99 protein-coding genes, 2 tRNA genes and 1 riboswitch (1 of these 102 cut by a window edge) are annotated in these 98,669 nt (G+C 62.3%); of the genes, 47 read left to right on the top strand and 54 right to left on the bottom strand.

Features of this window, described 5'->3' with window-relative positions:
• From AC1DLV_RS03035 to AC1DLV_RS03015, 5 genes are all read left to right on the top strand, one after another.
• On the top strand, positions 1 to 149 hold a 149-nt coding region (locus tag AC1DLV_RS03035), incomplete at its 5' end, for a formate--tetrahydrofolate ligase (protein ID WP_476799832.1).
• Positions 150 to 443: 294 nt separating this feature from the next.
• Positions 444 to 1,577, top strand: a complete 1,134-nt coding sequence (locus AC1DLV_RS03030; protein WP_476799554.1) for an aminomethyl transferase family protein — start codon at positions 444 to 446, stop codon at positions 1,575 to 1,577.
• A gap of 19 nt (positions 1,578 to 1,596) precedes the next feature.
• Positions 1,597 to 2,190, top strand: coding sequence for a dimethylamine monooxygenase subunit DmmA family protein (locus tag AC1DLV_RS03025; protein WP_476799555.1), 594 nt, complete (start codon positions 1,597 to 1,599; stop codon positions 2,188 to 2,190).
• On the top strand, positions 2,187 to 3,152 hold the full coding sequence (locus AC1DLV_RS03020; protein ID WP_476799556.1) for a PDR/VanB family oxidoreductase: 966 nt from the start codon (positions 2,187 to 2,189) through the stop codon (positions 3,150 to 3,152). The genes AC1DLV_RS03025 and AC1DLV_RS03020 overlap by 4 nt, the downstream gene beginning before the upstream one ends.
• A gap of 42 nt (positions 3,153 to 3,194) precedes the next feature.
• Positions 3,195 to 4,235: a heme-dependent oxidative N-demethylase family protein gene (locus AC1DLV_RS03015; RefSeq protein ID WP_476799557.1), complete on the top strand. Its 1,041-nt coding sequence runs from the start codon at positions 3,195 to 3,197 to the stop codon at positions 4,233 to 4,235.
• A gap of 60 nt (positions 4,236 to 4,295) precedes the next feature.
• Here AC1DLV_RS03015 and AC1DLV_RS03010 read toward each other — a convergent pair whose 3' ends face one another.
• The 5 genes from AC1DLV_RS03010 to AC1DLV_RS02990 all read right to left on the bottom strand — a co-directional run bounded on the left by AC1DLV_RS03010 (position 4,296) and on the right by AC1DLV_RS02990 (position 8,161).
• Positions 4,296 to 5,045, bottom strand: a complete 750-nt coding sequence (locus tag AC1DLV_RS03010; protein WP_476799558.1) for a nucleotidyltransferase domain-containing protein — start codon at positions 5,043 to 5,045, stop codon at positions 4,296 to 4,298.
• Between the two features lie 71 nt (positions 5,046 to 5,116).
• Positions 5,117 to 5,803 (bottom strand): helix-turn-helix domain-containing protein, encoded by a 687-nt coding sequence (locus AC1DLV_RS03005; protein WP_476788031.1) that lies wholly within the window; start codon positions 5,801 to 5,803, stop codon positions 5,117 to 5,119.
• 160 nt (positions 5,804 to 5,963) lie between these two features.
• Positions 5,964 to 6,884: a sugar kinase gene (locus AC1DLV_RS03000; protein ID WP_476799559.1), complete on the bottom strand. Its 921-nt coding sequence runs from the start codon at positions 6,882 to 6,884 to the stop codon at positions 5,964 to 5,966.
• 36 nt (positions 6,885 to 6,920) lie between these two features.
• A complete protein-coding gene (locus AC1DLV_RS02995; protein ID WP_476799560.1) occupies positions 6,921 to 7,736 on the bottom strand; it encodes an IclR family transcriptional regulator in 816 nt (271 codons plus the stop codon).
• A 41-nt stretch (positions 7,737 to 7,777) separates the two neighbouring features.
• On the bottom strand, positions 7,778 to 8,161 hold the full coding sequence (locus AC1DLV_RS02990) for a RidA family protein (protein ID WP_476799561.1): 384 nt from the start codon (positions 8,159 to 8,161) through the stop codon (positions 7,778 to 7,780).
• Between the two features lie 190 nt (positions 8,162 to 8,351).
• On the opposite strand from AC1DLV_RS02990, the gene AC1DLV_RS02985 reads away from it, so the two are divergent.
• On the top strand, positions 8,352 to 9,410 hold the full coding sequence (locus tag AC1DLV_RS02985) for a D-TA family PLP-dependent enzyme (RefSeq protein WP_476799562.1): 1,059 nt from the start codon (positions 8,352 to 8,354) through the stop codon (positions 9,408 to 9,410).
• 6 nt (positions 9,411 to 9,416) lie between these two features.
• Here AC1DLV_RS02985 and AC1DLV_RS02980 read toward each other — a convergent pair whose 3' ends face one another.
• Positions 9,417 to 9,866 (bottom strand): universal stress protein, encoded by a 450-nt coding sequence (locus tag AC1DLV_RS02980; protein ID WP_476799563.1) that lies wholly within the window; start codon positions 9,864 to 9,866, stop codon positions 9,417 to 9,419.
• Positions 9,867 to 10,067: 201 nt separating this feature from the next.
• On the opposite strand from AC1DLV_RS02980, the gene AC1DLV_RS02975 reads away from it, so the two are divergent.
• Genes AC1DLV_RS02975 through tsaA form a run of 5 tightly spaced genes read left to right on the top strand, consistent with a single transcriptional unit; the run spans position 10,068 to position 13,656 of the window.
• Entirely contained in the window at positions 10,068 to 11,120 is a 1,053-nt protein-coding gene (locus tag AC1DLV_RS02975) for an iron ABC transporter substrate-binding protein (RefSeq protein WP_476799564.1), read from the top strand.
• 22 nt (positions 11,121 to 11,142) lie between these two features.
• On the top strand, positions 11,143 to 12,174 hold the full coding sequence (locus AC1DLV_RS02970; protein WP_476799833.1) for a FecCD family ABC transporter permease: 1,032 nt from the start codon (positions 11,143 to 11,145) through the stop codon (positions 12,172 to 12,174).
• Positions 12,171 to 12,959 (top strand): ABC transporter ATP-binding protein, encoded by a 789-nt coding sequence (locus tag AC1DLV_RS02965; protein ID WP_476799565.1) that lies wholly within the window; start codon positions 12,171 to 12,173, stop codon positions 12,957 to 12,959. Before AC1DLV_RS02970 ends, AC1DLV_RS02965 begins: the two co-directional genes overlap by 4 nt.
• The gene (locus tag AC1DLV_RS02960; protein WP_476799566.1) at positions 12,956 to 13,162 is read left to right on the top strand and encodes a TOBE domain-containing protein; all 207 of its coding nucleotides are present in this window, start codon (positions 12,956 to 12,958) and stop codon (positions 13,160 to 13,162) included. Before AC1DLV_RS02965 ends, AC1DLV_RS02960 begins: the two co-directional genes overlap by 4 nt.
• Before the next feature lie 2 nt (positions 13,163 to 13,164).
• Positions 13,165 to 13,656, top strand: coding sequence for a tRNA (N6-threonylcarbamoyladenosine(37)-N6)-methyltransferase TrmO (gene tsaA, locus AC1DLV_RS02955; protein ID WP_476799567.1), 492 nt, complete (start codon positions 13,165 to 13,167; stop codon positions 13,654 to 13,656).
• Here tsaA and AC1DLV_RS02950 read toward each other — a convergent pair whose 3' ends face one another.
• Complete coding sequence (locus AC1DLV_RS02950; RefSeq protein ID WP_476799568.1) at positions 13,657 to 14,571, bottom strand: ABC transporter substrate-binding protein; 915 nt, start codon at positions 14,569 to 14,571, stop codon at positions 13,657 to 13,659.
• A 153-nt stretch (positions 14,572 to 14,724) separates the two neighbouring features.
• Between AC1DLV_RS02950 and AC1DLV_RS02945 the strand changes: the two genes are divergently transcribed.
• The 3 genes from AC1DLV_RS02945 to AC1DLV_RS02935 are packed head-to-tail and all read left to right on the top strand — an operon-like array spanning position 14,725 to position 16,850.
• Entirely contained in the window at positions 14,725 to 15,528 is an 804-nt protein-coding gene (locus tag AC1DLV_RS02945) for a substrate-binding periplasmic protein (RefSeq protein ID WP_476799569.1), read from the top strand.
• A 27-nt stretch (positions 15,529 to 15,555) separates the two neighbouring features.
• Complete coding sequence (locus tag AC1DLV_RS02940; protein WP_476799570.1) at positions 15,556 to 16,200, top strand: ABC transporter permease subunit; 645 nt, start codon at positions 15,556 to 15,558, stop codon at positions 16,198 to 16,200.
• Positions 16,197 to 16,850 (top strand): amino acid ABC transporter permease, encoded by a 654-nt coding sequence (locus tag AC1DLV_RS02935; RefSeq protein ID WP_476799571.1) that lies wholly within the window; start codon positions 16,197 to 16,199, stop codon positions 16,848 to 16,850. The genes AC1DLV_RS02940 and AC1DLV_RS02935 overlap by 4 nt, the downstream gene beginning before the upstream one ends.
• 1 nt (position 16,851) lies before the next feature.
• Here the strand turns inward: AC1DLV_RS02935 and AC1DLV_RS02930 are convergent, their stop codons facing one another.
• Together AC1DLV_RS02930 and galE are read right to left on the bottom strand one after the other, a co-directional pair.
• Entirely contained in the window at positions 16,852 to 18,102 is a 1,251-nt protein-coding gene (locus AC1DLV_RS02930) for a D-amino acid dehydrogenase (protein ID WP_476799572.1), read from the bottom strand.
• A gap of 130 nt (positions 18,103 to 18,232) precedes the next feature.
• Positions 18,233 to 19,228, bottom strand: coding sequence for a UDP-glucose 4-epimerase GalE (galE, locus tag AC1DLV_RS02925; RefSeq protein ID WP_476799573.1), 996 nt, complete (start codon positions 19,226 to 19,228; stop codon positions 18,233 to 18,235).
• A 237-nt stretch (positions 19,229 to 19,465) separates the two neighbouring features.
• Here galE and hemA point away from each other — a divergent pair, with 237 nt between their 5' ends.
• A complete protein-coding gene (hemA, locus tag AC1DLV_RS02920; protein WP_476799574.1) occupies positions 19,466 to 20,743 on the top strand; it encodes a 5-aminolevulinate synthase in 1,278 nt (425 codons plus the stop codon).
• 74 nt (positions 20,744 to 20,817) lie between these two features.
• Here hemA and AC1DLV_RS02915 read toward each other — a convergent pair whose 3' ends face one another.
• Both AC1DLV_RS02915 and mscL read right to left on the bottom strand, forming a co-directional pair.
• Positions 20,818 to 21,984, bottom strand: coding sequence for a pyridoxal phosphate-dependent aminotransferase (locus tag AC1DLV_RS02915; protein ID WP_476799575.1), 1,167 nt, complete (start codon positions 21,982 to 21,984; stop codon positions 20,818 to 20,820).
• Between the two features lie 126 nt (positions 21,985 to 22,110).
• On the bottom strand, positions 22,111 to 22,536 hold the full coding sequence (mscL, locus tag AC1DLV_RS02910) for a large conductance mechanosensitive channel protein MscL (RefSeq protein ID WP_476799576.1): 426 nt from the start codon (positions 22,534 to 22,536) through the stop codon (positions 22,111 to 22,113).
• 236 nt (positions 22,537 to 22,772) lie between these two features.
• Here mscL and AC1DLV_RS02905 point away from each other — a divergent pair, with 236 nt between their 5' ends.
• Entirely contained in the window at positions 22,773 to 26,267 is a 3,495-nt protein-coding gene (locus tag AC1DLV_RS02905) for a PAS domain-containing hybrid sensor histidine kinase/response regulator (RefSeq protein ID WP_476799577.1), read from the top strand.
• Positions 26,268 to 26,275: 8 nt separating this feature from the next.
• Here AC1DLV_RS02905 and AC1DLV_RS02900 read toward each other — a convergent pair whose 3' ends face one another.
• Both AC1DLV_RS02900 and AC1DLV_RS02895 read right to left on the bottom strand, forming a co-directional pair.
• Positions 26,276 to 26,932, bottom strand: coding sequence for a response regulator (locus AC1DLV_RS02900; protein ID WP_476799578.1), 657 nt, complete (start codon positions 26,930 to 26,932; stop codon positions 26,276 to 26,278).
• Positions 26,933 to 27,085: 153 nt separating this feature from the next.
• Positions 27,086 to 27,523, bottom strand: coding sequence for a hypothetical protein (locus tag AC1DLV_RS02895; RefSeq protein ID WP_476799579.1), 438 nt, complete (start codon positions 27,521 to 27,523; stop codon positions 27,086 to 27,088).
• 113 nt (positions 27,524 to 27,636) lie between these two features.
• Here AC1DLV_RS02895 and AC1DLV_RS02890 point away from each other — a divergent pair, with 113 nt between their 5' ends.
• Both AC1DLV_RS02890 and AC1DLV_RS02885 read left to right on the top strand, forming a co-directional pair.
• A complete protein-coding gene (locus AC1DLV_RS02890) occupies positions 27,637 to 27,984 on the top strand; it encodes a DUF952 domain-containing protein (RefSeq protein WP_476799580.1) in 348 nt (115 codons plus the stop codon).
• Positions 27,981 to 29,057, top strand: a complete 1,077-nt coding sequence (locus AC1DLV_RS02885; RefSeq protein ID WP_476799581.1) for a quinone-dependent dihydroorotate dehydrogenase — start codon at positions 27,981 to 27,983, stop codon at positions 29,055 to 29,057. The genes AC1DLV_RS02890 and AC1DLV_RS02885 overlap by 4 nt, the downstream gene beginning before the upstream one ends.
• Here AC1DLV_RS02885 and AC1DLV_RS02880 read toward each other — a convergent pair.
• Positions 29,033 to 30,391, bottom strand: a complete 1,359-nt coding sequence (locus AC1DLV_RS02880; RefSeq protein ID WP_476799582.1) for an MATE family efflux transporter — start codon at positions 30,389 to 30,391, stop codon at positions 29,033 to 29,035. The genes AC1DLV_RS02885 and AC1DLV_RS02880 overlap by 25 nt on opposite strands.
• A 119-nt stretch (positions 30,392 to 30,510) precedes the next feature.
• Here AC1DLV_RS02880 and AC1DLV_RS02875 point away from each other — a divergent pair, with 119 nt between their 5' ends.
• Positions 30,511 to 31,407, top strand: coding sequence for a histone deacetylase family protein (locus AC1DLV_RS02875; protein ID WP_476799583.1), 897 nt, complete (start codon positions 30,511 to 30,513; stop codon positions 31,405 to 31,407).
• Between the two features lie 2 nt (positions 31,408 to 31,409).
• On the opposite strand, the gene AC1DLV_RS02870 is transcribed toward AC1DLV_RS02875, so the two are convergent.
• Together AC1DLV_RS02870 and AC1DLV_RS02865 are read right to left on the bottom strand one after the other, a co-directional pair.
• Positions 31,410 to 31,673, bottom strand: coding sequence for a DUF6460 domain-containing protein (locus AC1DLV_RS02870; protein WP_476799584.1), 264 nt, complete (start codon positions 31,671 to 31,673; stop codon positions 31,410 to 31,412).
• 115 nt (positions 31,674 to 31,788) lie between these two features.
• A complete protein-coding gene (locus AC1DLV_RS02865) occupies positions 31,789 to 32,760 on the bottom strand; it encodes a UDP-glucuronic acid decarboxylase family protein (protein WP_476799585.1) in 972 nt (323 codons plus the stop codon).
• A 105-nt stretch (positions 32,761 to 32,865) separates the two neighbouring features.
• Here AC1DLV_RS02865 and AC1DLV_RS02860 point away from each other — a divergent pair, with 105 nt between their 5' ends.
• The 4 genes from AC1DLV_RS02860 (at position 32,866) to AC1DLV_RS02845 (ending at position 37,225) form a co-directional block, all read left to right on the top strand.
• A complete protein-coding gene (locus AC1DLV_RS02860; RefSeq protein ID WP_476799586.1) occupies positions 32,866 to 34,128 on the top strand; it encodes a glycosyltransferase family 2 protein in 1,263 nt (420 codons plus the stop codon).
• 75 nt (positions 34,129 to 34,203) lie between these two features.
• A tRNA-Gly gene (locus tag AC1DLV_RS02855) sits at positions 34,204 to 34,277 on the top strand.
• Between the two features lie 358 nt (positions 34,278 to 34,635).
• Complete coding sequence (locus AC1DLV_RS02850; protein ID WP_476799587.1) at positions 34,636 to 35,370, top strand: GntR family transcriptional regulator; 735 nt, start codon at positions 34,636 to 34,638, stop codon at positions 35,368 to 35,370.
• Between the two features lie 757 nt (positions 35,371 to 36,127).
• Positions 36,128 to 37,225, top strand: coding sequence for a porin (locus AC1DLV_RS02845; RefSeq protein ID WP_476799588.1), 1,098 nt, complete (start codon positions 36,128 to 36,130; stop codon positions 37,223 to 37,225).
• Positions 37,226 to 37,424: 199 nt separating this feature from the next.
• On the opposite strand, the gene AC1DLV_RS02840 is transcribed toward AC1DLV_RS02845, so the two are convergent.
• The 3 genes from AC1DLV_RS02840 to AC1DLV_RS02830 form a co-directional block, all read right to left on the bottom strand.
• A complete protein-coding gene (locus AC1DLV_RS02840; RefSeq protein ID WP_476799589.1) occupies positions 37,425 to 37,619 on the bottom strand; it encodes a hypothetical protein in 195 nt (64 codons plus the stop codon).
• 193 nt (positions 37,620 to 37,812) lie between these two features.
• Entirely contained in the window at positions 37,813 to 38,589 is a 777-nt protein-coding gene (locus AC1DLV_RS02835) for an ABC transporter substrate-binding protein (RefSeq protein ID WP_476799590.1), read from the bottom strand.
• Between the two features lie 92 nt (positions 38,590 to 38,681).
• Complete coding sequence (locus tag AC1DLV_RS02830; protein WP_476799591.1) at positions 38,682 to 39,770, bottom strand: 2'-deoxycytidine 5'-triphosphate deaminase; 1,089 nt, start codon at positions 39,768 to 39,770, stop codon at positions 38,682 to 38,684.
• Between the two features lie 141 nt (positions 39,771 to 39,911).
• Positions 39,912 to 39,989, top strand: a riboswitch (SAM riboswitch).
• A gap of 43 nt (positions 39,990 to 40,032) precedes the next feature.
• Here AC1DLV_RS02830 and AC1DLV_RS02825 point away from each other — a divergent pair.
• Positions 40,033 to 41,226: an O-succinylhomoserine sulfhydrylase gene (locus tag AC1DLV_RS02825; RefSeq protein ID WP_476799592.1), complete on the top strand. Its 1,194-nt coding sequence runs from the start codon at positions 40,033 to 40,035 to the stop codon at positions 41,224 to 41,226.
• A gap of 51 nt (positions 41,227 to 41,277) precedes the next feature.
• Here AC1DLV_RS02825 and AC1DLV_RS02820 read toward each other — a convergent pair whose 3' ends face one another.
• Positions 41,278 to 42,210: a DUF6454 family protein gene (locus AC1DLV_RS02820; protein ID WP_476799593.1), complete on the bottom strand. Its 933-nt coding sequence runs from the start codon at positions 42,208 to 42,210 to the stop codon at positions 41,278 to 41,280.
• Positions 42,211 to 42,399: 189 nt separating this feature from the next.
• Here AC1DLV_RS02820 and apaG point away from each other — a divergent pair, with 189 nt between their 5' ends.
• On the top strand, positions 42,400 to 42,792 hold the full coding sequence (gene apaG, locus AC1DLV_RS02815) for a Co2+/Mg2+ efflux protein ApaG (protein ID WP_476785027.1): 393 nt from the start codon (positions 42,400 to 42,402) through the stop codon (positions 42,790 to 42,792).
• 6 nt (positions 42,793 to 42,798) lie between these two features.
• On the opposite strand, the gene AC1DLV_RS02810 is transcribed toward apaG, so the two are convergent.
• The 3 genes from AC1DLV_RS02810 to AC1DLV_RS02800 all read right to left on the bottom strand — a co-directional run bounded on the left by AC1DLV_RS02810 (position 42,799) and on the right by AC1DLV_RS02800 (position 46,039).
• Complete coding sequence (locus tag AC1DLV_RS02810) at positions 42,799 to 43,791, bottom strand: Hsp33 family molecular chaperone (RefSeq protein WP_476836114.1); 993 nt, start codon at positions 43,789 to 43,791, stop codon at positions 42,799 to 42,801.
• A gap of 121 nt (positions 43,792 to 43,912) precedes the next feature.
• Entirely contained in the window at positions 43,913 to 44,830 is a 918-nt protein-coding gene (argF, locus tag AC1DLV_RS02805) for an ornithine carbamoyltransferase (RefSeq protein ID WP_476799595.1), read from the bottom strand.
• A gap of 15 nt (positions 44,831 to 44,845) precedes the next feature.
• Positions 44,846 to 46,039 (bottom strand): acetylornithine transaminase, encoded by a 1,194-nt coding sequence (locus AC1DLV_RS02800; RefSeq protein WP_476799596.1) that lies wholly within the window; start codon positions 46,037 to 46,039, stop codon positions 44,846 to 44,848.
• Positions 46,040 to 46,392: 353 nt separating this feature from the next.
• Between AC1DLV_RS02800 and AC1DLV_RS02795 the strand changes: the two genes are divergently transcribed.
• Positions 46,393 to 46,911: a GcrA family cell cycle regulator gene (locus AC1DLV_RS02795; protein WP_476783003.1), complete on the top strand. Its 519-nt coding sequence runs from the start codon at positions 46,393 to 46,395 to the stop codon at positions 46,909 to 46,911.
• Positions 46,912 to 46,987: 76 nt separating this feature from the next.
• Here the strand turns inward: AC1DLV_RS02795 and AC1DLV_RS02790 are convergent, their stop codons facing one another.
• The 5 genes from AC1DLV_RS02790 to AC1DLV_RS02770 form a co-directional block, all read right to left on the bottom strand.
• On the bottom strand, positions 46,988 to 48,001 hold the full coding sequence (locus AC1DLV_RS02790) for a magnesium and cobalt transport protein CorA (RefSeq protein WP_476799597.1): 1,014 nt from the start codon (positions 47,999 to 48,001) through the stop codon (positions 46,988 to 46,990).
• A gap of 90 nt (positions 48,002 to 48,091) precedes the next feature.
• Positions 48,092 to 48,817, bottom strand: coding sequence for a phosphate signaling complex protein PhoU (phoU, locus tag AC1DLV_RS02785; RefSeq protein ID WP_476799598.1), 726 nt, complete (start codon positions 48,815 to 48,817; stop codon positions 48,092 to 48,094).
• 149 nt (positions 48,818 to 48,966) lie between these two features.
• Positions 48,967 to 49,614 (bottom strand): SdpI family protein, encoded by a 648-nt coding sequence (locus AC1DLV_RS02780; protein WP_476799599.1) that lies wholly within the window; start codon positions 49,612 to 49,614, stop codon positions 48,967 to 48,969.
• Positions 49,611 to 49,880 (bottom strand): autorepressor SdpR family transcription factor, encoded by a 270-nt coding sequence (locus tag AC1DLV_RS02775; protein ID WP_476836113.1) that lies wholly within the window; start codon positions 49,878 to 49,880, stop codon positions 49,611 to 49,613. Before AC1DLV_RS02775 ends, AC1DLV_RS02780 begins: the two co-directional genes overlap by 4 nt.
• A 133-nt stretch (positions 49,881 to 50,013) precedes the next feature.
• A complete protein-coding gene (locus tag AC1DLV_RS02770; protein WP_476799601.1) occupies positions 50,014 to 51,291 on the bottom strand; it encodes an ATP-binding protein in 1,278 nt (425 codons plus the stop codon).
• Between the two features lie 98 nt (positions 51,292 to 51,389).
• Between AC1DLV_RS02770 and ppk2 the strand changes: the two genes are divergently transcribed.
• On the top strand, positions 51,390 to 52,328 hold the full coding sequence (ppk2, locus tag AC1DLV_RS02765; protein WP_476799602.1) for a polyphosphate kinase 2: 939 nt from the start codon (positions 51,390 to 51,392) through the stop codon (positions 52,326 to 52,328).
• A gap of 10 nt (positions 52,329 to 52,338) precedes the next feature.
• Here ppk2 and AC1DLV_RS02760 read toward each other — a convergent pair whose 3' ends face one another.
• Positions 52,339 to 54,294: a glycosyltransferase gene (locus tag AC1DLV_RS02760; protein ID WP_476799603.1), complete on the bottom strand. Its 1,956-nt coding sequence runs from the start codon at positions 54,292 to 54,294 to the stop codon at positions 52,339 to 52,341.
• A gap of 383 nt (positions 54,295 to 54,677) precedes the next feature.
• Between AC1DLV_RS02760 and AC1DLV_RS02755 the strand changes: the two genes are divergently transcribed.
• The gene (locus AC1DLV_RS02755; protein WP_476799604.1) at positions 54,678 to 55,520 is read left to right on the top strand and encodes a transporter substrate-binding domain-containing protein; all 843 of its coding nucleotides are present in this window, start codon (positions 54,678 to 54,680) and stop codon (positions 55,518 to 55,520) included.
• Positions 55,521 to 55,525: 5 nt separating this feature from the next.
• Here AC1DLV_RS02755 and AC1DLV_RS02750 read toward each other — a convergent pair whose 3' ends face one another.
• A complete protein-coding gene (locus AC1DLV_RS02750) occupies positions 55,526 to 55,939 on the bottom strand; it encodes a tellurite resistance TerB family protein (RefSeq protein WP_476799605.1) in 414 nt (137 codons plus the stop codon).
• Between the two features lie 154 nt (positions 55,940 to 56,093).
• On the opposite strand from AC1DLV_RS02750, the gene AC1DLV_RS02745 reads away from it, so the two are divergent.
• Complete coding sequence (locus AC1DLV_RS02745) at positions 56,094 to 57,743, top strand: lysine--tRNA ligase (protein WP_476836112.1); 1,650 nt, start codon at positions 56,094 to 56,096, stop codon at positions 57,741 to 57,743.
• 4 nt (positions 57,744 to 57,747) lie between these two features.
• Entirely contained in the window at positions 57,748 to 58,212 is a 465-nt protein-coding gene (locus AC1DLV_RS02740; protein ID WP_476799607.1) for an N-acetyltransferase family protein, read from the top strand.
• 5 nt (positions 58,213 to 58,217) lie between these two features.
• Here AC1DLV_RS02740 and AC1DLV_RS02735 read toward each other — a convergent pair whose 3' ends face one another.
• Positions 58,218 to 58,997 carry a thermonuclease family protein gene (locus AC1DLV_RS02735; RefSeq protein WP_476799608.1) on the bottom strand — a complete coding sequence of 260 codons (780 nt, stop codon included), beginning with the start codon at positions 58,995 to 58,997 and terminating at the stop codon, positions 58,218 to 58,220.
• A gap of 5 nt (positions 58,998 to 59,002) precedes the next feature.
• A complete protein-coding gene (locus tag AC1DLV_RS02730) occupies positions 59,003 to 59,653 on the bottom strand; it encodes a S24 family peptidase (protein WP_476782994.1) in 651 nt (216 codons plus the stop codon).
• Between the two features lie 150 nt (positions 59,654 to 59,803).
• Here AC1DLV_RS02730 and AC1DLV_RS02725 point away from each other — a divergent pair, with 150 nt between their 5' ends.
• Both AC1DLV_RS02725 and AC1DLV_RS02720 read left to right on the top strand, forming a co-directional pair.
• Complete coding sequence (locus tag AC1DLV_RS02725) at positions 59,804 to 59,983, top strand: hypothetical protein (RefSeq protein WP_476799609.1); 180 nt, start codon at positions 59,804 to 59,806, stop codon at positions 59,981 to 59,983.
• A gap of 2 nt (positions 59,984 to 59,985) precedes the next feature.
• Positions 59,986 to 60,564 (top strand): Fic/DOC family protein, encoded by a 579-nt coding sequence (locus AC1DLV_RS02720; RefSeq protein ID WP_476799610.1) that lies wholly within the window; start codon positions 59,986 to 59,988, stop codon positions 60,562 to 60,564.
• 29 nt (positions 60,565 to 60,593) lie between these two features.
• On the opposite strand, the gene AC1DLV_RS02715 is transcribed toward AC1DLV_RS02720, so the two are convergent.
• The 8 genes from AC1DLV_RS02715 to AC1DLV_RS02680 all read right to left on the bottom strand — a co-directional run bounded on the left by AC1DLV_RS02715 (position 60,594) and on the right by AC1DLV_RS02680 (position 69,874).
• Positions 60,594 to 60,893 (bottom strand): hypothetical protein, encoded by a 300-nt coding sequence (locus AC1DLV_RS02715; protein WP_476799611.1) that lies wholly within the window; start codon positions 60,891 to 60,893, stop codon positions 60,594 to 60,596.
• A 104-nt stretch (positions 60,894 to 60,997) separates the two neighbouring features.
• Positions 60,998 to 61,543: a thioesterase family protein gene (locus AC1DLV_RS02710; RefSeq protein WP_476786474.1), complete on the bottom strand. Its 546-nt coding sequence runs from the start codon at positions 61,541 to 61,543 to the stop codon at positions 60,998 to 61,000.
• 6 nt (positions 61,544 to 61,549) lie between these two features.
• Complete coding sequence (locus AC1DLV_RS02705) at positions 61,550 to 63,769, bottom strand: 3-hydroxyacyl-CoA dehydrogenase NAD-binding domain-containing protein (RefSeq protein ID WP_476799612.1); 2,220 nt, start codon at positions 63,767 to 63,769, stop codon at positions 61,550 to 61,552.
• A gap of 10 nt (positions 63,770 to 63,779) precedes the next feature.
• A complete protein-coding gene (locus AC1DLV_RS02700; protein ID WP_476799613.1) occupies positions 63,780 to 64,364 on the bottom strand; it encodes a cysteine hydrolase family protein in 585 nt (194 codons plus the stop codon).
• 3 nt (positions 64,365 to 64,367) lie between these two features.
• A complete protein-coding gene (locus tag AC1DLV_RS02695) occupies positions 64,368 to 65,576 on the bottom strand; it encodes an acetyl-CoA C-acetyltransferase (protein ID WP_476799614.1) in 1,209 nt (402 codons plus the stop codon).
• Positions 65,577 to 65,607: 31 nt separating this feature from the next.
• Positions 65,608 to 66,807, bottom strand: a complete 1,200-nt coding sequence (locus tag AC1DLV_RS02690) for an acyl-CoA dehydrogenase family protein (protein WP_476799615.1) — start codon at positions 66,805 to 66,807, stop codon at positions 65,608 to 65,610.
• Positions 66,808 to 66,843: 36 nt separating this feature from the next.
• Positions 66,844 to 68,640, bottom strand: a complete 1,797-nt coding sequence (locus AC1DLV_RS02685) for an acyl-CoA dehydrogenase (protein ID WP_476799616.1) — start codon at positions 68,638 to 68,640, stop codon at positions 66,844 to 66,846.
• 781 nt (positions 68,641 to 69,421) lie between these two features.
• On the bottom strand, positions 69,422 to 69,874 hold the full coding sequence (locus AC1DLV_RS02680) for a MerR family transcriptional regulator (protein ID WP_476836111.1): 453 nt from the start codon (positions 69,872 to 69,874) through the stop codon (positions 69,422 to 69,424).
• A 441-nt stretch (positions 69,875 to 70,315) separates the two neighbouring features.
• Between AC1DLV_RS02680 and AC1DLV_RS02675 the strand changes: the two genes are divergently transcribed.
• From AC1DLV_RS02675 to AC1DLV_RS02665, 3 genes are all read left to right on the top strand, one after another.
• Positions 70,316 to 74,044 carry a peptidoglycan-binding protein gene (locus AC1DLV_RS02675; protein ID WP_476799617.1) on the top strand — a complete coding sequence of 1,243 codons (3,729 nt, stop codon included), beginning with the start codon at positions 70,316 to 70,318 and terminating at the stop codon, positions 74,042 to 74,044.
• 175 nt (positions 74,045 to 74,219) lie between these two features.
• On the top strand, positions 74,220 to 75,146 hold the full coding sequence (locus AC1DLV_RS02670) for a sulfite exporter TauE/SafE family protein (RefSeq protein ID WP_476799618.1): 927 nt from the start codon (positions 74,220 to 74,222) through the stop codon (positions 75,144 to 75,146).
• Positions 75,143 to 75,925 (top strand): TIGR02186 family protein, encoded by a 783-nt coding sequence (locus AC1DLV_RS02665; RefSeq protein ID WP_476799619.1) that lies wholly within the window; start codon positions 75,143 to 75,145, stop codon positions 75,923 to 75,925. The genes AC1DLV_RS02670 and AC1DLV_RS02665 overlap by 4 nt, the downstream gene beginning before the upstream one ends.
• A 22-nt stretch (positions 75,926 to 75,947) precedes the next feature.
• On the opposite strand, the gene AC1DLV_RS02660 is transcribed toward AC1DLV_RS02665, so the two are convergent.
• The 3 genes from AC1DLV_RS02660 to AC1DLV_RS02650 form a co-directional block, all read right to left on the bottom strand.
• Positions 75,948 to 76,448, bottom strand: a complete 501-nt coding sequence (locus tag AC1DLV_RS02660) for a methyltransferase family protein (RefSeq protein WP_476799620.1) — start codon at positions 76,446 to 76,448, stop codon at positions 75,948 to 75,950.
• Between the two features lie 107 nt (positions 76,449 to 76,555).
• The gene (pdeM, locus tag AC1DLV_RS02655; RefSeq protein WP_476799621.1) at positions 76,556 to 77,269 is read right to left on the bottom strand and encodes a ligase-associated DNA damage response endonuclease PdeM; all 714 of its coding nucleotides are present in this window, start codon (positions 77,267 to 77,269) and stop codon (positions 76,556 to 76,558) included.
• Positions 77,266 to 79,767: a ligase-associated DNA damage response DEXH box helicase gene (locus AC1DLV_RS02650; RefSeq protein WP_476799622.1), complete on the bottom strand. Its 2,502-nt coding sequence runs from the start codon at positions 79,765 to 79,767 to the stop codon at positions 77,266 to 77,268. The genes pdeM and AC1DLV_RS02650 overlap by 4 nt, the downstream gene beginning before the upstream one ends.
• Before the next feature lie 373 nt (positions 79,768 to 80,140).
• On the opposite strand from AC1DLV_RS02650, the gene AC1DLV_RS02645 reads away from it, so the two are divergent.
• A complete protein-coding gene (locus AC1DLV_RS02645; RefSeq protein ID WP_476836110.1) occupies positions 80,141 to 80,341 on the top strand; it encodes a hypothetical protein in 201 nt (66 codons plus the stop codon).
• Here the strand turns inward: AC1DLV_RS02645 and AC1DLV_RS02640 are convergent.
• Complete coding sequence (locus AC1DLV_RS02640; RefSeq protein WP_476799624.1) at positions 80,338 to 81,249, bottom strand: methyltransferase domain-containing protein; 912 nt, start codon at positions 81,247 to 81,249, stop codon at positions 80,338 to 80,340. The genes AC1DLV_RS02645 and AC1DLV_RS02640 overlap by 4 nt on opposite strands.
• An 84-nt stretch (positions 81,250 to 81,333) precedes the next feature.
• Here AC1DLV_RS02640 and AC1DLV_RS02635 point away from each other — a divergent pair, with 84 nt between their 5' ends.
• Together AC1DLV_RS02635 and AC1DLV_RS02630 are read left to right on the top strand one after the other, a co-directional pair.
• Positions 81,334 to 82,341, top strand: a complete 1,008-nt coding sequence (locus AC1DLV_RS02635) for a ligase-associated DNA damage response exonuclease (RefSeq protein ID WP_476799625.1) — start codon at positions 81,334 to 81,336, stop codon at positions 82,339 to 82,341.
• Positions 82,342 to 82,570: 229 nt separating this feature from the next.
• A complete protein-coding gene (locus tag AC1DLV_RS02630; protein WP_476799626.1) occupies positions 82,571 to 84,169 on the top strand; it encodes a cisplatin damage response ATP-dependent DNA ligase in 1,599 nt (532 codons plus the stop codon).
• Positions 84,170 to 84,178: 9 nt separating this feature from the next.
• Here AC1DLV_RS02630 and AC1DLV_RS02625 read toward each other — a convergent pair whose 3' ends face one another.
• A complete protein-coding gene (locus AC1DLV_RS02625; protein ID WP_476799627.1) occupies positions 84,179 to 85,279 on the bottom strand; it encodes a hypothetical protein in 1,101 nt (366 codons plus the stop codon).
• On the bottom strand, positions 85,242 to 85,433 hold the full coding sequence (locus AC1DLV_RS02620) for a hypothetical protein (RefSeq protein WP_476836109.1): 192 nt from the start codon (positions 85,431 to 85,433) through the stop codon (positions 85,242 to 85,244). The genes AC1DLV_RS02625 and AC1DLV_RS02620 overlap by 38 nt, the downstream gene beginning before the upstream one ends.
• Before the next feature lie 73 nt (positions 85,434 to 85,506).
• On the opposite strand from AC1DLV_RS02620, the gene AC1DLV_RS02615 reads away from it, so the two are divergent.
• The gene (locus AC1DLV_RS02615; RefSeq protein WP_476799628.1) at positions 85,507 to 86,463 is read left to right on the top strand and encodes an NAD(P)H-dependent flavin oxidoreductase; all 957 of its coding nucleotides are present in this window, start codon (positions 85,507 to 85,509) and stop codon (positions 86,461 to 86,463) included.
• Between the two features lie 147 nt (positions 86,464 to 86,610).
• A tRNA-Thr gene (locus tag AC1DLV_RS02610) sits at positions 86,611 to 86,686 on the top strand.
• Positions 86,687 to 86,921: 235 nt separating this feature from the next.
• Here the strand turns inward: AC1DLV_RS02610 and AC1DLV_RS02605 are convergent.
• From AC1DLV_RS02605 to AC1DLV_RS02595, 3 genes are read right to left on the bottom strand one after another with little or no spacing between them, the layout of a single operon-like run.
• Entirely contained in the window at positions 86,922 to 87,698 is a 777-nt protein-coding gene (locus AC1DLV_RS02605; protein WP_476799629.1) for a MetQ/NlpA family ABC transporter substrate-binding protein, read from the bottom strand.
• 41 nt (positions 87,699 to 87,739) lie between these two features.
• Complete coding sequence (locus AC1DLV_RS02600) at positions 87,740 to 88,408, bottom strand: methionine ABC transporter permease (RefSeq protein WP_476799630.1); 669 nt, start codon at positions 88,406 to 88,408, stop codon at positions 87,740 to 87,742.
• The gene (locus tag AC1DLV_RS02595) at positions 88,398 to 89,432 is read right to left on the bottom strand and encodes a methionine ABC transporter ATP-binding protein (RefSeq protein ID WP_476799835.1); all 1,035 of its coding nucleotides are present in this window, start codon (positions 89,430 to 89,432) and stop codon (positions 88,398 to 88,400) included. Before AC1DLV_RS02595 ends, AC1DLV_RS02600 begins: the two co-directional genes overlap by 11 nt.
• A 638-nt stretch (positions 89,433 to 90,070) precedes the next feature.
• On the opposite strand from AC1DLV_RS02595, the gene AC1DLV_RS02590 reads away from it, so the two are divergent.
• The 7 genes from AC1DLV_RS02590 (at position 90,071) to AC1DLV_RS02560 (ending at position 96,137) form a co-directional block, all read left to right on the top strand.
• The gene (locus AC1DLV_RS02590) at positions 90,071 to 91,453 is read left to right on the top strand and encodes an FAD-binding oxidoreductase (RefSeq protein WP_476799631.1); all 1,383 of its coding nucleotides are present in this window, start codon (positions 90,071 to 90,073) and stop codon (positions 91,451 to 91,453) included.
• Positions 91,454 to 91,795: 342 nt separating this feature from the next.
• Positions 91,796 to 92,083, top strand: a complete 288-nt coding sequence (locus AC1DLV_RS02585) for a DUF2218 domain-containing protein (protein ID WP_476799632.1) — start codon at positions 91,796 to 91,798, stop codon at positions 92,081 to 92,083.
• A 220-nt stretch (positions 92,084 to 92,303) separates the two neighbouring features.
• Complete coding sequence (locus AC1DLV_RS02580; protein ID WP_476799633.1) at positions 92,304 to 92,570, top strand: hypothetical protein; 267 nt, start codon at positions 92,304 to 92,306, stop codon at positions 92,568 to 92,570.
• A 56-nt stretch (positions 92,571 to 92,626) separates the two neighbouring features.
• The gene (locus AC1DLV_RS02575) at positions 92,627 to 93,424 is read left to right on the top strand and encodes a COG4705 family protein (protein WP_476799634.1); all 798 of its coding nucleotides are present in this window, start codon (positions 92,627 to 92,629) and stop codon (positions 93,422 to 93,424) included.
• Positions 93,425 to 93,510: 86 nt separating this feature from the next.
• Positions 93,511 to 94,032 (top strand): cytochrome b, encoded by a 522-nt coding sequence (locus tag AC1DLV_RS02570; protein WP_476799635.1) that lies wholly within the window; start codon positions 93,511 to 93,513, stop codon positions 94,030 to 94,032.
• Between the two features lie 79 nt (positions 94,033 to 94,111).
• Positions 94,112 to 94,789 (top strand): winged helix-turn-helix domain-containing protein, encoded by a 678-nt coding sequence (locus tag AC1DLV_RS02565; protein ID WP_476781784.1) that lies wholly within the window; start codon positions 94,112 to 94,114, stop codon positions 94,787 to 94,789.
• Positions 94,776 to 96,137: a sensor histidine kinase gene (locus AC1DLV_RS02560; RefSeq protein WP_476799636.1), complete on the top strand. Its 1,362-nt coding sequence runs from the start codon at positions 94,776 to 94,778 to the stop codon at positions 96,135 to 96,137. The genes AC1DLV_RS02565 and AC1DLV_RS02560 overlap by 14 nt, the downstream gene beginning before the upstream one ends.
• 81 nt (positions 96,138 to 96,218) lie before the next feature.
• Here AC1DLV_RS02560 and AC1DLV_RS02555 read toward each other — a convergent pair whose 3' ends face one another.
• The 5 genes from AC1DLV_RS02555 to AC1DLV_RS02535 form a co-directional block, all read right to left on the bottom strand.
• Positions 96,219 to 96,473 carry a GlsB/YeaQ/YmgE family stress response membrane protein gene (locus tag AC1DLV_RS02555; protein ID WP_476799637.1) on the bottom strand — a complete coding sequence of 85 codons (255 nt, stop codon included), beginning with the start codon at positions 96,471 to 96,473 and terminating at the stop codon, positions 96,219 to 96,221.
• A gap of 117 nt (positions 96,474 to 96,590) precedes the next feature.
• The gene (locus AC1DLV_RS02550; protein ID WP_476799638.1) at positions 96,591 to 96,779 is read right to left on the bottom strand and encodes a YegP family protein; all 189 of its coding nucleotides are present in this window, start codon (positions 96,777 to 96,779) and stop codon (positions 96,591 to 96,593) included.
• A 96-nt stretch (positions 96,780 to 96,875) separates the two neighbouring features.
• Positions 96,876 to 97,379: an L-2-amino-thiazoline-4-carboxylic acid hydrolase gene (locus AC1DLV_RS02545; protein ID WP_476799639.1), complete on the bottom strand. Its 504-nt coding sequence runs from the start codon at positions 97,377 to 97,379 to the stop codon at positions 96,876 to 96,878.
• Positions 97,376 to 98,167, bottom strand: coding sequence for an ATP-binding cassette domain-containing protein (locus AC1DLV_RS02540; protein WP_476799640.1), 792 nt, complete (start codon positions 98,165 to 98,167; stop codon positions 97,376 to 97,378). Before AC1DLV_RS02540 ends, AC1DLV_RS02545 begins: the two co-directional genes overlap by 4 nt.
• Positions 98,164 to 98,669 carry the 3' portion of an ABC transporter ATP-binding protein gene (locus AC1DLV_RS02535; RefSeq protein WP_476799641.1) on the bottom strand. The gene runs 247 nt beyond the window's last position, so 506 of the gene's 753 nt are visible here — the last part of the coding sequence; the start codon falls outside the window, past its right edge — the gene reads right to left on this strand; its stop codon occupies positions 98,164 to 98,166. The genes AC1DLV_RS02540 and AC1DLV_RS02535 overlap by 4 nt, the downstream gene beginning before the upstream one ends.

Raw genomic sequence — 98,669 nt, 5'->3', positions numbered from 1 at the left:
TGTCGGTACGCGAGGTCAGGCTTTCGGCGGGTGCCGGCTTCATCGTCGCCATCTGCGGTGAGATCATGACCATGCCCGGCCTGCCCAGGGCACCCTCGTCGGAAAAGATCTTCCTCAACGAACAGGGCCAGATCGAAGGCCTGTTCTAGACCGAAAGCTTTCTCCCACGGCGCTCCTATCCACCCTCCTGTCCCCCAGGCCCGGAGCGCCCTTCAAGGCCTGGCACCATGTGTCAGGCCTTTTTTCTGCCAAATGTCGAGCCATGTTTGAGCGGCACGGCTCACCCACACCCAATGTGTCGATGAAAGGCAAAATGTTGCCTATCAGTAAAATTTCTTGCACTTGGATATTGCCCTAGCGGCAATTTTGGGTTCAAATGTTCCCAACAATATCCGCCTCACGGCAAGGCCAAGGGCGGGGAACAATATGGAGGAGTACCAAAAATGACAGCTTCATGGCGTTTTTCGGCGTTGGGCGATCGCCACCGTGCCCTGGGTTCCAAACTGGAAGACTGGAGCGGCATGGGCACAGCCTGGAGCTATGACAAGGACGCGGACGAAGAATATATCGCGATCCGCACCAAGGCCGGACTGATGGATGTTTCGGGCCTCAAGAAGGTCCACCTCACCGGCGCGCACGCCTCGCATCTGATCGACCTGTGCACCACCCGCAATCCCGAGAAGATCTATCCCGGCAAGTCGGTCTATGCCTGCATGCTCAACGATGCCGGCAAATTCACCGACGACTGCGTCATCTACCGCATGGGCCCCAATTCGTGGATGGTCGTGCACGGTTCGGGTTCGGGTCATGAGGAACTGACGCGCGCCTCCATCGGCCGCGACGTTTCGGTGCGCTTCGACGACAATCTGCACGACCTGTCGCTGCAGGGCCCGCTCGCCGTCGACTACCTCGCCAAGCATGTGCCCGGCATCCGCGATCTCAATTACTTCCACCACATGCAGACCCAGCTGTTCGGCCTGCCGGTGATGATCTCGCGCACCGGCTACACCGGCGAGCGCGGCTACGAAATCTTCTGCCGCGGCCAGGACGCGGGCACGATCTGGGACACCATCGTTGCCGAAGGCAAGGAAATGGGCATCATCCCGACGCGCTTCACCACGCTCGACATGCTGCGCGTCGAGAGCTACCTCCTGTTTTACCCTTACGACAACTCGCAGAAGTACCCGTTCGCGAACGAGGGTCCTGGCGATACGTTGTGGGAGCTCGGCCTCGACTTCACCGTCAGCCCCGGCAAGACCGGCTTCCGCGGTGCCGAAGAGCACTATCGCCTCAAGGGCAAGGAACGCTTCAAGATCTTCGGCGTTTTGCTCGACAGCGACAAGGCAGCTGACGAAGGCGCTGAGATCTGGCGCGATGGCAAGAAGGTCGGTGTCGTGACCTGTGCGATGTATTCGCCGCTGGTCAAGAAATCGATGGGCATCGCCCGCCTCGACGTCGATTGCGCCATCGTCGGTACGCCGCTCGAGATCCGCAACGCCAGCGGCACGGTCAAGGCAACTGCCCAGTCGCTGCCGTTCGACGATCCCAAGAAGCTGAAGCGGACGGCAAAGGGCTGAGACCTTGGACAGTGCACCGGTGAAGACGATCCTCAGTCGCCCGGTCTACGGAATATTGTCCCCGCAGGCCGGAAAGAGCCACCTTCTAATAGCGGACGCCGAAGGGGCGTCCGCGATCCTGGACATGGCAAAAAAGGCGCCTGACGGCTTCTTCGCCAATGCCCACATCATGTTCATACCGGGCCGGACCGGAAACAGCTTTCAGGCATCGCTGAAGGCCTTGGCACCGGCCCAGTATTATGAGGGGCCATCGGTCGCGGCAGCATTGCCGCGCCTGAACTGGACGCTCGCCAACGCCCATATGGGCCTGCGCATCTATCTCGCCGGCACCGAAGGCTTGATCGGCCAGATGATGCAGGCAGCGCTCGAGGCCGGGATCGATCCTGTCTCGATCCAGACCGAGCATCGCGGCTCGTGGGCCCGCCGGGTGCAATGCGTGCACTGCAAGGGCATCACCGAAAACGTCACCACCCAGCCGGCCACCTGCTCGCATTGCGGCCTGCTGCTCCTGGTGCGCGACCACTATTCCAAGCGTCATGCTGCCTTCCAGGGCGTCTGCATCAATGCCGAGGATCCGACCGAGATCCCTCAGACAGAGGAGATTTTCCGGTGAGCGCGGGAACAAACAAGATTAACGTCACCGTCACCGAAGTGGTCGCGGTCAATGAACTGGTCAAGCGGTTCCATTTCGAGCGCACCGACGGCGGCGACCTGCCAACCTTCTCCGGCGGCGCCCACGTCGTCGTCGAAATGCGCGACGGCGACACCACCAGGCTCAATCCCTATTCGCTGATGAGTTCGCCGCTCAGCACGCGCGACTACACCATCTCGGTGCGCCGCGACGATGTCGGACGCGGCGGCTCGCTGTTCATGCACAACCGCGTCAAGCGCGGCATGGACATGGTGATCAGCTATCCGGTGAACCTGTTTTCGCTCGACCTGCGCGCCAAGAAGCACCTGATGATCGCGGGCGGCATCGGCATCACGCCCTTCCTCGCCCAGACGGCGCAGCTGGCCGCGTCGGGCAGCAATTTCGAACTGCACTACACTTGCCGCAGCGAAGCGCTCGGCAGCTACTCCGATGTCCTGCGCGAACGCTATGGCAAGCGGGTCAACCTCTATCTCGACGAGCGCAACGAACGCATCCCGCTCGAACGCCTGCTCGCTACGCAGCCGCTGGGCACCCACATCTATGTCTGCGGCCCCGCCGGCATGATCAAATGGGTGCGCGACATGGCGGCCACCCATGGCTGGCCGGACGACTCGGTGCACTACGAGCATTTCGCGGCACCGCAGCCGGGCACGCCGTTCGACGTCAAGCTGGCGGTGAGTGGGTTGGAGATCCGCGTCGGCGAACAGCAGAGCCTGCTCGAGGCGATCGAGGCCGCGGGCGTCGACCCGCCCTATCTCTGCCGCGGCGGTGTCTGCGGCCAGTGCGAGACCAACGTCATCTCCTATGACGGCACGTTCAAGCACAACGACCATTGGCTGAGCGATGAGGAGCACTGCTCGGGCAAGAAGATCATGCCATGCGTTTCGCGCTTCGAGGGCCGCTCGCTGGTCCTGGAACGGTAGAACACCCCGGGGCGTTCTACGCTCTGGAAGAGGGAGGAATTGATGGGAATTAACTTCAGGAAAGAAACGTTCCGCGACGATTTTACCTTCAGGAACAGTCCGGAAAACGTCAGGCGGTTTCCCTTTCCCTATCACGAAGACGCCTACATGTACTCGGTCAACATCGAGCCGCATGTGCCTGGGCCGAAGAACAGCGTGTTCGAACATCTGATCGATGTCGACGAGCACTACGTTTCCGAAATGCAGGACCGCGCCAAGGTCCTGGCAGAGGATCCGCTGCGTTGCCAGTCGCTGCCGCACATGACGCTCGCCGGCTGGGACCTGCTCGAACTGCTGATGACCGAGAAGGCCAAGAGCTACCCCGAGCATTTCACGCTGACGCGTGACGGCGACCGCTGGCACTGGATCAACCGGCCGCTCGGCATCGACGACACCTTCACCTTCGGCGACGTCTCCACCCTGCCTTACGGACCGATGGAATACATCACCCGCCAGAGCCAGGGCGACTTCGCCATTCTAGACCAGCGTGACGGCAATCTCTGGATGGATGCCGGCATGGTCACCACCCAGGCCGACTGGTCGCTCGATTTCGACATCGGCATGAACTTCTTCGAATGGCATGCCCCAGTGCCGCTGGCGCATGAAAAGGGCATCTTCACCCGTGCGCTGAAGTTCCTGATCAACATCCAGCAGGGCCAGCCGGCGCGGCGTCTGAACTGGACCATGACCATCAACCCGAGGCTCGATACCAGCCCTGAGAACTTCCACAAATGGGGCAGCGACCGCCTCACGGTAACGCCGGAGAATGTCGGCCAGAAGGTACACCTGCGCGTCGAACTGCAGAGCTTCTTCCGGTTGCCGCGCTCCAACGCGCTGGTCTTCCCGATCCGCTGCTATTTGCTCAAGATGGATGAGCTGGTGACGGTGCCCAAATGGGGGCGCCGCTTCCATCGCGTGCTGCGCGACCTGCCGGTGGAACTCGCCGAATACAAGGGCCTGACCCGCTATCGCCCGACTGTCGTCGAATGGCTGTCGAAATATGATGACGGTGCCCCGACCTCGCCCGGCTTCAGTCCGGACTAGGTTTTCCGCCGGAGGATTGAAATGCCAACGCCGCGTGTCCCAGGATGCGCGGCGTTTTGGTTAGGCAGAGATGTCGTTGTCCAGCCTGGCGGAAGCGGGTGCCTGCCTTCGGTCGCCGGCAAAAAAAGCTCCGCCGTTCCGCGACAGTTCGCTGTCTGCAAAAGTTCGCAGGACGCTACTCTCCCCATTGGCCGCTGAATGGAAAGCATCGTCGAATTGGACCGCCAGTTCGCTGTCGTGCATGTGCAGCAGACGTGGAATCCACTTGCCCTTTCCTGACCAGACGCCTCGGCCCAGTAATGCGAGATCGGCGAGCGGTTGATAAAGGCTGGCTGAGATCGCCCGGATTTCAGGCGTGGTGCGATCGCCACGCAAGTCCTCGACGAGATCTGTGATGATGTAGCGAAGCTCCTTGCTCCGCTCGTCCGTCAGCGGGCCTGGACCCTTCAGCATGCGATCGGCTGCATCTTGCTTGAGGTTTTGTGCCAACCCCACGCCGTCTCCGATCGGCCGCCCCTCGGCCACCATATGGGCCAGAACAGGATGGCCGTTGCGTGCATCCTCATCCATGAACCATGCCAATGTCGCGGGGTCATGAACAAAGGCTTCGACCGGGAAACCCTCGTGAACGAATGACTCTCGCCATGCGGCATCCAAGCGGTCGAAGACCACGACCAAATCGATATCCGATGAGGTTGTGCCCTGGCCGCGCATGATAGAGCCCGCCACAAACGCGCAAGCTGCACCGGAATACCGATGTTTCACGATTTCCTTGGCAATCGCCAAGGCGCCTTCTGCGGCAGTCTGCACGACCTCTCCTGGTTCAGGACACCCAGCCCTGGGAAATAGACGCCATGCAGAAGTCGATCAAGGGCCGCGGCTCAATCGCCGCTGCTGCCCTGCGGATAGGAGATGATCGAGAGGTAGCGGATCGGCAGTGTCGTCAGCTCTTCCGGACCGTGCGGGGCATCGGCATCGAAGAACAGGCTGTCGCCCGGCGTCATGCGGTAGAGGTTGCTGCCATGGCGGTAAACGACCTCGCCTTCCAGCATGTAGAGGAACTCCATGCCCTCATGCTGGAACATCGGGAAGACGTCGGAATCCTCCGACAGCGTGATGAGATAGGGCTCGACCACGACACCTGCGGTGTTGGAGCCGATATGGCCCAGCAGATTGTACTGGTGGCCGGCGCGGGTGCCACGGCGCTCGACGTCGACGCCCTCATTCGCCTTGACGAAGACGGCATTGCGCTCTTCTTCGAAGCGGCGAAAGAACGCGGTCAGCGGCACGCCAAGCGCGCGCGACAGCGACTGCAGCGTGGTCAAGGACGGCGAGGTGATGCCGTTTTCGATCTTGGACAGCATGCCGAGCGAAATGTTGGTCATCGCCGCCAGATCGGCGACGGTGATGCCGAGCTTCTTGCGGAAAGCGCGAACCTCGTGGCCAAGCGCCACTTCCAGCACTTTTTCAGGCGTGTCGCGCACCGCATGCGGGTCCTGAAGCAGCGGCACCGGGCGAGCCTTTGCCGCTACGGCAGCCGAAACCTTATTGCCGTCGGCATCAGCCACGGCTGACAAGCGGTCTTCCTTCACCCTAGTGATCCCCTGCCACGGCAATTTCGAAAAAACAACATTTCACTAGAGGTAAAGTTATTTTACAAGAAATCAAGTGCTTCCGATCAAAGCAGAGGCAAATTGCACAATGCCGCGCCAATGCGGGCGACGCGGTTCATCTGGCCAATGCCTGCAACTCGGCAGGCGGCAGCAAGGCACCGTGATGGCCAATGACGGTGGCGGCGACGCGGGCGGCAAATTCCGCGGCGCCGAGATGATCGCCGGTCTCGATGTATCTTGCCAGGAAGGCGCCGTTGAAGCTGTCGCCGGCGCCTGTCGTGTCGACCACTTTTTCGGCCACGGCCGAGGCCACGAAAGTTTCATTGCCGCCGAAGCTCAGCGTGATGCCTTCGGCACCGTTTTTGACCACGAGCTTGTCGATGCCGAGGCCGCGATAGCGGGCGATTGTCGCGTCGACAGAGGCATCGCCGAAATAGGTCGCCTCGTCCTCAAAACTCGGCATGACGATGGCCGCAGCAGCAGCACCGGCGGTGATCGTACGCCGCATCGTCTCCGCGTCATCCCAAAGCCTGGGGCGGATATTGGGGTCAAAGGCCACCAGCTTGCCGGCAGCCTTCGCGCGGTCAAGTTCGAACAGGAGGGTTTTGACCGCCTCAGGCGCGAGGATCGCCAGCGTGATGCCGGAAAAGAAAACCACGTCCGACGCATCGATGGCCGCGCGCAGGGCATCAGTGTCGTCGGCCAAAAGCCGTGCTGCCGAAGCCGAGCGCCAATAGGAAAAGCTGCGCTCGCCATCCTTGAGATGGATCATGTAGAGGCCGGGGCTGCGTCCTGGCACGCGGCGGACGAAGCTCGTGCCAACTCCTGTGCCTTCAATGAAGGCCAGCATCTCATCTGAAATCGTATCGGTGCCGACCGCTGTGAAATAGTCGACCGGTTGGGTCTTGGGCAGGAAAGCCCTGACATAATAGGCCGTGTTGAAGCTGTCGCCGGCAAAGCCCTGCCGGAGCAGGCCACCTTCGCCCTGCCTGAGCTCGACCATGCATTCGCCGATTGAAAGAACGCGTCCTGCCATGCTGTGCGGCCAATCCATAATTGATGTGAGTAAGTGTCAGGCGGTCATCGCCGGTCGGCCGCGCACGGGTTCACCATGCTCGTCGGCGACGTGGCCGAGGCGGCTCGACAGGTCGGTCGCTGCTTCGAGCAGGCTCTTGAGATAGCGGGCATGGTACTTCAACCCGTCTTCGCGCGGCGCAACCAGGCACAGCGTCGCCACGCAGACGCGGTCGGCCTGATAGACCGGTACGGCAAAGCAGTGGGTGAAGGTTTCGACCGTGCTGTTGAAAGTGAAGTAGCCGACGCGTGCCGCCTCGCGCACCTCGGCAATGAACTCCACCGGATCAAGCCACTCGCCATTCGGCAAGCGGAAATCGTCCTTGGGGATGAAGTCGCGGATTTCTTCGTCGCTCATATGCGAAACGAGCAGCCGGCCCGACGCCGTCCACGGAAGCGCCACCGGGTCGCCGACATTGGAGGAGATGCGGAACGGGCGCAGCCCCTCCTTCATCTGGGCGACGGTGTATTTGTTGCCTTCGAGCACACACATCTGCGCCGTCTCGCGCGTCTCCTCGGCGATGTGCGTGAGCAGCTTGTCGCATTCGCGCATCAGGTCAAATTGCTCGGCATAGGCCATGCCGAGGAAATAGAGCTTGCGGCCCAGGAACACGCGACCGTCGTCGCCGCGATACTCCAGAACGCCTTGCCGCATCAAAAGGTTGACCAACTCGTAGACCGAAGAGCGCGGCGCGCCGATGCCTTGCGCGATCTCGTTGGGACGCAGCGGCTGACGTTTCAGGCGCAGATAATTCAAGATCTCGAAGGCGCGGTCGAGGCCGCGCGCGCGCTTGTTGATGATGTCGTCGTCCATGCGCCGCTTCCCCGGCAATGCCGAAGTAAAACCTTGTTTCGCTACGGCGCCTTGTAGGCGACGCAGTCGATTTCGACCTTGCAATCGACCATCATGCTCGACTGCACGCACGCGCGGGCCGGCGGATGATCGCCGAAATACTCGGCATAAACACCGTTGAACGACCAGAAGTCTCTGGGGTCGTCGAGCCAGACGCCCACGCGTACGATGTGCTCCAGCCCATAGCCTGCCTCATTGAGGATGGCGATCAGGTTTTGCATCGTTTTGCGCGTCTCGGCGACGATGCCGCCACCGACGATCTCGCCATTTTCCATGGCAACCTGCCCCGACACATAGAGCCAGCCATTGGCTTCGACTGCGCGTGCGAAAGGCAATGCCTGCTTGCCCGCGCCGGTCTGGCCGGTGCCGTAGCGCTTGATCGTCATGTTCTTTCTCCGACTGCCGCGCGATGCCCGCGCGCCAGAAGCTCGTAGGGTTTTCCCGGAAACATATGTCCACTATTACGGACATATGTTCTGAATAATGGATTTACGTATCCAATTGCAGGCGCCATTGTTTGTCAAGCGCTTCGGAGGCAAGGTCGTCCGGCGTATCGCGTTGGAGGCAGAGCAAGGCATGTTCGACAAAATCCAGACCCCCGCAGTGTTGGTGGACCTCGATCTGGCCAAGCGGAACATCGAGCGCTTTCAAGCCTATGCCGACAGCCATGGACTCAAGGTCCGGCCGCATATCAAGACGCACAAGCTTCCCCGCCTCGCCGAGCTGCAGCTTGCAGCCGGCGCGGTCGGCATCACCTGCCAAAAGGTTTCGGAAGCAGCAGCAATGGTCGCGGGCAGCGACCGCATCACCGACGTGCTGATCACCTACAACGTCCTTGGCGAAGACAAGCTCGCCGCGCTGCTGGAGCTGTCGCGCAAGGTGCGGCTTGCCGTCGTCGCCGACAATGCGACTGTGATCGACGGGCTGTCGGCGACGTTCTCGGCCGCGGGCTCTACGCTCAACGTCTTTGTCGAATGCAACACCGGCGCCGACCGCTGCGGCGTCGGCTCGCCCAAGGCGGCAGCCGAACTCGCCGACCGCATCGCTGCAGCGCCCGGCCTGCATTTCGCCGGGCTGATGACCTATCCGCCCGTAGGCGGTGCCGCCAAGGTGCAAGCCTTCATGACTGAGGCGAAAGCACTGATCCAGGCCAAGGGCATAGCGGTTCAAGCGGTCACATCGGGCGGCACGCCGGACTTGATGTCCGCCCATCTGGCGCCCGTCGCCACCGAATACCGGCCCGGCACCTATGTCTACAACGACCGTTCGCTGGTGGCACGCGGTGTGGCCAGCTGGGACGATTGCGCATTGACCGTGCTCGCCACCGTGGTTTCGGTGCCGGCGCCCAACCGGGCCATCATCGATGCCGGCAGCAAGACGCTGACCTCTGATTTGCTCGGTCTCAAGGGCCACGGCCATGTGCTTGGGCGGCCCGACATATCGATCGACCAGCTGTCGGAAGAGCACGGCAGACTCAGGAGCGAAGGCGATATCAATCTGACTGTCGGCCAGCGGCTGCGCATCGTGCCCAACCATGCCTGCGTGGTGACCAACATGGTCGACGGCGTTTATGTCCATGGCAAGGATCGCGCGCCCGAACTGTGGCCGGTTCCGGCGCGCGGCAAGATCGTCTGATCGACGTTAGCGAACGACCAGAACCGGCACCTGGCTGTTGGTCAAGACATCGACGGTCTGGCTGCCGAGGATCAGCCGGCCAAGGCCGCGCCGGCCATGCGAGGCCATGACGATCAGGTCGCAGCCGCGTTCCTTGGCGACCTGGTTGATCGCCTCCGCCGCCCACATCTCCTCGACATGCACGACTTCGGCATTGACGCCGAGCTTTTCGGCCTGGGCCTTGGCGGCGTTCAGCACCTTGGCAGCATATTCCTCGCCGGCCCTCTGATAAGAAACAATGTCTTCTGCGGTGGCAACGGGGCCATACATGCCAGCCGAGGCGAAGATCGGCGCCGGTTCGGTGACGCTCATCACGGTCACCTTGCTGCCGAGGCCCTTGGCCAGGTTCAAGCCATGGTCGAGGCCCTTCTGCGCCAGTTCCGAACCGTCGGTGGCGATGAGAATATGTGCGTACATGATGCGGTCTCCATGGGCTGTGTAGATTCTGGCGCCAGCCTCGCCCGGCCGCCACGCCTGGGTCAAGGCAAGGCCACGGCAAATCGGATGGGACAGCGTGTCGGAAATCGCTTGACCGTTATATCCGCGCAAACATAACAATGCCTCTCGCTATATTCGTAGGGATATAGCCATAGCTCATCACACATCGGACCCGTGCCCATGAACCGTCGCAATATCCTGCTTTCGCTCGTAACTGTGGCCACGGTCGTCAACGGCTTCACCGCCTTGGCGATTGCCGATGAGCGCATCTTTGTCGACGCGGCGGGCCGCAAGGTGGCACTGCCGGAAAAGATCACCCGCGTCATGGCCGCCGGCCCGCCGGCTTCGGTGCTGCTCTATTCGGTGGCGCCAGAAAAGCTGGTCGGCTGGGTGCGTGAATTCAAGGACGACGAAAAGGAATTCATCGCCGAACCGTACCGGGCGCTGCCCGTGCATGGCCGCCTGACCGGCAAGGGCAACACAGCCAATCTCGAGGCCGTAATTGCCATGAAGCCTGACGTCATCCTCGACGTCGGCACTGTCGATGCGACCTATGCCTCGCTTGCCGACCGCGTGCAGGAACAGACCGGCATCCCCTACATCCTGATCGACGGCACCTTCGCCAACGCACCGAAGTCGCTGCGCGACATCGGCGAGTTGCTTGGCGAAAAGGAACAGGCCGAAGCGCTGGCAAGCTACACCGAAGCGGCGATGAAGCGCCTCGACAAGGTCGTGGCCGAAATCCCCGCCGACCAGCGTCCGCGCGTCTATTACGGTCGCGGCCCCGACGGGCTCGAAACCGGCCTCGCCGGTTCGATCAATATGGAAGTGCTCTCGGCGGTTGGCGCCAATAACGTCGCCGAAGCCGCCGGCAAGGGCGGGCTTGCCAATGTCTCGCTCGAACAGATCCTGTCGTGGAACCCCGAAATCATCCTGACGCTCAGCCCGAAATTCCAGAAAGCCGTGCTGTCGGACCCGTCATGGGCCGGCATCAAGGCGGTGAAGGACGCTCGCGTCTTCCGTGCGCCGGCCCTGCCCTTTGGCTGGTTCGACGCCCCTCCCGGCATCAACCGCGCCATTGGCGTCGCCTGGCTGACCTCGGCACTTTATCCCGGCAAGTCCGATGTCGACCTCAAGGCCGAGACACGCAGCTTCTACAAGCTGTTCTACCATATCGACCTGACCGACGAGCAGCTTGAGAAACTCCTTGCCGACACTGGCCCGAAATCCTGAACTTCAGGCCAGGGGCAGCGTGGTGCCGGAGCCTGAAAATCCCCGGCGCGGCCGCCTGCAGTCGCTTGGCGTTCTTGCATTTCTTCTTGTGCTGATCGTGATCGCTGCCATCGTCACTGGGAAATATCCGGTGACACCTGGCGACATTTGGGCCGTGATCATCTCAAAGGCCACCGACACTCAGAGCGGCGTTGCCACCACCGTCGAAACCGTCGTCTGGAATGTCCGGTTGCCGCGTGTCGGCGCCGGCCTGATGATTGGCGCAGCCCTTGCCGCCGCCGGCGCGGTCTATCAGGGCCTGTTCCGCAATCCGCTGGTTTCACCCGACATCCTTGGCGTTTCAGCCGGCGCCAGCTTGGGTGCCGTCGCCGGCATTTTCCTGTCGATGTCGGTATTGGCCATCCAAGGGCTCGCCTTCCTCGGCGGGCTGGCGGCGGTCGCAGTGGTCTATGTCATCGGCTCCGCGGTGCGCGAGCGCGACCCGATCCTGGTACTGGTGCTGGCGGGTGTCGCCATCGGCGCCCTGCTCGGCGCTTGCGTGTCGCTGCTCAAGGTGCTCGCCGACCCCTACAACCAGCTGCCCGCCATCACCTTCTGGCTGCTCGGCAGCTTGGCCTCCATCACCCGAGGCGACCTCGCCTCCATCCTGCCGGCGGTGGCGATCGCCCTTGTGCCGATGATCTTGTTGCGCTGGCGCATGAACCTGATGACGCTTGACGACGAGGAGGCGCGTGCGCTTGGCGTCGAGACGCGCTGGATCCGCGTCGTTGTCGTTGCCGCAGCCACCCTGATGACGGCAGCCGCCGTATCGATCTCGGGCATTGTCGGCTGGATCGGCCTGCTGGTGCCGCATGTCGCCAGAATGTTCGTCGGCCCTGAATTTTCCCGGCTGTTGCCAACGTCGATGCTTATCGGCGCCGGCTATATGGTCGGAGTCGACGCACTCGCCCGCAGCATGGCCGAGATCGAGACCCCCTTGGGCATCCTCACAGCTGCGATAGGCGCACCGTTCTTCCTCTATCTGCTTCTGACGACCCGGCGAGGCTGGCAATGATGCTTCAGGCAATCGAACTCGCATTCGGCTATGGCCGCGTGAAAATCGGCCAGGGCGTCACGCTTTCGGTCGATCGTGGCGAAGTGCTGTGCCTGCTTGGCCCCAATGGCTGCGGCAAGACCACCTTGTTCAAGACCCTGCTCGGCTTGCTGCCGCGCCAGGGCGGCAGCCTTGAGCTGGACGGCAAGGATATCGCCAACTTTTCGCGCGCCCAGTTCGCCCGCCACATCGCCTATGTTCCGCAAGCCACTGGGGTCTACTTCCCGTTTTCGGTGTTCGACGTCGTCTTGATGGGCCGCGCCAGCCGCATCGACACCTTTGCCTCGCCCACAATGGCGGACCGGGCGAAAACGCAGGAAGCACTCGCAACTTTGGGCATCGGCCACCTCGCCGCCCGCCCCTTCACCGACATCTCCGGTGGCGAAAAGCAAATGACGCTGATCGCCCGGGCGGTTGCCCAGGAGCCGGAGCTGATCGTCATGGACGAGCCGACTGCCAGCCTCGACTTCGGCAACCAGGCGCGCGTGCTCAGCCGCATATCGAGCTTCGCTGCCGCAGGCATGGCGGTGGTCATTTCTACCCACGATCCCAGCCATGCTTTTGCCTGTGCCAATCGCGTCGCGCTGATGCAGGCAGGCGCGCTCGTTGCCATAGGAAAGCCCGCCGACGTGCTAACCTCGGAAACACTGCAGGCTCTTTATGGCGTCGGGGTCGCAGTTGCCTATCTCGAACAGGCCGGACGCCATGTCTGCACCCCAACCCTGACCGAAAGGAACGCACCATGAAGATCAGCGCCCGCAACCAGATCAAGGGAAAGATCGTCGAAGTGACCAAGGGAGCAACGACTTCGCATGTCCGCATCGACATCGGCGGCGCCGTCGTCACCGCCTCGATCACCAACGAGGCCGTCGCCGACCTCAAGCTTGCGGTCGGCAAGGATGCCTATGCGGTGATCAAGGCCTCCGACGTCATGGTGGCGGTGGACTGAGCATGGTCCGCGAAAACGAAATCCGCGACGGCGAAACCGCCGTCGCGCAACCCACCGAGTTCGACGCCGGACTGGTGTTCATCGGCCGCATCCACACGCCCTGGGCCTCTCGCCTGATGACACCGCGCCAGGGCCGCGCCGATGGCCCCATCTGCCGCATCGAAATCTTCGAGCCATGGCAGGCGGCACTCCACGGTGTCGAAAAATTCGAACGCCTTGAGGTGCTCTACTGGCTGCATATGTCCAGGCGCGATCTTGTGCGCCAGAGTCCGGCCAATGACGGGACCTCACGCGGCACCTTTGCCTTGCGCTCGCCTGTGCGGCCCAACCCCATCGGCACCTCGATCGTCGAGCTTGTTGGTGTGGAAGGCAACATGCTGAGCGTGCGCGGCATGGACTGCCTTGACGGCACGCCCTTGCTCGACATCAAGCCCGACCGCACGCTGTTCAAACCGATCGCCCCGCCGCAACCCGGCGATTTCGAGACCGGGTGACTAATTCCGGCAGATCGCTGCGGGCAGCCCATCGGCCGGACGGCGTGCCTCATCGCCCACCGAAAACACGGCGCATTCGAGCGTCGCCGCCATCTTTTCTCCTTGGACATCAAAAGCCATCGGCCCATCTCCATTGGGGAAAACCTGATGGCTCAGCACCCACTGGAGCTGCCCCCTGACGATGTCCGCGTTGAGCGACGGCGAGCGCTTGAGCACGGCGCGAACGCCAAGTTCGGGATCCTTCAGGCAATCGCGCCACGCCTGCCGGCCGATCGAACGCAGCTTGCCAGCCAAGGCAGGATCTCGCTCCAGCACCGTATCGAGTGCGACAAGCGCGCTCGAATAGGTGTCGAGGCCATTGTCGGCGAAATAGAGAAAGGCAAGCGCGCTGGTATCGTAGCCGCGGCTTTCCATGGCAAATTTCAGCGTTGCATCGAAACATGTCGCAGCCAGCACTTCCCGCGCTGCGACCAAGCGGTCGCGCTCTTCAGGCTGGACGCCGAGATAGGTGTAGCTGTCAGGAGCAAAGCCGTTCTTTGCCAGCAATAGCGGCAGCAGCCGCGCCGAGGTGTCGCCATTGGGACCGCATAAGGTGCTGCCTTCAATATCGGCCAAAGTGAGTTCCTTGCCGTCGGAGAGATAGCCGAGGCAGCAGGGCGTGTTTTCATAGATCGGCAGCAGGCAGGTGATTTCCTGTTCACCGGTGCGCAAGGCGCGCTCGAACACCGAAGACACATCGCCAAAGCCGATATCGGCGTCGCCCTCAACGAGCGCGCGCGTCACCTGCGACGAACTGAACCCTTCAACGAAGGTGCAGCTGAGGCCGTGGTCGGCGAAATAGCCGGCATCGACGGCGTGGAGGAAAGGCGAGTTCTGGCCCTGGTACAGGTGGTTGAGCTTGAAACGCAGTTCCATTCCAAAAATCCTCGTTTTTTTGAAAAAACCGTTCTTGAGAAACAGCTTCGCCAAAAAGTACCTAGTCGCCGTGGCTTCCGTTGTTGGTCGCCCACCGGCTGTGCGATATAAGCACCTCTCCCGGTTTTCAAGCTACCCATCCAAGGAGTGATCATGGGATTTGCGCGGACAGCACTGCTGGCCCTCATCGCGGTTTTCGGCGTGAGCGCAGCAAGTGCGCAGGACTACAAGGCCGCCCTCGTCAATGCCGATACGCTCACGGTCGGCACCTCCGGCTCGGCGCCGCCGTTCAGCATGACAAACGCCACGGGCGAGCTTGAAGGCTTCGACATCGATGTGATCAACCTGATCGCAAAATCGCTTGGCGTCAGCGCCAAGTTTGAAAAGCTCGACTTCGCCGGCCTGTTGCCGGGCCTGACCGCCGGGCGCTTCGATGCCATCGCTTCGGGCGTGTCGCGCACGCCGGAACGGCTTGCCTCAAAGGATTTCTTCCTGTTGTCGCCCTACATCGTCAACGGCGTCGCCGTGACGCGCCGCGAGGCCGACACCGGCATAACAGGCTGGAAGGACGTCTGCGGCAAGGTCATGGGTGCGGTGCGTGGCGGCTCGTTCCAGAAGGTCGCCAAGGAGAAGCTGCCAGCCGGCTGCGTCACCGAAAGCCGCGAATATCCGGGATCGACGGAGCTGTTCCTCGACCTTGAGAACCGCCGCATCGACTTCGCCGCGCACGACTTCCTCGGGCCGAAATATCTCGCCAAGTCGGGCAAGCTGTCTGGCGTCGTCACGCTCGACGACATGCTCTCCACCGTGACCCAGAGTGTCGCCGTCAACAACAAGAACAAGCCGCTGGCCGACGCCATCGACGCTCTGTTTGAGACATGGCGCAAGGACGGCACGCTCCAGGGCCTCGCGGACAAGTGGTTCGGCGCATCGATCGACTGGTCGAAGGCGCAGTAACAAGCGTAGCCGGAGGGGCGGCCGGACATGGAAATTGCGATTGCCTGGCTGCCGCGGCTGTTGACCGCGGCAGCTCTCACCATTGCGCTGTCGGCGGTGATCTTCACCCTGTCGGCGCTGTTTGGCCTTCTGCTTTCGCTCGTCCATTACGGCCGCGAGAAATCGCTGCCGCGCAAAGCCATCGAAGCGTTCAGCGCCTTCTTCCGCTCGGTGCCGGAACTTGTCGTCCTGTTCCTGTTCTTCTTCGGTGGGCCGCAGATCGGTGTCGATTTCGGCCCCATCGGCTCGACCATCATCGCGTTCACGCTGGTCGGCATCGCCTTCGACTACCAGGTGTTCAAGGGCGCGCTGGCAACGATCCCCTTCGGCCAGTATGAGGCCGGCAAGGCGCTCGGCCTGCCGACGCGGGTGGTGTTCTTGCGCATCCTTATCCCGCAGATCCTGCCGCTGGCGCGCAAGGGCTGGATCACTTACGCCATCGGCACGGTCAAGCGCATGTCGATCGCCTCGGCGGTTTCGGTCAGCGAAATCCTCTACGTCACCAAGCAGGGCATCGCCGCCACCAACGCGCCCTTCACCTTCCTGACGCTGGCCGTCGGCCTCTACATCCTGATCGTGACACCGCTGCTCGTGTTCAACGAACGCAAGCCCAAGCAGGTGGCCGCGCGATGAGCATCCTCCTCGACCCCACCTACCAGCGCATGCTGCTCAGCGGGCTTGGCATGACGCTACTGATCTCGGTAATCGTCATTGCCGTGTCCAACTTCCTGGCACTGCCGCTCGCCATCTACATACAGCGGCCCAATGGCGCCTTCCGGCGGCTGATCATCGGCTACAGCTTCTTTGCCCGCGCAGCGCCGGTTCTGGCACTGCTGTTTGGGCTTTATTACGGCCTGCCCCGGCTCGGCATCTATCTCGAGCCGTTGCCCTCAGCATTGATTGGCCTGATCTTCGCGTCGACCGCCTATAATCTCGAATTCCTGCGCTCGGGCTTCGAAAGCGTGCCCCAAGGCCAGCTCGACGCCGCCAAGGCGCTCGGCCTCAGGCCCTTCGCCATATACTGGAAGGTGATGATCCCGCAGGCCTACCGGCTGGCAGCACCTTCGCTGTTTTCCAACGCCATCCAGATGGTCAAAGGCAGCTCGCTTGCCAGCCTCGTTGCCATCGACGAGCTGACCGCCGCCTCGACGACGATCATCGCCGACACCTACAAGGCAATCGAAGTGCTGCTGGTCGTGTCGGTTTTCTACCTTTTGATCGCAGCCGTCATCATCGGCCTGCAATATCTCTACGAATCCCGCCAGCGCCTGGGCCGACACTGAATCAGCCCTTGTAGACCAGGCCCTGCGGGTCGATTTCGGGTTTGCGCCCGGCGATCAGATCGGCAAGGAACTTGCCGGAGCCGCAGGCCATGGTCCAGCCGACATGGCCATGGCCGGTGTCGAGATAAAGGTTCTTGAAGCGCGCGCGGCCCATGACCGGCACCGAACCCGGCATCATCGGCCTGAGACCGGCCCAGAGTTCGGCCTTGCTGGGATCGAATGCGCCGGGAAACAGCTCCTTGCCGGCCTTGAACAGGCGGGCGAAATCCTCAGGCTTGTGGCTGCGGTCAAAACCGGCGAATTCGGCGGTCGAGGCCAGCCGCAAGCGGTCGCCCAAACGCGAATAGGCGATCAGATTGTCCTCGTCGGCGCCGCCCATGGTCGGCCCCTTGGAGGGATCGTCGAGCGGCACGGTCGCCGTATAGCCCTTGACCGGATAGACGGGCAGGTCGATGCCGTGGCGCCGGCCGAGCAGTCCGCTTTCCGGTCCCATGGCGATGACAACGGCTTCTGCTGCGACAATGCCGGATGATGTCTTCACGCCGCTGACGCGGTCGCCGTCGATGACAAGGTCTTCGACGGTGGTGTCGAACATGAACTTCACACCGAGACGCTCGGTGGCGTAGGCGGCCAGGCTTTCGACGAACATACGGGAATCGCCGGTCTGGTCGATCGGCGAATAGACACCGCCAGCAATGCCGTCCTTGGCCGACGCCAGGCCCGGCTCCAGTTCGACCATGCGGTTGCGGTCGACGATCTCGATCGGCAGTCCGTGTTCGGCCAGAAAGCGGTAGTTTTCGCTGCCTTCGTCGAGGCTCTTTTGTGAGCGGAAGAAATAGAGGATGCCTTTGCGGCGCTCGTCATAGGCAAGGCCGGTTTCGGCCGAAATCTCGTTGATGCACTGGCGCGCATACAGCGCGAGCCGGAGCTTGACCTCGCTGTTGGCGCGCAGGCGCGCTTTCGTGCACTGAAACAGGAAACGCAGGCTCCAGGCGTAGAAATAAGGATCGAGCCGCAGCCTGACCTTGATGCCGAGGTCGGGTGTGTATAGCGAGCGGATGAAGGTCTTGAGCGCTGCCGGCGAAGCCCAGGCGGTGGCATCGCCCGGCGAGACAAGGCCGGCATTGGAATAGCTGGTGCCCCGCGACGCGGCCGGATGGCGCTCGAGCACGGTGACCTCATGGCCGTCGCGGGCCAGATAATAGGCTGCCGCCGTTCCGACCACGCCTGCGCCGAGAACCAGGATCTTCATTGCGTACCCAAGTTGATATCGGGCTCTGACCGGGAACCCACGACCGCCGGGAACTCAACTCCACGCGGCAGCACTAGCTGTTGCCGCGCGGCATATCGAGAGGTGCTGGCAGGAATCGGCTGAGCCAGCCTCAGCCGGTTGTGGAATTCTTGCGGCTGAGCAGCTTTTCCCAATTGAGCGCGTCACCCACGATGGCGTCGAGATCGTCGTGCTTGGGCGCCCAGCCGAGTTCGCCGCGCGCGAGGTCCGCATTGGCAACGACCGAGGCCGCGTCGCCGGCACGGCGAGGTCCCATCTGAACCGTGAAATCGCCGCCATGCACGCGCCGCACGCTGTCGATGACTTCGAGCACCGAATAGCCGTGGCCGTAGCCGCAATTGGCAACGAGATTGCCACCGCCGGCGCGCAGGCGGGCGAGCGCCAGCCGGTGTGCGGCGGCGAGGTCCGAGACGTGGATATAATCGCGCACGCAGGTACCGTCAGGCGTCGCATAATCGTCGCCGTAAACCTGCATCGAGGCGCGCTTGCCGAGCGCGGTCTCCGAAGCGACCTTGATCAGGTGAGTTGCGCCCTTGGTCGACTGGCCGGTACGGCCCTTGGGATCAGCGCCCGCGACGTTGAAATAGCGCAACGCGGTGTAGCGCAGCGGGTGTGCTGCCGCCGCATCGCGCAGCATCCATTCGCTCATCAGCTTGGACAGGCCGTAAGGCGATTCCGGCGCAAGTCGCGCGTCTTCGACCACCGGCTCCATGCCGGCCGCGCCATAAACGGCCGCCGTCGAGGAGAAGATGAAATGCTTCACGCCACTGCGCACCGCCGCCTCGATCAGGCTGCGGGTCTTGCTGGTGTTGTTTTCGTAATAGCCGAGCGGGTCGGCGACCGATTCCGGCACCACGATCGAGCCGGCGAAATGGATGATGCTATCCACGCCATGCTCGCGGATCAGCTTGCCGACGAGTTCCTGGTCGGCGACATCGCCCCTGACAAGGGTCGCCTCAGGCGCCACGGCCCAGTCGAAGCCGGTCGAAAGCCGGTCGAGCACGACGACCTGTTCGCCAGCATCGAGCAGTTCCCAGACCATATGGCTGCCGATATAGCCCGCCCCGCCTGTCACCAAAACCGCCATCGAATCCTCCGTATTTCATTTCCGCTTTCGCACTGTCTAGCGCAAAAACTCGGGCGAATGCGAGGCGGCTTCGACGCGAAGAATTTCAGTCGCTGCCGAGTTTGATCCACATCAAAGGACTTTTCGCCGTTCCGTGGTCGTTTGGGACGTCGAGGGCGTGGCATTTTGACCAAAACGGTTGATGGACGCCGAACCGGCCGTTGATTATGCTCGCGGTTGAAAAATTGGGACGTCCACATGAACTACCAGCGGTTTTTCGAAGAAGCGATCGACCAAATCCACGCCGAGCGCCGTTATCGCGTGTTCGCCGATCTGGAGCGCATCGTCGGCAAGTTCCCGCGCGCGATCTGGCGCTCCAACGGCCGAGCGCAGGAAATAACCGTCTGGTGTTCTAACGACTATCTCGGCATGGGCCAGCACCCCGACGTGGTGGCGGCGATGCAGAAGGCAGCCGGCAACATGGGCACGGGTGCTGGCGGCACCCGCAACATCTCCGGCAACAACCATCCGCTGGTCGATCTCGAGCATGAGCTCGCCGATCTCCACGGCAAGGAAGCGGGACTGGTCTTCACCTCTGGCTTTGTCTCCAACGAAGCCGCGATCTCGACCATCGCCAAGCTCCTGCCCAACTGCCTGGTTCTTTCCGACGAACTCAACCACGCCTCGATGATCGAGGGCGTGCGCCGCTCGGGTGCTGAAAAGAAGATCTTCCGCCACAACGACGTCGCCCACCTCGAAAGCCTGCTGCAGGCGGCAGGTCGCGAGCGCGCCAAGCTGATCGTGTTCGAGAGCGTCTATTCGATGGACGGTGACATCGCACCGATCGCCAAGATCGCTGACCTCGCCGAAAAGTACAATGCCATGACCTATATCGATGAGGTCCACGCGGTCGGCATGTACGGCCCGCGCGGCGGCGGCATCACCGAGCGCGAAGGCCTGGCCCATCGCATCGACATCATCGAGGGCACGCTTGCCAAGGCATTCGGCACGCTCGGCGGCTACATCACCGGCACCCGTTCTGTGGTCGACGCCGTGCGTTCCTACGCACCGGGCTTCATCTTCACCACGGCACTTCCGCCGGCGATCGCGGCCGCGACCACCGCATCGATCCGCCATCTCAAGAACTCGCAGTCCGAGCGTGACGCCCAGCAGCGTCAGGCAACACAGGCCAAGCAGATGCTCGCCGAGGCCGGCCTGCCGGTCATGGAGTCGCCAACTCACATCGTGCCGATCCTGGTCGGCGATCCCGAGCTGTGCAAGATGGCCAGCGACCGCCTGCTCGGCGTCCACGGCATCTACATCCAGCCGATCAACTACCCGACCGTGCCGCGCGGCACCGAACGGCTGCGTATCACGCCAACGCCATTCCACACCGACGAGTTGATCGCAGAGCTCAAGACTGCGCTGGTCGAGACCTGGAACGCACTCGGCATTCCATATCGCACCGAAGGCCACACCGAAGTCGCCAAGAGCGAGCGCATCGTTCCGTTGCTGGTGCCGCAATCAGGCGGCTGAGCAGCAAGCGAACTTAACGAAAAGGCCCGAAATCGGATCGATTTCGGGCCTTTTCTATTCACTGGACTTTCCGTCTACAGCGCGTTGATCCACTTCGCAAGCCGGTGCGAAGCTTCTTCGACCTGGTCGAGACGGCGGTGGAAGCACAGGCGCAGAAAACCCTCGCCACCCGCACAGAATGCCGTTCCGGGTGCAACGCCAACGGCAGCCTTGTCGACGATGTCGAAGGCAGCGCGCTCCGCGTCCTTCATGCCGTCCACTGAAAAGAACAGGTAGAATGCACCCGGCGGCACGCTGAAGCGAACCTTGCCGGTATCGCCCAGGACCTTGCAGACGATATCGCGCGCCTGCTGGGCACGTTCGACCTGCGAGGTGATGAAATCGTCGCCTTCGTCAAGCGCTGCAATCGCGCCGCGTTGCATGAACTGTGCCACACCCGATGTCGAATACTGGACGAGGTTTTCGAAGGTACGGCTGAGCGAAGGATGCGAGCGCAGCCAGCCAACGCGCCAGCCGGTCATCGCCCAGTTCTTGGAGAAGGTGTTGACGAACAGAATCTTGTCTTCCGGATCCATGACGTCCATGAACGAGGCCGCGCGGTGTCCGCCGAAGTGAAACAGCGCATAGATCTCGTCGGCGATGATCCAGAGATTGTTCTTGCGCGCCAGGTCGAGGATCGCCCGCAGCGTTTCGCGATCAGCGGTCCAGCCGGTCGGGTTGGACGGCGTGTTGACGAAGATCGCCTTGGTGCGCGGGGTAATGGCAGCGGCGATCTTTTCGACATCGCAGCTCCAGCCATTATCGGTCATGTCGAGCAGCACCGGCACAGGCTTGACGCCGGCAACCACCGCCGCACCAGCGAAGTTTGGCCAGGCCGGCGCGAGATAAAGCGCTTCGTCGCCGGCACCCACCGCCACCTGAAGCGCCATGGTGATGGCCTGCATGCCGCCAATGGTGACGATGAATTCGTCCTCGGAAAAGTCCATGCCGAAATGGCGCTTGTGGTAGCGGGCGAGAGCCTGGCGCAGTTCCGGGATGCCGGCCTGCCAGGTGTAGAAGGTTTCGCCGTTGGCGAGGCCGCGCGCTGCGGCCGAGCTGATGAAGTCGGGCGTCGGCATGTCGCCCTCGCCGGCCCACAGCGGAATGAGGCCAGCGCGATCGCGCCCGTAATTTGCCACCGCCTCGATGCCGCTGACGGGCGCGAGGCGGGCCTCAGAGCGAACCATATCTATAAGGCTCATGATCATCCCAGGTTGAATGTCTGTCGAGCGCAAGTCCTAGCGCGCCCGCGCAAACGAAAGAACCCCCGGCGGTCCAGCCAGCCGGGGGTTTTTCAGCATGCCAGCGCCAAGCAATGGCTCAGCCGGTTATTTCTTGGCGAGAAGATCGCGGATTTCAGTCAACAGCGCCACATCGGCAGGTGGAGGTGCAGCCGGCTCGGCTGCCTTTTCCTTCTCCAGCTTGCGGCGCATGGTGTTCACGCCCTTGACCATCAGAAAGACGATCCAGGCCAGGATCAGGAAGTTGATGACCACGGTAAGGAAGTTGCCATAGGCAAAGACGGCACCCTGTTTCCTGGCTTCAGCCAGCGACGTGGCGGTAACCCCAGATGAAAGCGGCAGGAAGTAGTTGGAGAAGTCGAAACCGCCGCGGAAGACAGCGCCGACGATCGGCATGATGATATCGGCCACCAGCGACGAAACGATCAGGCCGAAGGCGCCGCCTATGATCACGCCGACGGCAAGATCCATCACATTGCCCTTGGCAATGAATTCCTGGAATTCCTTAATCATAGAACCCTCCTTGTCCGATCTGCGAGACGGCGAATCGAGACACCCTGCCTGCCGCCAATTGCCGCCACAATAGCAAAAACCACCAGTTGCAAAACCCGCCAATGTCGTCGCCCACAATGGCCGCGTCCTGCGACGGCCCGACTGCGTGTAGGAGACAAGGATAATAGACTTGCCCGCCAAGCTGTGATTGCCTCACCTTGGAGGCGATAGGTCTTCCAAGGGAGCGAGAATTAGCAGTGCAGGGTCTGGCCGTCGTCTTCATCGCCATTGCCTATGTCACGTTTTTGTTCGCCATCGCGAGCATCGGCGACCGAAGGACCGCGAGCCTGGGTCCGGGCCGGCCACGCCCGTTCATCTATGCGCTCAGCCTTGCCATCTACTGCACGTCCTGGACCTTCTTCGGCTCGGTCGGGCTCGCCTCCGAGCGCGGGCTCGAATTCCTCGCCATCTATATCGGCCCGGTGCTGGTCTTCATGTTCGGCTTCCCGCTGCTCAGCCGCATCATCAAGCTGGCCAAGGCCGAAAAGATCACCTCGATCGCCGACTTTTTGGGCGCGCGCTACGGCAAGAGTTTCGCCGTCGCCTCCATCGCAACGCTGATCGCCACTGTCGGCGCCATCCCCTATATAGCGCTACAGCTCAAGGCGATCTCCGGTTCGGTCAGCCTGATGGTCGAGCACTACACCGGCTTCCCCCCCTCCTTCGACCCCTTCATCAGCGACATCTCGCTGGTCGTGGCACTGCTGCTCGCTTTGTTTGCCACCTTGTTCGGCACCCGCCATGCCGACGCCACCGAACACCAGAACGGGCTGGTGCTGGCAGTCGCAGTCGAATCGATCGTCAAGCTGGTCGCGTTCCTCGCGGTTGGGCTGTTCGTTACCTTCTCCCTGTTCGACGGTCCCGGCGACATGCTCGAGAGCTTTGCTGCCACCGAACAGGTCGGCGACGCCATGGGCTACAGCACCTCGCTTGGCACCTGGCTGGTGGTGACCATCATCAGCGGCTTCGCCATCATCATGCTGCCGCGCCAGTTCTACGTCATGATCGTGGAGAACCGCAGCGAGAGCGAATTGCGCACAGCGACCTGGGTCTTCCCGGCCTATCTGGTGGCGATCAACCTGTTTGTGCTGCCGATCGCCTTCGCCGGGTTGTCGACCGTCGGCACCGCAACGACCAGCGACCTCTATGTGCTGTCGCTGCCGCTGCTCAAGGGTCACGACGTGCTCGCCATGGTCGCCTTCATCGGCGGCCTGTCGGCGGCAACAGCCATGGTGATCGTCGCCAGCGTCGCGCTGTCGATCATGATCTCCAACGACCTCGTCATCCCGATCTTCGTGCGACGGCTGATCAAGATCAAATCCGGCGAGACCGAGGATTGGTCGGCGATCATCCTCAACATCCGCCGCGCCTCGATCTTCATCATCCTGTTCGTCGCCTTCCTCTATTATCGCGAAAGCACCAACAACACGCGCCTAGCCTCGATCGGCCTGATGTCGTTTGCGGCCATCGCCCAGTTCGCGCCGTCCTTCATCGGCGGGTTGATCTGGCGCCGCGCCAATGCGCGGGGGGCCGCCCTTGGCATGGCCGCCGGCATCGCCGTGTGGTGCTACACGCTGATGCTGCCAACACTCGCAGCACCTGACACCTCGATCATCACCGACGGGCTTTTCGGCATCGAGGCGCTCAGGCCACAGGCACTGTTCGGCACGGTCGCCGAACCGCTCAATCACGGCGTGTTGTGGAGCCTTGCGATCAACGCGCTGTTCTTCGTCTTCGGTTCGCTGTCACGCGCCTCGGTACCGCTTGAACGCATCCAGGCCTCGATCTTCGTGCCGCGAGATTCAAGCCCGATGCCATCGCTGCGACGTTTCCGCACCACTATCACCGTCAACGACCTCAAGGACACCATCGCTCGCTATCTCGGCGTCGAACGCACCGAGCGCTCGTTCCAGACCTTCCAGATCGAAAGCGGCAGCAAGCTCAACGGCAACGATCCTGCCGGCATGGACGTCATCCGATTTTCCGAGCAGCTGATGGCGAGCGCTGTCGGCTCGTCTTCGGCACGGCTGATCCTGTCGCTGTTGTTCAAGCGCGGCGACAATTCCTCCAAAGACACGTTCCGCCTGCTCGACGACGCCACCGAAGCTTTGCAGCACAACCGCGACCTGCTGCAGATCGCGCTCGACCAGATGGAACAGGGCATCACGGTCTTCGATCAGGATTTCCGCCTGATCTGCTGGAACCGCCAATACCGCTCGCTGTTCGACCTGCCCGACGAGATGGGACAAGTCGGCGTTTCGATCGACCGCATCCTCGGTTACCTCGTAGCGCGCGGCGACATTGCGCAGACCTCGCGACTGAACACGCTCAACCGGCTGACCAGCTTTAGCGGACCCTGGCAGATCGAACTGCAAACCAGCGGCAGGATCATCGAGATGAGCTCCAACCCGATGCCCGATGGTGGCATCGTTGCGACCTACACCGACATCTCCGCGCGCGTGGCTGCCGATCTCGCACTGAAAAGGGCGAACGAGTCGCTAGAGCAGCGCGTCAAGAGCCGCACCGCTGAACTGACCAGCGTCAACGAAGAGCTGGCGCAGGCGCAGATGCTCGCCGAAGAGGCCAATCTCGGCAAGACTCGCTTCCTGGCGGCTGCCGGCCACGACATCCTGCAACCGCTCAACGCCGCCCGGCTCTACTGCTCGTCACTAATCGAAAAGGCCGGCAAGGGCAATGCGGGCGTTGCCGCCCGCAACATCGAATCTTCGCTGGAATCGGTCGAGACCATCCTGGGCGCGGTGCTCGATATTTCCAGGCTCGACGCCGGTGCGATGAAGCCGGCCGAAACCGTGTTCCGCCTAGACGGACTGCTGCGCCAGATCGGCACCGACTTCCTGCCCATGGCACGTGCCAAGGATCTCGAACTGGTGATCGTGCAGTCGACTTTGACTGTCAACACCGACCGCAACCTGTTGCGCCGGCTGATCCAGAATCTGGTTTCCAACGCGATCAAATACACCCGCAGCGGCCGCATCGTCGTCGGTGTCAGACGCCGTGGCGAACTCGTCGAAATCCAGGTGATCGACACCGGCATCGGTATCGCCGCCGACAAGCTCGGCACGGTATTCCAGGAATTCCTGCGCCTCGACGACGGCATGCGCGAGGCGCAGGGGCTAGGGCTCGGCCTGTCGATCGTCGACCGTATCGCGCGCGTGCTCAAGCTCGAAATCCAGATCGAGTCGCACAAGGGTCTGGGCACGCGCTTTTCGGTGATTCTGCCTATCACTACCGCTGCGGAATTGCCCGCCCCGACGACGGCACGGCCACGCATCCAGGCCGCCGCCGCCCTCAACGGGCTTACGGTCGTGTGCATCGACAATGATGCCCGCATCCTCGAAGGCATGCGCCTTCTGCTAGAAGGCTGGGGCTGTATGGTGCGAACCTACTCCGGCACGGAGGCCTTCGAGGCCGACCAGAGCGTCGGGCCGGCACCTGAGATCATCCTCGCCGACTATCATCTCGACGGCGAAAACGGCCTCGACGTCATCCGCACGCTGCGCGGCGCTTATGGCGAAGCGATACCGGCGGTACTGATCACCGCCGACCGCTCCAACGAGGTGCGCGCCGCCGCCGACCAGATCGACGTCGCCGTGCTGAACAAGCCGCTGAAGCCCGCCGTGCTGCGATCGATGATGAACCGCATGCGGCGCATGGCGCATGCCGCCGAGTAGAATTCGCGCTACACTGCTGGACGCGGATCGCTGCCGATCTTGGACAGCAGGATGACGGCCTGGGTGCGGCTGTCGACGCCGAGCTTCTGCAGGATCGCCGAGACATGAGCCTTGATCGTGGCTTCCGACACGCCAAGCTCATAGGCGATCTGCTTGTTGAGCAGCCCTTCCGCCAGCATGCCGAGCACGCGCGTCTGCTGCGGCGTCAGCGATTGCAGCCGCTTGATCAGGTCGGAAATCTCCGGGTCGCGCTCGACCCCGAGGTCAATATCGCCGGGTGCGGAGATTTCGCCCGACAACACAGCCTCGATGGCGCTGCGGATGTCGTCCATGCTCGCCGATTTGGAAATGAAACCCGAAGCGCCAAGCTCCAGCGCACGGCGGATGGTCTCGGGGTCGTCCTGGGCCGAAACGATGACCACGGGCACCGTCGCATGGACGCCGCGCAGCGAAATCAGGCCGGACAGTCCGGAGGCTCCGGGCATGGAAAGGTCGAGCAGGACGAGGTCGATATCCTCATGAGCGGCAACGATCGCCTTGACGCTCTCGAAGTCGCCGGCTTCCAGCACGCTCGAGACGTCGGCGAGCCCCGCGATGGCTTGTTTGAGAGCACCGCGAAAAAGCGGATGGTCGTCCGCAATGACGAACTTATGGCCTGCTGGCAAATATTCCTCCCGAGGTCCCGACCGTTCTGTACGCCTTGGACCGTCGGGCGCGATTATGCGACCCGGTGCCGGCTTTTCAAGCAGTTAAAGTCAAAAGATCACGGCAGCAGCGCTTCATGCTCAACTTTCAGGCGCAAGCACACAGGCTGGCGCTCAAGTCTTGTTCGGTGCCGGCTCCGGCGGGAGCGCCTTGTCTTCCTTTTCCATGTCCTTGACTATGCCCATGAAGCTGCGGAAAAAGCGCTCCATATAACCCATGCTCTTCTGGAATTCTTCTTCGGTCGGCAGCTTCGATTCCATCCGGGCCGTCAGTGAATTCTCAAGCTTTACCACTCGCTCTTCGATCGTCTTGATATCCCCTTGCAGGCGGCCGATCTCATCTTGAAGTGCCGAGCGCTCGTCGGCGGCAAGTTTGCACACCAGCTGGCCGTCGCGCTCCTCGCAGATCGACATCTCGCCCGTCTGGGTGTCCATGCGAACATAGCCCTTGTCGGTCTTTTCCATCTGGAAGCGCTGTCCTTCGGCGGCAAATGCCGAAGTGGCCCCGAGGCCGGCAAGCATGGGAACGAATATCAAAAAGGCACGGCGCATGACTGTCTCCATTTGCGGACGATGCGAATTGTCGCGCCGCAATAGGCCCAAATTGCGGTGGGGCAAGCCAAGCCGCCCTTCCCCGCATCATGCTTTCAGCCTATAGCGCGCATATGACGAAGACCATCTACAAGATCTGCCCCGAACCGATGTGGCGCCAGGCCGAACAGAGCGGGATTTTCCAAGGCGCGCCCATCGATCTCGCCGACGGCTTCATCCATTTCTCGACCGCCGAACAGGTTGTGGAGACGGCAGCCAAGCACTTCGCCGGCCAGGACAATCTGCTGCTTGTCGCCTTCGATGCCGACAGGCTCGGGCCCTCGCTGAAATATGAAGTCTCGCGTGGCGGCGCTTTGTTTCCACATCTTTACGCGCCACTCGAAACGAGTGCCGCCAAATGGGTGGTTGCCTTGCCGCTCAAGGCCGATGGCGCCCACGATTTCCCGGAGCTTGAGGCATGAGCGCTTTCGACCGGCTTGGCCGGCACCTGCTGTTCAGCTTCGATGCAGAGACCGCGCACGGCATGTCGATCAAGGCGCTGCGCTGCGGCCTGCCGGTGGGCGGCCGCGCGCCTCGCGATGCCCGCCTGCACTTGAAGATCGCCGGCCTGGACGTTCCCAACCCGCTCGGCATGGCAGCCGGCTACGACAAGAATGGCGAAGTGCCGGACGCGTTGCTCGGCCTCGGCTTCGGCTTTGCCGAAGTCGGCACGGTGACGCCGCTGCCGCAGGCCGGCAATCCCAAGCCTCGCATCTTCCGCCTCGTCGAGGACGACGCCGTCATCAACCGGCTTGGCTTCAACAATGAGGGCCATGATGCCTGCGAAAAGCGTCTCATCGCCCGGTCGGGACGGCCTGGCATCGTTGGCGTCAACATCGGCGCCAACAAGGACACCACCAACCGCATTGGCGACTATATCAGCGGCGTGAAGCGCTTCGCACGCCACGCGTCTTATCTCACCGTCAACATTTCTTCGCCCAACACACCGGGCCTGCGCAACATGCAGGCGCGCGAACAGCTCGCCGAATTGCTGGCCGGCGTGATCGTCGCCCGCGTCGAGGCCGGCCATCCAGTTCCGATTTTCCTCAAGATCGCACCCGATTTGCATGAGGCGGAACTCGAGGACATCGCCGCCGAGGTCACCGAAAAGGGCATCGACGGCGTCATCGTTTCCAACACCACGATCGCCCGGCCGACCCTGCGCAGCCCGACCCACACCGGTGAAACCGGCGGCCTTTCGGGCAAACCGCTATTTGCGCGTTCGACGGCGGTGCTCGCGCGCATGCGCAAGCTGCTCGGGCCCCAGCGCGCCATCATCGGCGTTGGCGGTGTGGATTCGACCGAGACAGCGCTCGAAAAAATCCGTGCCGGCGCCGATCTCGTGCAACTCTACACCGGCATGGTCTATGCCGGTCCATCGCTGCCGGCACGCATCGTGCGCGGCATGTCGGATTTCGCCGCGCGCGAGGGCCTGAAGAACATTTCCGAGCTGCGCGACAGCAAGCTCGATCAGTGGGCAGCAGCACCGCTCTGAAAGGTCGCGCGCGCCCGCGGCCGCAGGATCGCCAGCAGGCATAGGCCACGCACGATCAGCAACAGGTGCAACGCCGCCCAAAGGCCGGCATTCCCGAAGTGCGAAGGCAGCACCAGTAGTGCTGCGATGAATGCCAGCAGCGAGATCACCATCATGTTGCGCATGTCGCGCGACCAGGCAGCACCAATGAAGATGCCGTCCATCTGGAAGGCGAGCACGCCGCTCAGCGCTGTGAACGCCGCCCAGGGCAGGTAGGCGATGGCTGCCGCACGCACGTCTTCGGCGGTTGAAATCAGCGCGATCAAATCGGCGCCGAACACAAGAAGTGCTGCCGTCATGCTGCCGGCCAACGCAAATCCCCAGATCGAACAGAGATAGACCGCCTTGCGGAAGGCCGGCTCATAGCGCGCGCCGACGGCACGGCCAGCAAGCTGTTCGGCGGCGGCGGCAAAGCCGTCGAGGAAGAAGCCGGCGGCAATGAAGAAGTTCATCAGCACGGCATTGGCCGCAAGCGTCACCGTGCCGAACTGGGCACCCTGGCGCGTGAACAAAGCGAAGGCCACGAGCAGCGACAGCGACCTGATCATGATGTCACGATTGAGCACGAACAGGCGCCGGAACGCCGCGGCGTCGAAGACGCGCCCACGCGCCAGTTTCGGCTGGCGCCCGAAGCGCCGCAACAGCACGGCAAGGCCGATGACCATGCCAGCCGCCTCGCCGGCAACCGCCGCCCAGGCGACACCTTCGACGCCCCAGCCGAAATGCAGGCCCAGCATGATCGAAAGCACGATGTTGACGCCGTTGAGCGTCGCTTGCAAAAACAGCGCGAAGCCGCCCTCGCCCCGCCCCAATATGTAGCCGAGGATAGCGTAATTGATCAGCGCGAAGGGCGCGCCCAGCATGCGGATACGGACATAGTGGTCGAGCGTCTCATTGACGCGCGGTTCGGCCTGCATGAACCATTGCCCTGCGAGCGAAGTCAGCGGCGCCGTCAGCGCCAGCACGATGCCGGCAATCAAGGCGATCACCACGGCACGCCAGAAGACCGCTTGCTCCTCCGCCGCATCATTGCGGCCGAAGGCCTGGGCTACGAGCGCCGTCGTTCCGGCGCGCAGGAAATTGAAGCTGGTGAAGACCACGTCGAAGGCGACAGCACCCGCCGCAAGGCCACCGAGCAGGGCTGCATCACCGAACTGACCGACAACGCCAGTGCCGACAAGGCCGATGAAGGGGGTCGTCAGATAAGCAAGGGTCATTGGCACGGCAATCGCCAGCACCGAGCGGTTGGTGACGGAAAAAGGCGTCACGCGGCCCTCTGGCGATGCGTATTCCAACGATAGTCCTCCCTGTTGCCGAATCTCCCGTTCGGGCACATGCCCCGGTTTCCCCAACGCCCGCAACCATTTAAGTTGTGGGGGCAATCGAATTCGCCCCGGTGGTTCAGCAGTTGCCCATGCCGCTTCAGATCGTCAGCCATCCCGACTATGACGCCGGTTTTTCGCCGGACCATCGCTTTCCGATGAGCAAATATCGCCATCTCATGGAACGGCTTGAAGCGCTTGGCCTGACCAGTGGCATCAGCCAGTCTGAGCTGGTTCCGCACGAGAGGCTTCATCTGGCCCACGACGCCGGTTATGTCGACCAGGTGCTGTCGTGCACCGTTCCGCCGCATATCGAGCGCGAGATCGGCTTTCCCATAGGCGAGCGCGTGTCGCGCCGTGCCCAGCTTGCGGCGGGCGGCACGCTTGCCGCAGCGCGTCTTGCGCTTGCCCACGGCATCGCCTGCAACGCCGCCGGCGGCAGCCACCATGCCCGGCGCGCCCAGGGCGCTGGTTTCTGCACCTTCAACGATGTCGCCGTGGCAGCTCTTGCGCTGCTGCAGGACAAGCTCGTCGAAAACATCCTGGTGGTCGACCTCGACGTGCATCAGGGCGACGGAACGGCAGAGATCCTTGCCGGCACCCCTTCGGTCTTCACCTTTTCGATGCATGCCCAGAAGAATTACCCGGTGCGCAAGGTCGCCTCCAGTCTCGACATCGGCCTGCCCGATGGAACCGGCGACGACGCCTATATGGAGACCCTGACTGACGCGCTGGGGAGCCTGTCACAGCGTGGGGGATGGGACATCGTGTTCTACAATGCCGGCGTCGACCCGCATCACGAGGATCGGCTGGGCCGGCTCGCGCTGAGCGACGACGGCTTGCGCCGCCGCGAGCGCCTCGTCATCGAGCACTTCCGCAACACCGGCGTTCCACTGTGTGGCGTAATCGGCGGTGGCTATTCGACCGACATCACAGCGCTTGCGGCACGCCACGCGATCCTGTTTGAAACGGCGGCGGCGTTTATCTGAGCCTACTTGCGGTAGCTGAGCAGCCTGAGGATGATGAAGGCAGGAACGACAATCGCCGCGCCCAGCAGGAAGTAACCCAGGAAGCGGTCGACGGCGCGGAAGCCCATGTTCCAGAGATCGACGAAGAAGTTGCGGATGCCGAAGAGCACGTCGAAGGGCGACCAGCCGAAGGCGCTCATGACGATGCCGACCAGGAAGGAAATCACCAGGAGCTTGATGAACACCCGAAGCGGGGTGTCTCCGAGAAAACGCGTCAATCCGGCCAAGGTCAGTCTCCTGCGATTCTAGCTCTTTTGGGAAATATCGCGATTGCCACGTCAGCTTCAAGGCGTGGGTAGGCGGTCGCGCCTCGGTTTCCGGCTTGCCGAGGCCGTTTTCCTGTCACGAAACAGCAGCTGACGTCTGCCGGGCGCTGCTTAGCTGGTCCCGGAAATAGGCCACCGTGCGCTGCAGGCCTTCGGTCAATGCGGTTCGCGGCTGCCAGCCCAAGATGCCTGCCAAAGTGATATCTGGCCGCCTTTGCCTGGGATCGTCTACGGGCAAAGGAAAGAACTCAAACCGAGGCGCGCTGCCCGTCGCGGCCACCACCGCCTCCGCCAATTCGATCATCGAGAATTCTTCGGGATTGCCCAGATTGACCGGGCCGGTAAACTCCCTTGGCGAAGCCATCAGCCTGATCAGGCCGTCGACCAGGTCATCGACATAGCAAAACGACCGCGTCTGCGCGCCGTCGCCGAAGATCGAGATGGCGTCGCCCTTCAGTGCCTGCATGATGAAATTCGACACGACGCGACCGTCGTTGGGCTGCATCCTCGGGCCATAGGTATTGAATATCCTGGCGACCTTGATCTCCAGGTCGTGCTGGCGCCGATAGTCGAAAAACAGCGTCTCCGCGCAGCGCTTGCCCTCGTCGTAACAGGAGCGCGGGCCGATCGGATTGACGTTGCCCCAGTAATCCTCGGGCTGCGGATGAATTGTGGGGTCGCCATAAACTTCAGATGTGGAAGCCTGCAGGATTTTGGCGCCGAGCCGCTTGGCGAGACCAAGCATGTTGATGGCGCCCAATACGCTGGTTTTTGTCGTCTGCACCGGGTCGCGCTGGTAGTGGATCGGTGAGGCAGGACAGGCGAGGTTGTAGATCTCGTCGACCTCGACATGAAGCGGCAGGCACACATCGTGGCGCATGAACTCGAAACGAGGATGCGCGCCCAGATGCGCGATGTTTTCGGCAGCGCCGGTGTAGAAATTGTCGACGCACAAGACTTGCGCGCCCGACTCCAACAGCTTTTCGCAAAGATGCGAACCAAGAAACCCGGCACCGCCCGTCACGAGGACCCGCTTTTCAGGATGCATGGTGCCTTCTACTTTCGCTATTAACGCAGGCCGATAGATGGGCGTGGGCATTTTCCCGGATCGCTTCTATAAGCTCATGATTTCAAGGCCAATAGGCGAGTCCGAATGAACGACTTCGACGGCAAGGCTACCAGCGCCGATTGCGCGAGCGAGCATCCCGCGTCCGATTTCACGATCGGTCGCCAGAGCATCGCGCAACTATCGGGCGACGCGATCAAACCGCCGCTCGTCAGCTTCGTCGTCATTTGCTGGAACTATGCCCAATTTGTCGGTGCCGCGATCGACTCGATCAAGGCCCAGGACTATCCGCATTTTGAATGCCTGGTCATCAACAACGGCTCGACCGACGACAGTGCCGAGGTGATTGCCAGGCACATCCAGGGCGACGACCGGTTCGCCGTCGCAACGCTTCCCGAGAACCTCGGACAACTGGGGGCCGCGTTCTGGGCGCTGGACAAGGTCAAAGGCGGTCTCGTCACCTTTGTCGACGCCGATGATGTGCTGTTTTCGAATTTCGCCTCGATGCACGTTCAGGCGCATCTGGCACTGCCGCACAGCGTTGCCTTCACGTCTTCAAGCGTGGCGGAGGTGGACACCCATGGCAACACGCTGACGGCCGCAGGCGCATGCGTCGACATCAGCGGCAGTCACATGATGCGCGGCTTGCGCAATGAGGATGCCACATTGCGCGTGCCGTCCATAACCCCCGGGGATTTCGATGCCCTGGCTGCCAGGACCGCCATCGTTCCCAGGTCTGTCTTCGGCTGGCATTGGGGGCCGGGCACCGCGAACATGTACCGCGCTTCCATCCTGCGTCTTGTACGCCGCGATGGTCCGCACATGCGCTCCGCCGATGGCTACTTCAATTTCATCTGCAATGCGTTTGCCGGAAGTGCCCTGATTGATGTCATCCTTTCGGGATACCGCCTGCATGGCTCGAACTATTTCTCGGCGCGCGAACGCTCGATCTGGCTGGTGTCGGGCAGCCCCGCATACAATCTGAAGGCCAGCCAAGCGACACTGACTGATATCGAGTTTCTGCTCGCCAATGCGGACAAGTACGCCTGGATGCTTGATGGCGCCTTCTGGCAAGTCGTGGATCAAGTGACCAGGGAGACACCCAAGCGCCTGCGCAGATTCTATGGCGACCCAAAGCTATTCGAGATTTTCCTGGCCAACGCGCCACGGCTTGCGGCCGAATTTCGTCCGCGCATTTTTTGCCGCGAAATCCTCGCCCGCTTCTCCGGCAGCCAGGCGCGCAAGATCTTGCGCAAAGGGTTCGGCGGCAAGCTCAGTGGCCGCGCCTATGGCGAGATCGCCTTGTCTCGGCTCCGGACGGCCCATTCGGCGCTGCGCAAACGGAATTGACCCACCATCGTTTAGTGAGGATCAAACCCTTTCCCGATTGCCGAGCCGCATCGCGAATGCTAACCAAGTGCCCGCGCGGGTATGATGTAATGGTAGCCTGTCAGCTTCCCAAGCTGAACGCGCGGGTTCGATTCCCGCTACCCGCTCCAGCTTGCGCCGCAAGGCTTTGCAGCTGATTTTCACGACAAGATGATTGCAGCCACACTTCTCGCCCTTCAGCTTAAGCGCCAGATCGTCGCGATGGTCGAGACCGGCCCCTCCGAGCGCTTGAAGCTCGCCATCGTCACGCAGCGTTGTCGAAGCCGTTGACGATTGTACGCCATACATGATTGATTTTCTTGCATAAGAAGAGCGATGTACGGCAGGTTGTGCGCCTTGTTGTGCAAGGTTGCCGCAAGTTCTGCGCGTTAGCAGGTGGTAATGCCCTATGGAGAGAAACTCCGAGCGGCAAGGGAGTAGAGCATCAAAGGCGGAGGGATCCCCTTTGATGCTAAGGGAGGTCCACATATGCCCGCACGCTATCTGTCCCCTGCCATGAGCGATCAGGACGCACTGTCGCTGATCGTCGCGCCCTTGGTCGGCGTGGAAGCCAACATCTACAATGACATATGGAATGCGGTGATTAGCCAATCGCTGGCTCCAGGCGTCAAGCTTGAAGAAATCGCCTTGAGCGAAATCTACGGCGTCAGCCGCACCGTCATCCGCAAGGTGCTGGTGATCATGGAGCAGGAAGGTGTCGTTTCGCTGCCGCTCAATCGAGGCGCTTATGTTGCCTTGCCGTCCCCCCGCGATGCCCTTGAGCTCTGTGAAGTGGTGTCGGGAATGTGCGCCTTTATTGTCGGCAAACTCGCCGACCAGCCGGACAACATTACCGCAGAGCAACGGGAAAAACTGGCGCTGCATGTTCGGGCGGAAAAAGAAGCGGGTGAGCTTCACACGATCCGGCGTCTGCATATGGAGCACGGCACACTGCTGGCTCTGATCTACGGCAACCTGGTTCTGGCGGCACAGCTCGAACGTGCAACTTCCAGGCTTGCGCTTGCCCTGTCGGCCTACCAGGGGGTAACGGGCAACATCTCCAGCGTGGATTACACCTCGGCTCTCAACCAACTGATTTTCGAGGGCAAGAAGGAAGAGGCTCTCCAGGTGGTCACGGCCGCCGTCGATAGAGCGCGCAAATCAATGCGCTTTGGCGCCGCCGACGGCAGCGTCAATCTCAAGGCTATCCTTGGCAAGCACTGACTGGACCAATTCCAGCCGGATCGCTCGGACGAGCAAACCGACACGGCCTTAGCCATATAAACTGCGCAGACGCACTCCCACTGGTGGCGCAAGGACGTTGCCACGGTCGGGAAGGTCCATTCATTGCCATGCGGCCCAGCGCCGCCCCTCATGCCTGCAGGACCGTGGTTCGGTCTCACATGACGGCAGCGCGACCGCAAACACAATTGCGCGCCACGTAAAGCACCACGCGTGACCGCGTTTCACGCAAGGCGCGCTGGCTCAAAAGCCGCTCCCTGATCGAACACGCATGTCAATTCTGCCTGGATTGAGAACCATGCCGGAAAATCGCGGGCAAATCCCTATGCCAGCAATTTCATGCAACTCTCAACGCACATCTGACAATTAATAGACGCACATTGAGAGCAACATGACTGGAGGTCAGACCGAATAACGGTCGACGCGACCAAACCACCTTTGAGCCGCCGAGTCCAGTTCACAAAAAAGTTATTCCTAAACAGCAATTTAGCTCTGCTTTTTTAGATTTTGCTAAATCTAGAGGGCCGAACTGCCAATTTGTGACATTTATGGCACGCAGCCCAGCCAACAGGCGCCATGCGGCTGCCTCATACGCCTTTGTTGGTTGATCCCCTGCATCTCATGGGCCAGTGACGACGCAGAAAGAGATTCATCTAGATGCATTTTTTTCTGACATCAGATTTCTGATGGTGAAAATCTGCATGGCTTCCAATGGCTGTGCATCAACTGAGGTATTGAAATGAACATTAAGGGCCTTCTTCTCGGCTCCGCTGCGGCTCTGGTCGCTGTCTCTGGTGCTCGTGCGGCCGACGCAGTCGTCGTCGCTGAACCGGAACCCATGGAATACGTCCGCATCTGCGACGTTTACGGCGCGGGCTTCTACTACATCCCCGGCACCGAGACCTGCCTCAAGGTCGGCGGCCTCGTTCGTTACGAGATCGGCTTCACCGATCTTGACGACGGCTTCCGCAAGGATGCCAAGGCCCGCCTGCAGTTCGACGCGCGTTCGGAAACCGAATACGGCACGTTCCGCCGTTACATTGAGTTCGAGGCGAGCACCGGCAATGATCGCGGCTGGACCGAGACCGCTACCGGCAACCGTTGGGATGGCCTCCAGAGCGAAAGCGGCACGGCTCTCCGTCACGCCTACTTCGAGCTCGGCGGCGTACTCGTCGGTCACACCGACACCCTGTTCGATGGCGAACTCGACGGTGAGTTCGATTCGGGCGGCGGTGAGCGCGTCAACCAGATCCGCTACACCTTCGACGCCGGCAACGGCATCGCTGTGTCGCTCGGCCTGGAAGAAGAGTCGAGCAACTTCGACTACGTCCCGCTGGTCGTCGGTAAGGTCGCTGTCACGCAGGGCTGGGGCTCGGTCTCCCTGTTCGCCGGCTATGACAACGCCTACGAAGAGTTCGCTCTCAAGGCGATCGCCAACATCAAGGCAACCGACGCTCTCACGCTGCAGCTCCTCGCAGCTTACGAGTCGGGCCCGTCCTACTTCAGCATCAATCCGGGCGATGCGATCGAGGGCGTCAATGGCGTCTACAACGGCTATGCATGGTCGGTCGGCGGCTACCTGAAGTACCAGGTCAACCAGAAGCTGGCAGTCGGCTTCGGCGGTCAGTACTTCGGTGATGCGCACGACAACAACCTGAGCGCGATCTCGGTCGGCGGTGCCAACGATTGGGCTATCGGTGCGGTTGTCGACTACAACATCGTCGAGAACCTCGATGCCAAGCTCGCCCTCAACTACAATGATGGCGACACCTTCAATCGCGTCAACAACGGCGACGGCGTGATCAACGGCTTCCTGCGCCTCGACGCTGCGTTCTAATTAGAGCCAAGCTTGATAAAGAGGCCCGCGGTCACCAGACCGCGGGCCTTTTTTCGTTTACGCGGCACCATTGCGGACTGGCATCAGGCTGATCGCAAGCTGAGCGCGCAGCTTCGCTGGCCGACCTGCAACGGCCAGGCGGGGTTTACGCAATCGTAGCGGTTGCTGCTCAATCGGTTGCTGGCTCGCCCACTACCCGCTACCGGCGCAGTTCCCGGTCGTGGGGAATGCTGAAATCGCGAAGGTGCCTCTGCCCGGCGGCATAGCCGAACCTTAGCCCTGTGTCGTTGTAGTAGTCTGGCTGAAAGGCGCTGACATAGTCGTAATTGTTCGACATGCAAGCGGACAATGGCATCATCAGGCCGATCACAAGCGGGATGAAAACATAACGCATGGCTCTTACCTCCGATCAAGCAAATGATGCACCCGATCAGTTCAATCAGCCAGTGGGTTCCAGTAACATTTTTGCAGTATTGGCCGCCTGAATAAGTATCTGATGACAGCCGATCCCTCGCCAGTAGCCGCACGGGGATATCAAGCAAACAGGCCGGGCTTCATCGACGCCCGGCCTGCCGGTATTCAGGCCATCAGTCCTTCGGACCGTAAATGTCGAAGTCGAAATATTTGGCGTTGATCTTGGCGTAGGTGCCATCCGAGACGATGGCGTCGATTGCCGCGTTCAGCTTCTCGCGCAGTGGATCGCCCTTGCGCACGGCAATGCCGGTCAATGACTCGGTGCCCTTGAGGTCGCCAATCAGCTTGCAGCAATCCTGTCCGGTCGTCTTCATCCAGTCGACGAGCACGAACTTGTCGGAGACCACCGCGTCGAGACGACCATTGGTCAGGTCGGCCATCGCCTCATCCTGGGTCGGGTACAGCTTCACATCGGCACCGGCCTTGGCGTAGTGGTCCTCGGCATAGATGCTTTGCGTGGTCGACGCCTGCGCGCCGACTGTCTTGCCCTTGAGCGCGTCTGGCTCAGGCGAGGTCAGCGTCGAATCCTTCAGCGCCACCAGCGCCAGCGGCGTGGTGTAGTATTTGTTGGTGAAATCGACCTGCTGCTTGCGCTCGTCGGTGATGGTCATCGAAGCAACGATGGCGTCGAACTTGCCACCCTTGAGGGCTGGAATGATGCCGTCCCAATCTTGCGTTACGAACTCGCACTCGACCTTCATCTGCGCGCAAAGGGCAGTGGCGATATCAACGTCGAAGCCGACCAGCTTGCCGTCCGCTGTCATGCTGTTGAAGGGCGGATAGGCGCCTTCGGTACCGATCTTCAATTTCTCTTGCGCCGAAGCAGCACCTAGGGTCAACAATAGCGCTGCCAGCGAAGCTGCGCAGGCGAATTTCCGTGAAATCTGCATGAACGTCTCCCTTAACCGGGCGCTCTTTCCGAGCGTCCCTAGCTTAGCCAATCACAGTGGCTGGAAATGGACAAGCAGACCAAAGGCTAACCTTAGGTCATGCGGAAATGCTTGGAGAGCTTCAGCCCCTGGGCCTGGTAGTTGGAGCCGAGATCGGCACCGTAGAGCGCGCGCGGGCGCGCCATCATATGTTCATAGACCAGGCGACCGACGACTTGGCCGTGTTCCAAGATGAAGGGCACCTCGTGGCTACGCACTTCAAGCACGGCACGGCTGCCGGTCCCGCCGGCGCTCGAATGGCCGAAACCGGGATCGAAGAAGCCGGCATAATGGACACGGAACTCGCCGACCAACGGGTCAAAGGGCGTCATCTCGGCGGCGTAAAGCGGCGGCACGTGCACCGCCTCACGCGAGACGAGAATGTAGAATTCGTCGGGGTCGAGCACCAGTTCGTCAGCGCCGTGATTGTAGATCGGCTCCCAGAAATCGACGACGTTCTGGGCGGCGCGCTTGTCGACATCGACAAGCCCGGTGTGATGCTTGCCGCGATAGCCAACGATGCTGCCCGGCGTGCCGGCCAGATCGATGGACAGCGCAATACCGCCGCCCGAGATGTTCGGCGGATCGATCGCGACCAGCCGGTCGGACAGATGCAGCGCGTGAAGCTCCGCCTCCGACAGCAGCGCATTGCCCTTGCGAAAGCGGATCTGCGACAGGCGCGAGCCCTTGCGGGCGACGATCGGAAACGTGCGCGGGCTGACCTCGAGATAAAGCGGCCCGGTATAGCCTGCCGGGATCTTGTCGAACTCCTGGCCACGGTCTGTCATCACGCGGGTGAAGATGTCGAGGCGGCCCGTCGAGCTCTTTGGGTTTGCGGAGGCCGAAACATCGGACGGCAGAGCAAGGCTTTCGAGCAGCGGCACGATGTAGACGCAGCCTGTCTCCAGCACGGCCCCGTTGGTCAGGTCGATCTCGTGCAGCTTGAGCCGGTCAAGCTTGTCCGACACCAGAGAATTGGGACCAGGCAGGAAACTGGCGCGGGTGCGGAACGCCGTTGCGCCCAGCCTGAGATCGAGGCTCGCCGGCTGGATCTGGTCGGCATCGAGCGATGGCGCCAGAAGCGCGCCCGAGGCGAACAATGCCGCGATGTCCTGGTCCGGAAGAATGCCCGATTGCCGCAATTGCCTCACTCCTTTACAGCGCCCGGCCCGAACGGACAGCCCAGGATCGCTGGACCCGGACCTGTATCCGGGGTCATATGCGTGGCCCAAAACGTTTAGTCGACCCCGCGATTGACGCAAGCAGGCTGCGGGTCTAAAGGACATTTATCCCGTGGTGATTTGGCCGGTCGGCTTGCAGCCACGTTAAACAAGTCGCTAAAGGGCCGCGTTGTGGACCGGTTGCGACTTTTCGCGACCGGTTTTTTTGTATTTGGATTTGGCTATGACCTCCGAAAAGCAGCGCAACTGGAAACCCCAGACCACCCTCGTCCATGGCGGCACGCTCCGCTCCGAATTCGGCGAAACCTCCGAGGCGATCTACCTCACCCAGGGCTATGTCTACGAGAGCGCGGAAAGTGCTGAAGCCCGCTTCAAGGGCGAAAGCCCGGGTTTCATCTATTCGCGCTACGCCAATCCCACCGTCGACATGTTCGAAAAGCGCATGTGCGCGCTCGAAGGTGCTGAAGACGCACGCGCCACAGCCTCCGGCATGGCTGCGGTCACGGCCGCGATCCTGTGTGGGCTCAAGGCCGGCGACCATATCGTTGCCGCGCGCGCGCTGTTCGGCTCGTGCCGCTGGGTCGTCGAGACTTTGGCGCCGAAATACGGCATCGAGGCAACGCTGGTCGACGGCACATTGATCGAGAATTGGGAAAAGGCGGTCCAGCCCAACACCAAGCTGTTTTTCCTGGAAAGCCCGACCAACCCGACGCTCGAAGTGGTCGACATCGCCGCTGTCGCCGCCCTTGCCAATTCGATCGGCGCGCGCCTGGTCGTCGACAATGTCTTTGCCACGCCGATGCAGCAGAAGCCGCTCGAACTCGGCGCTCATGTCGTGGTTTACTCCGCGACCAAGCATATTGACGGCCAGGGCCGCTGCCTCGGCGGCGTCATCTTGTCGGACAAGAAGTGGATCGACGAGAACCTGCACGACTATTTCCGCCACACCGGCCCGAGCCTGTCGCCGTTCAACGCCTGGACGTTGCTCAAGGGCCTGGAAACGCTGCCGATACGCGTGCGCCAGCAGACCGAAACCGCAGGCAAGATCGCCGATTTCCTGGCCGGCAGGCCGGAAGTGTCACGGCTGATCTATCCCGGCCGGGCCGACCATCCGCAGGCCGACATCGTCAAGAAGCAGATGAAGGGCGGTTCGACGCTGCTGTGCTTCGATCTCAAGGGCGGCAAGAAAGCGGCCTTCGCCTTCGAAAACGCGCTCGACATCATCCTGATTTCCAACAATCTCGGCGACTCTAAGAGCCTGATCACCCATCCGGCAACGACGACGCACAAGAGCCTCACCGACGAGGCCCGCGCCGAACTCGGTATCGACGACGGCACGCTGCGCCTGTCGGTCGGCCTCGAAGACGCCGACGACCTGCTCAACGACATCGGCGATGCGCTGCAGGCAACGCGCTAAGACAATGGCGCTCCGGTTAGCCGGAGCGCCATTTTCATATGCCGATCCGTTTTACGGCAGCTTGGTTTCGTAGACGTAGAGCTTCGTCTCGTTATCTTCTGGAGCTGCCGTCAGGCGCAGGCCGGTCTCGGTCTTTTCGATGAGGACGGGATTGCCGGTGATGGACTTGCCCTTTTCCGTCCAGATCTGGACCGGCACCTGAAACAACGGACGGCCTTGCTTGAGATCCACGATCTCGATGCCACCAAGACGGAAGACCTGCCCGTCAGGGCCCGGGCGATACTCTGTCAGGCCGGTGCAGACCGCCTGACCGGGCTTGAGCAACGCGCAATCCTGATAGTCGATATAGTGCGCCGGATTGAGCGTGCGGGTCTTTTCCGGATCGAGTGCCGACTCCGGCACGGTCAGGTCCTCATTGACGTTCCAGGTGTAGAAGCGGCGCGAGCCCCAGCTCACGGCATGCAGCGTGCGCTGGCCGGGATCATAGACAACGCCGCCGATATGATCGGGGAAACGAAAGACCTCGGTCGCCTCCAGCGTTTCGGGATCGACGCGGTAGATGATCGACTTGCTGTTCGGCCGGTACTCGGCAACCGGCACCCACAGCCAGCGGCCATCATAATCGATACCGCCCGGGTGGTAGATGGCTCCATCGCCAAGCTTCACCTGGCCGACGAGCTTGCCATTGGCGTCAAGCTTGAACAGATGCCCGGCCCCTTTGCCCTCATCGCGGTCAAGCCCATTTTGGGGAGCCTCGAATTTCTTGGTCCGCTCGATGATCTCGACGGAGGACATGAACAGCGCATCGCCGACACGCGCGAAGCCCTGGGGGTGGAAGGTGTCGAATTCCAGCATCGGGGATTTGACGAGCTGCCACTCCGTGCCTCTGGTCAGCTTTTCGATACCGCTTGCGAGGTCGTCAGCATATGCAGCCGTGCCAGCAAGGCAGGCCGAGGCGAAAAGGAGGGCGAGGAGGCGTTTCATTGCAGTGATTCCTTGTCGTTGGACGACGCGGAAACTGGCCTTGGCGCATGACGGCCGGGTGACGTTGAGGCGTCGGTGAGGTGAAATCCACTGCGCATTCATCACATTCGGCGTGAAAATGAAAAACGAAGTTGACCCGCCGCCTCGTGCGGCGGACTCTGTCATTGTGCAGGCCAAGGAGCGCAGCATATGTATCGCGCGGTCACACGCAACATCGCCGTCGAGGTCGAGCCGTTCTACATGGAGGATCGGTCCGAGCCTGCGGAAAACCGTTATGTCTGGGGCTATCGCGTCACGATCGAGAACAACTCGGATGAGTTCGTTCAGCTCTTGTCGCGCTACTGGCACATCACCGACGCTTCAGGGCGGGTCGAGGAGGTTCGGGGACCGGGCGTGGTCGGCGACCAGCCCGAACTCAATCCCGGCGACAGCTACCAATATGCGTCGGGCTGCCCGCTTTCGACACAGTCAGGCATCATGGTCGGGCGCTACACCATGCGCAACGAGGCGGGCGAGATGTTCGACATCGCCATTCCCGCCTTCTCGCTCGACCTGCCCAACGCGCGCCACAGGCTGAATTAAACGAGATTACTGGACCGGCGCGAACTCGGCAGGGTCGAATTCGTAGGACTTCGAACAGAACTCGCAAGCAACCCGAATGACGCCGTCCTCGACGCTCTCGGTGATCTCTTCGGCAGTGAAACCCTGCAGGATGCCCTTGATCCTGTCGCCCGAGCACGAGCATTGGTCGGCCACGCGCACGCCTTCGTAAACACGCACGCCATGTTCGTGGAACAGCCGGTAGAGCAACTTTTCGGTGCCAACGGTCGGGTCGATCAGTTCGGTCGGCTCGATGGTCGCGACCAGCGCCAGGAGTTCCTGCCATGAATTGTCATCGGGATGCCCAGTGACATCGCGCTCGTCGCCATCGCCGCCATGAATGTCGGCCACGCGCCGGCGCTCGGGTGATTCAGGCAGGAACTGCGCCAAAAGGCCACCGGCGCGCCAATGCTCGCGCGGACCGCCTTCGGCAGGCAGGACGAGCTTTGCCACGGATAGCCGCACATCGGTCGGGATCTGCTCCGACTGACGGAAATAGGCGCGCGCCGCCTCTTCCAGCGTGATGCCGTTCAGTTCGACGATACCCTGATAGCGCTGGGTGTGTTCGCCCTGGTCGACGGTCAGCGCCAAGACACCCGTGCCAAGCAGATCCTCGGGCGAGGTCATGCCGGCACTGATCGCCGCCTCGACGCGGTCGGCGTCGAAACGAGCATAAGCGCGCAGCGAATGCGGCGTGGTGAAGTCGGCGACCAGCATGTCCACCGGACCGTCGGTGCGGGTCTGCAGGATGAACTTGCCGTCGAATTTCAGCGAGGTGCCAAGCAGAACGGTGACCACGCAGGCCTCGGCCAAAAGCCGCGCCACCGGTTCCGGATAGTCGTGCCGTTCAAGAATCTGGTCGAGCAGCGGGCCGAGCTGGACCGTGCGCCCGCGCACGTCGAGCGGCTCCACCGCGAATGGAACAACATGGTCGTCGCCGGCGAACCCAAATTCGCCGAGCTTGCGTTCGGTCTCAGCCACTGGAACTTATCCCGTATGATTGGTCCTGCGGCCCTCGGGCAAGCCGATGGTCGCAGAACAAGGCGCTAACGCCAATAGGTTGATTTGATCCCGCACCAGATAGGGGCGGAAGATCAGGCATTCAAGCGCCCAGGCACCAGGCAAGCACGGCCTTTTGCGCGTGGAGCCGGTTTTCCGCCTCGTCGAAGACCACCGAATTCGGGCCGTCGATAACCTCGTCGGTGACTTCCTCGCCACGATGGGCCGGCAGGCAGTGCATGAACAAGGCGTCGGGCTTGGCGAGCTTCATCAGGTCGGCATTGACCTGGTACGGCAAAAAGACATTGTGGCCGCGAGCACGGTGCTCCTGGCCCATCGACACCCAGCAATCGGTCACGATGGCATCAACGCCGCGCACCGCATCCTCGGCCGAACGGGTGATCATCACCTTGCCGCCATTGGCGCGCGACCAGTCGATGTATTTCTGTTCCGGCTCGCTGCCTTCGGGAACTGCAATGTTGACGTTGAAGCTGAACCGGGCGGAGGCCTCGAGCAGTGAATGCAACACGTTGTTGCCGTCGCCGGTCCAGGCAATGGTCTTGCCGCGCACCGGTCCGCGATGTTCCTCCAAGGTCAGGATATCGGCCATCAACTGGCAGGGATGGGTGTCGTCGGTCAGGCCGTTGATAACAGGAATCGTCGCGTTTTCGGTCAGCTCGAGCAACCGGTCATGGGCTGTGGTGCGGATCATGATCGCATCGACATAACGCGACAGCACCTTGGCGGTGTCGGCGATCGACTCCGAGCGACCGAGCTGCATCTCGGTACCGGTCAGCATGATGGTTTCGCCGCCAAGCTGGCGCATGCCGACGTCAAACGAGATGCGCGTGCGGGTCGACGGCTTGTCGAAGATCATCGCCAGCACCTTGCCTTCGAGCGGCTTGGATCGTTCGCCGGCTTTCAGGCGCGCCTTGCGCACCGCCGCATCGTCCAGAATCCCGCGAAGGTCGCTCCCGGAAAGTGCCGAGAGGTCGGTGAAATGGCGAATCCCGCTGGTCATGTAACTTCCTTGGGTTCAGCCGCCGTTGGCGGCGGCCTTGGAGAGGCTGGCAGCTCCGGCACGAATGCGCGCCAGCGCCTCTTGGATGTCGGCGTCGGTCGTCGTCAGCGCCGGCAACAAACGCAGCACGTTTTCACCCGCTGGCACAGCCAGCAGCTTCTGCTCGCGCAGCGCCATGTTCACCTTGGTGTTGGGCATGGTGCATTTGATGCCGAGCAGCAGGCCGGTGCCACGGATCTCCTCGATCACGTCGGGGAACTCGTCGGCAATCGCTGCCAGGCCCTGCTTCATGAGCAGCGCCTTGCGGCTGACCTCTTCAAGGAAGCCCTCTTCGAGGACAACGTCAAGAACGGCGTTGCCGACAGCCATGGCGAGCGGATTGCCGCCAAAGGTGGTGCCATGGACGCCTGCGGTCATCGCCTTTGCTGCTTCTTCGGTGGCAAGGCAGGCCGCGACCGGGAAACCGCCGCCGATACCCTTGGCGATTGCCATCAGGTCGGGCGAAACGCCGGCCCACTCGTAGGCATAGAGCTTGCCGGTCCGGCCGATGCCACACTGGACTTCGTCGAAAATGAGCAGCAGGCCGTGCTTGTCGCACAGCTGGCGCAGGCGCTTCAGCGATTGCGTCGGGAACGGGCGGATGCCGCCCTCGCCCTGCACGGGTTCGAGCATGATCGCCGCAGTCTCGGGGCCGATCAGCTTTTCGGCCGCATCGATGTCGTCGAAGGCGACCTGGTCAAAACCGTCGACCTTGGGGCCGAAACCTTCGAGATACTTCGCCTGGCCGCCAGCCGCGATGGTCGCCAGCGTGCGGCCGTGGAAGGCACCTTCGAAAGTGATGACGCGGTAGCGCTCGGGATGGCCGTTCACATACTGATAGCGGCGCGCGGTCTTGATCGCGCACTCAATCGCTTCCGCGCCCGAATTGGTGAAGAAGACGCGGTCGGCAAAGGAGTTCTCGGCCAGGCGCTCGCCAAGCCGGCTCTGGCCGGGGATCTGGTAGAGGTTGGAGACGTGCCACAGCTTTGCGGCCTGCTCGGTCAGCGCTGCAACGAGATGCGGATGGCTGTGGCCCAACGAATTAACGGCGATGCCACCAGCAAAATCGAGATATCGCTCGCCGTTCTCGGTGATCAGCCAAGAGCCCTCACCTCGCTCGAAAGCCAGGGGTGCACGAGCAAAGGTCTCGTAAAGCGCGGATCCGCTCATTATATGTCTCTCCGAACCCGGAAAATCAAAAAAGCCGCCTCAAAGCGGCGGCCTGCGGCTATATCAGGTTTTTCTGCCATGAAGTCAACGAAAACGTCACATAAGCCGCTGTGATCCAACCCATCCGTTGCCATGTGGTCACGCTACATCGGCAAGTTGGGGAAAACCGAAAAAACCGAATCGCAAAGACCCCCGCGACTCTTGTCACGGACTCCGCGCATCGATAATTGTAATTGAGAAATAACTAGATTTCGTGCGGCGGACATATTCACCTAATAGATGTGGTGTCCACCCGGCTTGCCGGGCCGGAAATGGATTCCGCTTTCCGCACGTTAAATCAGGAGCACGGTCTCATGAACTGGACTGACGAGCGGGTCGAACTTCTCAAGAAACTATGGTCGGAAGGTCTGAGCGCAAGCCAGATCGCCGCACAATTGGGTGGCGTGAGCCGCAATGCCGTCATTGGCAAGGTTCACCGCCTGAAGCTGTCGAGCCGCGGGCGCGCAACGGCCGCACCGGCACGCCAGAAGAAGACAACGCAAGCCACCACGGCAACCAAGTCGGTGCAGCGCACAATGGTGACGACGCGCACCGTGACCGCAAGCATCGGTGCCACGGCACTGCAGGCGCAGTTCGAGGTCGAGCCGGTTGCCCGCCACTACATCCGCCCGGTCGAGAATGTCGTCGTGCCGATCTCGCGCCGACTGCAGCTGGTCCAGCTCAGCGAGCGCACCTGCAAGTGGCCGAATGGCGATCCGCTGAGCGAAGACTTCAACTTCTGCGGCAATGACGCAGCTGAGAGCGGACCTTACTGCGGCTATCATTCGAAGTTGGCGTTCCAGCCGGCTTCCGAGCGCCGCCGCTCGCGCTAAGCGAACAACTGATGGGATGGGCCTCTGGGCTCCGGGTTGCCAAGGCAATCCGGGGCCCTTTTTCCATTCGCATCCTTCACAGCCAGCCGTTCTTCCTGAACCGCCAGTAGAGGATCGAGCAGATGGTCGCGATGGCCAGAAGCACTGTTGGATAACCGTATTCGAAGTGCAGCTCCGGCATGTCGGCAAAGTTCATGCCGTAGATGCCGGCAAGTGCCGTCGGCACGGCCAGTATCGCGGCCCATGAGGCGAGCTTCTTGGCGATCGCTGTTTCCTGGCTCTGGCCGACCAGCAAACTCGCCTCGAAGGCGAAGGCCAGCACCTCGCGCAGATTGTCGACCTTTTCCAGCACGTTGCGGATGTGGTCGGTGACGTCGCGAAACAGCGGGTGCATGGCCGGGCGCAACTGCGGCAGGTCAGCACTGGTCAGGCGCCGGCAGACCTCGACCAGCGGGCCGGCGGCATTGCGCAGCCGCAGCAGGTCACGGCGCAGCATGTAAAGCCGCTCGATGTCCTTCGATGTCATAGGCCTCGCCAGAACGCCATCTTCGATGACGTCGACCTCGTCTTCGATCTGCTCGAGCACCGGCATGTAGTTGTCGACGATGAAGTCGAGAATTGCATAAAGGATGAAGTCCTCGCCCTTGGCGAGCGCCGAAGGGCAGGACTCCCAATGCTGGCGCACAACGGCATAGGACGTCGAAACGCCGTGGCGAACGCTGACGATATAGCCCTTGCCGACGAAGATATGGGTTTCGCCGAAATCCACCCTGCCCTGTACCAGCTGGGCCGTGCGCGCGACGATGAACAGCGCATCGCCATATTGCTCGACCTTCGGCCGCTGGTGGGCATGCTCGGCATCTTCGATGGCGAGGTCGTGGAGATGGAACTGCTGCTGGACCCGCAAAAGCAGCTCGCGGCTGGGTTCAAGCAGGCCGATCCAGACGACATGGCCTTCCTTGGCCGCCCAGTCGCCGGCCTCTTCGATGGCGATATCGGCAATGCGGCGCCCGCCAAGATAAACGCTGGAAGCGACAACGCCGCTTTCCAGTTTGGGGCCATTGTCGAACTTCCTGGCAAGTTCGGTCATGCTGCACCCCTGCGGGGCATGAGCCCCGCCGATCAGAACATCAGTCTAAACCTTTGCTACCCCGCACAGAAGAGCTTGTTTGCGCCTAGCTCAGCCCGGCTTGCCTTCGCCCGACAGCGTCACGCGATGGCTCTTGTCTTCCTTGGGGCGTTCGGGCGGCATCTGCTCGCCGGTGACGATGTAATAGATCGTCTCGGCGATGTTGGTGGCGTGGTCGCCGATGCGCTCAATGTTCTTGGCGACGAAAAGCAAATGCGTGCAAGGCGTGATGTTACGCGGATCTTCCATCATGTAGGTCAAAAGCTCGCGGAACAGCGAAGTGTACATGGCGTCGATCTGCTCGTCGCGGTCGCGCACGAAGCCGATGCGCTCGACCGAGCGCGAGGCATAGACGTCGAGCACTTCCTTGAGCTGGGTCAGCGCCAGTTCGGCCAACGCCTCCAGACCGCGGAACAGGCTGTTGGGCTGGCGTCCTTCGGCCACCGCCGACACGCGCTTGGCGATGTTCTTGCCGAGATCGCCAACGCGTTCCAGGTCGGCCGAGATGCGGATCGCGCCGATGATCTCGCGCAGGTCGGTCGCCATAGGCTGGCGCCTTGCGATGATGAGGATCGCCTTGTCGTCGATCTCGCGCTGGGCTTCGTCCAGCAGCACGTCGTCCTGGACCACACGCTGGCCAAGCGCAGGGTCGGCGTTGACGAGGGCTGCGATGGCCTGGTCGACCATGCGCTCGGCCTGGCCGCCCATGGCCGCGATCTTGCGGGCGAGATATTTCAACTCTTCGTCATAGGCGCTGACGATATGAACGGACTGCATTTCTGCTCGGGCCTTCCTGCAAAGCGGATGAATCATGCCTTTGAATCCGCAACCCTAAGCTAGCTGCGTGACGGAATAAAGAAACCGCTGAAACTACCGGTTTTTCTGGTAGCCGGCTTTCGGGCGTACGTGCTTGAGGACCGGATCGTTCAGCTTCGATGCGCCAGCCGGTAGCTGTAGATGCCGCCAACCGCCAGCGGCATCAGTACGGCAGCAAGCAAGGCGACGAACAGCCAGAACGGCTGGTGGACCAGCATCGCACATAGCAACAGGAGAACACCGCCGGCGAGGAAAAGCATGCCGGTAAGGCGCTGCGTTGCGCGCCAGAGCGCCGGGTCATTCATGATCCACGGCAGCCGCACGCCGGCGACCGGGTTGGGCTGGGTCTTGGGCATGACGTTGCCCATCAGGATCAGCATGACCGCGATGGCAATCGTGATGACGCGGACCATCTGGTCGGGGTAGCCAAGACCGATCAGCACAATGGCAGACTGGATAGCCAGCGCCAGCCCGGTCATTGCAGGTATGACGACCGCAAAGGCATGTTTGCTCGAGGCTATCTGGTCCGCGCTGACCCGGCTGCCGATCAGGACGAACAACACCGACAGCACCACGACCATGGCCGGCGCCAACAGCAACGCCGCATTGCGTGGCCAGAATGCATCTGGTTCACCGCTCGGGCCCCAATGGATCGGAAGACGCATGTCAGCTGGAATGAGCGCATAGCCGGCAAAGGTGACAGCGGCCAGCGCTGCCACGAGGACGAGGTTGGTGTGCGAGAACAAAGCCTTGTTCATGTGTCCTGGTCCTTCAGGCTGAGAAGCCCAGCAAGAGCCTCTTCGAGGATCGACGTATTGAGGTGATAGATCAGGCTCGTGCCGCGCCGTTCGACGGCGACAAGCTCCGCCTGCTTGAGCTTGTTGAAATGGACCGACAGCGTCGGCTTGGTGAGATCGAAATGCGCGGCAAGCTCGCCTGCGCTTCGTGGCCCGTCCTTGAGTAGGGCCAGGATCCGGCGCCGCACAGGATGGGAGAGTGCTTCGAAGACCGCATTGATGCCCATCTGGCCGCCGCTGGTTGTGCCTGGCTTTAATAATTAGATAATCATCTAATTAGAGTCAAGACGAATGATAGAGTCAACGAACGAACCCCGCTCGCGACGCCAACGGTTCAAGGCCAAGCGGGCAGATACTTGTTCAGGCGGTGGGGAAATGCACCGTGAAGGCAGCGCCCTCGCCCAGCTTCGAACGGATCGACAGACGTGCGCCGTGTCTGGTCAGGATATGCTTGACGATGGAGAGACCCAGCCCAGTGCCTTTCTGGGCGCGGCTGGTTTCGACGTCGGCGCGATAGAAACGCTCGGTGACGCGCGGGATATGCTCGGCAGGGATGCCCGGCCCGAAGTCGCGGACAGTGACCTCGGTCTCAGGCTCGCCGCCTTCGCTGGTCCGTCGCATCATTACCTGCACGCGCCCGCCAGACTGGCCATATTTGCAGGCGTTTTCGAGAAGGTTCTGGAACACCTGAAACAGCTCGTCGCGGTCGCCATGAACCTCAAATGGCCCCTCGCCGAAATCGCGCTCGACGACCACGCCGGTGTCGCTGGCCAGTGGACCAAGCGAAGCGATGACCGCCTCGACAGTCTGGCGCAGATCGACGCGCACGCCGGGCTTGAGGTAGGGCTTCATCTCCAGCCGCGACAGCGACAACAGGTCGTCGATCAGCCTGGCCATGCGCCCGGTCTGGTTCTGCATGATCTGCAGGAATTGCTCACGCGCATTGGGATCGTTGCGGGCCGGCCCACGCAGCGTCTCGACAAAGCCGGCGATCGAGGCGAGCGGCGTGCGCAGCTCATGGCTGGCATTGGCGATGAAGTCGGCGCGCATGCGGTCGATGCGGCGCGCCTCGCTCTGATCCTTGAAGGCAAGCACAAACAGCCCGGTGCCACGTCCCACCGCCGAGGCAGTAACGCGATAGACGCGTTCGAAGGGCACGCGCTCGACATAGTCCGTCGCCTGCCCATTGCCGTCGCCACGCAACACCGCTTCGATCAGCGCCTGCATTTCCGGCGCGCGAAACTTCAGCAACAATGGCAGCTCGGGCCTGATCGCGCCAAAGGCCGTTTCGGCGGCGGCGTTGGCGTGCACCACCGTGCCGTCGCGATCGAAGATGATGAGCGGATCGGCAACAGCCGCCGCCAGCTTTTCGCCTGATAGCCGGTCGAGCGGCGAGCGGTCGACCCGCGTGTTTGCTTCAGCAAGCCGGCGCGCGCCTGGCGTACGCGGCGCAACAAGCCCAAACAAGACAAGGGAGGCAATCGTCAGCGCCGTGAAGGTCACCGAGGACGCGCCGAAAAAATGCACTGCAAGAACCGCGATGATCGCGGCGGCAAGCATCCAGCGGTTCTGGTAGAGCCGGCCGGCCGTGAGCCTTGCCGTCCGCCTTGCCTTCGTCTGGGTGCTGGTCTCAGCCATTAAGATTTTTCCGCCGCGACAGCGCCTTCAAGAAGCCTCTGGACCGCTCCCAAGCCACCCAATAGCATGACTTGCCGAGCTGGAAAGGTGTTGAGGTCATGAAAAAAGGCAGGGAAAGCAAGAAGGACAGCACCGCCGAAGCGGCGGTGAAAGTGGATGGCGTGCCAAAAACCGACCCGATCGAGATCAAGGTCGGCAAGGACACCAGGACCTTCGACGTCAACGACCCCATCTTGCCGGACTGGATCGACAAGAAGGCGCTGAAGTCGGGGAACTACCCCTATGACGACAAGCTGCCGCAGAAGGAATACGACCAGACCATCGAGCAGCTGCAGGTCGAGCTGGTCAAGCTTCAGGCCTGGCTGCAAGCCACCGGCAAGCGTGTTCTGTCGGTCTTCGAAGGCCGTGACGCTGCCGGCAAAGGCGGGACGATCTTCGTTTTGCGCCAATACATGAACCCTCGTACGGCGCGCAACGTGGCGCTGACCAAACCGACCGAGACCGAAAGCGGCCAATGGTACTTCCAGCGCTATGTCGCCGCGTTCCCGACATCAGGCGAATTCGTCACCTTCGACCGCTCCTGGTACAACCGCGCCGGCGTCGAGCCGGTGATGGGCTTTTGCACCCCCGAGCAGCAGCGGCAGTTCCTGGACGAGACGCCGCATTTCGAAAAGATGATCGTCAACGACAACGTCCACTTCTTCAAGTTCTGGCTCGACATCAGCCAGGAGATGCAGCTCAAGCGCTTCCACGACCGGCGTCACAGTCCGCTGAAAAACTGGAAGTTCTCGCCGATGGACATAGCCGGCATCAGCAAGTGGGACGACTACACCAAGGCGATCGAGCTGATGGTCGAAAAGACCCACACCCAGCACGCACCATGGATCGTGGTCCAGGCCAACGACAAGCGGCGCAGCCGCGTCGCTGTCATCAGGCACATCCTGCGGGCCCTGCCCTATGAAGGACGCGACCTCGACAAGGTGGGCAGGCCGGACAGCAAGATCATTGCAGAAGGCATGAAATTCCTGAAGGATTGACGGGGCTTGGCTAGGCCACTGATCTTGCCGCGCGCCTGCGATGCGGCGTCTTCGACCAATGGTGCGGACGCCGCCACAATTCGTACAAGGCGCACCATGCCGCAACCGACAACATCGTCCAGTAGACCGGCGTGAACAGGCAGATCTTCCAGAAGCCACGCCTTTCCCTAGGCTTGAGCGTGAGCCAGCCGAGCATCAGAAACGCGCTATAGCCGAGCACGATAGCGATCACATCCAGGGCGACAAGCGACGACTGCCATAGCCCCATCGGCACATCGAACGCGATCTGCACCGCAAGTCCGACAAGCAGTCCGACCAGCACCAAATGCAGCAGCGACGACAGCACCATTCCGGCAAACAGGATCTGCGTGACGACAAAGGAGAGCACAGGCAAATCGGCTGCCAACGCGTGCGGCTCGCGCATATGCACAAGCCATGTCTGCATCCAGCCCTTGAACCAGCGCACACGCTGGCGATGCCATGAGGCGAGATCTTCAGGCGCCTCCTCGCGGGTTGGACAAGACAGCGTCTCGCAGCGATAGCCCCGGCGGGCGAGGCGTAGCCCCAGGTCTGCATCCTCGGTGACGTTGTAGGGATCCCAGCCGCCGATCTCTTCCAGCGCCTCGCGGCGAAAATGGTTGGAGGTCCCACCAAGCGGAAGCGTGACTTGATTGTGAGCAAGCCAGGGCAACAGACCACGGAAAAGTGCGGCATATTCGAAGCCGAACATGCTGGCGATCATGTTCGAGCCTCGGTTGGAAATCTCAAGCGGCGCCTGCAGGCAGACAAGATCGGGCTTGGAGCTTTGAAAGCGCTGCCATGCCTCGGCGAGTTGCATCGGATGCGGACGATCCTCGGCGTCGTAAAGCACGATCACCTCGCCGCGTGTCAGCGGCAAGGCATAAGCCAGAGCCTTGGGCTTGGTACGCGGCAGCGACGGCGGCACCAGCACCACCTCGACATAGGTGCGCAGAGGATGGGCGGTGATCGCAGCGATCGTTTCCGTGTCGTCCGCCTCGCAGATCAGCTTGATCTCGAGCTTGCTGCGCGGCCATAGCAGCTTGCTGAGCCCGACCAGCAAGTCGGGCACGACTTCAGCCTCCTTGTAGAGTGCGACCAGCACCGAATAGACCGGCAAGTGTGGTGAAAGCGGCAGAGAAATCGGTGGCGGTTTTGTCAGCGGCAGCGAAACGGCCGCAACCGCTCGCAAAGCCGCACATGCGATGAAGAAAGCGACCGTGATCAGATGGGCAACAAACAACGCGAGCATGGGCACCGTGGCGAAGGCTGCTGGCAGCAACACCGTCAGCATGCCGAGGCTGTAGCTCTGCCAGGGCCAGAACACGTCGCGCGCTGAATGCTCCGGCTTCTTGTCATGCAGATTGGTCAGGGCATATCGCGTCAACATCGGACGCGCATGCACCAGCAATGCCGCGCGAAGCACTGATGGAGCGACGACCTTGATGCGGCATCTCAAGTCGGCGCTGGTTTGGCAGTGCCGCTTGAGCAGACCCCAGCCTGCCTGGTCCGGCGCAACGAGCCAAGTGTAGTGTCCAGGCGCCTCACATAGCCTGGCGCACGTCACACGGCGGTCGCGGTCGAACTGCGTCCAGCAGGCCTTGTCGTCCATCATCAGCCGATGCGGGTCGACCGATTTCAGGCACTCGACGCCTATCTCCCGAGCCATCGCTGAAAAGTAGGCGCGCTCGGAAACTAGGCCCGAGACCAGCAGCTCCACCTGGAATGTCGTGCCATGGAATGCTGCGCGCGCAGCCAAGCTGTGACGGTTGGCCTCCGAAAGGCCGAGCCGGTCGAGCGCCGACCGCAATTCCGGCACGGACACCAGCGCCAGGTCATAGGCACTGAGGCTGTTGTCGTTTGCTTCTTCGATTGAGCGTTGTTCTGGGGGCAGGCCTCCAGAAAAAGCGGGGCGGATGGTCACGGGACTATTGTCAAGCGTGACCATCACGCACCCACGGCCCGAGAGCCGTAAATTTGGATACTACGACAGTGATCGAACCAAGCCACGCCAGCTGCAATACACAGCTCGCACGCGTACGTGCTTCCTCCCCAAGGCGACCGGTCCAGTTCCATTGCAACACCCCCATGCTGCAATTCCCCGAGGCAATAATGCACGCCGGTCTCAGCGAAGCCATGCCCCGAATGGGTGAGATATCGCGCATTCCATATAATACGCTATATCTATCACTGACTTACGACGCCTTGTCGTGCACAGCCGCACAATCGCTTTGCCTGACCGCAATCGCGACGGTAAAGCTTTTGCAGTTTAGACACGTGAATCCCCGTCGCCTTGTTGGCGGCGCGTTAGCCGAGGGCCGGAGCGCAACCATGAACCCCGCACCGCTGATGCTTGCGATCGCAGTGTCGCTTGCAGCACTGCTCGGCCCTGCCAAGGCTGCCGAACCGCAGGTGCCGGTGCTGTGGGACAGCAAGGAGCGGCTGCAGAAGCCCGACCTCTCGACGCTGCCGCGCCTGCGCTTCTTGACGACGACCGATTTTCCGCCCTTCAACTTCATCGACAAAAGCGGCCGCCTGTCCGGCTTCCATATCGACCTCGCTCGCGCCATCTGCGCTGAACTCGGTGTCGCCGACAAATGCCAAATCCAGGCCCTGCCGTGGGCCGAGCTCGACAACGCGCTGAACTTAGGCGAAGGCGAAGCGCTGATCGCCGGTGTGCCCGCAACGGCGGATACGCGCGAAAAATACGCGTTCTCGCGGCCCTATCTCCAATTCCCCGCGCGCTTCATCATGAAGAAGGGGCAAGCCGTTGCCGAGCCGCTTGTCGACACACTCATGGGCAAACGAGTTGGCGTGCTTGCCGGCTCGGCCCACGAGCGTGTGCTCAGGGACTATTTCGGCAATGTGAAGGTCGTCACTTATACCAAGCCGGATTGGCTCAACATTGACCTCAAGGACGGCAAACTCGACGCCGTCTTCGGCGACGGCATGCGCTTGTCCTTCTGGCTTGCCGGCACCGACGCCGCCGGCTGCTGCCGTTTTGCCGGCGGACCGTACCTCGCGCCGGAATATCTCGGCACCGGGCTTGCGATCGCGACCAAGCCGGACAATCCGGCACTGGCAGCCGCCTTCGATTATGCGCTGCACGAGATCTCGGCCAAGGGCACCTTCGCCGAGCTTTATCTACGCTATTTTCCGGTCAGCTTCTTCTGACCCTGTCAGGTCAGCGTGCGGTGGCGCGCCTTGGTCGCGCGTTCGATCGCAGCGACCGTCAGGGCATCGACGCTCAGGTGCTGGCGCAGGCGCTGCAGGATGCGCACCTCCTCCATCCGCATTTCAAGATCGACCGACGCCACTTCGAAGGCGGCGGCATAGGCGGTTTCATGCAGCCGCTCGGGAATCACCCTGCGCGCCGTATCCAGCATGTCATCGAGGCCGTTCTCCGCGTGGAGCAGTTCCTGGCAATCCTGGGCCACGGAAATCAGTCGCTTGGCGTCGAAATCCATGAAGACCGGCCACGTCCTGACCACCTCGCCGATCCGCGTCAGCTCGACATCGGTCATGTCGCGGTCGGAAGCAGACGTGACGACCATCAGATAGATCAGCGCCTCATGGGCGGTCGGCAAGGGCATGGAGGTCTCCAAACGATTGATTTGCCGCCCGAACTTAGGAACACAAGGGCGCCGCTGCAATGAAAAATGGCCGGAATCGTTGACGCCTGCGGCATGCGCGCATAGAGCATGCCGTCTTCGGCGGACATTCCGCCCAACGAAAAGGGCTCTCGACATGACGAGATCAAACATCACCGATCTCAACCCCGAAATCCTCGCGGCAGCGGCTGAAAGCAAAGCCTGGCCGTTCGAGGAGGCCAAAAAGATTGTCGAGCGCTACAAAGGCAAGGATTTCCCCGAGACCGTGCTGTTTGAGACCGGCTATGGCCCTTCGGGCCTGCCGCATATCGGCACCTTCGGCGAAGTGGCGCGCACAACCATGGTGCGCCACGCCTTCCACGTGCTGACCCAAGACAAGGTCAAGACCAAGCTTCTGTGTTTCTCCGACGACATGGACGGCATGCGCAAAATCCCGGACAACGTGCCGGATCGCGCCTTCCTAGAGCCGCACCTGCACAAGCCGCTGACATCAGTGCCCAATCCCTTTGGCGGCGACTATGCCAGCTTCGGCGACCACAACAACGCGATGCTGCGGCGCTTCCTCGACACGTTCGGCTTCGACTACGAATTCGCAAGTGCGACCGAATACTACAAGGCTGGCCGTTTCGACGCGATGCTGCTGCGCGCCGCCGAGCGCTACGACAAGATCATGGCGGTGATGCTACCGACGCTCGGTGAGGAACGCCAGGCGACCTACAGCCCGTTCCTGCCGATTTCGCCGAAGAGCGGCCGCGTGCTCTACGTGCCGATGAAGCATGTCGATGCCAAGGCCGGCACCATCACCTTCGACGACGAAGGCACCGAGACCACGCTGTCCGTCACCGGCGGCAAGGTCAAGCTGCAGTGGAAGCCGGATTTCGGCATGCGCTGGGCAGCGCTGGGCGTCGACTTCGAAATGTTCGGCAAGGACCACCAGACGAATGCGGTGATCTACGACAGCATCTGCAACATTTTGGGCGGACGCGCGCCGGAACATTTCGTCTACGAACTGTTCCTGGACGAGAATGGCCAGAAGATTTCCAAGTCGAAGGGCAACGGGCTGACCATCGACGAATGGCTGACCTATGCGCCGACCGAAAGCCTCGGGCTCTACATGTTCCAGCGGCCGCGTCAGGCCAAGAAGCTCTATTTCGACGTCATCCCGCGGGCTGTGGATGAATATTACACCTTCCTCGCCGCTTATCCCCGGCAGGAGTGGAAAGAGCGGCTGGGCAATCCGGTCTGGCACATGCATGACGGCAACCCGCCGGTTGTCGACATGCCGGTGCCGTTCTCGATGCTGCTCAACCTGGTCAGCGCCTCCAACGCCCAGAACAAGGACGTCCTGTGGGGCTTCATCTCGCGCCATGCGCCTGGCATTACGCCCGCAACGCATCCTGAGCTCGACAGGCTGACGGGCTATGCGATCCGCTATTTCGACGATTTCGTGAAGCCGACGAAGACCTTCCGCGCGGCCGACGATGTCGAACGCGCAGCACTGGAAGCGCTCGAAACGACACTCGGCGCCCTGCCTGCGGGCGCCGACGGCGAAGCGATCCAGAACGCCGTGCTCAACATCGCCCGCCAGATCGAGCGCTACCAGGATCATTCCAAGAAAAGCCCGGAAGGCGGCCCCGGCGTATCGGTCGCCTTCTTCCAGATGATCTACCAGGTGCTGATTGGCCAGGAACGCGGACCGCGCTTCGGCTCGTTTGTCGCGCTCTATGGCATCGACGAAACGCGCGCTCTGATCCGCAAGGCTCTGGAAGGCAAACTGGCAGCCTAACGCCATGAATGTCGGCTCGACTGCCGATTTCGGCCTCGAGCCGGCCCAAGCATCCGATTTCGAGCGTCTGTTCGAGATCAGGCTGCGTGCGATGCGCGAAAGCCTCGAGCGCATCGGTCGCTTCGATCCGGAACGGGCGCGGACGCGTTTTCGCGGCACCTTCCGGCCTGAGCATACGAGGCTGATCGTGAGCAATGCCGGGCGATTGATCGGCTGCGTCGCCTTTGGGCCGCAAGACGGCGCGTTGCTGCTCGAACATTTTTATCTGCTCCCGGAAGCCCAGGGCCAAGGCACAGGGAGTGCGGTGCTGCGCCAACTACTCGATGAAGCCGATACAGCCGGCCTCGCCGTGCGGCTCGACGTGCTGCGCCAAAGCGACGCCCAGCGCTTCTACGAACGCCACAGCTTTCTCGAAACGCATCACGACGAACTCGACATCTACATGGAGCGCCTGCCGGCCTCCGCTTGAGCGTCCTACTGGATCGGAGCCTCTGCCGCAGGCTCGGCAGGCTCCCCTTCGACCGAGGGCAGGCTCATGGCGTCAGGCGAGATCGTCATCTCGATACGCTCCGGCGGTGGGCCGTAGATGCCCTTCTTCTCGGCCTCGGCCCTCTTGCCAAGGTCGCCATAGGGCCCACCTGCATCGGCCTTCGCCCAGCCATTTGCCGCCAGCCATTCGCCGATATCCTGCTTGCCGATCCGGCATCTGGCGACGACATCGCCCTGCGCTGCATCGGCCGGCACGTCGCAGACCACGGCACGGCTCCGCAAGAAGCTGCGAAACTCCGTCCGCGCGCGAACACCACAGTTCCACGCCTTGCCTTCGAAGGTGCAGCTCTGGCCGGCATCCACCTTCGCAACACCCGATATCGCGACGCGCAGACCCTTGGCTTCGATCAGCCCGGCAGCGGAAGCCACCGGCTGAAACAGCGTGGTGCCGTCATCCGCCTTCGGCTTCGGCGGCAGCGCGAGACTGAGATCGCTCAGCGGCGCGCGCGGCGCCTCTCGCAACAAGCCGCCCTGCCCGGCTATGGGTGGCACGACATCACCGGGAGCAGCTTTCGTCGTTTCGGACGCCTGCGGCTCGGGCGTCGTTGGCTCCACCGCAGCGTTATCGTCCGGAGGGAGATCGTCCTCATCGATGACGTCCACAGCCGGTGCTTCGATGGCCGCCAATCTTTGCCCGCCCAAGGTGACGAGCAGGGTGGCGATGCCGAAACCGGCGGCAGCGATGGCTATGGCTGCTGGGCGCATCGGCCTTACTGGCTCGCCCAGACGATACGCGCCATCCACTCGACTTCGGCGGTCTGGAAACGCCGATTGGGGTGTTCGGGATTGAGCGACACAAGTTCGATGGCTGCTTGCGTCTGACGTTCGAGCACCTTAGCCATGACCTCGCCCGAGATGGTCTTGACCACGACGCGGTCACCCTTGCGCACCGCGGCGCCCGGCTCCACGATCAGCACGTCGCCGTTGCGATAGAGCGGCAGCATCGAGTCGCCCTGGACCTCAAGCGCGTAGGAACTGTCGGTGGCGCGCGCCGGAAGTTCGATCAGCTCCCAGCCCTGCCCCGCCGGAAAACCAGCATCGTCGAAGAAGCCGCCGGCGCCAGCCTGGGCAAAGCCGAGCAGCGGCACGCCCGTCTGTCTCTCCCGTGGCCTGGTCCTGACAGTCGTCTTCGCCGGCTCGACGAAACCCAGGAATTCCTCAAGAGAAGAATTGGTCGCCTCGATGATCTTGGCGAGCGACTCGGTCGAGGGCCAGCGCGGCCGACCGTCAACGGACTGGCGCTTGGATTTGTTGAACGCGGTCGAGTCGAGCCCGGCCTTCTTGGCGAGGCCCGACGCCGAAAGCGAATAACGCTCCGCAAGAGCGTCGATCGCGGCCCAGACACGTTCATGCGAGAGCATGGCGCTCTCCTTCGGACAGGAAAAAATACCTTTTTCAGTATTATCCACGCTGGCAGCGATTGTCTACCAGAACCACAAAGCGACTGGGAATTTCCTTTTGCTCAGCCCAATTGGCGCATGATAAAGTGCCTTATGAAGGATAACAGGCCGATGGCAGCTCGAACGGTTACGATTGGCAAGCTTACCCGCGTGCGTGGCGAAAAGATCAGTGCCGTCGAAGGCCTCAAGCTGTCGCCACGAATGCAAGCCATCCTCGCGCGCCCATGTCTCACCGGCGATCAACGCCGCGCGCTGATCCGCGCCGCCTTCGCCGCCAAAAATTCCGGCTGAGCGTGACATATACGGCCGAGCAAGATCCTCTTTGCTACCCGGGCACGACCGTTCTCAAAAACAAGCTCGACCTTCACAGCCAAGCTGAGTTGGATGAATTCGAGCTTGCCGTGTCATTGACGCGAGCGGACGAACCTTGGCCGTCAGGCACGCTCGACTACGACCATTATAGGGCCTTGCACCATCACCTGTTTCAGGATGTCTACGAATGGGCAGGCAGACCACGCACGATCCGGATCGGCAAGGAAGGCAACTGGTTCTGCTATCCGGAATACATTGCCCAGCATATGCAAGACATCTTCCGCGAACTGAAGCAGACCAGTTATCTCGTCGGCTTGCCGCGGAATGAATTCGCAGAACAAGCCGCACATGTGCTGGCCGAGATCAACGCCGTGCATCCATTTCGAGAAGGCAACGGCCGCACGCAATTAGCCCTTCTCAGCATTCTAACCGAAAATGCCGGGCTCAGTTTCGACGACGATGCGCTTGATCGAGACCGCGTCATCCAGGCGATGGTCGACAGCTTCTCGGGCGACGAGCAACCGCTGGCGAATTTGATCTTCGACATCGTCAGCGGCTGACCACAGTTGATCCGCCTGCGCGAGTGATCTCACATCCTCTGCATCATCATCCTGAGACCCGCCCTAAGCTCGTCGACATTCATGACCGGCGTCATGTCGATCGCCGCGTCGAAACCGTGGAAAAACGGCTCGCAGATGCTGGGGATGGCGGTGATGTCCTTCACATCGACAAACACGAAGGCCGTGCGGTTGCCGTTGTCCAAGGTGAAGTAGGCAGCTTCAGGCTTGAGCTCCGAGAGCGACTTTTCCATGATGGCGGCCAGGCTGCCGTCCTTGATGGCGCGGTTTCCCTGGGTGGCGGGAATGGAGATCTTCAGCAGCATGCGCATGACAATCCTCCCGGTAAATGCCAACATTAGCACTTGCTGATATTATCATTTGCACCTTGTCCGAGATAGCAGACAGGCGTTGCCTGCCGCGATTTCCCTCAGCGTCACTCCTTCGCCTTGGCCAGTGTCCGCAGACCCTTGTGCGAGGCGATGAAGATCTCTTCTTCAGCGCTCACCGGGCGCGGCGTGGCATCAACTCCCAGCTGCCGCATCAGGTCGCCGATCTCCACGAAGCGCCTGTTGTTGCGGTCGTAGACGCCGGCGCTGGTCATGATCAGGGCTGCGGTCTCGCCATTGTCGAGCACGAAGCGATGCTTGCCGATCACCTCGGTGCCGTTCCAGGTTTCGATCGAGGACACCACCTCGAAGCGCTTCCATAGCCTGATCTCACGCACGAACACCGTCTGCAGTCCGCCCAGCATCGGTGCCCAACCACGCTTGCGGGCAAGTTCGATCAGGCCTGAGCGCATGAAGATGTCGATGCGGCCGACATCGGCCAGCATCATGTAGCGCGCATTGTTGAGATGCATGTTGAAGTCGATGTCGGTCGGCAGGCAGCGGAACGACAGCCGGCCTTCATCGCCAAAACGGTAAGGGCCGCGACGAGATTTCGTCGCGGCCATACGAGCCAGTCTTGCCCAGACGTACATGCTGCGTCAGGCCGCCTGCTTTTCCTCGACCTTGGCGTAAGGATCGAAGCGCTGGTAGAAGGTCTCTCCCTTCTCGGCCATGTCGATGAGAAGCTTGGGCGCCTTGAACTCGGCACCATATTTTTTCTGCAGCTCCTTGGCGATCTTGACGAACTTCTTGGCGCCAATGCCGTCGATGTAAGACAGCGCGCCGCCGGTATAAGGTGCGAAGCCGAAGGCCAGGATCGAGCCGACATCCGCCTCGCGCGGGTCGGTGACGATGCCTTCTTCCATCACCCGCACCGCTTCGAGCGCGATGACCGAGAGCAGGCGCTGCTTCAGTTCCTCGACGTCGACCTTCTCCGGAGCAAGCTGCGGATAGAGGTCCTTCAGGCCCGGCCACAGCTTCTTCTTGGCGGGCTTGGCCGGATAGTCATAGAAGCCCTTGGTGTTCTTGCGGCCGAGGCGGCCATGGCTGTCGACCATGGTGTTGATCAGCGCCATCTGGCGCGGATCGACGGCCTTTTCGCCGAGATCCCTGATGGTCTGCTTCATGATCTTCTGGGCGAGGTCGACCGCCGTCTCGTCGGTCAGCGCCAACGGCCCGACCGGCATGCCGGCAGCCTTGGCGGCGTTTTCGATCATCGCAGCCGGAACGCCCTCGATCAGCATCTTGAAGGCTTCCGACATGTAGCGCAGCACGCAGCGGTTGACGTAGAAGCCACGCGTGTCGTTGACGACGATCGGCGTCTTCTTGATCGCGCGGACAAAGTCCATCGCGGTGGCCAGCGCCTTGTCGCCCGTCTTCTTGCCCATGATGATCTCGACCAGCATCATCTTGTCGACCGGCGAGAAGAAGTGGATGCCGATGAAATTCTTCGGCCGCACCGAGTTCTTGGCAAGCGAGGTGATCGGGATCGTCGAGGTGTTGGAGGCAAACACCGCCGACGACTTCAGCACGGCCTCGGCCTTTTCGGTGGCGCCCTTCTTGACTTCGGAATCCTCGAACACCGCTTCGACAACGAGGTCGCAGCCGTTGAGGTCGGCATAATCGGCGGTCGGCGTGATCAGCGACAACAGCTTGTCGCGCTCTTCGGCCTTGGCGCGGCCCTTCTTGACCTGCTCGGAGATCAGGCTGTCGCAATGGGCCTTGCCCTTTTCTGCAGATTCCATGTCGCAGTCGAGCAGCACGACCGGAATGCCGGCATTGGCCGTGACATAAGCAATGCCAGCGCCCATGAAGCCGGCACCGAGGATGCCGATCTTCTTGAATTTGGTGTCAGGCACGCCAGCGGGGCGGCGCGCGCCCTTGTTCAGCTCCTGCAGCGACACGAACAGCGAGCGGATCATCGCCGCCGCTTCCTTGGTCTGCATGATCTCGGTGAAGTAGCGCTGCTCGACGCGCAGGGCGGTGTCGAACGGCACCAAAAGGCCCTCATAGACCGACTTCAGGATCGCGGTCGCGGCCGGATAGTTGCCGTAGGTCTCGCGGCGCAGGATGGCGATTGCCGGCGGCCACAGATTGGCGCCCGCTGCCGAATAGACCGGGCCGCCGGGCAGCTTGAAACCCTTTTCATCCCAAGGCTGGACCGGCTTCAGGCCGCCAGCGATCATCGCCTTGGCCGCCTCGATCAGCTTGGCCGGTTCAACGACCGCATGGATCAGGCCCATGCCCTTGGCCTTTTGCGGCGTCAGCGTCTGGCCAGACGTCAGCATCTGGAGAGCCGACTGCGGGTCCGTCAGCCTGGGCACGCGCTGAGTGCCGCCAGCGCCTGGGAAGATGCCGACCTTCACTTCAGGCAGAGCCATCTTGACCTTGTCACTGTCAGCGGCAACGCGACCATGGCAGGCCAGCGACAGCTCGAAAGCACCGCCCATGCAGGTGCCGTTGATCGCCGAGACCCACGGCTTGCCCGAGGTCTCGAGCTTGCGCCACAAGGCGCCCATGCGGCCGGCATTGTCGAACAGCAGCTTGGCTGCCTTTTCCGGATCCTTGGCCTTTTCCTTGGCGAAGATCTTGAGCATCTTCTGCAGCATGGTGAGGTCAGCGCCGCCGGAGAAGGTCTCCTTGCCCGACGTGATCACCGCGCCCTTGATGCCGGCATCCGCCACCACCTGGTCGATGATTTTGTCGAGCTCGTTCATCACCTCTTCGGTGAAAACATTCATCGAGCGGTCGGGCATGTTCCAGGTGACGAGCGCGATACCGTCGGCATCGGTTTCGACCGTGAAGTTCGTGTAGGTCATCGAATCCTCCTTAAGCCGCGATGTCTTCGGCGAGAGCCGCCACGACGGCGTCGGTTGTTACGATCGAGGCGAATTCGCCGTTGAGATTGGTCAGGGTCATGTCGTGCACCGCTTCGGCGCTGTGCACCTTGCCGTCGAGACCGGTGCGATCGAAGGTGTAGCAGGCGTCAGCGACAAGACGCGCGTCGAAGCCGAGATTGCCGGCCATGCGCGTCGTCGTCTCGACGCAGTGGTTGGTGGTGATGCCGGCGATCACCAGGGTGCGGTGGCCGCCGTCGCGCAGGCGCGTTTCAAGGTCCGTCCCGATGAAGGAGGAATTGACGTGCTTGACGATGACGGCCTCGCCGTCGCGCTCGCGCGCCTGTTCGATCGGCTGATAGCCGCTTCGTTCCGGCCGCAGTGCCGAATCCGGCTCAGTCGACGCGTGCCGGATGTGAAACACGGTCAGGCCGCGGTCCCGGAACGCGCCCAGCAGGCGAGCGATGTTGTCCACCGCCTGCGGGTTGTTGCGTCTGAGGCCGGTGCTTTCCCATTCAACAAAGGCCATCTGCACGTCGACGAGGATCAGTGCCGCATCTTTCGGCAAGGTCGCCATGCGTCACACCCTCTCGATGATCGTTGCGGTGCCCATGCCGGCGCCGATGCACAGCGTCACAAGGGCTGTGTTGAGATCGCGGCGTTCCAACTCGTCGAGCACGGTGCCGAAGATCATCGCGCCAGTCGCCCCCAGCGGGTGACCCATGGCAATCGCGCCGCCATTGACGTTGATCTTGTCATGCGGGATCTCGAAAGCCTGCATGTAGCGCAGCACCACAGAGGCGAAGGCCTCGTTGAGCTCGAACAGGTCGATATCCGACAGCTTCATCTTGGCGCGCTTCAAAAGCTTCTCGGTGACATCTACCGGACCGGTCAGCATGATCGCCGGCTCGGAGCCGATATTGGAGAAGGCGCGGATGCGGGCGCGCGGCTTGAGCCCCAGCGTCTTACCGGCCTTCTTGGAGCCGAGCAGGACTGCGGCAGCACCATCGACGATGCCGGACGAGTTGCCGGCATGGTGGACGTGGTTGATCTCTTCCAATTCCGGGTAGCGCTGTACCGCGACCGCATCGAAACCGCCCATTTCGCCGGGCATGATGAAGGCCGGATTGAGCTGGCCGAGCGACTGCATGTCGGTGGTCGGGCGCATATGCTCGTCATGGTCGAGGATGGTCAGGCCGTTCTGGTCCTTGACCGGCACCACCGACTTCTTGAAGTAGCCTTTCTCCCAAGCCTTGGCGGCACGCTTCTGGCTTTCAACCGCATAGCCGTCGACGTCGTCACGCGAGAAACCATATTTGGTGGCGATCAGGTCGGCCGACACGCCCTGCGGCATGAACCAGGCCGGCATGCCGACCGAGGGGTCCATGAACCAGGCGCCGCCCGACATGCCCATGCCGACGCGCGACATCGATTCCACGCCGCCGGCAATGACGATCTCGTCGGCACCTTGCGCGATCTTGGCAGCGCCGAAGTTGATGGCGTCGAGACCCGAGGCGCAGAAGCGCGAGATCTGCATGCCCGGCGCCTTGTTGTCGTAGCCAGCCTCAAAGGCGGCCGAACGCGGGATCACCGAGCCTGCTTCGCCGACAGGATCGACACAGCCGAAGATGATGTCGTCGACCTGGGCCGTGTCGAGCCCGTTGCGGTCGCGCAGCGCTTCCAGCACCTTGGCGCCAAGGCGCACCGCCGGCACTTCGTGCAGCGATCCATCCTTCTTGCCCTTGCCGCGCGGCGTGCGCACAGCGTCATAGACAAAAGCGTCAGCCATTTTTCTGCTCCTTGGTTTCCGGATCGGCGGCTCAGAGCGAGCGGGCGATCAGCAACTTCATGATCTCGTTGGTACCGCCATAGATGCGCTGCACGCGGGCGTCGCGATACATGCGGGCGATCGGGTATTCATTCATATAGCCATAGCCGCCAAACAATTGCAGGCACTCGTCGACGATCTTGCACTGCAGGTCCGACAGCCAATATTTGGCCATCGAAGCGGTTACCGGATCGAGCCCGCCAGAAATATGACGCGCAACACAGTCATTGTAAAAGACCCGCCCGATGGTCGCCTCGGTCTTGAGCTCGGCCAGCTTGAACTGGGTGTTCTGGAAATCCAGGATCGCCTTGCCGAAGGCCTTGCGCTCCTTGACGTAATCGATGGTCTCGGCCAGCGCGCGCTCGATCATGGCAATCGCGCCGGTGCCGATCTGCAGCCGCTCCTGCGGCAGCTGCTGCATCAGCTGGACAAAGCCCTGGCCTTCCTCGGAACCGAGCAGGTTCGAGGTCGGAACGCGCATGTCGTTGAAGAACAGCTCGGAAGTGTCGTTGGCTTTCAGGCCGATCTTGTCGAGGTTGCGCCCGCGCTCGAAGCCCTCGACTTCGTCGGTCTCGACGACGATCAGCGACGTGCCCTTGGCGCCCTTCGACGGGTCGGTCTTGGTCACCACGATGATCAGATTGGCATGTTGACCATTGGTGATGAAGGTCTTGGAACCGTTGATGCGGTAGTGGTTGCCGTCCCGCTCGGCGCGCGTCTTCACGCCCTGAAGGTCGGAACCAGCCCCCGGCTCCGTCATGGCGATGGCGCCGATCAGTTCGCCGGTCGCCATCTTGGGCAGCCACTTCTTCTTTTGCTCTTCCGAGCCGTAGTGGAGAATGTAAGGGGCAACGATCGAATTGTGCAGGGCGATGCCGAAGCCGTCGACGCCGACATGGCCGATCGCCTCGATGATCGCGCTCTCATGGGCGAAGGTGCCGCCCGAGCCGCCATATTCCTCGGGCATGGAGGCGCAAAGCAGTCCGGCAGCTCCCGCCTTCTCCCAGCTCGCGCGGTCGACCATCTCGTTCTTTTCGAAGGCCTCATAGTGCGGCAGGATTTCTTCCGACATGAAGCGGTGCGCCATGTCGTAGAGCATCGCCACGTCATCCCTAGCCCAGGCGGGCTTGGGCAGTCCCAGAACATCTGCAGGAATTGTCGCCACGATCTCCTCCGCGTTTCGACGCCGCATTTGCGAGGCGGCCGCGAACGGCCGCCAGGTCTTCGATCAGAACGCCTCCGCGGCGAGCGCCATCATCGTCGCCGAGCCGGTAGACAGGCGCGCGAGATGCGCCGCGGTCTCGGGCATGACACGCTCCATGAAGTAGCGGCCGGTGACCAGCTTGGTCTCGTAGAAATTGGCCGATCCGTTGGCGCCGACCGCCAGCTTGTCCTGCGCTGTCTTGGCCATCCGGCCCCACATGTAGCCGAGCGCCACCAGGCCGAAGAGATGCATGTAGTCGGTCGAGGCGGCACCGGCATTGTCTGGATTGGCCATGCCGTTCTGCACCAGCCACATGGTCGCCGCCTGCAGGTCGTTGAGGCCCTTCTTCAGCGCCTTGGTGTAAGGCGCCATCTGCTCGTCGCCGCGATTGGCCTCGCAGAACTCGCCAACTTCCTTGAAGAAGGCCTGCACCGCGCGGCCGCCATTGAGGCCAAGCTTGCGGCCGACCAGGTCGAGCGCCTGCACGCCATTGGCGCCTTCATAGATCATGGCGATGCGGGCATCGCGCACGAACTGGCTCATGCCGTGTTCTTCGATATAGCCGTGGCCGCCGAACACCTGCTGGGCCATCACGGCATGGTCGAAACCCTTGTCGGTGAGCACGCCTTTGACGATCGGCGTCATCAGGCCCATGTGGTCGTCAGCCAACTGGCGCTCAGCGCTGTCTTCGGAGCGGTGGGCGACATCGGAGTTGATCGCGGTCCAAAGCACCAGTGCGCGGCCAGCCTCGTTGAAGGCCTTCATGGTCATCAGCGCGCGGCGGATGTCGGGATGGACGATGATCGGGTCGGCTTTCTTGTCGGGCGCCTTCGCACCGGTCAGCGAACGGCCCTGGATGCGATCCTTGGCGTAGGCGACTGCGTTCTGGTAGGCGACTTCCGACACGGCGAGGCCCTGCAGGCCGACACCGAGGCGCGCCTCGTTCATCATCGTGAACATCGCCTTCAGGCCGCCATTGGCCTCACCCAGCAGGAAGCCATGCGCCTCGTCATAGTTCATGACGCAGGTCGCGTTGCCGTGGATGCCCATCTTCTCTTCGATCGAGCCGCACGAAACCGCATTGCGCGTGCCGGGATTGCCCGAGGCGTCGAGATTGAATTTTGGCACGATGAACAGCGAGATGCCCTTCACCCCTTCAGGCGCGCCCTCGATGCGGGCCAGCACCAGATGGACGATGTTGTCCGACATGTCGTGTTCGCCGGCCGAGATGAAAATCTTCTGGCCTGAAATCTTGTAGGAGCCGTCGCCGTTTGGCGCAGCCTTCGAGCGCAGCAGACCGAGATCGGTGCCGCAATGCGGCTCGGTCAGGTTCATGGTGCCGGTCCAGGCGCCCTCGACCATCTTGGGCAGCCATGTCGCCTTCTGCTCGTCGGTGCCGTGGACGAGCACTGCGGCGATCGCGCCCTGGGTCAGGCCGGGATACATCATCAGCGCCATGTTGGCCGCCGACATGTATTCGCCGACCGCCGAGTGAACCGTGTAGGGCAAGCCCTGGCCGCCATGTTCTGCGGGCACGGCCAAGCCCATCCAGCCGCCTTCGCGATACTGGTCGAAGGCTTCCTTGAAACCTTTGGGCGTGGTGACAGAGCCGTCGTCGTTGCGGACGCAGCCTTCCATGTCGCCGACGCGGTTGAGCGGATGCATGACGTTTTCGGCAAGCTTGGCGCCCTCGGCGAGGATCGCCTCGAGAACGTCCGGGCTGGCATCGGAGAAGCCGGCAAGGTTGCTGTAGCGCTCGTAGCCGAGCACATCATTCAGCACAAAAAGCGTGTCTTGGACCGGCGCCCGGAATATCGGCATTGCTCTTCCTCCAGCAAATGTAAACCGGTTCCGGCCAGACGGTATGCGACAGGGAACCGCTTGTCGAACCGGGATTAGCAAAAATTGACGTTTGCGTAAACGTCAATTTTTGCAGCAGCCAATTTTTCGTAGTTTGTCATCCGTTCGGATGCGCTGGGGCAAACGAGAAAACGGCCATGAGCTCGGAAGATCAAGCTGATTGAAGAGCACAACCACAGCGACAGGACATATTCTATTTATTGATGTGAGATCGTGGCCAAGGCGCGTGCGCCCTCGTGTCGCTTGCCCGGAACCTGCTCTGACGTCCCTTGTGTCGCGGCATGGATTCCCGACACTCTCCGCTCCCTGCGGTCGCTCACGAGGTCGGGAATGACGGATGACAAAGGCGCGCCGGCCAACCTTCGACGTTGTTTCCGGCACATTGCGTCCATCACCACCAACTTTCGAGATTTTTACGAAGACGCCCCCTCACCCCCGTCATTCCCGACCTCGTGAGCGAGTGAAACGAGCGGAGAGTGTCGGGAATCCATGCCGCGACATCGCCAAGACCAAAGGCGGCGCTCGAACTGCGCTTGCAGCGAATTCTAGTCCGGCCAAGGCCCTGCCACGGAGGGGATCCCCCCAGAGAACGGATCGCTGTCGGTGTGACGTCTTGTCTCGGAGCACTCGCTGCAACATCAAACAGGGATTCTCGCAAAGAGAACGCGCAGCCCCAAACGCAAAACGACCCGGCGAAGTCTCCCTCGCCGGGTCGTTTTCAAACAAGCAAATAGCTTTGATATCAGCTTGCGGCGCTGGCCTGGATGGTGGTGCGCTCGGTCAGCAACTGGCGGACTGTCGCCATGTGGTCGGTCAGCTCGCCAATCGCCTCGTCGAGCAACTGGCGCTGCTTGTGCAGGCGGCCGAGCTGCTTGTCCGACTTGTCGAGCGTCAGGCGCAGCTGCTTGGCGTTGGTGCCGGTCGGATCGTACAGGTCGATCATCTGCTTGACGTCACGCAGCGAGAAACCAACCTTCCTGCCGAGCAGGATCAACTTCAGCCGCGCACGGTCACGACGAGTGTAAAGGCGCGTCGCACCCTCGCGCTTGGGGTTGAGCAACCCCTTGTCTTCGTAAAAGCGCAACGTCCGCAACGTCACGCCATACTGCTTCGCCATCTCGCCAATGCGGACGTAGTCCTCGCTGGAAAGATTGTTTTCATTGGCCGCAACGTCGGCGACCGACACAAGCTTCATCATCTTCTCTGCAATCCCCAATTGCGAGCACGGCGGCAGAGCCGGCCAGTGCTCTGATGGAAGCCGCAGGGGGCGGGGCTTCCGATCGTGGTTTCTATGTAAATGCTTCCTTAAGACGGCGATCTGCACACGTCTTACGTTTACGTAAATGCTATAACGACACCGCCTACCCTACGCAAGGGAAATCTGGCCGATTTGGCCGCTTCGGTGGTTACACAACGTCGCAGTTTCTTAAGCTTGGTTAAGAGCTTGTTTACCACGTTGAGGGAAATGTACCCGTGTCGGTTCCCCCGTGAGCATCATGTATTGGATTGTTCACGGTTTCGGAAGGCGGCGAAAGGCCTCAGGAAACCCAGTTCCGTGGCATCTCGCGCCTCCGTACCCGGCAAGGATTTGAGACTTCTGGTTCCAGCACCAGCACTCTGACCAACGGGCGTTTCGATGAACAACAAGCGGTCCTATCTCGACACCCTGAATGAAGGCAGGCAGCGCCGCCCGCATGCGTCGCTCGACCAGCTCAACCGTTCCTTGGAAAATCTCGAAGCGCGGCTCGAACGCACGCGCGAGGAAGCTGCCGAATCCTATCGCGCGCCGCAGCGCCAGACGCCCCCGGCTGGCTACACGCCGCGCGGCGAGTATGGCCGCAGCGCGCCCTACGAACGGCCCTACCAGACGATCGCGCGCGACATCGACCGCGCCCGTGGCCAGGAAGACGGCATCGCCGCCGCCGGCAAGATCGCCAACGAATTGCGCGCGCTGCGCGAAGAGATGCGCCACCAGATGACATCTGGGCTGCAGCGCGAATTCGACCTGCTGCGCAAGGACATCGATCGCGCCAGCCAGGCAGGTGCTGCCGGCTCCCACGCCGTCGAACTGGGGCTTGAGCTGGAGCGGCTGTCGGGCGCCATCCACTCGCTCGCCGAACGCAGCGACGACAAGAGCGTCAACACGCTGCGCCTCGAACTCGAACAGGTCCGTCGTTCGCTCGGCGATCTGGCGCGCGAAGAGACAGTGCTTTCGGTCGATCGCCGCTGGGACGATTTCGACCGCCGCTGGACCGATTTTGCCGACCGCATGTCGGCGGATGCGCGCCAGCGCCCGGCAGACCCTGCCCTTGCAGCGCTCGCTGGCCGCCTCGAACAGATCAACGACGCTGTCAACAACCTGCCCGAATCGCTGTCGCTGCGTTCCATCGAAGACAAGGTCCGCACACTTGCTGGCGCCGTCGACCAGTTCGTGCGCCAGCGCGACAGCCATGGCGAAGAGATGTTCAGCCTCATCGACGAGCGCCTCGACGAAATCTCGCGTGCCATCGTCGCCTCGACCGTCGCTGCCCAGGCACCACACTTCAACCCCGAGCCGTTCGAGCGGATCGAGGTGCGCATCGCGGCCCTTGCCCACCAGATCGAGGAGATCACCGCCGACCAGCCGACGGCCGAGATCATCGAGTGCCTCAACGAGCTCTCCAATCGTGTCGACGGCATCGCCGCACGCAGCGAAATCCCCGAGCAGGCCGTCGAACGCCTTGGCCGGCAGATCTCGCTGATCGCCGACAAGATCGAACGCACGCCCACAGCACCTGATGCCGGCCTCATCTTCCAGGGCATCGAGCAGCGCTTCGACGCGCTCGCCGAGGTGTTCGAGCGCCGCCAGGGCGACGCCTTCGAACATGGCAACACGCTGTTTCGCGATCTCGAACGCCGTCTCGAAGATTTGGGCGAACGCCTCGACCGTCAGGCGGCCCAACCGGTCGCCGATCAGTCTGGCATCATGGAAGCCATCGACGCGCGCTTCACGGCTTTTGCCCAGCGGCTCGAGACCAACCGCACCGACCCTGCCACCGAGCTTGCCATGCGCGGGCTCGAAGCCCGTCTTGAAGACATCTCCGGCCGCATCGAAATGTCGGCGGCGCAGGTTGCGAGCATCGACCCGAGCCTGATCCGCAGCCTGGAAGCCCAGGTCAGCGAATTGTCGAGCCACCTCGCGCGTCCCGGCGCGCCGCTGCCCGAGCTCGAAGACATCCGTCCGCGTATCGACGAGATCGAACGTTCGATCGCCGGCAATCATCACGCCCTTGTCGAAGCTGCCCGCCAGGCTGCCGAAGATGCGGTGCGCTCCTTCTCCGGCTCGACCACCGAGACCGCCGCAGTCGCAGGGCTTGCGCAGGACCTCAAGGCGCTGGAGACGCTGACCCGCCGCTCGGACGAGCGCAACGGCAAGACCTTCGAGGCGATCCACGACACGCTGCTCAAGATCGTCGACCGGCTCGGTTCGCTCGAACCTGGCGAACCGGCACCCGTCGAGACCCCGCCCGCTTCGGTTGCCGAACTGTTGTCGACCACCATGCTGTCGCCGGCGCCGAAATTGGCGCTCAGCGAAACGCCAGCGCTCGATTCGGAAGCACCAGCGCCGCTGCCCGAGGCCAATGCCACCTTTGGCCGCCGCTCCGATCAAGCCGAACGTCCGTTGGAGAGTGACCGCGCGACCCGTAGCCCGGCACAGGCAGCCGCCGAAGCGGCCGCTGCGATCGAGGCCTTCGACGTCGTCCGCGCGGACAAGAAAGAGGCAAAGCCTCCCAGGACCTCGATGCTCGGCGGCCTTGCGCGCGCTTTCGCCAGCAAGAAGGCCAAGCAAGAGACCGTCATTGCGGAAGCTGCCGAGCCTGTCATCGAGACGCCTTCGCCAAGCGTCATGCTCGATGCACCGCTCGATCCCAAGATCGCCAACCGCCCGCTGGAGCCGGGCTCCGGTGCGCCTGACCTCAACGCCATCATGCGCCGCGTCCGCGACGAGCGTGGCGAAACCGTGCGTCCTAATGAGCCCGACGCGGCGAAGTCCGACTTCATCGCCGCTGCCCGACGCGCGGCTCAGGCCGCCGCCGCCGAGGCCGACGCGCTCAAGCGCACCTCCGACTTCAAGGGCCCGGTGCGCGCGCTGCGCATCGGCGATCTCATCAAGTCCCGCCGCAAATCAGTGCTGATGGCCGTCGGTGCTGTGATGCTGGCGCTCGCCGGCATGCAGCTCGGCAAGGCCTTCCTCAACGACCCGGTCGAAACGGCAAGCGTCACAGTTGCACCTTCTTCCGCCCAGCCGGTCCAGGTCGCGGTCGCAGCTCCCGCCAAGCCCATCGAGGAAACTGCCGCTCCGGTTCGCAATGTCGACACGCCCGAGGTCGCACAAGCTCCCGCCGCAGCACCTGACATGATCGCCGAGGCGATACAGGATACGGCACCGGCCGATGTCATGCTCGACCATGCCAGCACGCAGTCCATTCCAGCGCAGCCTGTAGTGACCGAGGCGATCAAGCCAACGCCGGCGCCTGCTGGCCTCATGGCCGAAGCTGTCGGCCCAACCCCACTGCGCGATGCGGCCAATGCCGGCGATGCCAAGGCGCTGTTTGAGATCGGTTCGCGCTACGCCGAAGCACGCGGCACCAGTGCGGACATGAAAGCCGCCGCCCAGTGGTACGAAAAGTCGGCCGAACTTGGCTTCGCGCCGGCCCAGTACCGCATCGGCAACATGTATGAGAAGGGCATCGGCGTCGACCGGAACGCCGTCAAGGCCAAGACCTGGTACCAGCTCGCCGCGGCCCAGGGCAACGCCAGTGCCATGCACAATCTGGCAGTACTGCTTGCCATGGGCGCGGACGGCACGGTCGACAACGACTCGGCCAACCGCTGGTTCGTCAGTGCGGCCGAACTCGGCGTCAAGGACAGCCAGTTCAATCTCGGCATCCTCGCCGCCAAGGGCGTCGGCATGAAGCAGAACCTCGAGGAGTCCTACAAGTGGTTCGCGCTGGTCGCCAAGCAGGGCGACAACGACGCGGCTTCCAAGCGCGACGAGATCGCCAAGGCACTCAGCCCCGACCAGCTCAAGCGCGCCAAGGAGACGACAGCACTTTGGCAGCCCAAGGCGCTGGACCCTGCGTCCAACTCGGTTTCGGTTCCAGCGGCATGGCAAGACGCGCCGGCCGCCAAGGTCGACATGAAAAAGGCCGTGCAGAACATCCAGTCGATCCTCGGCAAGAGCGGCTACGAGGTCGGCAAGCCCGACGGCGTGATGGGCCAGAAGACCAAGGACGCCATTGCCGCCTTCCAGAAAGACAACGCCATGGCGCCCACCGGCGAGGTCGATGGCCCACTGGTCGAGGCTTTGCTGGCACGTAAATAATTCACCATCACCAGCTTTCTGCAGCCCGCCTTTACCGGAGGGTTAACTGATTGAGTTATTTTTCGTTTGTGCTCGGCGAAGTTTGACTTCGCCGCAATGTCGGCGCAAGTACTCGGTAGCCAACAAGCTCCCAGGGATGGGCGTCGGCAACAATTCGTTTTGCAGAGACTGACGGGTGGGCATCTATCTCCCGATTGCGGAAATGTCGGTCAACGTGTTCGTGCTCCTGGCGATGGGCGCGGCGGTCGGCTTCCTGTCGGGTATGTTCGGGGTCGGCGGCGGCTTTCTCATCACGCCCCTCCTGATCTTCTACAACATCCCCCCTGCCATCGCGGTTGCCACCGGCGCCAACCAGGTCATCGCCTCGTCCTTCTCCGGAGCACTAGCCCATCTCAAGCGCGGCACGCTCGACTTCAAGCTCGGCACCATATTGCTGATAGGCGGCATAGCCGGCTCCGCCGCCGGTGGCTTTGTCTTTGCGCTGCTGCGCGCGCTTGGCCAGCTCGACCTGTTCATCTCGCTGCTCTACGTCGTCTTTTTGGGCACCGTCGGCGGGCTGATGCTGATCGAAAGCGTCAACGCGCTGCGCCTGACCAATGGCGGGGTGCCGCCGGCGCTGAAGAAATCGGGCCAGCACAACTGGATCCACCGCCTGCCCTTCAAGATGCGCTTCCGCACCTCGAAGCTGTTCGTCTCCGTCATCCCGGTGCTCGGCATCGGTGCCGGCATCGGTTTTCTGTCCGCCATCATGGGCGTTGGCGGCGGCTTCATCATGGTTCCCGCGCTGATCTACCTGCTCAAGGTGCCGACCAACATCGTCGTCGGCACCTCGCTGTTTCAGATCGTCGTCGTTTCGGCCTTCACCACGCTGGTGCATTCGACCACCAACCAGACCGTCGACATCGTGCTGGCTCTGGTGCTGATGATCGGCGGCGTTGCGGGTGCGCAATACGGCGCCAAGGCGGGCCAGAAACTGCGCGGCGAACAGTTGCGCGCCTTGCTGGCACTGCTGGTTCTGGCGGTCGCCTTGCGCCTCGGCTTCGACCTGTTCGTCAGGCCGCAGAACCTCTATTCGCTGACCGGCGTAAGCGGGCTGATATGATGCGGGCGGCACTGCTTGCAGCCCTGCTCCTGACCGCCGCCCTTCCGGCGCGCGCCCAGGAACCGGCACACCCCGAAAGCATCCAGATCGGACTGTCGACCGACCGTGTCGCCATCACGGCCAATTTCGCCGGTGCCGATCTCACCATCTTCGGTGCGCTCGAAAACGCCGACCCGCTGATCAACCGCCAGGGCCGCTACGACGTCTATGTCGTGCTCGAAGGTCCGGCGCGACCGGTTGTGGTGCGCCGCAAGAGCCGCGTGCTCGGCATGTGGATCAACACCCAGTCCGAAACCTTCACCAACGTGCCGATGTCCTATTCGGTGGCGACCACGCGTCAGCCGCAGGACATCACCGATCCGAACAATTACCGGCAGCTGTCACTCGGCGCCAACAACATCTACATGGAGCCCGAGGACAAGCGCGACAGCCCGCTGACCATCCAGGAGTTTACCGACGCCTTGCGCGAGCGCAAGCAGGCGATCGGGCTCTACAGCGACAATATCGGCGGCGTGCAGTTCCTGTCGCAAAGCCTGTTCCGCGCCACGCTGCACCTCGCCCCCAATGTGCCGGTGGGCACCCACAAGGCGCGCGCCTTCCTGTTCCGCAACGGCCTGTTCATCAAGGAAACCTCGGCGCAACTGGCCATCGTCAAGTCGGGCTTCGAGCAGACCATCTACCGCTTCGCCACCGACCACGGTTTCGGCTACGGCCTGTTTGCCATCGGCCTTGCCATGCTCACCGGCTGGCTCGGCAGGATCATCTTCAGGAAAGATTGAGGGGCGCAATGCGCCAAGTTAGCTACAGCCATCGCCGTACGCGCGATCGGTAGCCACGGTAGACATCGCCGAACTTGCGTTCGAGATAGGCCTCCTCGCGGGCCACAACGCCATATCGGATGGTGAGCGCGAAAGGCACCAGCGTCATCAGCAGCCAGAGATTGTCCAACGCAATAGCCAACCCGACCAGCCCCAGCAGCATGCCGAGATAGATGGGGTTGCGGGTGAAGCGATAGGGTCCGCTCTCGACGATGGCGGTGGTCGGCAGGTTGGTCGGAACGTTTGAACCGGCCCTGGTCATCGTAACGATGGCCCAGGCAAACAACGCCAACGCGAGCATAAATAACATCACCCCGAACCAGCCCGTAGGAAAATGAGCCGGTAGAAACGGCAAGGGCATGAGCCAGTGCAATGCAAGCCCGGCAATAACGGCCAGCCCCCATGCGATCGGCGGCCGGATGATGACTTCAGCGGTGTCAGCCGTTTTGTTCATCGTATGACCCGAACCCAGGTCCTTTTCCAAGTTCGCTTCCAGACTATTGCAAACTGCTTCCGACGCCAATCTCGATCGGCGTGCTACCAAGCTGCATTCAACCACGATACCTTCGGCGGCTGCCGAAGCGGGCAGAACTACCCCGGCCTGAGCAGCGAGCCCGCAATCGGATAGACCCTGCTGGTGCCGATCATGTAGGCGATCAGCGCGTCATCGCGGAACATGCCCTTGTAGGCACGGTCGAGCACATTGAGCGAACCGGTGAACGAACCGAAAGCCGGCATCACCAGCCTGGAACCGTCCCCGGCAAAACAGCGCCGCCTGACCGAGCGGCCGCGCTGGACGATGCGCGCGCAAGGGTGCAGATGCCCCGCCACCTCGCCCTCGGCCTGGCCCTTCGACGGCTCATGGCGAAAGACCAGCCCGCCGACGGCCAGTTCCTGCACCGTCTCGCCGGGCAGGTCGTCGGGCGCTTCGGGATCGTGGTTGCCAGCAATCCAGAACCAGTCGCGGCCCTTCATCATGCCGATCAGGCTGTCGCGGAACGCCTCCGGCAGCCGCGCAGCACCCTCGCCGTCATGGAAGCTGTCGCCGAGGCTGACGATGGTTCTCGGCGCATAATCCTCGATCACCGAAGCCAGCCGCAAAAGCGTTGCTGCCGTATCGTAGGGCGGGATCAACCGGCCGCGACGAGCAAAGGACGAGCCCTTTTCGAGATGCAGGTCAGAGACAACGAGAAGGTCGATGTCAGGGAAATGCAGAGCCCCGCGCTTGTCGCAAACCGCGCGTACGCCAGATATGGCGATCGCTTCACCACTGGCCCTTACCAAATCGCGCGCGGCAATGTTCATGCGCTTCCCATCGCCTCTTCGATCAAATCGGCCGCCTCAAGCAGCAGCTTATCATTGGCCTCGCCATTGACCGGTTCGCGGCCGATTTCCAGCATCACAGGCACCGCCAGCGGCGAGATCTGGTCGAGCATCTTATGGACGATTCGCCCGCGAATACGCGAGAGCATCTCGGCCAGCCTCCTGACATCGAGCAGTCCGCTTGCAGCATCGGCCCGCGTCGCCTGGAGCAGGATGTGGTCGGGCTCATGGCTGCGCAAGACGTCATAAATGAGGTCGGCCGAAACCGTTATCTGCCGCCCGTTCTTTTCCTGGCCGGGAAAGCGTTTTTCGATCAGGCCTGAAATGACGGCGCAGTTGCGGAAGGTGCGCTTCAGTAGCCAGCTGTCGGCGAGCCAGGCCTCGAGGTCGTCGCCCAGCATGTCCTCGTCGAACAATTCGGCGAGCGAGGGCTGCTTGTTCTTGAACATGTGGCCAAGATCACCGAGCGCCCAGATCGCAAGCGAATAGTCGGTGGCGACAAAACCCAGCGGCCGCGCACCGGCCCGCTCCAGTCGCCTTGTCAGCAACATGCCCAGTGTCTGGTGCGCCAGCCGGCCCTCGAAGGGATAGGCGACCATATAGTGGCGCTCGCCACGCGGAAAGGTTTCGATCAAAAGGTCTTCGCGCCTGGGCAGGATCGATTTCATCTGCTGCATGCGCAGCCAGTCCGATACCTGGTCGGGCAGGGCCTTCCATCGCGTGGGATCGGCCAGCATGCCGCGCACCTGTTCGGCGAGATAGGTCGACAGCGGAAACTTGCCACCGGCATAAGAGGGCACCAGCACGTTGCCGCCACCGCCGGTCGAGACGTAACACTCGTTTTCGCGGATGCCTTCGAAGCGCAGCACCTTGCCGGCGAAGATGAACATGTCGCCGATCGACAGTGTTTCGACGAAATACTCCTCGATCTTGCCAAGCGTGCGTCCGCCGCGCAAGGAAAGCGACTGAGCGCTGCCCGCGCCCGGCTTGCCCTTGGCGCGGGTGAAGCGGACATTGAGCATCGGCGCCTCGATGATGGTGCCGACATTGAGCCGATACTGCTGGGCGATGCGCGGATGCGACACCCGCCAGGTGCCATCCTTGGTCAGGCGAATGCGGGCGTAGCGCTCATAGCTGCGCAGCGCATAGCCGCCGGTGGCGACAAAATCGACGACACGGTCAAAGGTGTCGCGGTCAAGCGCAGCATAAGGTGCAGCGCCCCTCACCTCACTGAACAGTTCGTCGGCGCGGAAAGGCGCACCGCAGGCGCATCCCAGCACATGCTGTGCCAAAACGTCCAGCGCGCCTTCGATAAGCGGCGGGGTATCCTGGGCGCCGAGGTAATTGGCCTCTAGGGCCGCCCGGCACTCCAGCACCTCGAAGCGGTTGGCCGGCACCAGTATCGCCTTGCTCGGCTCGTCCATGCGGTGGTTGGCGCGGCCAATGCGCTGGGCAAGGCGGCTGGCACCTTTCGGCGCGCCAACATGGACCACGAGATCGACATCGCCCCAGTCTATGCCGAGGTCCAGCGTCGAGGTCGCCACCACGGCCCTCAGCGCATTGTCGGCCATCGCCTTTTCGACGCGGCGGCGCTGGCCGACATCGAGCGAGCCGTGATGGAGCGCAATCGGCAGATTGTCGTCATTGACCCGCCACAGCTCCTGAAACAGCAATTCGGCCTGGCTGCGCGTATTGACGAACAGCAAGGTCGTGCGGTGCTTGCGGATGGCCTCGTAGACGTCAGGAATGGCATAGCGCGCCGAATGGCCCGACCAGGGCACGTGCTCCTCGGAATCGAGAATGGAGATCTCGGGCTTGGCGCCGCCCGACACGGTGATCAGCTCAGCCATCTCGCCTGAAGGGTTCTGGTTGACGAGCCAGCGCCGCAGCTCGTCCGGCTGGGCCACCGTCGCCGACAGTCCTATCGCCTGAAGGTCGGGCACGAAGGCGCGCAGCCGGGCCAGCCCAAGCGAAAGCAGATGACCGCGCTTGGATGTCACCAGCGAATGCAGCTCATCGAGCACGATGTAGCGCAGATCGGCGAAGAAGCGTTCGGCATCAGGCGAGGCGATCAAAAGCGCCAATTGCTCGGGCGTCGTGAGCAGGATTTCAGGCGGCGACAGTTTTTGCCGCGTGCGCTTGTGCGCCGACGTGTCGCCGGTGCGCGTTTCCATCGTGATCGGCAGGCCGATCTCGCTCACCGGCTTGCCGAGATTGCGCTCGATGTCGACGGCCAGTGCCTTGAGCGGCGAGATGTAGAGCGTGTGTACGCCGCGTTGCATCTCGCCTGGCCGGCGTTTCGGACGGGTGGCAAGGTCGGTCAGCGACGGCAGGAAACCGGCCAGCGTCTTGCCCGCGCCAGTCGGCGCGATCAGAAGCACCGAATTGCCCTGCTGGGCTGTGGCGAGCAGATCAAGCTGATGAGCGCGCGGCGACCAGCCGCGCTCGGCGAACCATCGCAAAAATGGCTCTGGCAGCATGGCAGCGATCGTACTCGGCTCCAGTCGCGCTTGGCTCGTCACGCCACAGACCTAACGCGCGCGCACCCCCGCGCCAAGCGGAATCTGGAACAAAAAGGGATCACACGAACAACGGTCCTGGGGCAATCCTGAAAGATCGCATTCCTTCGCACCCCCCTCTGGCCTGCCGGCCATCTCCCCCACAAGGAGGGAGATCACGCCGTCATCGGCGCCCTAGCCAACTACCAACGTTGTGACGCTTACTTCCCACGGTCTCGCAGAATGGGCGCTGCCGTGGACGTGACTGATCTCCCTCCTTGTGGGGGAGATGGCCGGCAGGCCAGAGGGGGGTGCGAAGGAATGAGACCTTGTTTCGCTGGCCTTCTGCCTTCAAATGCGATCAGCACAACAATTATGTTTGGATGCCATGACCGACACCGCCTCCCACGAAGCCCGCATCGCTGAACTTGAAAAGCTCGTTCGCGAACTTCAGGCCCAGCTGGAAGCCGTCCAGAAACAAATGGGCATCACAGCCAAGCCAGCCGAAAAACCGCTGCGGTCGCGCGGCATGCTCGGCAATCCAATGGCGCGCTAGCCGACCCGCTCCGTCACCACGATCAGCCCCTCGACCGGCTCGCGGCGGTCCTGCCGGATCACGGCGCGCTCCAGCGAAACCAGCCTCAGACCGGCGGCGGCTATCAGCCCGTGCACATAGGCTTCGGAATGGGCATAGCGGCGCGACGGCTGCAGCTCAAAGGCGCCCTCGCCCGCGAACCGCTCGACCGAAAAGGCAAACAGCCCGTCCGGCGCCAGCATTTTCATGACGCTCGCAAACACCCGGTCGAGCCCACCGAGATACATGAACACGTCGGCGGCGGTGACAAGGTCTGCTGCCTCGCCCGCAAATTCCAATTCCTGCAGGTCGGCCTTTTCAAGCCTGTCGTAAACGCCCTTGTCGCGCGCCTTGCGCAGCATTTCGGCCGATATGTCGTAACCGTCCAGCCGCGTCGCCACCGGCCTCAGTTTGACGCCCATAAGCCCGGTGCCGCAGCCGAGGTCGATGGCATGTTCGAACCGCGCTCGCCCGGTTGCGGCAATCGCCGCCGTCAGCAGTTCCGGCACGCGGTAATGCAGCGTCTCGACCAACGCGTGGTCAAACTTGTCGGCATACTGGTCGAACAAGGTCTCGACGAAGGCGCTCGGCGGGCTTTCGCTTATAGGTCCCGCACCGATCAGCTGCAGCTTGAGCGCGGCTCCTGGCCGATCCGCTGGCTCGAGTTTCAGCGACATGCGCCAGGCTTCGGCTGCGGCGCCAAGCGCACCGGCGGCCTCCTGCATCTCGCCGAGGCGAAACCAGCCCATCGCCCATTTCGGCGCGATCTCCAGCGCCCCCAGCATCAGCTCGGCGGCGGAACTATGCTCGCCCGAAGCAAACAGCATTTCAGCATAGTCCGCCCGCCGGTCGGCAAGCAGGTCGTTGGAAGAGAGCTGCAACAGCGTCAAGCGCGGCATCCACAATGAGGAGGGTGGCGCGCATTACTGCCAAAGCGGCCTTCCACGCAAGCGCCAAATGCCTATCTTGGAACAATGCGCGCCAGCGACCTGCTTCATCCGCGCCCCGAGGGGCTTTATTGCCCGCCCGGCGATTTCTACATCGACCCGGTGCGGGCGGTGGAACGCGCGCTCATCACCCATGGCCATTCCGACCATGCCCGGCCCGGCCACGCCAAGGTGCTGGCGACGCAACAGACGCTCGACATCATGGCCATCCGCTGCGGGCCAGGCTTTGCAGGCAGCACGCAGGCGATGGCGTTCGGCGACAAGCTCAAGCTCGGCGACGTCAGCATCTCGTTTCATCCGGCCGGCCACGTGCTCGGCTCGGCCCAGATTTCGGTCGAGCACAATGGCATGCGCATCGTCGCTTCGGGCGACTACAAGCGTGCCAAGGATCCCACCTGTGCTGCGTTCGAGGTCGTGCCCTGCGATGTCTTCATCACGGAGGCGACCTTCGGGCTGCCGGTGTTCCGTCACCCGGACGCATCCGACGAGATCGGCAAGCTGCTGAAGTCGGCACAGCAATTTCCCGAGCGCGCCCATCTCGTCGGTGCCTATGCGCTCGGCAAGGCGCAACGCGTCATGCGCCTTCTGCGCGACCAGGGCTACGACAAGCCGATCTACATCCACGGCGCCATCGCCAGGCTCAGCGAATATTACGAGAGCCAGGGCATAGCGCTCGGTGACCTGCAGCCGGCGACTGTCGAGGGCGACAAGCGCGATTTCACTGGTGCGATTGTCGTTGCGCCCTCGTCGAGCTTCGCCGACCGCTGGGCGCGGCGTTTTCCCGACCCGCTCACCTGTTTCGCCTCGGGCTGGATGCGCATCCGCCAGCGCGCCAAGCAGGGCGGCGTCGAGCTGCCGCTGATCATCTCCGACCATTCCGACTGGGACGAGCTGACCGCAACGATCAAGGACACCGGCGCCGGCGAAGTCTGGGTCACCCATGGCCGTGAGGAAGCGCTGGTGCGCTGGTGCGAGCTGAACGGCATCGCCGCCCGGCCGCTGCATCTCGTCGGCTATGAGGATGAGGGGGATTGAGGATGGCCCTTCTCAGGAAAGTCGCGCTCCGTCCCACCCCCCTCTGGCCTGCCGGCCATCTCCCCCGCATGGGGGGAGATCAGCCTACGCGGCCGACTGCTCCCACCTTCCTATGCGAGCAACTGGTAGGGGGGCCGAGGTTAGCTAATCTCCCCCCTTGCGGGGGAGATGGCCGGCAGGCCAGAGGGGGGTGGGAAGAAGCTCGACCTTCGCGGGGAATGGTCACCCCATGAACCGCTTCGCCGAACTCCTCGACCGCCTCGTGCTGACGCCGTCGCGCAATGGCAAGCTCAAACTCATCACCGACTATTTCCGCGACGTCGAGGACCCCGACCGCGGGCTGGCCCTTGCCGCCCTCACCGGCGATCTCAACATCGCATCGGTCAAACCCGCCATGCTGCGCCAGCTGGTGGCCGAGCGCATGGATCCCGTCCTCTTCGGCTACTCCTACGACTATGTAGGCGACCTCGCCGAAACCGTCTCCCTGGTCTGGCCCGAGACGCCTGGCAGCCGCCCCAACCACGACATCACGCTTGCCGAAGTGGTCGAAAAGCTGCAAGCGGCCAGCCGTTCCGACGGCCCTGCCGTGCTCGCCCGGCTGCTCGACCAGGCAGCTATTTCGGCCCGCTACGCCATCATCAAGCTGGTCACCGGCGGCCTGCGCATCGGCGTGTCGGCCAGGCTCGCCAAGCAGGCACTGGCCGATCTCGGCAAGGTCGACGTGTCTGAAATCGAAGAACTCTGGCACGGCCTCACTGCGCCCTACATCGAGCTGTTCGCCTGGCTGGAAGGCAAAACGCCAAAGCCCGAGAAATCGGCCAAGGCGCTGTTTAGCCCGGTCATGCTGTCCAACCCGCTCAGTGACGGCGACTTGGAGAAGCTGGCGCCGGCCGACTATGCCGCCGAGTGGAAATGGGATGGCATCCGCGTCCAGGCGGTCTCCGAAGGCGGTATCCGCCGGCTATATTCACGCACCGGCGATGATGTTTCCGGCGCTTTTCCCGACGTGGTCGCGGCAATGGATTTCAATGCCGCACTCGACGGCGAATTGCTGGTCGGCGTGCCCAGAGAAGCCACCGGCACCTTCTCCGACCTGCAGCAGCGGCTCAATCGCAAGACCGTCTCGCCCGAGATGCAGGCGCAATATCCGGCCTTCGTGCGCTGCTACGATGTACTCCAACTCAATGGCGAGGACTTGCGCGGCCTGCCTTTCACCGAGCGCCGCGAACGGCTTGAGACGTTCATCGCCACGCTCGACCCTGATCGTTTCGACCTGTCGCCGCTAGTGCCGTTCGACGATTGGACAACGCTCGAAGAGATGCGCCGCGCCCCGCCGCATCCGATCATCGAAGGCGTGATGCTGAAGCGGCTCAATTCGGCCTATCTCGCCGGTCGGCCCAAAGGTCCGTGGTTCAAGTGGAAGCGCGACCCGCACACTGTCGATGCGGTGCTGATGTATGCCCAGCGCGGCCACGGCAAGCGCTCGAGCTTTTATTCGGACTACACCTTCGGAGTTTGGCAGGGCGCCGAAGGCGCGGAAGAGCTGGTGCCGGTCGGCAAGGCCTATTTCGGCTTTACCGACGAGGAGTTGAAGCTGATCGACAAATATGTCCGCGACAACACCATCGAACGTTTCGGCCCTGTGCGCTCGGTGCGCGCCGACCGGAAAAACGGGCTGGTGCTGGAAGTTGCCTTCGAAGGTCTCAACCGCTCGACGCGCCACAAGTCGGGCGTCGCCATGCGCTTTCCCCGGATATCGCGGCTGCGCTGGGACAAACCGTCAGCCGAAGCCGACCGCATCGAGACGCTGCAGGCGCTGCTGGATTGAACCCAGAACCTATTCGGTTACCGAGACCCTGATTTCGTAGATGTCGACAGCCTTGCCTTCCTTGGCGAAATCCGAGTTGATGGCGATGGTGCCCGCGGCACCCGGCTTCTTGTCGGGCACGTCCATCTCGAACAGATATTCACCGCGCTGATAGCTGACGATGTAGCGCTTGCGGCCGCAATCGCCGAGTTCGCCGAAGTTGCAGTCGACGGCCATCTGCGTTTCCTGGCCGTCTTCGGCGCGGGCGACAATGTCGAAGACCGCATGCTTGCCGGCGATCTGCTCGAGCACGCCCTGGCCGACATCGAAGCTGACGGCTGAACCTGATGTGCCCGAACGAATGCGCAGATAGCTGCCGGTGTCGTCCTTGGCGATTTCGGCCGTCGTGCCGCTCGGCGCGCTGACGCCGGTCGAATCGGTGGGCGTGAAGACAGTGATCCAGTTGCGCGCCTGATCGACCTCGCCAGGGCGGGCCGGGCCTGCATTGGTGCCGTCAGGCGAAAAATCCTCGCTCTCGAGCTGCTTGGGCGGATTGTGCACCGAGGTGTCGATCTCGGCGGCCGATTTGAACAGATCGGTCTGCACGGCCCACCAAGCGCCGATGCCCCCCATGGAAAGCAGGGTGACGGCAAAGAAAATCGCCGCGTAAGGCCGCCGCCTTTCGGCGCGCGCGCTGGCGCGGTCGGCCGCACGTCGCTCGGCCCGACTGCGCTTTTCGGGAATCTCGATCGGCGGGCCGCCGGGCAAGGTCGCATCGGGCATGATATCGGGCACGACAGGCGTCACGCCTTTTGCCGGTTTTCCGATCGAGACCGACGGTGCGTTGGGCGCGCCATTGCCGTTGAGAGACACTTCCGGCGCCGAGGCAGGGCTAGCCGAGCCGACGGAGACCTCGGGGCCTGCCGGCATGAACTCCGATTCGATCTCGGTGATCGTCGCCTGCAGCGCCTTGCGGCGATTGATCGCCACTTCCACCGTCATGGCCGGGTTGTTCTTGAGAGCACGGTCAAGCGCGGCAAAGGCCGCACGATAGACCTTTTCGCGAAACTCGCGGTTCTCGGGATCGCCCTTTTCAAAAGCGTTCCGGATCGCCTTTTCGATCGAATCCAATCGATGTTCCTCGCAACGGCGCCTGTGTTGCCAGATGGTTAGCGGCAGAGAGGGCATCAATCAACGGCGCTGTTGGCGTTTTGTCGGCCAAAACAGGATGCAATGCGCCTTGAAGCGGGCAAAACAAGTGCGCCAGGCGCTCAAGCCTGTACATTGTGGACAGCGCTCGATCTGCTATATGGAGTGACGTTTACGGAAACGTCAAAATCGAGAGCCGGGAGAAAAGCGTGGCGCTGCCTGACATCCTCAAGAAGAATTTGCGCATTCCCGTCGTCGGTGCGCCGTTGTTCATCATCTCGCATCCGCCGCTGGTTCTGGCCCAGTGCAAGGCCGGAATCGTCGGCTCGTTCCCCGCGCTGAACGCCCGACCCGAGGCACAGCTCGACGAGTGGCTGGCCATGGTCACAGAAGACCTCGCCGCCCATGACGCCGCCAACCCGGATCGCCCGGCAGCCCCCTTTGCCGTCAACCAGATCGTCCACAAGTCCAACAAGCGCCTCGAACACGACCTGCGCCTATGCGTGAAGTACAAGGTGCCGATCGTCATCTCCTCGCTCGGCGCGGTCGAAGAGGTCAACCAGGCCGTCCATTCTTATGGCGGCGTCGTTTTGCACGACATCATCCACGACCGTCACGCCCGCAAGGCAATCAAGATGGGCGCCGACGGGCTGATCGCCGTTGCCACCGGGGCCGGCGGCCATGCCGGCACGCTATCACCCTTCGCGCTGATCCAGGAAATCCGCCAGTGGTTCGACGGCCCGCTGCTTTTGTCGGGCGCCATCGCCAATGGCGGTGCGGTGCTCGCGGCCCAGGCCATGGGTGCTGACCTCGCTTACATCGGCTCGCCCTTCATCGCCACCGAGGAAGCGCGCGCTGCCGACGCGTACAAGCAGATGATCGTCGACTCCAAGGCCGCCGACATCGTCTACTCCAACCTGTTCACCGGCATCCACGGCAACTACCTCAAGGGCTCGGTTCGCGCCGCCGGCATGGATCCCGACAACCTCGCCGTCTCCGATCCGACGCAGATGGATTTCGAAGGCGACAACAAATACAAGGCCTGGAAGGACATCTGGGGCTGTGGCCAGGGCATCGGTGCCATCGACAAGGTCATGCCGGTTGCCGAACTGGTCGAGCGCCTGGCCAGCGAATACGCCGCCGCCAAGGCCCGCCTCGCGGGCTGAGGTACGGCAATGACGGGCTGAGCTGGCAAGCCTGCGATGACGGGTTGTCGCCGCTGCTCAAAACCGTCAGAAGGTGTCTTGAAATCCGAGCGCAATGAAGTTATCACGCGCTCACTGCCTCGCACTTCCGGGTCGCGAAGCATGGAAGCCGCTTTAGCTCAGTTGGTAGAGCATCGCATTCGTAATGCGGGGGTCAGGTGTTCGAGTCACCTAAGCGGCACCATTTTTCCCGTTTTCATCAGTCGCTGAGTCACTGGCAATGCACGAAGCTGCGCTGCTTGGCGGCGGCGTTTGCAGTGGCTGCTCGTTGCTAGCGGTCGCTGCGCAGCCACCTGCGCCATTTCATAAGTGGCATCAGCCTGCAAATCCGAAATCAAGGCTCGCCGCCCGGCGGGATGGACCAGCCGGGCGGCGCAGTTTCTATGGTTTGGCAACCTCGGGCTATGCCCGTGCGCTGCTTACCAGGATGGAATCAGGGCGCCCTTGAACTCTTCGTTGATGAACGACTTGATGCTGTCGTCATGGTAGGACTCGACTAGCGTCTTGACCCATGGCGCGTCCTTGTCGGCGCTGCGCACGACGATCACGTTGGCATAGGGCGACTCGCTACCTTCGATTGCGATGGCGTCGTTCTTCGGATGCAGGCCCGCTTCCAGCGCGAAGTTGGTGTTGATGACCGCCGCATCGACATCTTCCAGCGAACGCGGCAGCTGGGCCGCGTCGAGTTCGGCGAACTGGATGTTCTTGGGATTTTCGGTGATGTCGGCGGGGCCCGCCTTCAGACCCGCTTCCGGATTGACCTTGATGAGGCCTTCCTTGGCGAGAACCAGAAGCGCGCGACCGCCATTGGTCGGGTCGTTCGGGATGGCGACGGTTGCGCCTTCGGCAAGCTCGCCGAGGCTCCTCACCTTCTTGGAATAGACGCCCATAGGGGTGGTGATGGTCTTGCCGACGCTGACAAGGTCGAAACCGCGATCGGCGATCTGGTTGTCGAGATAGGGCTGGTGCTGGAAGGAGTTGGCGTTGAGATCGCCGTCGGCCAGCGCCTGGTTCGGCACCACGTAGTCCGAAAATTCCAGGATCTCGATGTTGAGACCCTTCTTGGCGGCGACTTCCTTGACCTTTTCCATGATCTGGGCGTGCTCGCCGGGCGTAACGCCGACCTTGATGTCTTCGGCGAGCGCCGGGACGCTGATGAGGGCAGCAAGAGCCGCCGAGACGAGGAACTTCATCATAGTTTTCTCCTTGATGATGACATGACTTGGGAGGGGTTGAATCAACTCTTGCGGTTGCGCTTGTCGAAGCGACGGGCAAGGGCGTCGCCTGCGCTCTGGACGAGCTGCACGAGGACGATCAGCACCACCACGACCGCCAGCATGACTTCCGGCATGAAGCGCTGGTAACCGTAGCGGATGCCGAGATCGCCGAGGCCGCCGCCACCGACCGCGCCGACCATCGCCGAATAGCCGATCAAGCTGACAATGGTCATGGTGAAGGCGAGCAGGATGGCCGGGCGCGCTTCGGCGAGAAGCACCTTGAAGACGATTTGCATCGGCGTCGCCCCCATGGCGCGGGCCGCTTCGATGAGCCCTTTGTCAACATCGCGGACTGCGGCCTCCACCAGGCGCGCGAAGAACGGAACTGTGGCGATGGTCAGGGGCACTATGGCCGCGGTGGTACCGATCGACGTGCCGGTCAGGAGGCGCGTGAAGGGGATAATGGCAACGACGAGGATAATGAAGGGCGTCGATCGCGCGGCGTTGACGACGAGCCCGATCGCGTGGTTGAGCGCCGGCGCCGGGAAGAGTTCGTTCCTGGCGCTGGTAGCGAGAAAGACGCCGATCGGCAGGCCGATCAGGGAGCCGATGAGGCCGGATACGGCCACCATGTGCAGCGTCTGCAGCAGCGATTTCCAGAGCACGTCGAAAAGCATCTCAAGCGACATAGCCGAGCACCTCCGTGGCAAGGCCCGTGGCCGCATAAAAGCGGCTGGCGCGGTCAAGAATCTCTGGTGTCGCCGGATAGGCGACGACGAGCGTCCCGAAAGGTTCCCCCGCGATCTCTTCGATGGAACCCGCGAGGATGTTGACGTTTCCGCCGATCTCCGTGACCAACTGGGCTGTCAGCGGCTGGAAGGCCGTCGCGCCGAAGAAGGTGAGCCGCACGAGAATGCGGTCGCCTGCCGAAGGCGCGGCCTTCACTGCGGCACGCAGCCATTCCGGCAGGGAAATGCCGAGCGTGGAGGAGAGGAGGATCTTCGTCGTCTCGTGCTTCGGAGCGGTGAAGATGTCGAAGGTCCGGCCCTGCTCGACGATGCGTCCCTTGTCGATGACGGCGACGTGCGAGGCAATGGTTTTGACCACCTCCATCTCATGGGTGATCAACAGCACCGTCAGGCCGAGATCGGCATTGATCTGCTTCAGCAGCGCCAGGATCGACTGGGTGGTTTCTGGGTCGAGTGCGGAGGTCGCTTCGTCGGAAAGCAGGAGTTTGGGCGAGGTCGCCAGCGCCCGCGCAATGCCGACGCGCTGCTTCTGCCCGCCGGAGAGTTCCGACGGATAGCGCTCGGCCTTGTCCCCAAGCCCGACGAGGTCAAGCAGCGGGCCGACCTTGCCTTTGATCGCGGCACGATCCAGCCCGGCAATCTCCAGCGGCAATGCGATATTGTCGAAAGCAGTACGCGAGGACAGCAGGTTGAAGTGCTGGAAGATCATCCCGACCTCGCGCCGCAGACCGCGCAGGCTGGCCTCGTTCAGCTCGCCAACCTCGGTGCCGTCGACCACCACCTTGCCCGAACTCGCCTTTTCAAGGCCGTTGACGAGCCGGATGAGCGTGGACTTGCCGGCACCGGAGCGGCCGATGATACCGGTGATCTCCCCTCGGCCGACGGTCATGTCCACGCCATCGAGCGCGGTGAAGGATTTCGCACCGTCGCCGAAGCGCTTGGTCACGCCCTCGAACGCGACCATGGGCACGGCTTGCGCGCGCTCATGGCGAGCCCCGTAGGCCGCTGCAATTGGGAATTTCATAATTGACTCACGTTTTCGTCAGGTCACCCGGGCGAGATAGCATCGCCACTGCGTCATACGAAGGCGCTACGCATTCGATGACGGGTGACTAATCGTAGCATGCAATCAACCTTGATCTCGCGTGCCTGGGGCCGGCAGGTGCTCCATTGCCCCGATTTGGCGGGATCCGACAGGAATGGAATTCTCAAGATCGGCCATTCAGGAGAATATCTCTGCAAAACGCCCGTTCGAGACCGTCATCTGCCGGCTGTTGCCAAGCACCAACGGCCGGAAGCGGCATCCCGCAGAAGATTTCGGCCTGCGAGTAATGGTGCTTGCGACACCGAGGCCGTCATCAAGGGCTGCGACTTTCGTCGTGGGCCTACACGTGAGGCGATGCTGTCAGAGACTGACAGCCGCTGAAACAAACGAAACACGCCTTCGGCGCTACAGAAAAACACCTGAAATGGAAGCGGAGTAGGACGGGAAGTGCCGCGAGTGCGGCATGTTCAACCGGCGAAACGCAATGACTGACGGCCAGGATAAAACCTCTTGGCCGAGGTGCTGCTGCGTTTTGCTCCGAAACACGAGAGTTCAAAATGCTGAAGTCAACTGCTTCGCCCGACTTTCCCGAGCGGCTCCGCGCGAGCCTCATCGGCCAAGATCACCCAGACTATGACACGGCTCGCACGCTCTACAACGCCATGATCGACAAGCGGCCGCGCTGGATCGTCCCTTGCGCCGAGGTTGCCGACGTGGTCGCCGCTGTCAATCATGCCCGAGACAAGCAATTGCTCGTTGCCATTCGCGGCGGCGGCCACAACGGTCCGGGCTTCGGCAGTTGCGACGGCGGCATGGTCATCGACATGTCGCCGATGAAGCGGATCGATGTCGATCCCGCCACGCGCACGGTCCGCGTCGAGGCCGGCTGCACCCAGGGCGACGTCGACCGCGCTACCGCCGTTCATGGGCTTGCGGTGCCGGCGGGCATCGTCTCGACGACCGGCATCGCCGGACTGACGCTGGGCGGCGGCACCGGCTATCTCACGCGCAAGCACGGGCTCACCATCGACAACCTGCTCGCAGCGGAAGTGGTGCTGGCCGACGGCAGCGTCGTTACGGCAAGCAAGGACCAGCACCCGGAGCTGTTTTGGGCGCTGCGCGGCGGCGGTGGCAATTTCGGCGTCGTGACGCGTTTCACATTCCAGGCGCATCCGGCAAAGGACGTTTATGCCGGGCCGATCTTCTACGACATCGCCCATGCCGCCGAGATCATGCGCTGGTATCGCGGCTTCCTGCCGAAAGCGCCGCGCGAACTCGCGTTGTTTTTCGGCATCAAGACGGTGCCCTCCTGCGATCCGTTCCCGCGCGAGATCTGGGGCAAGCGGATCTGTGCGCTGATCAGCTGCTACAACGGCACCGAGGAGGACGGCACCCGGGCGATGCAGCCCGCCCGCGACGCGCTGCCCAAGCCGCTGATGGACGGCATGATGCAGGTGCCCTTCGTTGGCCTCCAGGCGTTGTTCGATCCACTGCTGCCGAAGGGGCTGCAGTGGTACTGGAAGGGCGACTATGTCGACGAGCTGTCCGATGCGGCAATCGCTGCCCATGTCGAGCACGGCTCGAAGAGCCCGAGCGAGCTGTCGCTGATGCATCTCTATCCCATCGACGGAGCGGTCCACGACGTGGCTGCCGATGCCACCGCCTGGGGTGCGCGGCGCGCCCGCTGGTCGATGGTCATCGCCGGCATCGATCCCGACCCTGGCAAGGCGCCTGAGCTGAAGCGCTGGGCTAGCGCGTATTGGGCGGCGGTGCACGAGCACAACAAACATGGCGGCGCCTATATCAACTTCATGATGGACGATGAGGGCGAGGCGCGCGTGCGTGCCGCCTACGGCGCCAACTATGGGCGGCTCGCCGCGGCCAAGCACAAATACGACCCGAAGAACCTCTTCCGGGTCAACCAGAACATCCGGCCGTAAGTCGAAGCTGAGCCTGTCCGTCCTTGGGTCCACGCCCGAGGTCGGACAGGCTTATCGCATGAGAAAACGGTGTCGCAGGCCAACAGTGTCGCCCTCTGCACCGCTAGCGCTTCACGCTCCGATCCGATCCGATTATTGTCACCGCAAGGTCGGTGGCTGTTCCGTGAGTCCGGTTCGCCGCCAGTCCTTCCGCGAGCTTGTCGAGCAGGTTTTTCATCTTGGTTCGATGAAGACTAAGCCCGGAGCGCATAAATGTTCGAGATGGCAAACCGCCCGCAAAGATTACAAATGCGACCATCCGGGCGCGACATTCGAACCAGGCGAAACAAGGAACCAGGCGCGATGCCCAAGTCAAAAGCTGTCGTCACGACAAAACATGCAAGCCGCTACCTTCAGCAGCTCTGCAAGCACTGGGGCCACAAATTCAAAGTCGAGTTCTCGCCTGTCCAGGGACGCATCGATCTTGGCGAAGGCAGATTGGTCGACCTGAGCGCGGGCGATTCAGCCCTGACGGTCGAACTGGAGGCAGCCGACCTGCCGCGACTTGAGCAGGTCGTGGTCGACCATATCGTGCGTTTCGCTTTCCGCGAGGAATTGCATTTCGACTGGAAACCAGTCGACCCTGATTGAGCCGGCACGTCGAAGACGCCGGAAAAAACTGTGCATTGCGGTTCGATAAAGGCGTTCGCCGTCCCTTGTCGCTGACCGGATTGCGTTTCTTACAAAACCGTATGGCCTCAGACAGGACCAGTAGACCTCGGCACCGTAGACATCTCCCTGCCGGCCAAACCTCTCGGGCCGGAAATTGTCAAAACAGCCGGACCTTCCGGCTTCCAACGGGATGATGGATATGACGAAATCTATTGCTGTCGCTGCCTTTGCACTCGCCGCCGCTCTCGGCTCGATTCCCTCTTTCGCCCTGGCTGCCACCGCTCCGGTGCCGTGCGAACAGATGCTGAGCGACGTCAATGCCGCGATGAAGGCGACGAAAGCAGCCGACACCGAAAAGGCCAAGGCCGTCGACCTCAAGGGCAAGGGCCTTGAGCGCTGCAAGGCCGACGACGATGCAGGTGCCGACGCATTCTTCCAACAAGCGCTGCAGGTGCTCGGCAAATAGCGCCAGCACCTCCCCCCGCATCTTCCCCAACAGTCCCTGCAACGAGGAACAACGTCATGACGACGCGAACTAACCGTGCGCAGATGCTAAACAAGGTCCCTGCGGTCACATTCGATTTCTGGCTGATCAAGCTGCTGGCGGTGACCGTCGGCGAAACAGCCGCCGATTACATGAACCTCGACCTCGATATGGGCCTGGCGACCACATCGTGGATCCTGAGCGGTCTTCTGATCGTGGCCCTTGCCCTGCAATTCGCCCAGATCCGCTACGTTCCGTGGATCTACTGGGTGACAGTGGTGCTGATCAGCGTCGTCGGCACGCTGGTGACAGACAATCTCGTCGACAATTTCGGCGTCAGCCTGCAAACGACGACGCTGCTCTTCAGCGTCTTGCTGGCCGCCACCTTCACGCTCTGGTACGCGTCAGAAAGGACGCTTTCGATCCACACGATCACCACCACCAGGCGCGAAACCTTCTACTGGCTCGCGGTCTTGTTCACCTTCGCGCTTGGAACCGCCGCAGGCGATCTGACCGCCGAAGGGCTGGGGCTTGGCTACCTGCAGACCGGCGTCATCTTCGGCTCGATCATCGCCGCGATCGCCTTTGCCTATTACGCGCTCAATCTGAACGGCATCCTGGCTTTCTGGCTCGCCTATATCCTGACCCGGCCGCTGGGCGCGTCGTTCGGCGACCTGTTTGCGCAGCCGGCGGAACATGGCGGCCTCGGCTTCGGCACGACGGTGACCAGCTTTATCTTCCTGTTTTGCATTGCCTCGCTGATCCTGTTCATGACCCTGACGCAGGCAGGCAGGAGCGGTATGGTGACAACGACAGGCGAAGCCGCGCCCGAATGACGGGCTTTGCATCATGCGCTTTGAAATTCCGGCGGGGGCGTCCGCTCCCGCCGGGCCTCGGCATAAGGATGCACAAGGATGATTGAATGACCCCTTCGGCAGGCTATTCCCGTTTCCAGATCATGCTTCATTGGCTTGTGGCGGCGCTGGTGGTGTTTCAATTGCTGTTCGGCGAAAGCATGAATGCCGCCGTCAGGGCCATCGCCAGGGGCCGCCAGGTCTCGCCTGCCGACCAGACCCTTGCATCGGCTCACTATTGGGTCGGGCTGGCGATCCTTGCGCTGGTGATCGTGCGGCTTGGCCTGCGCGCAACGCTAGGCGCCCCGCCGGTCGAGCCGGCAGCGCCCGCCTGGATGAATTTTGCCGCCAAGGCCACCCACCTGGCCTTCTACTGCCTGCTGTTCGCCACGCCCATAACCGGGCTGCTTGCCTACTACACCTGGCCCTGGATGGGCGAAGTGCACACCCTCGCCAAGCCGGCATTCATCGTGCTGATCGGCGTTCACGCAGCTGCCGCCTTGTTCCATCATTTCGTGCTCAAGGACGGCACGCTGCGCCGGATGCTGGCGCCTGGCACCTCGCCTGCCTCACCGGCTTCCACGGAATGACCACGAAGTGCTATTACAGCACCCTACGGCCGGCCCGATGAGGCTGATGGCTGGGCGACGCGGAGCGGGGCAAGACAGCATGCGCATACTTGTCGTTGAAGACGACAGGAAGACCGCCGACTACACCGCCAGAGGGTTTTCGGAGGCAGGGCATCTCTGCGACGTCATCGGCGATGGCCAGGACGCGTTGTTTCATGCGATGCGAACCGCCTATGACGTGCTGGTCATGGACCGGATGATCCCCAATCTCGACGGGCTTTCCCTCGTCAAGGCGCTGCGTGCGGCCAATGTGAAGACGCCGGTGCTGTTTCTCACCTCGATCGGTGGGGTCGACGACCGTGTCGAAGGGCTCGAAGCCGGCGGTGACGACTATCTGGTCAAACCTTTTGCCTTTTCCGAACTTTTGGCGCGGGTCAACGCGCTGTCGCGCCGGCCGCCGGTGCAGGACCAAAAGACGGTGCTGGCTGTCGCTGATCTCGAACTCGATGTGATCAAGCGGCGCGTCACCAGGCGTGGGCAGCCGATCGAGCTGCAGCCGCGCGAGTTCAAGCTGCTCGAAATCCTGATGCGCAACGAGGGCCGCGTGCTCACCCGCACCATGCTGCTCGAGCGCGTCTGGGACCTGCATTTCGATCCCAAGACCAGTGTCGTCGAAACCCATATGAGCCGGCTTCGCGCCAAGATCGACCGTCCCTTCGACGCGCCCTTGCTGCATACCGTGCGCAACACAGGCTATAGCCTGCATGCTCCGACCTAACCTTTTTCGCAGCACGCCGTTCCGTCTGGCGCTGGGTTTCGGAACCCTGTTCGTCAGCGCCTTCCTGGCCATGGGCTTCATTGCCTACCAGTTGATGAGAACCGAGCTGTCGACCGGGCTCGACAATTCGGCGCGCGAAATCTGGGCGGTCGTCGCCGCGACCGATGCCGACGGCGACCTCGAAGACATTGTCGGCGCAGTTGACATCTATTCGCGGCTCTCCAACCCCGAGGACCGGATCTTCGTCCTGCTCGACCCGGCGGGCAAACGCCTTGCCGGCAATTTCTCCAAGCCCCCCACCGCAAGCGGCATTTCGATGCTTTCGGCCGAAGAAGCCGGCCTGAGCGGCGACGGCAACTACCGCATCGTCTCCGGCAAGGTCGGCAACAACTGGCTGTCGGTGGGGCTCAGCCTCGCCGAGACGGACCGGCTGGCATTGATCGCGCTGAAGAGCATGGGCTGGGCACTCGCCATCATCACGGTCACAGCCTTCGCGCTCAGCGCATTCCTCGCCGCCCGCATCCGCAGCCGCCTCGACAGCATCGCCGACACCATGGACGACGTCTCCAACGGCAAGCTCGGCTCGCGCATCCCGCTGACCGGCAATGGCGACGACATCGACGCCGTTTCAAGCCAGATCAACACCGCGCTGGAAAGGCTCGCGGCCCTTGTGGAGGGGATGAAACAGGTCAGCACGGACATCGCCCATGACCTCAAGACGCCGCTCAATCGACTCAAGATGACCATCGACACCGCCATCGGCAATGATGAGCGCGGCAAACCGGTCCGTGATGAGCTGAACGAGGCGCGTGTCGAAAGCGACCGCATCAACGAAACCTTCGACGCGCTGCTGCGCATCGCCCAGATCGAGGCAGGTTCACGCAAGGCCCGGTTCGCGGCCATCGATCTCGACGAGATCATGAGCTTTATCGCTGAAATCTACGCCGATGTCGCCGAAGACGATGGCAAGGTCTTGGCCGCCTCAGGCGATTTTAGCGGCCTTCATCCGATCTCTGGCGACCACGAATTGCTCGTCCAGATGTTCGCAAATCTTGTCGAGAACGCCATCCGCCATTGCCCTCCGGGAACGCGCATCACCATGTCGGCCAAAAATCTCGGCGATATGGTGGTCACCGAGATCTGCGACAATGGTCCCGGCATTGCGCCGGTCGAGCGCGAAAAGGTGTTCCAGCGTCTCTATCGCACCGAAAAGAGCCGCACGACGCCGGGCAGCGGGCTCGGCCTCAGCCTGGTTCGCGCCATCGCCGATCTGCATGGCGCGACACTGAAGCTCGACGACAACCACCCCGGCCTCAAGGTCACGATCGTATTCCCCATGCGCGCCTAGATCGGAATAAAACAGGCTCTATGAAAAAGGCGGCCCGAAGTAACCGGGGCCGCCTCTTTGGCTTTTTGTCGGTGGCTTCCGCTAGGCCTGTTTTACCAGCCTGAGCAACACCAGCAGGATCACCGCGCCAATTGTGGCGTGGATGATCGCCCCGACCATGCCCGAGCCCAGGCCGATGCCGATGAACGGAAACAGCCAGCCGGCGATCAGCGCGCCGACGATGCCGACCACGATGTTGCCGAGCAGGCCGAAGCCGTAACCCTTGACGAGTTGGCCCGCGAGCCAGCCGGCGACCGCACCGACGATAAGGAAGACAAGAAGGCTTTCGATACCCATTTGATCTCTCCTGGTTTAGCGCGTCGGCCCGAATACCGGCGTGGGTTTTCGGAAAAATACGATGCGCAGGTTCAACGACGTCCTTTTCGCGCCCACATAGACACGCAGCGCTCCAAATCAGGCGATGGCCGAGGTCTGGTCTTCGACGGCAGCAGTTGGTGCGTTCTTCCTGATGGATTCGATCGCCTTCAGCGCCGATGCCTTGGCCGCATAGCCTTCCGAACCGAACATCACCTCGCCGTTGGACGCCCGGAAGCGGAACCGAAACTCGCCGCCCTTGTCCTTGTAGACCTCGAACTTATACATCGCCTTGCCTCATGTTGCCGGCCCACGACTCACGCCGGTGGAAGAATCGTCGCATGATCGGGCGGCCCAAGTCCATCGTGTGCAACCTTGGCTTGTTCAGCCGTCCCGATCGGTCAGGCAGATGTGGCAGCAGCCCGAGCCGTGGCCGGGCGTCCAGGTGACATTGTCGAAGCGAATGCCGGTTGCCTCAAACAGGCCTCGGTCGAAAGCACCCGCGATCCGGCACAGCGTGGCCAGCCTGTCGTCGGCGACACCGGCGCCCACCCAGGCGTCCTTGAGCGGGCAGCGTTTGACCTTGAAGGCGATGTGGCTGTCGCTGCGCTCGACATCGGTCGGATACATGCGCCCGCCATCTGGGCTGACCGCCAGAAAGGCCTCACCGATGGCGCGCGCGTCGTTGGGCCCGAACTGGGCGAAGGCCACCTCGGCGACCTCGCGGCCGCGCTTTTCGATCGCCCGCACCAGGATCTCTTCGGCCTTGTCGTCGCCGAACTCGGCGACGAGCTCGTCCAGCATCAGCCGGTAAAGGTCGGCGCGGTTGCGAAAGGCCGCATCCAGTTCGGCGGCGAGCTTTTCAGCCCTCAATGCGGGATCGGTCACGATGCATTCTCCTTGGCACGCGGCAGTTCGGGCGTTGCGGCAACCAGCGCCTTGCCGGTCGCGGAAGCAGGGCTTTCGATCACCGCCCGAGCCGGGCCCTGTTCGACGATCTTGCCGCCATCCATGATGGCGATGCGATGGGCTGTGCTGCGCACCGCGCCGAGATCGTGCGAAATGAAAAGGTAAGCGATGCCCTCGTCCTTTTGCAGATCGGCAAGCAGGCGCAGGATATCGGCGCGCACCAAAACATCCAGCGCCGACACCGCCTCGTCGAGCACGATCAGCGATGGCTTGGTAGCAAACGCGCGCGCTATCGCCACGCGCTGGCGCTGCCCGCCCGAGATTTCGTGCACGGCGCGGCCGGCGAGCTCTGGCGACAGCCCGACACGCTCCAGCAGTGCCGCGATGGCCTTGGGCCTCCCGCCTCTGTCGACAATGCCGTGGATGCGCAGCGGATCGTCGAGCAGACGCGCCACCGTCGCGCGCGGGTTGAAAGCCGCCTGCGGGTCCTGGAACACCATCTGCAGTTTTGCCCGAACCGAGCGCAGCGCAGCACCATGCAGCGCCAGCAGATCCTGTCCCTGGAAACGAATGCTGCCCGCATCGGCCTCGACGAGCCGCAGCAGGATACGCGCCACCGTCGACTTGCCGCTGCCGGAGGGACCTACCAGCGCAAGTGTTTCGCCCGCCGCAATCGAAAAGCCTACGCCGTCGAGCGCGACGAAATTCCTGCCGCCGCGCGCAAAACGTTTTGACAGGCCCGCGACCTCAAGCAGCGGGGCGGTCATGCATCGAGCCCCAGATGCGCATCAAGCAGTGCGTGGGTGTAGTCGCTGGTAGGTGCCGCAATCAGCGGTCCTGCGGAACCCGTCTCGACCAGCCGTCCATGCCGGAACACGGCGATGCGGTCGGCGAGGTTCGCAGCCAGCGCGATATCGTGGCTGACGAACAACAGCGCCATGCCGTCCTCGTCGACCAGCCCCCGGATCAGCGAAACGATCTCGGCCTGGACGATGGTATCGAGCGCGCTCGTTGCCTCGTCGGCGATCAACAACCGTGGTCCAGCGGCAATCGCCGCCGCTATCGCCACGCGCTGTTTCTGGCCGCCGGAAAGCTGGTGCGGATAGGCTTTTGCGGTTGCTGGCGGTTCCGGCAGCTTGACCCTGTCGAGCAGTTCGACCGCCAGCCGCCGCGCCGCCGGCCATGTCATGTCGAGATTGACATGGACCACCTCGGCGACCTGGTCGCCGACATTCATGACGGGATCGAGGCTCGATGCCGGATCCTGGA

It is taken from the genome of Aminobacter sp. 01T433, assembly GCF_056398585.1.
This window is presented reverse-complemented; position numbering and strand designations above follow the sequence as displayed.

What these genes read in the sequence shown, in the direction of transcription:
- AC1DLV_RS03030 (WP_476799554.1), top strand. Translation starts at nt 444, where the DNA reads ATGACAGCTTCATGGCGTTTTTCGGCGTTGGGCGATCGCCACCGTGCC.
- AC1DLV_RS03015 (WP_476799557.1), top strand. Translation starts at nt 3,195, where the DNA reads ATGGGAATTAACTTCAGGAAAGAAACGTTCCGCGACGATTTTACCTTC.
- AC1DLV_RS03000 (WP_476799559.1), bottom strand. Translation starts at nt 6,884, where the DNA reads ATGGCAGGACGCGTTCTTTCAATCGGCGAATGCATGGTCGAGCTCAGG.
- AC1DLV_RS02995 (WP_476799560.1), bottom strand. Translation starts at nt 7,736, where the DNA reads ATGGACGACGACATCATCAACAAGCGCGCGCGCGGCCTCGACCGCGCC.
- AC1DLV_RS02990 (WP_476799561.1), bottom strand. Translation starts at nt 8,161, where the DNA reads ATGACGATCAAGCGCTACGGCACCGGCCAGACCGGCGCGGGCAAGCAG.
- AC1DLV_RS02985 (WP_476799562.1), top strand. Translation starts at nt 8,352, where the DNA reads ATGTTCGACAAAATCCAGACCCCCGCAGTGTTGGTGGACCTCGATCTG.
- AC1DLV_RS02980 (WP_476799563.1), bottom strand. Translation starts at nt 9,866, where the DNA reads ATGTACGCACATATTCTCATCGCCACCGACGGTTCGGAACTGGCGCAG.
- AC1DLV_RS02975 (WP_476799564.1), top strand. Translation starts at nt 10,068, where the DNA reads ATGAACCGTCGCAATATCCTGCTTTCGCTCGTAACTGTGGCCACGGTC.
- AC1DLV_RS02965 (WP_476799565.1), top strand. Translation starts at nt 12,171, where the DNA reads ATGATGCTTCAGGCAATCGAACTCGCATTCGGCTATGGCCGCGTGAAA.
- AC1DLV_RS02960 (WP_476799566.1), top strand. Translation starts at nt 12,956, where the DNA reads ATGAAGATCAGCGCCCGCAACCAGATCAAGGGAAAGATCGTCGAAGTG.
- tsaA (WP_476799567.1), top strand. Translation starts at nt 13,165, where the DNA reads ATGGTCCGCGAAAACGAAATCCGCGACGGCGAAACCGCCGTCGCGCAA.
- AC1DLV_RS02950 (WP_476799568.1), bottom strand. Translation starts at nt 14,571, where the DNA reads ATGGAACTGCGTTTCAAGCTCAACCACCTGTACCAGGGCCAGAACTCG.
- AC1DLV_RS02945 (WP_476799569.1), top strand. Translation starts at nt 14,725, where the DNA reads ATGGGATTTGCGCGGACAGCACTGCTGGCCCTCATCGCGGTTTTCGGC.
- AC1DLV_RS02940 (WP_476799570.1), top strand. Translation starts at nt 15,556, where the DNA reads ATGGAAATTGCGATTGCCTGGCTGCCGCGGCTGTTGACCGCGGCAGCT.
- AC1DLV_RS02935 (WP_476799571.1), top strand. Translation starts at nt 16,197, where the DNA reads ATGAGCATCCTCCTCGACCCCACCTACCAGCGCATGCTGCTCAGCGGG.
- AC1DLV_RS02930 (WP_476799572.1), bottom strand. Translation starts at nt 18,102, where the DNA reads ATGAAGATCCTGGTTCTCGGCGCAGGCGTGGTCGGAACGGCGGCAGCC.
- galE (WP_476799573.1), bottom strand. Translation starts at nt 19,228, where the DNA reads ATGGCGGTTTTGGTGACAGGCGGGGCGGGCTATATCGGCAGCCATATG.
- hemA (WP_476799574.1), top strand. Translation starts at nt 19,466, where the DNA reads ATGAACTACCAGCGGTTTTTCGAAGAAGCGATCGACCAAATCCACGCC.
- AC1DLV_RS02915 (WP_476799575.1), bottom strand. Translation starts at nt 21,984, where the DNA reads ATGAGCCTTATAGATATGGTTCGCTCTGAGGCCCGCCTCGCGCCCGTC.
- mscL (WP_476799576.1), bottom strand. Translation starts at nt 22,536, where the DNA reads ATGATTAAGGAATTCCAGGAATTCATTGCCAAGGGCAATGTGATGGAT.
- AC1DLV_RS02895 (WP_476799579.1), bottom strand. Translation starts at nt 27,523, where the DNA reads ATGCGCCGTGCCTTTTTGATATTCGTTCCCATGCTTGCCGGCCTCGGG.
- AC1DLV_RS02890 (WP_476799580.1), top strand. Translation starts at nt 27,637, where the DNA reads ATGACGAAGACCATCTACAAGATCTGCCCCGAACCGATGTGGCGCCAG.
- AC1DLV_RS02885 (WP_476799581.1), top strand. Translation starts at nt 27,981, where the DNA reads ATGAGCGCTTTCGACCGGCTTGGCCGGCACCTGCTGTTCAGCTTCGAT.
- AC1DLV_RS02875 (WP_476799583.1), top strand. Translation starts at nt 30,511, where the DNA reads ATGCCGCTTCAGATCGTCAGCCATCCCGACTATGACGCCGGTTTTTCG.
- AC1DLV_RS02865 (WP_476799585.1), bottom strand. Translation starts at nt 32,760, where the DNA reads ATGCATCCTGAAAAGCGGGTCCTCGTGACGGGCGGTGCCGGGTTTCTT.
- AC1DLV_RS02860 (WP_476799586.1), top strand. Translation starts at nt 32,866, where the DNA reads ATGAACGACTTCGACGGCAAGGCTACCAGCGCCGATTGCGCGAGCGAG.
- AC1DLV_RS02850 (WP_476799587.1), top strand. Translation starts at nt 34,636, where the DNA reads ATGCCCGCACGCTATCTGTCCCCTGCCATGAGCGATCAGGACGCACTG.
- AC1DLV_RS02845 (WP_476799588.1), top strand. Translation starts at nt 36,128, where the DNA reads ATGAACATTAAGGGCCTTCTTCTCGGCTCCGCTGCGGCTCTGGTCGCT.
- AC1DLV_RS02840 (WP_476799589.1), bottom strand. Translation starts at nt 37,619, where the DNA reads ATGCGTTATGTTTTCATCCCGCTTGTGATCGGCCTGATGATGCCATTG.
- AC1DLV_RS02835 (WP_476799590.1), bottom strand. Translation starts at nt 38,589, where the DNA reads ATGCAGATTTCACGGAAATTCGCCTGCGCAGCTTCGCTGGCAGCGCTA.
- AC1DLV_RS02825 (WP_476799592.1), top strand. Translation starts at nt 40,033, where the DNA reads ATGACCTCCGAAAAGCAGCGCAACTGGAAACCCCAGACCACCCTCGTC.
- AC1DLV_RS02820 (WP_476799593.1), bottom strand. Translation starts at nt 42,210, where the DNA reads ATGAAACGCCTCCTCGCCCTCCTTTTCGCCTCGGCCTGCCTTGCTGGC.
- apaG (WP_476785027.1), top strand. Translation starts at nt 42,400, where the DNA reads ATGTATCGCGCGGTCACACGCAACATCGCCGTCGAGGTCGAGCCGTTC.
- argF (WP_476799595.1), bottom strand. Translation starts at nt 44,830, where the DNA reads ATGACCAGCGGGATTCGCCATTTCACCGACCTCTCGGCACTTTCCGGG.
- AC1DLV_RS02800 (WP_476799596.1), bottom strand. Translation starts at nt 46,039, where the DNA reads ATGAGCGGATCCGCGCTTTACGAGACCTTTGCTCGTGCACCCCTGGCT.
- AC1DLV_RS02795 (WP_476783003.1), top strand. Translation starts at nt 46,393, where the DNA reads ATGAACTGGACTGACGAGCGGGTCGAACTTCTCAAGAAACTATGGTCG.
- AC1DLV_RS02790 (WP_476799597.1), bottom strand. Translation starts at nt 48,001, where the DNA reads ATGACCGAACTTGCCAGGAAGTTCGACAATGGCCCCAAACTGGAAAGC.
- phoU (WP_476799598.1), bottom strand. Translation starts at nt 48,817, where the DNA reads ATGCAGTCCGTTCATATCGTCAGCGCCTATGACGAAGAGTTGAAATAT.
- AC1DLV_RS02780 (WP_476799599.1), bottom strand. Translation starts at nt 49,614, where the DNA reads ATGAACAAGGCTTTGTTCTCGCACACCAACCTCGTCCTCGTGGCAGCG.
- AC1DLV_RS02775 (WP_476836113.1), bottom strand. Translation starts at nt 49,880, where the DNA reads ATGGGCATCAATGCGGTCTTCGAAGCACTCTCCCATCCTGTGCGGCGC.
- AC1DLV_RS02770 (WP_476799601.1), bottom strand. Translation starts at nt 51,291, where the DNA reads ATGGCTGAGACCAGCACCCAGACGAAGGCAAGGCGGACGGCAAGGCTC.
- ppk2 (WP_476799602.1), top strand. Translation starts at nt 51,390, where the DNA reads ATGAAAAAAGGCAGGGAAAGCAAGAAGGACAGCACCGCCGAAGCGGCG.
- AC1DLV_RS02760 (WP_476799603.1), bottom strand. Translation starts at nt 54,294, where the DNA reads ATGGTCACGCTTGACAATAGTCCCGTGACCATCCGCCCCGCTTTTTCT.
- AC1DLV_RS02755 (WP_476799604.1), top strand. Translation starts at nt 54,678, where the DNA reads ATGAACCCCGCACCGCTGATGCTTGCGATCGCAGTGTCGCTTGCAGCA.
- AC1DLV_RS02750 (WP_476799605.1), bottom strand. Translation starts at nt 55,939, where the DNA reads ATGCCCTTGCCGACCGCCCATGAGGCGCTGATCTATCTGATGGTCGTC.
- AC1DLV_RS02745 (WP_476836112.1), top strand. Translation starts at nt 56,094, where the DNA reads ATGACGAGATCAAACATCACCGATCTCAACCCCGAAATCCTCGCGGCA.
- AC1DLV_RS02740 (WP_476799607.1), top strand. Translation starts at nt 57,748, where the DNA reads ATGAATGTCGGCTCGACTGCCGATTTCGGCCTCGAGCCGGCCCAAGCA.
- AC1DLV_RS02735 (WP_476799608.1), bottom strand. Translation starts at nt 58,997, where the DNA reads ATGCGCCCAGCAGCCATAGCCATCGCTGCCGCCGGTTTCGGCATCGCC.
- AC1DLV_RS02730 (WP_476782994.1), bottom strand. Translation starts at nt 59,653, where the DNA reads ATGCTCTCGCATGAACGTGTCTGGGCCGCGATCGACGCTCTTGCGGAG.
- AC1DLV_RS02725 (WP_476799609.1), top strand. Translation starts at nt 59,804, where the DNA reads ATGGCAGCTCGAACGGTTACGATTGGCAAGCTTACCCGCGTGCGTGGC.
- AC1DLV_RS02715 (WP_476799611.1), bottom strand. Translation starts at nt 60,893, where the DNA reads ATGCGCATGCTGCTGAAGATCTCCATTCCCGCCACCCAGGGAAACCGC.
- AC1DLV_RS02710 (WP_476786474.1), bottom strand. Translation starts at nt 61,543, where the DNA reads ATGTACGTCTGGGCAAGACTGGCTCGTATGGCCGCGACGAAATCTCGT.
- AC1DLV_RS02705 (WP_476799612.1), bottom strand. Translation starts at nt 63,769, where the DNA reads ATGACCTACACGAACTTCACGGTCGAAACCGATGCCGACGGTATCGCG.
- AC1DLV_RS02700 (WP_476799613.1), bottom strand. Translation starts at nt 64,364, where the DNA reads ATGGCGACCTTGCCGAAAGATGCGGCACTGATCCTCGTCGACGTGCAG.
- AC1DLV_RS02695 (WP_476799614.1), bottom strand. Translation starts at nt 65,576, where the DNA reads ATGGCTGACGCTTTTGTCTATGACGCTGTGCGCACGCCGCGCGGCAAG.
- AC1DLV_RS02690 (WP_476799615.1), bottom strand. Translation starts at nt 66,807, where the DNA reads ATGCGGCGTCGAAACGCGGAGGAGATCGTGGCGACAATTCCTGCAGAT.
- AC1DLV_RS02685 (WP_476799616.1), bottom strand. Translation starts at nt 68,640, where the DNA reads ATGCCGATATTCCGGGCGCCGGTCCAAGACACGCTTTTTGTGCTGAAT.
- AC1DLV_RS02680 (WP_476836111.1), bottom strand. Translation starts at nt 69,874, where the DNA reads ATGAAGCTTGTGTCGGTCGCCGACGTTGCGGCCAATGAAAACAATCTT.
- AC1DLV_RS02675 (WP_476799617.1), top strand. Translation starts at nt 70,316, where the DNA reads ATGAACAACAAGCGGTCCTATCTCGACACCCTGAATGAAGGCAGGCAG.
- AC1DLV_RS02665 (WP_476799619.1), top strand. Translation starts at nt 75,143, where the DNA reads ATGATGCGGGCGGCACTGCTTGCAGCCCTGCTCCTGACCGCCGCCCTT.
- pdeM (WP_476799621.1), bottom strand. Translation starts at nt 77,269, where the DNA reads ATGAACATTGCCGCGCGCGATTTGGTAAGGGCCAGTGGTGAAGCGATC.
- AC1DLV_RS02650 (WP_476799622.1), bottom strand. Translation starts at nt 79,767, where the DNA reads ATGCTGCCAGAGCCATTTTTGCGATGGTTCGCCGAGCGCGGCTGGTCG.
- AC1DLV_RS02645 (WP_476836110.1), top strand. Translation starts at nt 80,141, where the DNA reads ATGCGATCAGCACAACAATTATGTTTGGATGCCATGACCGACACCGCC.
- AC1DLV_RS02635 (WP_476799625.1), top strand. Translation starts at nt 81,334, where the DNA reads ATGCGCGCCAGCGACCTGCTTCATCCGCGCCCCGAGGGGCTTTATTGC.
- AC1DLV_RS02630 (WP_476799626.1), top strand. Translation starts at nt 82,571, where the DNA reads ATGAACCGCTTCGCCGAACTCCTCGACCGCCTCGTGCTGACGCCGTCG.
- AC1DLV_RS02620 (WP_476836109.1), bottom strand. Translation starts at nt 85,433, where the DNA reads ATGTACAGGCTTGAGCGCCTGGCGCACTTGTTTTGCCCGCTTCAAGGC.
- AC1DLV_RS02605 (WP_476799629.1), bottom strand. Translation starts at nt 87,698, where the DNA reads ATGATGAAGTTCCTCGTCTCGGCGGCTCTTGCTGCCCTCATCAGCGTC.
- AC1DLV_RS02600 (WP_476799630.1), bottom strand. Translation starts at nt 88,408, where the DNA reads ATGTCGCTTGAGATGCTTTTCGACGTGCTCTGGAAATCGCTGCTGCAG.
- AC1DLV_RS02595 (WP_476799835.1), bottom strand. Translation starts at nt 89,432, where the DNA reads ATGGTCGCGTTCGAGGGCGTGACCAAGCGCTTCGGCGACGGTGCGAAA.
- AC1DLV_RS02590 (WP_476799631.1), top strand. Translation starts at nt 90,071, where the DNA reads ATGCTGAAGTCAACTGCTTCGCCCGACTTTCCCGAGCGGCTCCGCGCG.
- AC1DLV_RS02585 (WP_476799632.1), top strand. Translation starts at nt 91,796, where the DNA reads ATGCCCAAGTCAAAAGCTGTCGTCACGACAAAACATGCAAGCCGCTAC.
- AC1DLV_RS02580 (WP_476799633.1), top strand. Translation starts at nt 92,304, where the DNA reads ATGACGAAATCTATTGCTGTCGCTGCCTTTGCACTCGCCGCCGCTCTC.
- AC1DLV_RS02575 (WP_476799634.1), top strand. Translation starts at nt 92,627, where the DNA reads ATGACGACGCGAACTAACCGTGCGCAGATGCTAAACAAGGTCCCTGCG.
- AC1DLV_RS02570 (WP_476799635.1), top strand. Translation starts at nt 93,511, where the DNA reads ATGACCCCTTCGGCAGGCTATTCCCGTTTCCAGATCATGCTTCATTGG.
- AC1DLV_RS02565 (WP_476781784.1), top strand. Translation starts at nt 94,112, where the DNA reads ATGCGCATACTTGTCGTTGAAGACGACAGGAAGACCGCCGACTACACC.
- AC1DLV_RS02560 (WP_476799636.1), top strand. Translation starts at nt 94,776, where the DNA reads ATGCTCCGACCTAACCTTTTTCGCAGCACGCCGTTCCGTCTGGCGCTG.
- AC1DLV_RS02555 (WP_476799637.1), bottom strand. Translation starts at nt 96,473, where the DNA reads ATGGGTATCGAAAGCCTTCTTGTCTTCCTTATCGTCGGTGCGGTCGCC.
- AC1DLV_RS02550 (WP_476799638.1), bottom strand. Translation starts at nt 96,779, where the DNA reads ATGTATAAGTTCGAGGTCTACAAGGACAAGGGCGGCGAGTTTCGGTTC.
- AC1DLV_RS02540 (WP_476799640.1), bottom strand. Translation starts at nt 98,167, where the DNA reads ATGACCGCCCCGCTGCTTGAGGTCGCGGGCCTGTCAAAACGTTTTGCG.